Below are 113575 nucleotides of genomic sequence, written 5' to 3'. Positions count from 1 at the left end.
GGAGACGGAGGATTTCCTCGTCCGGCTCGAGGAGCGTTCGGCGGCGGAGCGCCAATGGGAGCGCGGCGAACGCGAGAAGCTCGCGGAGCCCTTCCTCACCGCGCTGGTGAAGCGAGCGCCCGAGCTCGGCGACACGGGTCACGAGGGCTGCACGCCGTACCCCAGGCTCGCACACTGGTATCGATCCTTCGCAAAGAGTGGCCTTGCCCTCAATTTCGTCACGTCGCGCAGCGAATCCCGCGTCGCACTGCTGTTGCATGGCGAGAAGGCGCGCGAACGGCTGGCTTGGCTTCAAGGTCGGCGTGAGGAGATCGAACGCCGCTTCGGTAGCCCTCTGCTCTGGGGCGGCCGGGCGGGGGCGCTACAGTGCCGCGTGTGGTTCGCCATCCCGGGCGGTTACCGATCGCCGGAGGCAGAGTGGCCGGAGATCCACGCGCGCATGATCGACGCCATGCGACGGCTCGAAGCGGCACTCCGCCCGGAGATCGACCACCTGCCCTAGCGCCGGTCTGGCCCTGCGGGTTCGACGATCCGGGCGCGGGCTGGCGGAGCGATCCTCGGCAGCAAGGGACAGGGGCCGGCCCGACAGACCCTGACGCCGTGGCGGAGCAGGCAGCGCGCTCGCGCCGCCTCTCACTTTGCGCGGACAACGTCGCTTGCTGGTCGGCAGCGGGCTCTGGCACCGTTTATCTTCGAGCCTGGCTTGTTCGAAGACATTTGATTGCCCTCATGGGAACGTTTGCGCGTCCTGCTCGCGGTGGGGGAGGCGGCTTCGTTGCGCGCCGCCGCCGATCGCCTCGGCATCTCCTCGCCCGCCGTCAGCCAGGCGATCCGGCGCCTGGAGGAGGAGTGCGGGCGGAGCCTGATCCGCCGCACCTCGCGCCGGCTCGGGTTCACGCCCGATGGCCTCGCCCTCCCGGAGAGAGCCCGGGCCATCGCCGCCATCCTGGACGAGACGGCGGCGCTGTTCGGCGGCGGCCAGCAGGGAGGGTCGGTCAGGCTCGGGCTGAACGAAGGTTTGGCGACGGCGGTGCTGGCGGAGGCGCTGGGCGCGGTGCGCGACCGTGGGGCGGTCGGCTCAAGGTGGTCAGTGCGCACACCGCCGTGCTGGACCGGATGATCGAGAGCGGAGGGCTGGATGCGGCGGTGGTGGTGCGCGGCGTCGGCGACCCCGCCCCGATCGGCACCGAAACCCGGTGGCGCGAGCCGATGGTGTGGGTGGCGCGCGACCTCCAGGTGGTCGCCACCCGGCCGGTGCCGGTCGTGCTGCGCGGGGGGCGATCGGTCAGCGCCACCGTCGCCTGTTCCGCCTTGCGCCGCTGGGCGGGGTCCTGGCGCGTGGCGGCGACCTGCGAAGGGTGGGTCGCCCTGCTCGCCGCCGTGCGGGCCGGCTACGGCGCCACCCCGCTGCCCGTCACCGTGCTGGCGGAGGACTTGGTCGTGGTGCCGCCGACCATCCTGCCGCCGCCGGGCGAGATGGAGGTGCAGGGCGTGCTGGTACGCCGGGCGTTGTCGCCCTGGTTGGCCGCGGTGCGGGCCGCGGCCGAAGTGGTGCGGGCGAGCCGCGCCCGCGTTCGCGACACGTCGCCCGTCGACGCTTAACGCTGCTGCGGTCCTCTGCATGCATTTTGAGCGGCCGCCAACTTCGCGGGCCAAGCGAACGTTTCATTTCGCTGCAACTGCTGATTGTTTAAGCACACGTTAACCAAGCGTAAACTGGCTAGCCAACCCTTGTCGCGACATTTTGGATGCGGACGACAACGGGCGGTCATCGGCACCGGGCCGGCGGCGCCCGTCTCGCTCACAGGGGATCAAATGCGATGACGACATTCGATCTCGACGGCACGGCCGGAGACGACGATCTCTCGGCGAACCTTCCGCCAGCAGGTGCCTTCAACGCGCGCGGCCGTACCGGCAACGACAGGTGGTCGGCAACGATTTCCGCAACCTGCTGTTCGGCGACTGGAACCTGAACCTGAAGGCCGGCGACAGCCGCGACGTGGCGGAGTGTTTCCGCAGCGGGATCATCACCGAAATTCCGACAGAGCTCGACCTGGCGCAACGCCCAGGGCAACGGCGCCACACTGACCTGGGACGGGTCCGCCGTGCAGGGCAATACCGGCCTGTTCCTGGTCAGCGAACAGTGGCAGGTCTTCGGCCAGCCGAACGGTATCAACGGCAACGGCGTGCACCGCTACGAGGCGCTGACGGGTCTTGGCGTGCGCAACCTCGCCGACCCCCAGACCGGCAACGGCACCGCCAACAACCAGGCCATCACCAAGGGCGAGGCGCTCGGCTTCAAGCTTGCCGAGCCGATGTTCGGCATCACCATCGGACTGCAGCACTTCCACGTGCACACGCCGGGCGGCGATGCGACCAAGAAATTCGCCGAGACGGCCGTGGTGACACTGTTCAACGGTGACAGCGAAGTCCTGCGGGTGAAGGTCGCCGCGACCGGAGAGACGTGGCACTGGGACGGCAGCGATTGGAAGGCCGGCCTGCCCAGCGGCTGGGGCGGGGGCCTGCGGAATGGCAACGACGTCTACGCCACGCAGAACATCAACCGCACGCTCACCTTCAACCGCGGCGAGAGCGAGCTCGTGCTGACCAACCGCACGGGGAACGCTCTCTTCAACTTCGACCGCGTCGAGGTGTCGGCGGACGACGCGCTCAAGATCGGCGACGACGTGCCGTCTTGGGCGACCTCCGGCCTGTTCGTGCGCTCGATCGACGTTCGCCCCACGGGCGGCAACGACCTCATCCTGGACCGCGGCGGCCGCGACACCATCATGCCCGGGCCGGATACCGGGGTGCTCAATTTCGTTCTCAACACCGAGGAGCCGAGCCTGTCGTACTACACGGTCACGGACGGCGACCGGATCGCGCTTGCTGCGGACAACGACCGCGACACCATCGTCTACCACGGCGGACATGGTGTTGACGTGATCACCGGGTTCAAGAGGGGCGGCGCCAGCGTCGGCGGCGACCTGCTGCGCCTGCACCGGCACGCCGGCAACTGGCGCGACGAGGTCGAGACCATCGACTTCAAGGATGGGAGCGCCGCCCCGGTCTCCAGCGCGCTGATCCGCGCCTTCCAGACGAACGGGACGCCGAGCAGGGCCGACGACATCGAGGACGGTGCGATCGTCCTGGTCGGCGTCAGCGGTCTTGTTCAGGGCACGGACGACGTCTTCGTCCGAATCCCGGCGCTGGGGTCAGCCAGGTTTCAGCATCGCGACTGCAGGCGGGGCCGGGGGCACTCCCCCGGCCCCTTCGCTTCGGGGCGCACGGCGCGGGCGGCGCCTGCCCCGCCTGTCATGCGAAGGCGAAATCCGTCCAGTCCACCGTCGCCACCGGCACGCCGGCGAGCAGGATGGTGTCGCCCGCGGTGCCGTAGCGCACCAGCACGCCATCCTCGACCGCCGACCAGGAGACGGTGGCGCGAGCCACCCCTTCGAACCGGATCCGGTCGTCGGCCACCGCGTTGAAGTCCATGATCACGTCCTGCCCGTCGCCCTCGCGGAAGACGAACACGTCGCGACCCCCACCGCCCCACAGCACGTCGTTGCCGGTGCCGCCGCGGATGGTGTCCGCGGCCGTCGTGCCGCGCACGCGGTCGTTGCCGGCACCGGCGTCGATCACCGCGTTGGTCACCCCATTCCAGCCGACGACCTCGATCACGTCGTCGCCGGCACCGGTCTCGATGACGAAGCGGTTGGTCGAGGCGTTGCGGTTGGCGTCGCTGAAGAAGGCATGCACGGTGACGACGTCGTTACCGTCGCCGGTGGTGATGCGGCCGCGCTTCGCGTCCTGCACCTCGACGGTGCTGTCGCGCGCACCGCCGAGCGTGACCTCGACCGTGCGCAGGTTGGCGAGCCGCACCTCACCGCCGTCCTCGTCCACCACGCGCACGGCGCGCAGCGAGTCCCAGGCCGAGAGGGTGACGAACGAGATGCCACCCTCCGTCCACTGCACCTCGGCGGCCGTGCTGGCCGGGATGCCGCGGATTCCGAACGCGGCTCCGGCATAGGTGCCGGAGCCGTCGCTGAGCTCGACCCAGCTCGTCTCGCCCGGCGCGACGGCGGTGGACTGGCTGACGAAGACCCGGGCCTGCGCGTTCGGCTCCGGCGGCGGAGCCGGGGGGGCGGGCGGAGGCGGCAGAAGGTCGGTCACCCACACGGTGGTGTCGGCGAAGATGAGCCGCTCGATGCCGTGCAGGCGGTCATTGCCCTCGCGTCCGGTGCCGTCGAACAGCAGCAGCCAGTCGGCCTCCCAGGAAAACGTGAAGGACGCCCACAGCCCGTCGTAAAGCGCGGTGTCCAGGCCTGCGCCGCCGATCAGCGTGTCGTTGCCGGGCCCGCCTTTCAGCGTGTCGTCGCCCGCCCCGCCGTCCAGCACGTCGTCGCCGCGGCCGCCCCAGAGAACGTTGGCGAGGGCGTTGCCGATCAGGGTATCGTCACCGTCGCCGCCGATCGCGTTCTCGAACGCGCCCGGGGTGGCGATGGTGAAGGCGCGACCGGCAATGGTGCCGCCGCGATCGAGATCGATGCTGACGGCCGAGGTGACGGCGGCGGCGTTCAATGTGTCGGTCCCGCCGTCGCGGTCGGCCAGCACGGTGCGGGCGGGGTCGGTGCCGGCGAGCCAGCCGAAGGCATCGGTGAACACGTAGCGGTCGTCGCCCGTATCGGCATCGCCGTGCACGGTGAGCCGCCAGGAGACGAAGGTGCCGACGGTGCCGGCCCGCAGGTCGGCCACCTTCAGCGTCCACACCCCGCCCGCGTTCTCACCCCAGAACGCGTTCGAGGTCAGGCTGAAGCGGAGTTCCGTGCCGAACGCGCCGGCACCAGGGCGGTTGATCAGCACGCTCTCCGTCCCCGCCGGCGAGGTCAGGCTGATGAACAGGTCGGAGAGCGCGGTGTGGCGGATGTCGACGAACACCTCGACCTGGTCGATCTTCAGCCCGCCATCGAGGGCCAGTGTGGCGGTGACGCCGGCCGGCGTGTTGTCCGGGATGGCGACACCCACCACCGCCTCCGCCTGCCGCGCCTGCTTGTTGGCCGAGGTCGCCGCCGCACCACCGCCCGCGAACCAGGTCTCGGCCAAGCGCACGGCGGCATGGGCATCGACGAGGCCGAACCCGTAGTCGTTGGAGAACCTGAGGCCCCCGCCGTTCCAGCCGTCCGCCCGGTTGGTGAACCAGGACGCGTTGGCGGTGTCGGTCGGCCGGGCCGAGTGGGCGAGGATCTCCTGCACGTCGCGCCAGCCCAGGTCCTTGTTGGCCTCCAGCATCAGCGCCACCACGCCGGAGACGATCGGGGCGGCGAAGGAGGTGCCGCTCACGGCCGCCCAGTCGCCGGACCCGTAGCCGGCTGAGCCCGGCAGGTCGGTGGTGGTGATGCCCTGGCCCGGGGCGGCGACGAGCAGGGCGGCGCCGGGGGTGGAGAAGGAGGTGTGGCGGCCGGAAGCGTCGGTCGCCGCCACGGCGATGGTGTGGATGGCGTTCTGGAAATTGTGGTGGTTGACGTTGTCGCCCGAGCCCCGGGCGTTGCCGGCGGCGAAGACGTAGACGGTGCCGAGGCCGTCCCGCCCCGTCGCCGCACCTTGGGCGAGGGCGTTGGCGGCGGCGGCGAAGGTGGGGGAGGCGAAGTTGTCGGCGAAAAAGCCGCCATAGCCCCAGGAGCAGTTGACGACGTCGAACCGCGCCCCGTCGGCCAGCGCATTGGCGTACTGGGCGGCGTTGCCGGCGGTGCCGTAGCCGATGCGAAGCCCGGCCAGCGTCGCGCCGTGCGCGACCCCGACCGCGCCCTGGCCGTCGAGGGCGGCGGCGATTACTCCGGCGACCGCCGTCCCGTGCCGTTCCCCGGCCGAGTTCAGCGAGTCGAAATCGTTATCGCGCCAGTCGCGATCGAGCGTGGTGTCGTAGCGCAGGGCGAGGTCGGGGTGGCGGTAGTCGAACCCGTCGTCGATCACCGCCACGCGCACGCCGCGGCCGGTGAACTCGGTCCACAGGCTGCGCAGGTTGATCCCCGCCGTGGCGTGGTTGAGGTGCCACTGGTTGGCGAACTGCGGATCGGCCGGAACGGGCCCGGTAAAGGTCAGGGGCAGGGCACCGGCGGTCAAAGCGTCGGCGGCATGGCACAGGAGTGTCATGGATCCTCGCTCCGTCTCCTGAAAGGCGGGGCGAGGATCGCGGGCTCAGGTTAACGGCCGGTTTTCCTACGCCGGTCTGCGCGCGGGTCGCGGCGTCGTGAAGGGCGGTCGCCCGGCTCAGGTCGGCGTCGGGGATATCGCCCAAGCGGCGAAGCGGGGCTGACCCTCCCCGCCCGCGCCCTTGTGCCTTCGGCACGGGCTGAATACATGGCGGAATGGTCGGGCCGCGCATGGGGCGCGGCCCATGGTTTGGGGCTCCGCTCCGGTGCCCGGCAGGGGCCGGCCGGAGCCGCCGCAAGGGAGCAGCTCCGCAATGAGCAAAGTCATCGGCATCGACCTCGGCACCACCAACTCCTGCGTGGCGGTGATGGAGGGCAAGGACGTCCGCGTCATCGAGAACGCGGAAGGCATGCGCACCACTCCCTCCATGGTCGCCTTCACCGACAGCGGCGAACGCCTCGTCGGCCAGGCGGCGAAGCGCCAGGCGGTGACCAACCCGACCAACACCTTCTTCGCGGTCAAGCGCCTGATCGGCCGCCGCTACGACGACCCGGTGGTCCAGAAGGACATCGGGATGGTGCCCTACAAGATCATCCGCGCCGACAACGGCGACGCCTGGGTGGAGGCGCGCGGCGAGCGCTACTCGCCCTCGCAGATCTCGGCCTTCGTGCTGATGAAGATGAAGGAGACGGCCGAGGCCTACCTGGGGACGAAGGTGACCCAGGCCGTGATCACCGTGCCGGCTTACTTCAACGACGCCCAGCGCCAGGCGACGAAGGACGCGGGCCGCATCGCGGGCCTCGAGGTGCTGCGCATCATCAACGAACCCACCGCCGCCGCGCTCGCCTATGGCCTCGACAAGAAGAAGTCCGGCACCATCGCCGTCTACGACCTCGGCGGCGGCACCTTCGACATCTCCATCCTCGAGATCGGGGACGGCGTGTTCGAGGTGAAGGCCACCAACGGCGACACCTTCCTCGGCGGCGAGGACTTCGACAAGCGGATCATCGACTGGCTGGCCGACGAGTTCAAACGCGACCAGGGCATCGACCTGCGCAACGACAAGCTTGCGCTGCAGCGGCTGAAGGAGGCCGCCGAGAAGGCGAAGATCGAGCTCTCCTCGGCGATGGAGACGGAGATCAACCTCCCCTTCATCACTGCGGACGCCACGGGGCCCAAGCACCTCGTGATGAAGCTGACGCGGGCGAAGCTCGAGGCCCTCGTCGACGACCTGATCGAGAAGACGCTCGAGCCCTGCCGTCAGGCGCTGAAGGATGCCGGCATCACGGCGGGCGAGGTCGATGAGGTGATCCTCGTCGGCGGCATGACGCGGATGCCGAAGATCATCGAGACCGTGAAGCGCTTCTTCGGCAAGGACCCCGCGCGCAACGTCAACCCCGACGAAGTGGTCGCGGTCGGTGCCGCCATCCAGGGTGCGGTGCTGAAGGGCGAGGTGAAGGACGTCCTGCTGCTCGACGTGACACCCCTCTCCTTGGGCATCGAGACGCTGGGTGGCGTGTTCACCCGCCTGATCGAGCGCAACACCACCATCCCGACGCGCAAGAGCCAGATCTTCTCCACCGCCGACGACAACCAGACGGCGGTGACGATCAAGGTCTACCAGGGCGAGCGCGAGATGGCGGCCGACAACAAGCTGCTCGGCCAGTTCGACCTAGTGGGCATCCCGCCCGCCCCGCGCGGCGTGCCGCAGATCGAGGTCACCTTCGACATCGACGCCAACGGCATCGTCTCCGTCTCGGCGAAGGACAAGGCCACGGGCAAGGAGCAGCAGATCCGCATCCAGCCCTCGGGCGGGCTCACCGAGGCCGAGATCCAGCGCATGATCAAGGAGGCGGAAGCGAACGCCGAGGCCGACCGCCGCAAGCGCGAACTGGTGGAGGCGCGCAACCAGGCCGATGCGCTGATCTACCAGACCGAGAAGACGCTGAAGGAGAACGCCGAGAAGCTCGGCGCCGCTCCCGAGAAGGAGGCGGTCGAGCGGGCGATCGCCGATCTGCGCGCGGTGAAGGACGGCGACGATCTCGGCTTGATCAAGTCGCGCACCGACGCGCTCGCCCAGGCCTCGATGAAGCTCGGCGAACTGATGTACCGCCAGGCGCAGAGCGCGCCCGGTGGCGACGCCGGTACGGGTGGGGCGGGCGGTGCCTCGGCGTCGGGCGAGAAGGTGGTCGACGCCGACTTCGAGGACGTGGACGAAAAGAAGAAGAAGTCGGCGTGACGCGCGGACGCGGTGCGGGTTGCGGGGCGGCGACGGCGCGTCGCCAGCCCCGCTCTCGCGCGTGCGCGACTAGGATCGCGGCCTGACCATGGCGAAACGCGACTACTACGCCGTGCTGGGAGTGGCGCGGGACGCGAGCGCGGAGGAGATCAAGAAAGCCTACCGCAAGCTCGCGATGCAGTACCACCCGGATCGCAACCCGGGTGACAAGTCGGCCGAGGCCAAGTTCAAGGAAGTGAACGAGGCCTACGACGTGCTGAAGGACCCCGAGAAGCGGGCGGCCTACGACCGCTACGGCCACGCCGCCTTCGACCCCACCGCCGGGGCGGGTCCGCGCGGCGGCTTCGCGGGCGGTTTCACCGGTGCCGGCTCGTTCGCCGACATCTTCGACGAGATGTTCAGCGAGTTCATGGGCGGGACGCGGCGCGGCGGGGCGGCGGCCGGGCGCGGGGCGGATCTGCGCGCCCAGGTCGAGATCACGCTCGAGGAGGCGTTCAGCGGCAAGAAGGCCTCGCTGCGCGTACCCACCTCCGTGGTGTGCGAGGCCTGCAAGGGCACGGGCTCGGAAGGCGGGCAGGCGCCCGTCGTCTGCCCCACCTGCGGGGGGGCGGGCAAGATCCGCGCCCAGCAGGGGTTCTTCCTGATCGAACGCACCTGCCCGACCTGCGGTGGTGCCGGCAAGACGGTACGCGACCCCTGCCGCGTCTGCCACGGTGCGGGCCGGGTGCAGCGCGACCGCACGCTTTCCATCGACATCCCGGCCGGGGTGGAGGACGGCACGCGACTGCGCGTCGCGGGGGCGGGCGAGGCCGGCTTCCGCGGCGGGCCGGCGGGCGACCTCTATGTCGACGTCTCCATCAAGCCGCACCCTCTTTTTCAGCGTGAAGGCGCGAACATCTACTGCCGGGTGCCGCTGCGCATGACCACGGCGGCCTTGGGCGGCACGATCGAGGTGCCGACCATCGATGGCGGGCGGGCCAAGGTGACCATCCCCGCCGGCACGCAAACGGGCGATCAGTTCCGGTTGCGCGGCAAGGGCATGAGCATGGTGCGCACGGCGGCGCGCGGCGACATGTTCATCCAGGTGGCGGTGGAGACCCCCGTCAACCTCACCAAGCGCCAGCAGGAGCTCCTGCGCGAGTTCGAGCGCGAGGCGGAGAAGGCCGAGAAGGCCTCGAGCCCCGAGTCCGAGGGATTCTTCGCCAAGGTCGCGAGTTTCTTCGAGGGGCGGAGCTGAAGGGGCACCGCCCGAGCGGGTTGAGCCGGAGTACGGCGGCGGAGGGAGCGATGGCAGAGGCGTTCGACCTCGGGGCGTTCGTCCAAGGCATCGTGGTCGCCGCGCTGCGCATCGCCGGGGTGGCGGCCGCCCTTGCGTTGCTGGTCGCGGCCCTGGCTTCGCTCACCCCGCTGCTCGCGCTCGCCTGGGCCTCTGCTCTGCCTTTCGCGCTCTTCGGCCTCGCCGTCTGATGCGACCCGGCCCGGCGTGGCGCGTGCTTGACCCGCGGCCGCGGTTTTGTCATGGAGCGGGGCCTCGCGCGGCCCTGGGCCCTGCGAGCGAACGGGTTTTGCGCGGCTCACCACCGCGCGATGCGTTTCCGAAGGACGAGACCGATGTACGCCGTCATCCGCGCCTCGGGCAAACAGCTGCGTGTCCGCCCGGGCGCCGTGGTCAAGATGGACCGCCTCGATGCCGAACCGGGCCAGACCGTCACCTTCACCGACGTGCTGATGGTCGGCACCGACCAGGGTGTGACCATCGGCGCGCCGACCGTGCCGGGTGCCGCGGTCTCCGCCACCGTGCTCGAGAACCGCAAGGACGAGAAGATCCTCGTCTTCAAGAAGCGGCGGCGGAAGAACAGCCGGCGTCTGCGCGGCCACCGCCAGCACGTCACCATCCTGCGCATCGGCGACATCACCGCCTGAAGCCCCCGGAGGACCTGAACCATGGCACACAAGAAGGCAGGCGGCTCCTCGCGCAACGGGCGCGATTCGATCGGCCGCCGGCTCGGCGTGAAGCGTTTCGGCGGCGAGATCGTTCGCGCGGGCAACATCCTCGTCCGTCAGCGCGGCACCAAGATGAAGCCCGGCCGCAACGTCGGCGTGGGCCGCGACCACACGCTGTTCGCGCTGATCGACGGCCGCGTGGTGTTCGAGCGCAAGGCGGAGGACCGCGTGCACGTCTCCGTCGTCCCCGTCCCGCCGCCCGTCCAGGCCGCGGAGTGACGCGCGCGGGCCTGTCGCGACACCCTCCGTGATCGAGCGAAGGGGGCCTGCGCGGCCCCCTTTCCTTTCGCAGCCGCGATGAAGTTCCTCGACCAGGCGAAGATCTGGGTGAAGGCCGGAGACGGCGGCAACGGCTGTGTCGCCTTCCGCCGCGAGAAGTTCATCGAGTTCGGCGGCCCCTGGGGCGGGGACGGCGGCAAGGGCGGCGACGTCATCGTCGAGGCCGTGTCCAACCTCAACACCCTGATCGACTACCGCTACGCCCAGCACTTCCGCGCCGGACGCGGCGAGGACGGCAAGGGCAAGGAGATGACGGGACGCAACGGCAACGACCTCGTGCTGAAGGTTCCCGTCGGCACCCAGATTCTGGCCGATGACCGCGAGACGCTGATCGCCGACCTCGATCGTCCCGGCGCCCGTGTCGTGCTCGCCCGCGGCGGGCGCGGCGGCTTCGGCAACGCGCACTACAAGTCCTCCACCAACCGTGCCCCGCGCCGCGCCGATCCGGGCGAGCCGGGCGAGGAGCGTTGGGTGTGGTTGAGGCTGAAACTCATTGCCGATGCCGGCCTCGTCGGCCTGCCCAATGCGGGCAAATCGACCTTCCTCGCCGCCGTCAGCGCCGCGAGGCCGAAGATCGCCGACTACCCGTTCACCACGCTGCACCCAAACCTCGGCGTGGTGCGCATCGATGACACGGACTTCGTGCTCGCCGACATCCCGGGCCTGATCGAAGGCGCGCACGAGGGCGCGGGTCTTGGCGATCGCTTCCTCGGTCACATCGAACGCTGCCGCGTGCTCCTTCATCTCGTCGACGGCACGCTGGCCAGCCCCAGCACGGCCTATCGCACGGTGCGCGAGGAACTCGCCGCCTACGGTGCGGGGCTTGCCGAGAAGCCCGAGCTCGTTGCGCTGAACAAGGCGGATGCGGTGGAGCCCCGCGCCCTCGCCGCCCGCCGTGCGGCTCTGGCCAAGGCGGCGGGCAAGCCGGTGTTCGTCTGCTCGGCCGCCACCGGCGAGGGGGTACGCGAGATCGTGCGCGCGCTCGCCGCCGTCATCGCCGAAGCACGCCGGGAGGCGGCATGACACCCCTTGCGGCGAAGCGCCTGGTGGTGAAGGTCGGTTCCGCCCTCCTGGTCGATGAGGCGACGGCCGCGCCGCGCGCCGCTTGGCTTGCCGCTCTCGCCGAGGACATCGCCGCGCTTCGCCGGACAGGGGTCGAGGTGGTGGTCGTCTCATCGGGCGCAATCGCGCTCGGCCGCATGCGGCTGCCGGGCCTGCCGCCGAAGGCGCGCATGCGGCTCGAGGAGAAGCAGGCGGCGGCGGCGGCGGGGCAGATCGCGCTCGCCCGCGCCTGGGAGGAGGCGCTCGCTCCGCATCGTCTGCCGGCGGCCCAGGTGCTGCTCACCCTGGACGATTCCGAGGAACGCCGCCGCTACCTCAATGCCCGCGCCACGCTCGAGACGCTGCTTTCCTACGGCGCCGTGCCGGTGATCAACGAGAACGACACGGTGGCGACCGCCGAGATCCGCTTCGGCGACAACGACCGTCTCGCCGCGCGCGTCGCCGAGATGATCGCGGCGGATTTGCTCGTGCTGCTGTCCGACATCGACGGGCTCTATTCGGCGGATCCGCGCAAGGATGCCTCCGCGCGCCACATCCCGGAGGTCGCCGCCATCACCCCCGAGATCGAGGCGATGGCGGGCGACGCCGTCCCGGGCATCAGCACGGGCGGGATGGTGACCAAGCTCGCCGCAGCGCGGATCGCGACGGGGGCAGGCTGTCGGATGGTGATCGCGAACGGCCGCGGCCTGCACGCGCTCGCCGAGGTGATGGCGGGGCGCGCCCGCCGCACCCTGTTCCACGCCACCGCCGCCCCGCGCAGCGCGTGGAAGACCTGGATCGCGGGCAGCCTCGCCCCCCAGGGCATGATCGTGGTCGATGAGGGGGCGGTGCGCGCCTTGCGCGCCGGGCGGTCGCTGCTGCCCGCCGGCGTGCGCGCGGTGGAAGGCGCCTTCGCGCGCGGCGACTGCGTCATCGTGGCGGGGCCGGATCGTTCCCCGATCGCACGGGGCCTCGCCAACTACGCCGCCGAGGACGCGCGCCGCATCATGGGGCGGCACTCGCGCGAGATCGCCGCCATCCTCGGCTTCGAGGGCCGCGAGGAGCTGATCCACCGCGACGATCTCGCCCTGCTGTGATGCTCAGACCGTGACGGCGAGCACGAGCGCGAGCGTCAGCGGCAGCGTGGCGACCGAGGCGAGCGTCTGCAAGGTGGTGATGGCGCTCATCAGCGCGGCGTCGCCGCCCAACTGGCGGGACAGGATGTAGGCCGAGGTGGCCGTCGGCAGCGCGGCGAACAGCACGGCGATGAGCGCCGGCGCCCCGGCCACGCCGAGCGCGAGGCAGGCGGCGGCTGTCAGCGCGGGCAGGACGAGAAACTTCATCGCACAGGCGAGGAGAATGCCGCGCGGCTCGGCCCCGAGCACGCGCGGGGTGAAGGCGGCACCCACGCACAAGAGGCCCAAGGGCAGGGCGGCCTGACCCACGATGCGCAACGCTCCCGCAACCACGCCCGGCACCGGCGCCGCCGTCGCCTGCCAGACGGCACCCGCCGCCGTGCCGAGGATGAGGGGGTTGGTGGCGAGCGCCTTCAGCGTGCCGGCCAGACTCGGGCGCGCGGTGCCGAAGGCGGCGAAGGCGAGCACGGAGAGCACGTTCACCGTCGGCACGATCAGCCCGTTCGCCACCGCCGCGAGCCCCACGCCCGGTGCGCCGAGCAGGGCGGTGGCGAAGGCAAGGCCGAGATAGTTGTTGAACCGGATCGAGCCCTGGAAGACGGAGGTGAAGGCCGCCCCGCTGATCGCGAGCCGCGGCCGGATGACGGCGAGCAGGGCGGAGACGGCGAGGATCGGCCCGACGATGGAGACGGCGAGACGGGCGAGCGGCACCGCGCCGAGATCGGCCGTGCCGAGGCCGTGGGCGAGGAAGGCGGGCAGCAGCACGACGTAGCAGAGCCGCTCCGCCCCCGCCCAGAAGGCTTCGGCGAGTACGCCTGCGTGCCGAAGCGCCCAGCCGAGCGCGATGACAAGCACGACCGGAACCAGGGCACTCAGCACCAGGGCGAGCGAGGCGGGCATCAGCGGCGAAGCCTCAGGCGACTGGGCGGCGGCACGTCTTGCGCGCGCGGCACGCTGCCCGGGCCTGCTGCCTAAAGCGCGGGCGGTTCCGCAAGATAGGTCGGATCCCAGCCGCAGAGGCGGGCCAGACGCTCCGGGTCGTGCAGCCGCAGCGTGCGCGAGCGCAACGTGAGCAGCCGATCCCGGCGCAACGCGGCCAAGGCGCGGTTCACGTGCTCGGCGGAAAGCCCCAAGGCATCCCCGAGCTGGGTCTGGCGCAGCGGCATCGCCACGTCCTCGTCCTTCGGCGGCACCCCGGCATTCTGGCGGGCGGCGAGCTCGAGCATCAGCGCCCCCAGCCGTTGCACGGCATCGCGCCGGCCGAGCGAGGCGAGCCGTTCGGAGAGCAGTGCATTCGCCCGTGCCACGAGTTGCGCGAACGACACGGCCAGCGCCGGATGATCATCCAGCATGGCACGCAGCCGCGCGCGCGACAGCACGCACACGCTCGCATCCGTCACCGCCTCGACCGGATCGGAGGCCGCCCCGCGCGTGCCGATCAGGTCGCCGGGCAGGAAGATCTCGCCGATCTGCCGCCGCCCGTCCGGCAGCACGCGGTAGGCGAAGGCCCAGCCGGCGAACAGGGTGAGCACGATGTCCGCCCCCTCGCCGCGCCGCAGCACGGCCTCGCCCGCGCGCAACAGGCGGACGGTCGCGCGGGTGGTGGCGATCGCGTCGAGCTCCGCTTCGCTGACCGGGCGGAACAGGGCGAGCGGCCGGACGGGGCAGAGCCGGCAGGGCCCTGGCCGCGGCGGGGGCGCGCGTCGCGTGGCCACACCCGTGCCCGCTCAGCGCGGCAGCGCGATCATCGCGCCTCCCGCCTCCAGCGTGCGGGTGGCGAGGTCGTAGCGCATCAGGTCCTCCCCCAGCACGAGCGGGCCCGACCACGCAGCGCGCACCTCCGCCACCAGCGCCTCGGCATCGAAGCGCGTGGGGACGAAGTGGCTGAGGATGAGCACGCCGACATCGGCCTCCGCCGCCACCGCGCCCACCTCGCTCGCTGCCGTGTGGTAGGAGGCGACGGCGGCGATGGTTTCCTCGCTGCGATGCTCTTCGGGCCTGAGTTCGCGGCGGATGAGCACCTCGTGCAGCAGGCAATCGGCGCCGCGGGCGGCCTCGATCAGCGGCGGCCAGACGGTGGTGTCGCCGGACAGCACGAGCCGCTGGCCGTTCTCCTCGACCACGAAGCCGTAAGCCTCCGGCCAGGGGTCGTGGTTGACCCTGATCGCCGTCACCGTCACGCCGCCACCGCGCAAGGTCTGCTGATCGGTGAACTCCTTCACCTCGACCTCGAGCCCGGCGGTGGAGGCGCGACGTTCATGCGCGATGCGGCGCTCGAGCTCCTCCTTCCAAAGAGCGGCGGAACGTTCGACGAAGGCGATGGTTCCCGGCGGGCCGAACAGCTTCCACGGCCGATCCCGCCCCTGGTGCCAGGAGGAGACGAGGAGCTGGTGGAAGTCGATCACGTGGTCGCTGTGCAGGTGGGTGAGAAAGAGGGCGTCGATCTCCGCCCCCTTCACCCCCGCCTGCACGAGACGCTGCGTGACACCGGAGCCGCAGTCGAACAGGAGCTTGCGCCCGGCGGCGAGCACGAGCTGAGCCGGGCCCATGCGGCGGGGGTCGACCTGCGGGCAGCCAGTGCCGAGAAGGACGAGCTTCATCGCGCTGATCCGGACGTGGCCGCGTCAGCTCACTCGACAAGACCCGCTTCGCGGTCGCGCCGATCCTGTTCGCGCACCAGCCAATAGACGGCGCCGAGGGCGAGGATGGCGGTGGCGAGGGCGAGCACGATGCCGGGTTCGGTCTTGGAGAGGTCGAGGATGATCAGTTTGCGCACGATCGCCAGCATGGCGATCAGGATCACCGCGCGTACCTGCACCACGCCGAAGCGCCGTTCCGCCACCACCAGGATCGAGCGCTTGAACTCGAGGGCGATGATGACGGTGAAGATGGCGCCGAAGATGGTCTGGAACACCACCGGATCGGTGGGATCGAACACGTCGGCGAGGACGAGGGAGAGGGCGACGCGCAGGATCAGGTTCCACAGCGCGGAGACGATGATGACCGCGATCACCCCCGTCAGCACGAGCACGACGGCCTGCTCGAACTTCTCGTACAGCGAGAGCGCGCGCCAGGTGTCGCGGAAGCTCTTCGCGGCCCGCCCCTCGTTCTTCGTCGGGACCGTGTCCGGCATTCAGCGCGAAAGACTCTGGTAGGCGGCGAAGCCCGCCATCAGCACGATGGTCGAGGCGGGCGAATCGATCGGCACGATCTGCACCGGCTTGGCGAAGCCCTGCAGGATCGGCCCGATCACCGTGGCGGAGGAGAGGCGGGGCAGCGCCTTGGTGAGGATGTGGGCGGCGTGCAGCCCCGGCATGATCAGCACGTTGGCGGGACCGCCGAGACGGCAGAACGGATACAAAGCTTGCAAGGTCGGGTCGAGCGCGACATCCGCGCTCATTTCGCCGTCATAGGCGAAGTCCGGCTTGCGCGCATCGAGCAGCGCCACCGCCTCGCGGATCGATTCCGGGATCGACCCCTTGGGGTCGCCGAAGGTGGAGAAGGAGAGGAAGGCGACGCGCGGTTCGTGGCCCATGCGACGGGCCGCCGCCGCGGTCGCCTTGGCGATGGCGGCGAGCTGGGCCGCGTCGGGGCGCTCGTGCATTGCGGTGTCGGCGACGAACACCGTGCCCTGACTGGTGAGCAGGATGGAGATCCCGAGCAGGAGATGGCCGGGTTCGGGGTCGAGCACGAGCCGCACGCCCTCGAGGCTCACGGAGTAGGAGCGCGACAGCCCCGTCACCATCGCATCCGCATCGCCGAGTGCCACCATGCAGGCGGCGAACACGTTGCGGTCCTGGTTCACCAGGCGCTGGCAGTCGCGGAACAGGAAGCCGCGGCGCTGCAGGCGGGCGTAGAGGAACTCGGCGTAGCGTCGGTTCGATCCCGAGAGGCGGGCGTTGTGGATCTCCATCCCGTCCGAGCCGTCGACGCCGAGCGCGGCGAGGGTGTCGAGCACGCGGTCCTCGCGCCCGATGAGGATGGGCGTGCCGTAGCCCGCGTTGCGGAACGCCAGCGCCGCGCGGATGGTGCGTTCCTCCTCGCCTTCCGCGAACACCACGCGGCGGGGATTGGCGCGCACCGCCTCGAGGATGGCGTCGAGCGCCGCCCCGGTCGGGTCGAGCTTGGCGGCAAGATCGCGCGCGTAGCGGCGCAGATCGGCGATCGGGCGGCGGGCCACGCCGGTGTCCATCGCTGCCTTCGCCACAGCTGGTGGTACGCGCGAGATCAGCCGCGGGTCGAAGGGCAGCGGCAGGATGTAGTCGGGCCCGTATTTCAGGCGTGTGCCACCGGCGGCGGAGGCGGCGTCGAGCTCGTCGGGCACGTCCTCGCGCGCCAGCGCAGCAAGCGCCTTGGCGGCAGCGATCTTCATCGCCTCGTTGATGGTGGAGGCGCGCACGTCGAGGGCGCCGCGGAAGATGTAGGGAAAGCCGAGCACGTTGTTGACTTGGTTCGGGTAGTCGGACCGCCCGGTGGCGACGATCGCGTCGGGGCGGACGGCGCGCGCCTCCTCCGGCGTGATCTCGGGGTCGGGGTTGGCCATGGCGAAGATGATGGGCTTGGCGGCCATGGAGGCGACCATCTCGCGCGTCACCGCTCCGGCCTGCGAGAGGCCGAAGAAGGCATCCGCCCCTTCCAGCGCCTCGGCCAGCGTGCGCGCCTTCGTTTCCACCGCGTGGGCGGATTTCCACTGGTTCATGCCCTCGGTGCGACCCTTGTAGATCACCCCCTTGGTGTCGCAGAGGATGACGCGCTCGGGCCGCATGCCCATCGCCTTGAGCAGTTCGGCGCACGCCACACCGGCGGCACCGGCGCCGTTGATGACGAGGGTCATTTCCGCGAGATCGCGCCCCGTGAGGTGCGCGGCATTGATCAGCCCCGCCGCGGCGACGATCGCGGTGCCGTGCTGGTCGTCGTGGAAGACGGGGATGTCCATCAGCTCCCGCAGCCGGCTTTCGATGACGAAGCACTCGGGGGCCTTGATGTCCTCGAGATTGATGCCGCCGAAGGAGGGGCCGAGGTAGCGCACGGCATTGACGAAGGCGTCGACGTCCTCGGTGTCGATGCAGAGGTCGATCGCATCGACATCGGCGAAGCGCTTGAACAGCACCGCCTTGCCTTCCATGACGGGCTTGGCGGCGAGCGCGCCGAGATTGCCCAGCCCCAGCACGGCGGTGCCGTTGGAGATCACCGCCACCATGTTGCCTTTCGCCGTGTAGTCGTAGGCGAGGGAGGGGCTGCGGGCGATGTGCTTGCAGGGCTCGGCCACCCCGGGCGAGTAGGCGAGGGAAAGATCGCGCGCGGTGGTCAGCGGTTTGGTGAGGCGGATCTCGAGCTTGCCGGGCCGCCCCATGGCGTGGAGCTGCAGTGCCTCCTCCGCCGTGATTCGCGTGGCCCGCCCGCCGCCGTCGATGCTGCCGTCCATCCTCTCCTCCCCGTGGCCGAACCGCGATTATGGGCGGGCGGGGGCGGGGCGCGCCAGACGGGCAATCGCCTGGGCGTGGGGTTCGGCGGCGCGGGTGGCGTCCGCCTGCAGCGCGCGGTAGGCGGCGAGCACCGCCTCGCCCTCGGCGGTGAGCTTGGCTCCGCCGGCGCCGGGGCCGCCACGCGTCGCGGTGACCAGTGGGACTCGGAAGGCGCTGTTCAGGTCCTCGACCAGGAGCCAGGCGCGCTTGTAGCTCATCCCCATCCGCCGTGCCGCGGCGGCGATCGAGCCGGTCTCGGCGATCCCCTGCAACAGGTTGGCCTTGCCGGGACCGATGGCGAGGCCCTCGCCGAGTTCGAGGCGCACGAAGAGGCGCATGGGGGCGGGCAGGGCTGTGCTCATGGGTCGCATTCCATCACGGCGGCGGGGGTTGCCAAATCTTGCCGGCCGGAAATATGTTCGCTGGTCATCAACATCGGGAGGTCCAAGCCATGGTCCGCATGTTGCGACGCGCCGCCCTGGTGCTTGCCGTCCTCGCCTTTCCGAACGCCGGATTCGCGCAGGGCGACCCACCGGTGATCGCCGGTGCGTCAGACCTGAAATTCGCGCTTGAGGAGATCGCGCAGAAGTTCGAGGCCGGCGGCCATGGCCGGGTCCGCCTCTACATGGGCTCGTCGGGCAACATCGCGCGCCAGATCGAGCAAGGCGCGCCCTACCAGATGTTCCTCTCGGCCGACGAGGGCTTCGTCTTCCGCCTCGCCGACCGGGGGCTGACGCGCGATCGCGGCGATCTCTACGCCATCGGCCGCATCGTCATCTTCATCCCGCCCTGGTCGGACCTGCAGCCGGACGGCACGCTCGAGAACCTGCGCCAGGCCATCGCCAATCGCCGTCTCACACGCTTCGCCATCGCCAATCCCGAACACGCGCCCTACGGTGTCGCCGCCATGCAGGCGCTGCAGCGGCAGGGCCTGTGGGACGCGATCCGTCCCGCCCTCGTGCTCGGCGAGAACGTCTCGCAAGCGGCGCAGTTCGCCACCACCGGCAACAGCCAGGGCGGCATCATCGCCTATTCGCTCGCGCTCGCGCCGCAGATGAAGGACCGTGGCCGGTTCGAGTTGATCCCCGCGGAGTGGCACGAGCCCCTTCGCCAGCGCATGGTGCTGGTGCGCAACCCGCACCCCGTCGCCGAGCGCTTCTACCGGTTCATGATGGAGAAGCCCGCGCGCGAGATCATGGTGCGCTACGGCTTCGTGCTGCCGGGCGAATGATGGGTCCGGGCGGAAGCCGTTAGGGGAGAGGCCTCGCCGCGGGTCGTCCGGCATGGACTGGGAAGCCCTCATCCTCTCCATCGAGCTCGGCATCGCCACCGTGTTCGGGCTCGCGCCGATCGCCATCTGGGCCGGCCGGGCGCTGGCCTATCGCGAGTTCCGCGGCAAGGGCTTCGTCGAGGCCCTGGTCGCGCTTCCCCTGCTGCTTCCGCCCACCGTCGTCGGTTTCTACCTGCTGGTCGCGTTCGGCCGGCACTCGCCCCTCGGCCAGGCCTTCGAGGCGCTCACCGGGCATCTCCTTGCCTTCTCCTTCGAAGGCCTGCTGGTCGCCTCCATCCTGATCAACATCCCCTTCTCGTTCCAGCCGGTGCAGCGCGCCTTCGAGGCGATCGAGCCTTCGATCCGCGAGGCCGGGGCCGTCTCGGGCCTCTCGCCCTGGCAGGTGTTCTTTCGCATCGAACTGCCGCTCGCTTGGCCCGGCATCGTCACCGCCCTCGTGCTCACCTTCGCGCATACCTTGGGCGAGTTCGGCGTGGTGCTGATGGTCGGCGGCTCGATTCCCGGCGAGACGAAGACGATCGCCATCGCGATCTACGACCGCGTGCAGGCCTTCGACGATCGTTCCGCCAACATCATGGCGTTGACCTTGCTCGCCATCTCCATCGTCGCCCTCGGCATCACCAACACCCTCTCGCGCCGGATCGGACGACGCCGTGGCTGACACGCTCTCCCTCGATCGCGCCCCGTCTCTCGCCGCGGCGGGCCGCGAGGTCGTCACCTTCGAGGCGCGCACGGAGAGCCCGATTCCGCTCGATCTCGCCTTCTCCTTGCGTGCCGGCGAAGTCACCGCGCTGTTCGGCGCCTCCGGGTCGGGCAAGACCACCGTGCTGCGCACCATCGCCGGGCTGTGGCGGCCGGCGAATGCGCGTGTCACGTGCGACGGCACGGTCTGGTACGACACCGCAACGGGCTTGTGCCTGCCGCCGCATCGCCGCCGCGTCGGGCTCGTCTTCCAGGACTACGCGCTCTTCCCGCACATGACGGCGCTGAAGAACGTGATGGCCGCACTCGACCATCTGCCGAAGGCGGAGCGCGAGGCGCGGGCGCGCGCCCTGCTCGCTCTCGTCCATCTCGAGGGGCTGGAGGAGCGCCGGCCGGCCGAGCTCTCGGGCGGGCAGAAGCAGCGCGTGGCGGTGGCCCGCGCCCTTGCCCGCGACCCCGAGGTTCTGCTGCTGGATGAACCCTTCTCGGCGCTCGATCGCGCCGTGCGCGTCTCCCTCTACGGCGAGATCGACGCCATCCGCACCCGGCTCGCCTGCCCGATCGTCCTCGTCACGCACGACTTCGAGGAGGTGGCGCGACTCGCCGATAGGGTGATCGTGCTGGAACGGGGGCGCATCATCGCCGAGGGAGACGTGGGCAGCATCTCGGCCCGCGCCGATATTCCGATCATCGCCGCCGCCGCAGAGGCCGGCACCGTGCTGATCGCTACCCTGGCCGAGGTGCTGCACGACCGGCGCCTCTCCGTGCTCGACACGCCGGCCGGGCGGATCCTCGCCCCGCTGCTCGACGCCGCCCCCGGGACGCGGCTTCGCGTGCGCATCCCCTCGCGCGACGTCATCCTCGCCGACCGCGTGCCGGAGGGCCTCTCCGTACACAATGCGCTGCACGGGAGGGTGGCGGAGATCGCGCCGCGACCGGGGGCGGTGGCGGATGTCGCGGTCGCGGTCGGATCCGTGTTGCTGCGGGCGCAGGTGATGGAGGATGCGGTCGCCAAGCTCGGCCTGGCGCCCGGCCGCCCCGTGGTCGCCCTGGTGAAGTCGGTCGCCGTCACCGTCCCCGGCGCATGAGGGGGGGCGTCGAAGCGGCCGCCTGGGGCGTCCCGGTCGGCTTCCTCGGCGGGCTGATCGGGCTCGGCGGCGGCGAGTTCCGCATCCCCGTCCTGCTGCGCCGCTTCGGCCTCGCCCCGGGCGTGGTTGTGCCGCTGAACAGCGTGATCAGCCTCATCACTCTCTGTGCCTCGCTGCTGTTCCGCGCCGGCAGCCTGAGCCTGAGCCCCCTCGTGCCGCACCTCGCCGACATCGCGGCTCTCACCGCGGGCGGCCTGGTCGCCGCCCTGGTCGGGGCGGGGCTGGTGGCGCGGCTCTCCGACCATCGTCTGCACCAGGCGATCCTGGTGCTCCTGGTCGGCCTCGGTCTCCTCCTCGTGGTGGAGGGGATCGTGGGAACGGACGTCCGCCTCGACTTCCTGCCGCAGGACGGGGTGGCGCGGATCCTCACCGGGGTCGGGCTCGGGGCCGTCATCGGCATGATCGCGACCCTGCTCGGTGTCGCAGGGGGCGAACTCCTCATCCCCACCCTCGTCTTCATCCACGGCCTCGACGTGAAGGTCGCCGGCAGCGCGAGCCTCGCGATCTCGATCGTCGTCGTCGCCTCGGCCCTGCTCCGCTACCGCCTGCTGGGCCGGCTGCCGAGGCGGGATCATGTGGTCGGCATCGGTGCGCCGATGGGGGGCGGCAGCATCGCCGGCGCGGCCGCCGGGGCTGCGTTGGCGGCGTTCGCGCCCTCATCGGCGCTGAAGGTGTTCTTGGGTTTGGTCCTGCTGGCCGCCGCCTGGGTCTCGGCCCGGCGCTGAGGGCGCTTACGTCTCGTTCATTCGGTTGTGCTAAGGAAGCCGCGTGCTCGTCCAAGGGGAAGACGCGGCGTGCCCATTACCGAATACCGGGAAATCCGCTTCGACATCGAGGCGCTGCGCTGCGCCCTCAATGCCCACCTCGCCGCCATCAGCCCGCCCACGCTGCCGCCGGCCGCTCAGGTTGGCGCGATCGCCATCGCGTCGCGCGAACCCGTTCAACTCCGTTTCGAGGTTCACCTGCCTGGGGGAAAATCGCGAATGGCGGTGGTGGAGGCGACCGAGCTCGCCGCCGTGCTGATCCGCGAGTGCCTCGCGCGCAAGATCAAACTGCCGCGCCAGGCGCTGAAGACACTCAGGGCTTTCGATGGCGGGGTGGCGCTGCTGCTCGCGCTGCCCGACACCATCACCGCCAAGCCGCTCGGCTTCGGGTGACGGCCCGGCCTTGGGCTGGCGCGACGCCGCGGCTAGCCTGCCGCCGCCGATGTCCGCCCCGCCTTCGCCCATGCTCGCGCAGTGGTTCGCCGCCAAGGCCGACCATCCGGACGCGCTCCTCTTCTTCCGCATGGGCGACTTCTACGAACTCTTCTTCGAGGACGCCGAGAAGGCGGCTGCCGCCCTCGACATTGCGCTGACCAGCCGCGGCGAGCACGCCGGGCACCCGATCCCGATGTGCGGTGTGCCGGTGGTCAACCACGAACCGTATTTGGCGCGGCTGATCCGCAAGGGGTTCCGGGTCGCCATCGTCGAGCAGACGATGACGCCCGTGGAGGCGAAGCGGGCCAAGGTGAAGGGGCCCCTGCCGCGGGCGGTGGTTCGCATCGTCACGCCGGGCACCGTGACCGAGGACGCGATTCTCGACGGCGCGCGCTCCAACTGGATCGTGGCGAGCAACGGGGCGGCGCTCGCCTGGCTCGACCTCTCCACAGGAACGTTCGGCGTGCGCATGGCGGCGGGGCCGACGCTGGCCGCCGCCCTCGCCGCGCGCGATCCGTCCGAGCTTCTCGTTCCCGACACCCTGCTGGCCGACCCCCTCTTCGCCGAGTGGCGCGACCGCATGCTCGCCCTGCCCGGGCCACGCTTCGGCACCGAATCGGGGCGGCGAGCGCTGGAAGCGGCCTACGGTGTGGCGACCCTCGACGCGCTGGGCGCCTTCAGCGAGGACGAACTCGCCGTCGCCGGCGCGCTGGTCGAGTACGTGCGCGCGACCCAAGGCGGGGCGCTGCCGCGGCTCGCCCCGCTCGCGCGCGAGGCGGACGGCACGACGATGGCGATCGACGCCGCGACACGACGGAGCCTCGGCCTCGACCCCTCGGCCCCCGACGGCCTGCTTGGCGCGATCGACCGCACGGTGACCGCTGCCGGGGCGCGGCTTCTCGCCTCCCGCCTCGCCACCCCCTCCACGCTCCGCCCCGTTATCGAGGCGCGGCTGGATGCGGCGGGCTTCTTCGTCGCCGACGCCGCCTGCCGGGCCAGGGTGCGCGCGGCGCTGAAGGGTGCGCCCGACATGGCGCGGGCACTGGCCCGGATCGGTCTCGGCCGCGGCTCGCCGGCCGACCTCGGCGCGATCCGCGACGGGCTCGCGACCGCCCGCGCCGTCGCCGCCGCCCTTGCCGAGGCCGCCCTGCCGCGCCCGCCCCTCGTCGCCGCGGCCGAAGCCGCCCTCGACCCCGCCCCGGCGCTTGCCGAACGGCTTGCTCGCGCCCTGGTGCCCCGGCCCCCCGTCAGGCCCGGCGAGGGGGGCGCGATCGCCGCCGGGTTCGATGCCGCCCTCGATCGGGCACGAGGCTTGCGCGACGACAGCCGCCGCGTCATCGCCGCCCGCGAAGGCGAACTCCGCGCCGCCACCGGCATCGGCGCGCTCAAGATCCGCCACACCGCCCAGCTCGGCTACTTCCTGGAAGTCCCCGAAGCGGCGGGCCTGCGTCTGCGCGCGAACCCCCCGCCTGCGCTCGCCGGGCTCACGCATCGGCAGACCATGGCCGGCACGATGCGCTTCACCACCGAGGAGCTCGCCGCGCTCGATCGCCGCATCGTCGAGGCCGCCGCCGAGGCCGAGGCACGCGAGGCGGAAATCCTCGGCGAACTCGCCGCAGCCGTGCGCGCGGAAGCCGACGGCATCGCTGCCTGCGCCGAGGCCCTTGCCGGGCTCGACCTCGCCGCCGCCACCGCCGAACTCGCCGAACGCGACGCCTGGGTCCGGCCGGAGATCACCGAGGACACGCGCTTCGTCGTGGAAGCCGGCCGCCACCCGGTGGTCGAGGCGGCGGTGCGCAAGGCGGGCGGCAGCTTCGTCGCCAACGGCGTCGACCTCTCCCCCGGCTCACGCGTGTGGCTGGTCACCGGGCCGAACATGGCCGGCAAGTCGACCTTTCTCCGCCAGGCCGCCATCCTCGCCGTGCTCGCCCAGGCCGGGCTTTATGTGCCGGCGGCCGCGGCCCGCCTCGGCATCGTCGATCGCGTCTTCTCCCGTGTCGGCGCGGCGGACGACCTCGCGCGCGGGCGATCGACCTTCATGGTCGAGATGGTGGAGACCGCCGCCATCCTGAACCAGGCGACGGCGCGCTCGCTCGTCATTCTCGACGAACTGGGTCGCGGCACCGCGACCTGGGACGGGCTGGCGCTCGCTTGGGCGGTGCTGGAGGCGATCCACGACCGGCTGCGCTGCCGCGCCCTGTTCGCCACCCATTTCCACGAACTGACCGCGCTCGCCCCGCGCCTGCCGGAACTGCGGCTCGCGCGGCTGAGGGTGAAGGAGTGGCGCGGCGAGGTGGTGTTCCTGCACGAGGTGGAAGAAGGTGCCGCCGATCGCTCCTACGGGTTGCATGTGGCGCGGCTGGCCGGCGTGCCGCGCGAGGTGGTGGCGCGGGCGCAGACGGTGCTGTCGGCCCTGGAGGAGCGGGCGCGCGCGCTTGCCCCGCTCGCCGAGGAACTGCCCCTGTTCGCCGCCCGACCTCCCGCGGCGTCAGCGCAGCCGGATGAGCTTCGCCGCATCCTCGCCGAGACCGATCCGGACGACCTCAGCCCGCGCGAGGCGCACGCGCTTCTCGTGCGGTTGAAGGCGCTCGCCGGGTGAGCCGGCGTCTCCCCCTCTTCTTCGCGGTCGCGAAATCAGTCTAGAGTGGACCATGGACCAAGGCGTGGGCGGTCTCGTTGCCACTGCCGACGCGGCCGACCCCGCGGCCCGCGTCGTCTGTGCCGACCTTCGCGCTGATCTCGAGTCGCTTCACGGCACGGACTCCGCGATCCCGCGCGACCGGGCGCTTGCCCTCTTTCGCCGCGCGCTCGGGCGCATTCAGGCCGACACCAAGGCCCGCTTCGAAGCGGGCCTGCGCGGCCTCGATGCCGCACGGCTGCTCGCTTCGCGGATGGATGAGCTCGTCCGCACCCTGCATGATTGGGTGAACGAGCGCGTCTTCCCGCCGGGCATCGTCTCCTCCGGCGAGGCGCTGGCGGTCGCCGCCACCGGCGGCTTCGGCCGCGGCGTGCTCGCCCCCTTCTCCGATCTCGACCTCCTGTTCATCACGCCGTGGAAGGAGACCCCCCGCAACGAGCAGGTGGTCGAGTTCATGCTCTACTTCCTGTGGGATCTCGGGCTGAAGGTCGGCCACGCCACACGCTCGGTGGATGAGTGCATCGTGCAGGCGCGCAACGATCAGACCGTGCGCACCTCCTTGCTCGATGCCCGCTTCCTCGCCGGCGACCGCGCCGTGTTCGACGCGTTCGCGGAACGGTTCCGCGCCGATTGCGCCCGCGCCGGGGCCGCCACCTTCTTCGCCGCCAAGCGCGCCGAGCGCGCCGAACGCCATCGCCGCTACGGCGATTCGGCCTTCCTGCTCGAGCCCAACGTGAAGGACGGCAAGGGGGGCCTGCGCGACCTGCAGACCCTGTTCTGGATGATGCGGCACACGGCCGGCATCACGCGCTTCGAGGACGCCGCCGATCCCTCCCTCCCCTGCGGTCCGCTGATGACGGAGGACGAGGTTCGCGTCTGGCGGCGCGCGGCCAACTTCCTGTGGGCGGTGCGCTTTCACCTCCACTACGCGACGGGTCGCGCCGAGGAACGCCTCACCTTCGACCTGCAGCCGGTGATCGGCGCGGCCATGGGCTACACCCGCCATGGCGCGCAGCAGGGGGTGGAGCGCTTCATGAAGCACTACTTCCTCACCGTGCGCGAGGTCGGCCGCCTCACCCTGACCATCGAACCGGTGGTGGCGCGCGTGGCACTCGGCCCGCCGGCGGTGCGGCATGAGACGCCGCCCGCCCTCGCGGCCCAGGGCTTCGCCCTGGAGGAGGGCAAGATCACGCTGGCCGAGGATCGCAGTTTCGCGACCGAGCCCCTGCTGTTGTTCCGCATCCTCGCCGCTGCCCGCGACTCGGGCCGTGAGATCCACCCGCTCGCGCTGCGCGGCATGGTGCAGCACGCGCGCCGCGCCGCCGCCTTGCGTCACGATCCCCAGGCCAATGCCCTCTTCCTCGATCTCCTCTGCTCGCCGAAGGCGGACGGCGCGACCTGGCTCGCCACCATGAACCTGACGGGACTGCTCGGCGCCTTCATCCCGGACTGGCGCCGCATCGTCGGGCAGATGCAGTTCGACAGCTATCACATCTACACGGTGGACGAGCACACGGTGGAGGCGGTGCGCGTGCTGAACCAGCTCGAGCGTGGCGAGCTCGCCGCCATCGCCCCGGTCGCCACCGCGCTCATCGGCCAGCTGCAGTCTCGCCGCGCCCTCTATGTCGCCATGCTGCTGCACGACATCGCCAAGGGCCGCGGCGGCGATCATTCCGAACTCGGCGCTCAGGTCGCGCAGGAACTCGGGCCGAGGCTCGGGCTGACCGCGGAGGAGACGGAGACCGCCTCCTGGCTCGTGTTGCACCACCTCGTGCTCAGTCAGACCGCCTTCCGCCGCGACATCGACGACCCGAAGACGATCCTCGATCTCGCCGAGCTCGTGCAAAGCCCCGAACGCCTGCGGCTTCTGCTCGCGCTGACGGTGGCCGACATCCGCGCCGTCTCGCCCAAGGTGTGGAACAACTGGAAGGCCACGCTGTTGCGCGAAATCTACTGGCGGGTGGCGGAGGTGCTGGCCGGCGGGCTCAACGTGCCGGAACGCGACCTGCGCGTGGCCCGGGCCCGCGAGGCCGCCGATGCCGCACTCGCCGCCGAAGGCTGGTCGGAGGAGGACCGCCGCCGCTTCCTCTCCCTCGGCTACCCGGCCTATTGGCTCGGCTTCGACCCGGCAACGCATGTGCGGCACGCTCGCATCATCCGCGAGGCGGAAGCGTCCGGGTCGCGCCTCACCGTCACCACCTCCGTGCTGCCCGATCGCGGGGTGACCGAGGTCACCGTCTACACCACCGACCACCCGGGCCTGTTCAGCAAGATCGCGGGCGCGCTCGCGCTCGCCGGCGCCTCCATCGTCGATGCGCGCATCCACACCATGACCGACGGCATGGCGCTCGATACGTTTTGGATCCAGGACGTTTCGGGAGGGCCCTTCGATGCGCCGCATCGGCTGGCGCGGATGAGCGTGCTGATCGAACAGGCGCTGTCGGGGCGGATCCGGCTCGCCGAGGAGATCCGCAAGGCGCGCCCGCCCTCGCCGCGCACGCGCGCCATCCACGTGCCGCCGCGCGTGGTCATCGACAACCACGCCTCCGCCACCCACACCGTGGTCGAGGTGAACGGGCGCGACCGGCCGGGGCTGTTGCACGACATCACCGCTGCGATGAGCGAACAGGGGCTGCAGATCGCCTCCGCCCACGTCACCACCTTCGGCGTGCGCGCGGTCGACGTGTTCTACGTGAAGGACGTGTTCGGGCTGAAGATCGAGAACGAACGCAAGCTCGCGCAACTGAAAGAGGCCCTGCTCGCCGCACTCGAGCCGCCCGCGCAACAGGGGGCGGAGGCGGTCGAGCGCAGCGCCGCCTGAGCGCATCGGACGCCCGCTCTTCCCATGCTGCGCGCCGTCGTCACCGTCGGCGGCTGGACCGCCGCCTCGCGTCTCCTCGGCTTCGTGCGCGACATCCTGGTTGCCGCCGCTCTCGGTGCGGGGCCGGCGGCGGATGCCTTCTTCGTCGCCCTTAAACTCCCGAACTTCTTCCGCCGCCTGTTCGGCGAGGGTGCCTTCGCTGCCGCCTTCGTGCCGCTGTTCGCGGGCACCCTCGCCGCCGAGGGGTACCAAGCCGCACGCCGCGTGGCCGAGGGCGCGCTGGCGGCGTTGCTGCTTGCCCTCAGCCTGCTCACCCTCGTCGCCATCCTGTTCATGCCGCAGGCGATGATGCTGCTCGCCCCGGGATTCCTCGACGATCCGGTGCGCTTTCCGCTCGCGGTCGAACTGACCCGCATCACCTTCCCCTACCTGCTGCTCGTTTGCCTGGTCGCGGCGATGTCGGGCGTGCTGAACGGGCTTGATCGCTTCGCGGCCGCAGCCGCAGCACCGATCCTGTTCAACGTCGCACTGATCGGCGGCGTGCTCATCGCGCAAGGCACCGGCGGCTCGGTCGCGCACGGCTTGGCGTGGGGCGTGGCGGCGGCGGGCGTGCTGCAACTCCTGGCGCTTGCGGTGGCGCTCGATCGCGCCGGCATGCCGCTCGGCTTGCCCGCTCCCCGTCTCACCCCGGAGGTGCGCCTTCTGCTGCGCCGCATGGGGCCGGGCGCGATCGGTGCCGGCGTCACCCAGATCAATCTGATGGTCGATGTCATCATCGCCTCCTTCCTGCCGGCGGGGGCGATCGCCTTCCTCTATTACGCCGACCGGGTGAACCAGTTGCCGCTCGGCGTGATCGGCACCGCCGTGGGCACGGCGGTGCTGCCGAAGTTGACGCGCGAGGTGCGGGCGGGTGAAGCGGCGGCGGCGCTCGCCACGCTGAACCGTGCGATCGAACTCGCGCTCCTGCTCACCGTGCCGGCCGCGGTCGGCCTCGGCGTGGCGGCCTCCCCGATCATCGCCGTGCTGTTCGGCCGCGGGGCCTTCGGCGAGGCCGACATCGCCGCCACCGCCGCGGCCCTCGCCGCCTATGCCACCGGGCTTCCCGCCTACGTGTTGGTCAAGGTGCTCGCACCGGGCTTCTTCGCCCGCGGCGACACGCGCAGCCCCGTCGAGATCGCCGCCCTCTGCGTGGTGCTGAACGTCGCGCTCAATCTCGGGCTGATCGGGCCGTTCGGGCATGTCGGCATCGCGCTCGCCACCGTCATCTCTGCGTGGGTGAACGCCGCCCTGCTCGGCTGGCGGCTCTCCCGCCGCGGTCAATTCGTGCCCGATCGGCGTCTCGTGCGTTTCGTCTCCCGCCTCGTTCTCGCTTCCGTCGCGATGGGAGCGGTCGTCTGGGCAGGCGAGACGATGCTGTTCGCCGACCTTCTTGCGGCGCGCGGGCTGCGTTGGGTCGGGCTTGCCGGGCTGATCGCGCTCGGTGTGGCCGTGTTCGCCCTGGCCGCCGTCGTGCTCCGTGTGGCCGACCCGCGCGAGGTCCTGGCGCAGGTCCGCCGCCGCAGGGCTTGACCGAGCGCGCGCCCCGGCCGATCAGGCTCCCGAACCCTCCCCTCCACCAGGACGGACCAAGCCACGTGACCAGCCACGTCAAGCCGCTCGCGCGCATCTTCTCCGGCGTGCAGCCGACCGGAAATCTCCACCTCGGCAACTATCTCGGCGCCATCCGCAACTGGGTTCGCCTGCAGCACGACCACGAGTGCCTGTTCTGCGTGGTCGATCTGCACGCGATCACGGTGTGGCAGGAGCCGGCCGAGCTGCGGCGCGCCACCCTCGAGGTCGCCGCCGCGCTGATCGCCTGTGGCATCGACGCCGAGAAGCACGTCGTCTTCCACCAGTCCGCCGTGCCGGCGCATGCCCAGCTCGCCTGGATCTTCAACTGTGTCGCCCGCGTCGGTTGGCTGAACCGCATGACGCAGTTCAAGGAGAAGGCGGGCAAGGACCGCGAGAACGCCTCCGTCGGGCTCTACGCCTACCCGAACCTGATGGCGGCCGACATCCTGCTCTACAAGGCGACGCGCGTCCCCGTGGGCGAGGACCAGAAGCAGCACCTCGAGCTCGCCAACGACATCGCGCAGAAGTTCAACCACGACTACGGCCGCCAGGTCTTCCCGCAGATCGAACCCCTCATCCTCGGCCCGGCCGCGCGCGTGATGAGCCTGCGGGATGGGACGAAGAAGATGAGCAAGTCGGATGCATCCGATCAGTCCCGCATCAACCTGACCGACGATCCGGATGCGATCGCGCTGAAGATCCGCCGTGCCAAGACCGACCCCGAGCCCTTGCCGCACGACGAGGCGGGGCTTGAGGGCAGGCCCGAGGCGCGCAACCTGGTCGGCATCTACGCTGCCCTTGCCGACCTGCACCACGGGGCGGTGCTCGCCGAGCACGGCGGCAAGCCCTTCTCCGCCTTCAAGGCGGCGCTGACCGACCTGCTGGTCGCCACCCTGAGCCCCATCGCCGCCGAGATGCGCCGGCTGCTCGCCGACCCGGGCGCGATCGAGGCCGTGTTGCGGCGTGGCGCGGAGCGGGCGGCGGCACTCGCCGCCCCCACCATCGCCGAGGTCGAGGAGACGGTCGGCTTCGTCCGCCTCTGACACCGCGCGTGAGGCGGGGGCGCCCGATTGCGCCGCGGCGTGCCGCCCCGTGCGGTGCGCGCATCGCAAGGCTGCGATCCGCGTCAACTTCTCCTTGGTGTTGCCCTGATTAGGGTGTTGCTGGGCGCGGTGGCCACGCGGGGCCGCAGCCGGGCACGGGTCGGGGTCGATGCAGATCTATCTGCCCATCGCCGAGATGTCGGTCGACGGTCTCTCGATCGTCGGCATCGGCCTCGCCGTCGGTCTGCTCTCGGGGCTGTTCGGCATCGGCGGCGGTTTCTTGATGACGCCGCTCCTGATCTTCATCGGGCTGCCCTCGGCGGTCGCCGTCGCCACCTCGGCGAACCAGACCATGGGGGCCTCGATCTCCGGCCTGATTGCGCATTGGCGCCGTGGCAACGTGGACGGCAAGATGGGTATGGTGCTGACCCTGGCCGGACTGGCCGGGTCGGCTCTCGGCGTCCAGGTGTTCGCCCTCGTCCGCCGGGTGGGGCAGCTCGATCTCGTCGTTGCCGTCTTCTACGTCATCGTGCTCGGCATCGTCGGCGCGCTGATGGCGGCGGAGAGCGTGCGGGCCTGGCTGAGGCGTCGGCGCAAGATCCCCCGCCGGCTGCACGAGCACTTTTGGATGCACGGCCTGCCGGTGAAGATGCGCTTCCGCAAGAGCCGGCTCTACATCAGCGTCGTCCCGCCCGTGGTCATCGGCTTCGGCATCGGCTTCCTCTCCGCCATCATGGGCGTGGGTGGCGGGTTCATCCTGGTGCCGGCGATGATCTACCTGCTCGGCATGCCGACGGGGGTGGTCATCGGCACCTCGCTCTTTCAGGTCGTGTTCGTCACTGCCGCCGTCACGGTTCTGCAGTCGGTCAGCACGCAGTCGGTCGACATCATCCTGTCGCTGCTGCTGATGGTGGGCGCGGTGGCCGGGGCGCAGTTCGGCGCGGCGATGGGCTCGCGCCTGCGCGGCGAGGAGACGCGGGGGCTCTTGGGCCTGCTCGTGCTCGCGGTGGCGATGGGCCTCGGCTATACGCTGGTGCGCACGCCCGATGCCCCGTTCGTCCTGGAGCCGCTGCGATGAGGCGGCTTCTCCTGTCTCTCCTCTTGCTGCTGGTCGCCGCACCGGCGGCGCGCGCGCTGGTGGCGGAGGTGTCACAGCGCGAGATCGCGGTCAGCACCGGCTTCACCGGCGCCGAACTCATCGTCTACGGGGCGAAGGACACCATCCCGGCCGACGTGGTGATCACCGTGCGCGGCCCGCACACGCCGGTGGTGGTGCGCCAGCGCACGCGCATCGCCGGCATCTGGGTCAACGGCGCCTCGGCGGTGTTCGAGACGGCACCGGGCTTCTACGCCGTCGCCTCCACCCGTCCGCTCGCCGAACTCCTGCCGGAGGCGGAACGGCGTCGGCTTCGCCTCGGGCTCGACATGCTGCCGCTCCGCGCCAACGAACCACGGCCCGGCGACGGCTTTCGCCAGGCGCTGATCGCCCTCAAGGTCGAGCGCGGGCTCTATCGCGAAGAGAACAGCGGGGTCACGGTGACCGGCGAGCGTCTGTTCTCCGCCCGTATCTTCCTGCCGCCGACCGTGCCGCCGGGTCTCTATCAGGTCGACGTGTTCGGCATCCAGAACCGCCGGGTCGAGGCGGTGCGCGATCTCACCTTCGCCGTGCGCCGCGTCGGCACCTCGGCCGAGATCTGGCGTTTCGCCCACGTGCATCCTTGGCTGTACGGTGTGGGTGCGGTGATCGCGGCGGCGGTCGTCGGCTGGGCGGGCAGCGTGGTGTTCCGCCGCGGCTGAGAGGGCGTGTAGGCTGACGGTGGCATGACCGAGGAGAGCGAGCGCGAACGGGGGCAGGCGGCGGCGCGGCGGGAGCGGCTGTTTCTCGCCGTGGTCGACGACAGTCCGGAACGTTCGGTCGCCCTGCGCTACGCCGCGCTTGCGGCTGCGCGCGGCGGTGGCCGGGTCGCTCTCCTGCGCGTCGTCGAACCGCCGGGGCAGACCGAATGGGCCGGTGTCGCCGAGATGATGCGGGAAGAGCGGCGGGCGGAAGCGGAACAGCTCCTGCAGGGCCTGGCGGCGGAGGTGAACCGAATCACCGGCTCGGTACCCATCCTCTATGTGCGGGAGGGTGAGGCGCGCGAGGAGCTGTTGAAGCTTCTGGCCGAGGAGCCGGCGATCAGCGTGCTGGTGCTCGCCTCCTCCACCTCCTCCGAGGGACCGGGGCCGCTCATCACCGCGCTCACCGGCCGCTACAACCGTCTCCTGCGCACCCCGCTGGTCATCGTGCCGGGAAGCCTGAGCGACCAGGAGCTGGAGACCGTCACCTGAAGCGCGGTGCCGTCGTTCAGACTCGCACTTCCATCGTGATCGGGCCTTCGCTTTTGCCGCGCACGAACTGGTCGACGTAAGGGTTCCCGCTGTCGTAGATGCGGTCGGCGGGCCCCTGCCAGATGATCTTGCCCTTGTGGATCATCGCGATCTCGTCGCCGATCCGTTGCGCGGAGGCCATGTCGTGGGTGATCGAGAAGGCGGTCGCGCCGAGCCGTTCAACCTGCGCCACGATCAGCGCGTCGATGATCGCGCCCATGATGGGGTCGAGCCCCGTCGTGGGTTCGTCGAAGAAGATCAGGTCCGGTCGGGCGGCGATGGCGCGGGCGAGTGCGACGCGCTTCTGCATCCCCCCCGACAGTTCGGACGGGTAGAGATCGGCGACATCGGGGCCGAGGCCGACCTGGGCCAGGATCTCCACCGCACGCGGCTTCGCCTCGGGCCGGCGCATCATTTTCCGCGCGAGCAAGCCGAAGGCGACGTTCTCCCACACGGGCAGGCTGTCGAACAGCGCCCCCTGCTGGAACAGCATGCCGATCCGCGCGTTCACCGCTTCGCGTTCGGAACGGCGCATGGCGAGAACGTTCCGCCCGTCGATCTCGATCGTGCCCGCATCGGGCTCGATCAGGCCGAGGATGCACTTGATCAGTACCGACTTGCCCGACCCAGACCCGCCGATAACGACGAAGCCCTTGCCGGCCGGCACGTCGAGATCGAGGCGATCGAGCACCACCTTCGTCCCGAACGCCTTGCTCAGGCCGCGAATGCGGATCTTCGGCGGGGCTTCGCTCATCGCGCGAAGAAGAGTTCGGTGATGACGTAGTTGAAGGTGAGGATGAGAATGGAGGCGGAGACGACGGCGTTCGTCGTCGCCGCCCCCACGCCCTGGGCGCCGCCGCGCGAATGGTAGCCCTGGTAGCAGCCCATCAGCGCGATGATGAAGCCGAACACCGCCGCCTTGACGAGCCCCGAGACGACGTCCTGCACCTCGAGGAACTCCCAGGTGCGCTGCATGTAGGTGGCCGGGTTGAACTCGAGCTTCGCCACGCCGACGATGAAACCGCCGAGCACGCCGAGGATGTCGGCGATGATCACGAGGAGGGGCAGCACGATCGTCGCCGCGACGAGGCGCGGTACGACGAGGTATTTGATCGGGTTCGTCGACAAGGTCGTCAGCGCGTCGATCTGGTCGGTCACGCGCATGGTGCCGAGTTCGGCCGCGATCGCCGCCCCGATGCGCCCTGCCACCATCAGCCCCGCCAGCACCGGGCCCAGTTCGCGCGTGATCGAGAGCACGACGACGGTGGCGACCGCGCCTTCGGCCGAGAAGCGCGCGAAGCCGGTGTAGGACTGCAGCGCCAGCACCATCCCCGAGAAGATCGCGGTCAGCGCGACCACGGGCAGGGAGAAATAGCCGATCTCCATCATCTGCCGCGCCAGCAAGCGCGGATAGAACGGCGGGCGGACGACGTGGCTGAGGGCGACGGCGGCGAAGACGGCGACCGAGCCCGCTGCGGACAGGAGGCCGAAGACGCCGCGGCCGATTGCGGCCAGGAGATCGAGCAAAGCGCTCACGCCGCGCCGAGATACACGCGGTGGTGCCGGGCGGCACCGAGCGCGGTCAGGATCTCGTAGCCGTTGGTGCCGGCGGCCGCCGCGACCTCGTCGGGCGGAATCTCGGGCCCGATCAGCCGCACGGCGGCGCCAGGAACGGCCTCGGAAACGTCGGTGACGTCCACGGTGATGAGGTCCATCGAAACCCGGCCCACGATCGGCACGCGCCGACCGGCGAGCCAGCCGACGCCGCGGTTGGAGAGGCTGCGGTGATAGCCGTCGGCATAGCCAGCGGCAATGGTGGCGATCCGGCTCACGCGCTCGGCCCGCCATGTCGCATTGTAGCCGATCGTCTCGCCCGCCTCGATCTCGCGCAGTTGCAGGATGCGGGCCTCGACGGTGACCACGGGCCGCATCGGGTTCGGCCGACCGGGCGTGGGGTTGAGGCCGTAGAGCGCGGCACCGGGGCGGGCGAGGTCGGAGGCCGCCAGGGGGCCGAGAAAGATCCCCGAGGAATTGGCGATCGAGGTCGGCGCGGGCGGAAGCCGCGCGCGCCGCGCATGGAACAGCCTGACCTGTTCCGCGTTGCGCGGATCGTCGGCACATTCCGCCGAAACGAAGTGGGTCATCACGAAGCGGAGGTCGACCGCCGCAAGCGCTGACGGATCCTGCGCCAGCCGCTCGATCTCCCGCCGGCCGAGGCCCAGCCGGTTCATGCCCGTGTCGAGATGAAGGATCGCGGGCAGCCGCTCGCCGCGCGCGCGGGCAGCGGCACTCCAGCGCTCGATCGCGCCGGGATCGTTCAGCACCGGAACGAGCCCGGCGTCTGCCGCCTCCTCCTCCTCGCCCGGACAGAGGCCGTTGAGGACCGCGAGCATCACATCCGGCGGCACCGCGGGCCGGAGCGCGAGCGCCTCCTGAAGGCGCGCGACGAAGAGATGGCGCACGCCCTCGCGCAAGAGCCGACGCACCACCGGCACGGCGCCGAGCCCGTACGCATTCGCCTTGACCACGGCCGCAGCCCGCCCCGGTGCGGCGAGCCCGTTCAGCCGACGCCAGTTCTCCGCCACCGCGTCGAGATCGACGATCAAGCGCGAGGCGGCCGTCGCCTCAGATGGCGTCAAGGCCACTGTGCTGACGATCGAGATCGGCGAAGCGGGTGAATTCGGCCTCGAAGAAGAGCTCGATCTTGCCGGTCGGGCCGTGGCGCTGCTTGGCGAGGATGAGCTCGGCGACGTTGTGCACGCGCTCCATGTCGGAAAGCCACTTGGCGTGCGCCTCCTCGAACTTCGCCTGGTTGTCGAAGCTCATCAGTTTCGGCTCGCGGGCGGCGAGATAGTACTCGTCACGATAAAGGAACATCACCACGTCCGCATCCTGCTCGATGGTGCCCGATTCACGAAGGTCGGCGAGCTGCGGCCGCTTGTCCTCGCGGTTTTCCACCGCACGCGAGAGCTGCGACAGCGCGAGCACCGGCACGTGCAGTTCCTTCGCGATCGCTTTGAGGCCTTGCGTGATCTGGCTGATCTCCAGCACGCGGTTCTCGGGTCGCGAGCCCGGAGCGGGGCGGAGCAATTGCAGGTAGTCGACGACGACGAGGGCAAGGCCCTGCGTGCGCTTGAGCCGCCGGCAGCGCGTGCGTAGCGCGGAGATGGACAGTGCGGGCGTATCGTCGATCTGGATCGGCAGGGCGGCGATGCGGCGCGAGGCGGCGACGAAGCGGTCGAAATCCTCCGCCCGCACGTCGCCGCGGCGGATGCGGTCGGAACTCACGCGCGCCTGTTCGGCAAGCAGGCGGGTGGCGAGCTGTTCCGCGCTCATCTCGAGCGAGAAGATGGCGACCGCCGGCGCGCGCTTCTCGCCCGCGCGCGCCGCCTCCTCGGCCACCAGGCGGGCGGCGTTGAACGCCAGGCAGGTGGCGAAGGCCGTCTTGCCCATGCCCGGCCGGCCGGCGAGGATGATCAGGTCGGAGGCGTGCAGCCCGCCCATCTTCTGATCAAGGTCGCGAAAGCCGGTGGCGAGGCCCGAAACACCGCCCTGCGAGCGAAAGGCGCGCTCTGCCGCGTCGATGGCGCGGGAAAGGGCGAGATCGAAGGGGACGAAGCTGCGATCGGCCACCCCTTCGGTCGCGATCTCGAACAGCGCCTGTTCGGCGGCCTCGATCTGTGCTGCGCCGTCGAGGCCCTCCGCATCGCCGAAGGCGCGGTTGACGATCTCCTCGCCGATGTCGATCAGCTGGCGACGCAGATAGGCATCGTGGATCGCTCGCCCATAGTCGCCGGCGTTGATCACGCCGACGGTGGCGGCGACGAGTTGCGCGAGATAGGCCGTCCCGCCGACCTCCTCGAGCAGCCCCTCGTGCTCGAGATCGGTCTTCAAAGTCACCGCGTCGGCGAGCTGGCCGCGCTCGATCCGCCGCACGATCGCCTCGAAGATGCGGGCGTGCACCGGGTCGGCGAAGTGCTGCGGGGCGAGGAAATCCGCCACCCGCTCGTAGGCCTTGTTGTTGACCAGAAGCGCGCCCAGCAGCGCCTGCTCGGCTTCGAGGTTCTGCGGCGGCGTGCGCAGCTTCAGGGTCGCGAGCGGATCATCGGCGAGGCCGCGCGGGCGTGGCGGCGCGATCGATTGCGGCATGCGGAATCGGTCCCCTGCAACGATCGCGCGAGATTAGCGCGACTTCCCGCCCGCGCGAGGGGAGAGAGCGCTCACGCGTCTGTGGATACCGGGGACACGTCGCGACGAACCTCCGCCGCCTCGTCGGCATGCGTGATGTAGTCGCGCGTCAGCGGCACCGCGTCCTGCCGGTGCGCGAGCTGCGCCTGCCAGACGAAATGCGACTGGTGGCGGAAGGCGAGTTCGCAGGCGGCGAGATAGAACTCCCACATGCGGCAGAAGCGCTCGTCGTAGAGGGCGGCGATGGCGTCGCGGTTGCGCAGGAAGCGCTCCCGCCAGTGCCTGAGCGTGTAGGCGTAGTGCAGGCGCAGGATTTCGAGATCGGTCAACAGCAACCCCGACCGCTCGATCGGCGGCAGCACCTCGGACAAGGCCGGCGAATACCCGCCCGGGAAGATGTACTTGCGCAGCCAGGCGTTGGTGATCCCCGGTCCTTCGGGCCGGCCGATGGCGTGGATCAGCGCCACGCCATCGGGGGCGAGCGAGCGCGCGACCATGCGGAAGAACGCGTCGTAGTGCGGCACGCCGACATGTTCGAACATGCCGACCGAGACGATGCGGTCGTAGGTCTCGGTCACGTCGCGGTAGTCCTGCAGGCGGAAGCGCACGCGATCGGCCAATCCCGCCGCTGCGGCCCGCGCCGTCGCCTCGCGGTGCTGTTCCTCGGACAGCGTGATGCCGGTGACGTCGGCGCCGTACTCGGTGGCGAGGGTCAGTGCGAGCCCGCCCCAGCCCGAGCCGATGTCGAGCACGCGCAGCCCAGGCCGGTTCAGCACGAGCTTGGCGGCGATGTGCCGCTTCTTCGCCGCCTGCGCCTCTTCGAGCGTCTCGTCGCCGGTGCGGAAATAGGCGCAGGAGTACTGACGGTCGCGATCGAGGAAGAGGGCGTAGAGACGACCCGAGAGGTCGTAATGATGCGCGACGTTGCGCTTCGCCCGCCACACCGGGTTGTGTTGCTGCAGACGGCGTAACCAAAGCCCCAGCCGGTCGAGCCACGAGAGCATGGGCGAACGCGCGCCGCGGGCGAGATTGAGCATGAGAAGATCGAGGAGGTCGTAGATGGAGCCGCCTTCGACCTCGAAGGCGCGGTCCATCCAGGCCTCGCCGAAGCGCAGCGAAGGGTGAAGCGCGATGCGGCGCATCGCCGCGGCGTCGAGGACACGGACACGGACGGAGGGGCCCGGATCGCGACCCGCGAAGTCGCTGCGTCTGCCGTCGGGCCAGAGGAGTTCGAGCCGGCCCGCGGAGACGACGTCGCGCAGCACGCGTTCGATCATCATGCCCACCTCCCCCGGCGCGTGACCATCGGGGGGCGGAGGGGCTGCCAGAGGGCGTCGCCGCCGCCTCTCCTCGCCGCGCCGATGCGAAGTCTAGAGGCGGCTCGCCGGGCGAGGGAAGGGGTGGCCGCCGACCCGGCTCAGATGTCCGGCTGTTCGCCCGTGCCGGGGATGGGCGAGGTCCCCTCGAACATCCGGCTGAGATCGGCGCGCTCCTCCTCGGCCGCCGCGGTGACGCGCTCGCCGCGCGCCTGCTTCTCGGCCTCCTCCAGGCTGCGCGCCACATTGACCGTGATCGCGATCACCACCTCGGGGTGCAGGACGACGCGTACCTGATAGAGACCGAGCGCCTTGATCGGGTGGTCCAGCACCACCTGCTGGCGGGTGATGGTCAGCCCCGCTTCGGTTGCGGCCTGGGCGACGTCGCGCGCGGTGACCGAGCCGTAGAGCTGGCCGCTTTCACCCGCCTGGCGCAGGAGCACGACGGCAAGACCGGCCACACGTTCGGCCACGCGCTCCGCCTCCTCGCGGCGCTTGAGGTTCTGCGCCTCGAGCTGGGCGCGCTCGGCCTCGAAGCGGGCGAGGTTCTCCTTCGTCGCCCGCACGGCCTTCTTCTGCGGCAGGAGATAGTTGCGCGCGTAGCCGGGCTTGACCTTCACCACGTCGCCCATCTGGCCGAGCTTCTCGACGCGCTGCAGCAGAATGACGTCCATTTCAGTCCTCCGTGGGCCTAAGCCCGGTTCCAGGCGGCGGCCTGCGGCCGCGCAGATTGAGGAAGTGCTCGGCGATGCCCAAAGCGGCGAGGGCGAGGGCAGCCGGAGCGAAGAACAGCACGAGCCCGACATAGACGCCGCCCAGCAGCACCGGGCGCGCCGGCCGGCCGCGGCTGATGACGTGCAGCACGGCGAGGCCCTGCAGCACGAGTGGTACCGCGAACATCATCGCCAGGCCGCGCACGGCGAACCCCGCCTCGCCCGGCACGAACAGCGAGGCGACCGCGGCGGCCAGCGCCAGCGGCCAATACCAGCCCGGCAACGCCGCCATCGACCACTGCGCGGGAAGCGCCGCCATCAGGCCGCGCGAGGCGACGAGACGCTGCGCGAGCGCGGCGTTCGTCGTCATCACCAGCGCGAACCACAGCGCGAAGGCGAGCGGCTTGAGGCGGACGAGCAGGGCGGCGAATTCGGCGACGTCGAGCTGGGGCGGCGGTCCCATCCGCTCGAGCGCCTGCACCACCGCCTGGCGCAGCACGCCCGAAAGCCCGCCCGGCTGGCCGGCGAGCGCGAACTCCGCCGCGAGCAGGAGCCCTGCGGGCCACAGCGCGAGCAGGGCGAACGGCCAAGCCAGCGCAAGCGGTGCGCCGGCCGAGCGCGGCAGGGCCGCCGACAGCATCAGGCTCACCGGCAGCGCGAACAGCAAGAGGAAGACGAGCGAGCCGGGAAGCCCACCGGACACCAGGGTCACCAGCACCCCGACCGCCGCCGCCTGCGCCGCCGCCGCCACCCCGAAGGCGAAGCCCGCGGCGAACAGGGGGACGGCCGAGAACCAGAACGCCACCGAACCGAGCGGCAGGCCGCGCAAGGCGGCCAGCACGGCGAGCGCGGAGACGAGCCCCGCGGCGAGAACCGCCGTCGTGCGCAGGTTCGGCACGCGCCACCCCGCCCGGCATTGCGCTCCGTCCGGGCCTCCCCCTCAGGTGTTGATGACGTAGGGCAGGAGAGCGAGGAAGCGCGCGCGCTTGATCGCGGTGGCGAGCTCGCGCTGCTTCTTCGCCGACACCGCGGTGATGCGCGACGGCACGATCTTGCCGCGCTCGCTGATGTAACGCGACAGGAGCTTGACGTCCTTGTAGTCGATCGCCGGCGCGTTCGGCCCGGAGAACGGGCAGGACTTGCGGCGGCGGTAGAACGGCCGGCGGGCGCCGACGGCGACCCGGCGGGAGGCGGGCAGGATCGTTTCGGTCTCGCTCATCGCTCACTCCATCGCTTCGGCGCGGGCGGCCCGTGGCGCGCGGGGCGCGCGCTCCGCCGCACGCGCGGGACGGTCGAGCCGCTCGGCGCGATCCTCGCGCGACGGCTTGGCGATCGCCGCCGAAGGCCCCTCGTCCAGCGCCTCGACCCGCACGGTGAGGAAGCGCAGCACGTCCTCGTTCAGCCGGAGCTGCCGTTCCATCTCGGCGACCGCCGGCCACGGCGCGTCGATGTTGAGCAGCATGTAGTGGCCCTTGCGGTTCTTTTTGATCTTGTAGGCCAGCGTGCGCAGGCCCCAGTACTCCCGCTTGCCGACCTTGCCGCCGCCTTGCGCGATGACTTCGGCCATCTGTTCGGCCAGCGCCTCGACCTGCTGCGGCGTGATGTCGCTGCGTGCGATGAACACGCACTCGTAGAACGGCATCCTTCTTCCCTCCGGCTTGTCTCAGTCCCGCCGCCGCGGGCCGATCCCGGGCGCACAATGGGACATAGCCGGCCGCGTGCCGCGCGGCCGGCAGGGAACACGGCGGGGCATATACGCATCGCGCCCCGGCTTGCAAGCGCGGCCTCGTCCTACCTGGGCCGCGGTTCCTTGACAGTCCGATGGCGCCCGCCTAGCAGCGCGGGCCCGACCGCCCCCCTGCTCAGGAGCCTTCCCGCCGATGCCCGTGCGCGCCTTCGTCTTTCCCGGTCAAGGGAGCCAGGCCGTCGGCATGGGCAAGGAGCTCGCCGCGGCCTTTCCGGTGGCGCGCGAAACCTTCGAGGAGGTGGACGAGGCGCTGAAGCAGAACCTGTCGCGCCTGATCTTCGAGGGGCCGGCGGAGGAGCTCACTCTCACCGCCAACGCGCAGCCGGCGCTGATGGCGGTGAGCCTCGCCGTGGTGCGGGTGCTCGCCCGCGAGGGCGGGCTTCGCGTGGCGGAGGGGTGCGCTCTGGTCGCCGGGCACTCGCTCGGCGAATACTCCGCGCTGGCCGCCGCCGACTCCTTCACCGTCACCGAGGCGGCGCGGCTTCTCAGGCTGCGCGGCGAGGCGATGCAGAAGGCCGTGCCGCCAGGGGAGGGGGCGATGGCCGCCCTGCTCGGCATCGAGGCCGACGAGGCGCGGGCGGTGTGCGCCGAGGCCGCTTCCGGCGAGGTGGTCGAGGTCGCCAACGACAACGGCGGCGGCCAGGTGGTGATCAGCGGCGCGGCGGCCGCGGTCGAGCGCGCCATCGCGGCGGCCAAGGCGCGCGGCGTGAAGCGGGCGATCCCGCTTGCCGTCTCCGCCCCCTTCCACTGCGCGCTGATGGCGCCGGCGGCGGAGGCGATGGCGAAGGCCCTCGCCGCCACACCACCGCGGCCCCCCGTCGTTCCGCTGGTGCCCAACGTGACCGCGACGCCGACGGACGATCCCGAAGAGATCCGCGACCTGCTGATCCGTCAGGTGACGGGAACCGTGCGCTGGCGGGAGAGTGTGGCGGCGATGAAGGAGGCAGGGGTGGATACGGTGGTCGAGCTCGGCGCGGGCAAGGTGCTCGCCGGGCTCGTCAAGCGCATCGACCCCGAGCTCACTGCCCTCTCCGTCGGCACCCCGGGCGAGATCGAGGCGTTCCTGAAGACGGTTTGAGGGGGGAGAGGGCATGTTCCGGCTGGACGGCAGGACGGCGCTGATCACCGGCGCCTCGGGCGGCATCGGCGGCGCCATCGCGCGCGCCTTCCACGCGCAAGGCGCGGTGGTCGGCCTCTCCGGCACGCGGCGCGAGGCGCTCGCGGCGCTGGCGGAAGAGCTCGGCGATCGTGCCCATGTGCTGCCCGCCGACCTCGCCGATCCGGCGGCGGCCGAAGCCCTCATCGCCGCCGCCGAGGGCGCGATGGGACGGCTCGACATCCTGGTCAACAACGCCGGGCTGACGCGCGACACCCTGGCGCTGCGGATGAAGGACGAGGACTGGGAGACGGTGCTCGCGGTCGATCTCTCCGCCCCGTTCCGTCTCTGCCGAGCGGCGCTGAAGGGCATGGTGAAGCGGCGGGCGGGCCGGATCATCTCCATCGGTTCCATCGTCGGTGCCACCGGCAATCCGGGCCAGGCGAACTACGCCGCGGCCAAGGCGGGGCTCGTCGGCATGAGCAAGGCGCTGGCGCAGGAGGTCGCCGCGCGGGGGATCACGGTGAACGTGATCGCGCCGGGCTTCATCGCCACCGCGATGACGGACGCGCTGAGCGAGGACCAGCGGGCGGCGCTCGCCGCGCGCATCCCGCTCGGTCGGCTCGGCCGGCCGGAGGACGTGGCGGCGGCGGCCGTCTATCTCGCCTCCGACGAGGCCGGCTGGATCACCGGCGCGGTGCTGCACGTCAACGGCGGGATGGCCATGCTGTGAGCGCAACGGAAGCGTCATCCCGCTGCTGGCCAAGCCCGGCGAAGGGTGCTATGCGCCCGCGGTTTCCGGGAGCACGGCCGGCGTCGGAGGGCTCTCGGGTCGGCCGCGGCCGCCCCGAGGGAGTCGAGCCAGCACATCCCAGGACGGACCACCCCGAGGAGCGAGCGACAGCGCAATGACCGATACGGCCGAAATCACGAAGCAGGTGAAGGAGATCGTCGTCGAGCATCTCGGCGTCGAGGAGTCGAAGGTGACGGAGAACGCCTCGTTCATCGACGATCTCGGCGCCGACAGCCTCGATACCGTCGAACTCGTCATGGCCTTCGAGGAGAAGTTCGGCATCGAGATCCCCGACGATGCGGCCGAGAAGATCACCACGGTGAAGGACGCGATCGACTACATCGTCAAGCAGAAGGCCGCCTGAGGCGGGCGGGCTTCCGCAACCGGAGTCGGGACGGAGGGCGGATGCGTCGCGTCGTCGTCACAGGGCTTGGCGCGGTCACCCCGCTCGGCATCGGCGCCGAGCAGGTCTGGAAGCGGCTGATCGCGGGCGAATCCGGCATCCGCGCCATCCAGAATTTCGATGTGACGGATCTGCCGGCGAAGATCGCTGGCCAGGTTCCGCAAGGCTCGAAGGCGGACGGCAAGCTCGACCTCAACGAGTGGATCCCGCCCAAGGACCAGCGGAAGATGGACCGCTTCATCCAGCTCGCCCTCGTCGCCGCCACCGAGGCGGTGGAGGATTCGGGCTGGATGCCCGAGGACGAGGAAGGCCGCTGCGCGACGGGGGTGATGATCGGCTCCGGCATCGGCGGCCTGCAGACCATCTTCGAGGGCTCGCAGCAGGTGCTGGAGGGCAAGATCAAGCGCCTCTCCCCCTTCTTCATCCCCTCCGCCCTGATCAACCTCGCCTCCGGCCACGTCTCGATCAAATACGGCTTCAAGGGGCCGAACCACGCCGTGGTCACCGCCTGCGCGACCGGCGTGCATGCGATCGGCGATGCGGCGCGGCTGATCCAGTTCGGCGATGCCGACGTCATGGTCGCCGGCGGTTCCGAGGCCGCCGTCTGCCCGCTCGGCATCGCGGGGTTCTGCGCCTCGCGCGCGCTCTCCACCAGCTTCAACGACGAACCGACGCGCGCCTCGCGGCCCTGGGACAAGGACCGCGACGGGTTCGTGATGGGCGAGGGGGCGGCGGTGGTCGTGCTCGAGGAGTACGAGCACGCGAAGCGCCGGGGCGCGAAGATCTACGCCGAGTTTGCGGGCTACGGTTTGTCGGGCGACGCCTACCACATCACCGCCCCGGCCGAGGGGCACGAGGGCGCGTTCCGCGCCATGAAGGCTGCCCTGCGCAACGGCCGCCTCAACCCCGAGGATGTCGACTACATCAACGCCCACGGCACCTCGACCCCCTTGGGCGACGATCTCGAACTGCAGGCGGTCGAGCGCCTGTTCGGCGATGCCGCGCGCAAGCTGGCGATGAGCTCGACGAAGTCGGCGATCGGCCATCTCCTGGGAGCGGCCGGCGCCATCGAGGCCGTGTTCTCCATCCTCGCCGTACGCGACAACGTCGCCCCGCCCACGCTCAATCTCGACGAGCCCTCGCAGCCGAGCGTGATCGACCGTGTGGCGCACGAGGCGCAGAGCCGCCGCATCGACGTCGCCCTCTCCAACAGTTTCGGCTTCGGCGGCACCAACGCCTCGATCCTGTTCCGCAAGGCGGCCTGAGCGATGGACGCGGCCCCGGCCGGGCGGGGCAGACGAGGGCTGCGCTGGCTGGCGGGGCTCGCGGTCGTGGCGGGACTCCTCGCCGGAGCGGGGTACGCCGGATGGCGCGCCGCCCTCGACCTCTACCGCTCGGCAGGACCGCTGGCCGAGGAGCGCGCCGTCGTCATCCCCCGCGGGGCCGGTCCGGGCGCCATCGCCGAGCGCCTGCGCGAGGCGGGCGTGCTCGACGACCTCCGCGCCGCGGCCTTCGTCCCGGCCGCCAGGCTGACGGAGGCGGCGGGGCCGCTCAGGGCCGGGGAATACGCCTTTCCGCCCCGGGTCTCGCTCGCCGGTGTGCTCGACATCCTGCGCACCGCGCCCACGGTGCAGCGCCGCCTGACCGTTCCCGAAGGACTGACGGTGGCGCAGATCCTCGCCCTTCTCGAGCGCGCCGAGGGGCTCACCGGAACCGTGAGCGAGGTTCCGCCCGAAGGGTCCCTGTTGCCGGAGACCTGGGCCTACTCCTGGGGCGACACGCGCGACTCGCTGATCCGCCGCATGCGGGCGGCGATGGACAGGGCGCTCGCCGAAGCCTGGGCGCAGAGGGCGGAAAACCTGCCGCTGTCCTCCCCCCGCGAGGCGCTGATCCTCGCCTCCATCATCGAGCGCGAGACCGCGGTGGCGGAGGAGCGCGCCAAGGTGGCGGGGGTGTTCGTCAACCGCCTCCGGCGGGGGATGCCACTGCAGTCGGACCCGACGGTGATCTACGCCGTCTCGGGGGGGCTCGGCGTGCTGGATCGGCCGCTGACGCGCGCCGATCTAGACGCCGACCATCCCCACAACACCTACCGCAACCGCGGCTTGCCGCCGACCCCGATCGCCGCGCCGGGGCGGGCGAGCCTGCTCGCCGCCGTTCGCCCGGCGGAGACCGACGCCCTCTACTTCGTGGCTGACGGGACGGGCGGCCACGTCTTTTCCCGCACGCTCGAGGAGCACAACCGGGCGGTGGCGCGCTGGCGGGCGATCGAGCGGGCGCGGCGCGGTGCGGCGGAGGCGCGTGAGCCCTGACCGCCGACCAGGTCCTGGCCCTGGCTGTGTTGGCCGCGGTTCTCGCCGCCATGGCCTCGGGCCGCATTCGTCCCGACCTCGCCGCGCTCACCGGGCTTCTGGCCTCGGTCGCGCTCGGGCTGGTGCCGAACGCGGTGGCCTTCGAAGGTTTCGGCAGCCCGGCCGTCGTGACCGTCGCCGCCGCCTTGGTACTTTCCCGCGCGGTGGAGGAGACGGGGCTCGTGCAGAGCCTCGCCGACCGTTTCCTGCCGGAAGGCAGCGGGCCGGCGCGGGTGGTGCTCGTCCTCGGCACGATCGGGGCAGTGGCCTCCGCCTTCATGAACAACGTGGCGGCGCTGGGCCTGCTCATCCCCGCCGCGGTGCGGGTGGCACGGCGCGAAGGCTTCGCCGCCGGAGCGGTGCTGATGCCCCTCTCCTTCGCCACCATGCTCGGGGGAGTGACGACGCTGATCGGCACGCCGCCCAACGTCATCGTCGCCCAGGCGCGGGCGGAGGCCACCGGCGAGGCCTTCGGCTTCTTCGCCTTCGCCGTCGCGGGCGCGCCCGTGGCCCTGGCGGGACTCGCATACCTCGCCCTCGTCGGCTGGCGGCTCGTGCCGACGCGGCAGGGCACGGACGAGGGGGAGCGCGACATCGCCCCCTATCTGGTCGAAGTCACGGTGGTCGCTGGCGGCAAGGCGGACGGGATGCGCGTGGCGCAGCTCGACGAGGCGCTCGCGGAGGCCGACGGCCAGGTGTTGGCCCTCGTCGACCCGGGCGGGCGGGTCATCGTGCCGCATGGCGGCCTCGTCCTGGCGGCGGGCGACCGGCTCCTGCTCGAGGCCGAGGCAGAGGCGCTGGGCCCGGGCCTCGCGACGCTCGGCCTCACGCTCGCCGAGAGGGCTGGGGACGGACCGGGGCTCGGCGTGGTGGAAGCGGTGGTGCCGCGCGACAGCCGTCTGGTCGGGCGCACGGTCGGTGGGCTTCGCCTGCGCGATTCCTTCGGCGTCAACCTGGTCGGCCTGTCCAGGCAGGGCGCGGCGAAGCGGCAGGCCCTGGCGCGGACCCCGATCGCTGCCGGCGACGTCCTGCTCCTGCAGGGTCGTGAGGAGGCGCTGGCCGCGCTTGCCGCGCAGTTCGGGTTGCTTCCGCTCGCCCCGCGCAGCCTCCCCCTGGCGGCGGAGCGCCGGCTTCGGGCGCTCGCGCCGCTCGTCCTCGCGGTCACTGTGACGGCCGCGGGGCTGGTCGCTGCGCCGGTCGCGCTCGCCGCCGCCGCGGCCGTCACGGTCGCGACCGGGGTGATCTCCGCCCGCCGCGCTTACGCTGCCATTGACTGGCAGGTGCTCGTCGTGCTCGGCGCGATGATGCCGGTGGCCGGCACCCTGGACGCGACGGGGGCGGCGGATCGCCTCCTCGGCCTCCTGTTCGCGGCGACCGGCCTGCCCACCGTGCCGGTGCTGATCGCGCTCCTCGTGCTGATCGCGATGACCGTGTCGGATGCGATGAACAACGCGGCCACCGCGGCGGTGATGGCGCCGCTCGCCATCGGTCTCGCGCGTGCGGCCGGCGTGAACCCGGACCCGTTCCTGCTCGCGGTCGCTCTCGGCTCCTCCTGCGCCTTCCTCACCCCGATCGGGCACCAGAACAACCTGCTCGTCATGGGGCCGGGGGGCTACCGGTTCGGGGATTACTGGCGGGTGGGGCTGCCGCTCGAGTGCCTAACCCTCGCGGTAGCCGTGCCGATCCTGGCCTCGTTCGCCACCTGACGGGCTTGGCCCGGCGCCTCCGACCGTGAGCATCCCCGCGGCCGCCGCCGCCGCGCCTTGCCGCTCTGGCGACTTTGCCGCTTTCGCGCGTTGCCCCGGCGTGCGTCGCGGCGCCCCCACCTCCGCTCGATCAGCGACGATAGCACAGCCGGTGTTGCGGCGGCAGCGCTTCGCCCGCCCTTGCGCCGGCGCGCGCTCTCGGCGAAGCCTGCCCCGACGACACGCCCCAACCGGAGTTCCCGATGCCACGCCCCGTCGGCCGTCCGTTCTTCGCCAACCCAGGGCCGACCAACATCCCCGACCCGATCCTGCGCGCGATCGACCGCCCGTCGCAGGACTTCATGGAGCCCGCCTTCGTCCGCCTCGTGCTCGACTGCCGGGCCCGGCTCCTCCCCCTCCTCGGCAGCACCACGGCCGAGGTGTTCTTCATGACCGCCTCCGGCCACGGCGCCTGGGAAGCCTCGTTGGTCAACCTGTTCAGCCCGGGCGACCGGCTCCTGATGCTTGAGTCCGGCTATTTCTCCGACTCCTGGACCGAGATGGCCCGCCGCTTTGGTCTCCAGGTCGAGACCGTCCCGGCCGATCGCCGCCGCGGTGTGGATCCCGATGCCGTCGCCGCCGCACTCCGCGCCGACACCGCGCACCGCATCAAGGCCGTCTGTGCGGTGCACAACGAGACCTCCACCGGGGTGGCCATCCCGCTCGGCGAGATCCGCGCCGCGATCGACTCCGCCCACCATCCGGCCCTGTTCCTCGCCGACACCATCTCCTCCCTGGTCTCTCTCCCCTTCCGCATGGACGACTGGCGGGTCGATCTCGTCGTCGGCGGGTCGCAGAAGGGGCTGATGCTGCCCACGGGCCTCGCGTTCTGCGCCGCAAGCCCCAAGGCGCTGGCTGCCCATCGCGAGGCCCGCCTGCCGCGCTTCTACATGGACTGGTCGATCATGCTGACGCGCCCGCACCGGTCCTTCGTCGGCACGATCCCGACCCAGATGTTCCACGGCCTCGCCGAATCCCTCGCCCTGATCGAGGCGGAGGGGCTCGAGGCCCTCTACGCCCGTCATGCCCGTCTCGGTGCGGCCGTGCGCGCCGCCGTCCGCGCCTGGGCGGCGAACGACGGCCCCACCCTCTACTGCGCCGACCCCGCGCGCCACTCGGACAGCGTGACCGCCGTGCTGATGCCCGAGGGGCATGATGCCGAGGCACTGCGCGCCCATGCCTTCACCCGCTACAACGTCTCCCTCGGCGGGGGGCTCGGCGCGCTCTCGGGGCGGGTGTTCCGTATCGGCCACATGGGCGATCTCAACGAGCCGATGATCCTCGGCACGCTTGCGGCGGTGGAGATGTCGTTGCGCGACCTCGGCGTGCCGCACGGCCGCGGCGGGGTGGCGGCGGCGATGGAGGCGCTCGCCTGAGCGGTACGAAGTCGACGATCCGCAATCAAATTGAAACGATCGGCGATTGAACCGGGCGCGGATCGGCTTTTTCTTCCCCCGCCTTATCCCGCTCGGCTAGCCTCGGGCCATCGATCTCCGTCCCGCGCTGGGAGCCCCGGTCATGTACGCCGCCATCCGCGACACCCGTCTCTATTTCGACGTCGAGGGGGCGGGCCTCGTTCCCGACGGCGCGGCGATGCACGAAAAACCCGTGCTGTTCCTCGTCCATGGCGGGCCGGGGTCGGATCATTCCGGCTACAAGCCGCTGTTCTCGGCCCTCGCGGACGCCGCCCAGCTCGTCTATTTCGACCATCGCGGCCAGGGCCGCTCCGCCCGCGACGGCGACCCCGCGCGCTGGACGCTCGATGAGAACGTCGCCGACATGGAGGCGCTGCGCCGTCATCTCGGCCTCGGCCCGATCGCCGTCGTCGGCACGAGCTACGGCGGGATGGTGGCGATGGCGCACGCCGCGCGCCACCCTGGCGCGGTCTCCCGTCTCGTTCTGGTCGCAACCGCCGCGCATGGGGGCTTCATCGCGCGCGCGCGAGAGATCCTCGCCGAACGCGGCACCGCGGAGCAGCAGGCCCTCGTCGCGCGCTGCTGGGATCAGGGCTTCCGCGACGACGAGGACGTGCGCCACTACCACCGCGTGATGGGGCCGCTCTACGCGACCCGCTTCGATGCGGCCGCCGCCGAACCGGCCCTGCAGCGCGTGGCCTATGCGCACGGGCCGCTGAACGCCGCCTTCGGCCCTGAGGGGTTCCTCCGGCGGTTCGATCTGCGCCCGGAACTGCCGCGCATCACCGCCCCCACGCTGGTGCTCGCCGGGGCGGAGGACTGGATCTGCCCGCCGGAATTCGCGCGCGAGATCGCCGCCCTCATCGCCGGCGCGCAGCTCGAGGTGTTCGAGGGAGCGGGGCACTCCCTGCGCACCGACGCGCCCGATCGGCTGCTTGCCGCCATCCGACGCTTCGTCCTCGGTTGACGCCGCCTGCCGCGCGGCTCCCGCTCACCGGCAGCGACACGGGGCGACGACGCGATGCGCATGCTGGCAGCGATCATGGTCGCGGCCGCGCTGGCGGCCGGGCCGGCGGCGGCGAAGAGTTTCGCTTGGGCCTTCAACGCCGACGTGCTGACGCTCGACCCGCACGCCTCCAACAACACCTTCACCAACGCCTTCCTCAACAACGTCTACGAGGGCCTTACCCGCCACAACGCGAAGCTCGAGATCGAGCCGGCTCTCGCCGAGCGTTGGGAAATCGTCTCGCCCACCGTCTGGCGCTTCCATCTCCGCCGCGACGTCGTCTTCCACGACGGCTCGCCGTTCGATGCCGACGACGGATTGTTCACCTGGGCGCGGCTGAACACGCCGGGCGCCCTCGTGCGCCGCACGATCGGGGCCGTGACCGAGGTGCGCAAGATCGACGCCTGCACGGTCGAGTTCGTCACCTCGCAGCCCTTCCCGGTGTTGCTCTTCGCCCTCACCCACTTCTTCGTCATGGACCGGGAATGGTCGGAACGGGTCGGTGCGACCACCGCCTCCGATCTCTCCGCCCAGCGCGAAAGCCCGGCCGCGCGCCAGGCCAACGGTATCGGGCCGTTCCGCCTGGTCGCGCGCGAACCCGACACGCGCACCGCGCTGGAGGCGAACCCGCGCTGGTGGGACCGTCCCCTGCACAACCTCACCACCGTCACCTTCCAGCCGATCCGCGCCGCCGCCACGCGCACCGCCGCCCTCCTCTCCGGCGCGATCGACGCCACGGTGGAAATCCCGCCGCAGGACATCCCGCGCATTGAGCAGAACCCGAACCTGCAGGTGGTGCAGGGGCCGGAGCTGCGCACGATCTATTTCGGCTTCGACCACTTCCGCGACGAGCTTCTCGACAGCGACGTCAAGGGGAAGAACCCGTTCAAGGATCGTCGCGTGCGCCAGGCCGTCTATCAGGCGATCGATGTCGAGGCGATCAGGCGCAGCGTGATGCGCGGCCAGTCCTGGCCCGCCGGCATGATGGCCTCGCCCCTCCTCAACGGGGCGCCGGCCGACCTCAACGCGCGCCTCTATCCCTTCGACCCCGAAGCGTCGCGCCGCCTGCTCGCCGAGGCGGGCTATCCCGAGGGCTTCTCCGTCGGCCTCTCCTGCCCGAACGACCGCTACGTCTATGACGAGCGCATCTGCCTTGCCGTCATCGGCATGCTCGGGCGAGTCGGCATCCGCGTGCAGCCGCAGATCGAGCCGCTCAACGTCTGGTCGCGCCGGGTGAATACGCACGACGTCTCGATGTTCATGCTCGGCCACGCCGGGCTGCCGCTGATCGACGCCTGGTACGTCCTCTCCGAGGTGATCAAGACCAAGACCGCCGCCACCACGGGTAGGCTGAATTCGGGTCGCTACTCCAACCCCCGCATCGACGAACTCACCCAAGCCGCGAGCCGCGAGACCGACGAGGCGAAGCGTCGGGCGCTGATGCGCGAGGCCTTCGCGCTCGAACGCGAGGACATCGCGCACGTGCCGCTGCATCAGCAGCCGATCGTCTGGGCCTCGCGGCGGGGGATCGAGCTCGCCCAGGCGCCGGACAACCGGCTGAGACTGCGGCTCGTGCGCATGCCCTGAGTGCGATGGGGACCGAGCGCGCCACGCTCCTCGTCACCGGCGGCACGGTGGTGACCATGGATGCCGACCGCCGGGTGATCCCGGACGGGGCGGTCGCCATCGCGGGTGAACGCATCCTCGCCGTCGGCCCCACGCGACCGCCGCACCCCTGGCGCTACCTCGACTGGCGCGAGGGCAGGGCGGAGGAGAAGCTCGTCCCCTTCGAACAGCAGTTCGACACGATGGCGGAGCTGATCACGCGCTGGCACGGCGGGGCGGAGGGCAGGATCCGCCTCGCCACCGTGATGCCCGTGCACCGCGGCGAGACCGACGACCCCGACACGATCGCCGAGATCGCGCGCCAGGCGCGGCTCGTGCGCGAACTCGGCCGCCGCCACGGCTGCCTCTTCCATCAGGACGGGCACTGTTCGGGTTCGATCGCCGAGGCCGAGGCGCGCTTCGATCTGTGCGGCCCCGACGCCTTCTTCAGCCACTGCACCGACCTTACGGACGCCGACATCGACACGCTGGTGCGCACCGGCACCTCGGTGGTGCACAACCCGACCGCGATCGCGCAGGTGCGCGGGCACTGCCCGGTGCCGCGGCTGATCGAGGCCGGGGTGACGGTGATGATCGGCTCCGACGGCACCGCGCCCGACCGCGGCACCGACATGTTCCGCCACATGGTGATGTGCGCGCGCATCCATCAGCGCGCGGCGCGCGACGAGCGGCTGATGCCGCCCGGCAAGCTCCTGGAGATGATCACCATCGACGCCGCGCGCGGCCTCGGCCTCGAGGCGGAACTCGGCAGCCTCGAGCCGGGCAAGAGGGCGGACGTGATCACGGTCGATCTTGCCACCCCGCATGCCTGGCCGCCGAACATGCCGATCCATCGCCTGGTGTGGTTCGCGCAAGGATCCGACGTGCGCGACGTGGTCGTGGACGGACGGGTGCTGATGCGCGGGCGGGTCGTTCCGCATCTCGATCAGGCGGCGATCCTGGCCGAGGCGGCGGCCGAGACGGAGGCGATGCTGGCGCGGTCCGGCCTCGCTCACCTCATCGCGGGCGACCCGGGCTGGGGGCGGGTGCGGCTCTGACGACGCTGAGGGCTCCGGCCGAACTTCGGCCCGGGCGAGGGTCAGAAGACGATCATCCGCAGGAAAAGCTCCAACGGGATCGCACCGAGCGAGGCCGGAACGACGAACAGGTAGCCCATCGCCGCAGGCCCCATCGCTTCATAGGACTTCGGCACCAGCAGGCTGAACAGTCCCCAGGCGCCGGCGGTCAGCAGGCAGCCGGAAAAGAAGGTGAGCAGGGCGGCCAGCCGGACGTCATATGCGTCGGCGATCAACAGGGAGCAGCCGATGGCGCCGAGGCTGAGGATCGGGAAAGTGCCGAGGATGACCGCGCTCGTGGGGTCCGGACCGTCGCGGAACAGCGGTCGCACACCGACAAGCGAGACTGCGGCAAGCCCGAGAGCCACGAGGTTGAGCAGGACAAAGTTTGCGAAATCGTCCATCGCGCGGCGGTCGGGGAGCGTCGTCCAGGTGCACCGTGGCAAGGGAGTTGGCTGCCGCGCAAGCGCGACGGGCGGGATCAGCGACCGTACGCCCCCGTTTCGACGGTCGCCGGCTACAGGGGTGACAACACGAGACGGATGATGAGCCCGAGGGGTACCGCGCCGATCGAGGCGACGATCACCCAAAGATACGCCATCGCCCCCGGCCCGACCGCCTCATAGGCCTTCGGCACGAGCAGCGTGAACAGAGCACCGGCACCGGCGATCAGCACCCACCCCGAAGCAAGGGAGAGCACCACGGCAAGCCAAGCGCGATGGGCGAAGGCGATCAACAGCGAACAGGCGAGGGCGGCGAGGGCGAGGACCGGCAGGGTGCCGAGCACGACCGGGCTTGAGGCGTCCCGCCCGTCTCCGTGCAACAGCCGCACGCCAGCGAGCCACACCGCGGCCAGAGCGAGCGCGACGAGGTTGAGCAGGGCGAAACGGGCGAGGTCGTCCATCGAGTGTTTGGCACGCAGGGGCATCTACGGCACGGTGACAGGGAAGGGGGTCGTCGTGCAATCGCGGCGCGAGGGGGGTGTGGTGGACGACCGCGATGGGTGACGTCTGGATCGGCTTCACCGTCGCCGCCGCGTTGTTCCAGGCTTGGCGGACCGCGCTGCAGCAGGCGCTGCGCGGCACGCTTTCTGCGGACGGGGCGGCCTTCGTGCGCTTCCTCTATGGCGCCCCCGTCGCCGCCCTCCTGCTCGCCGGCTGGAGTGCGGTGACCGGGCGCGCACCTGCCCCGCTGCAGGGGACGTTCCTCGCCTTCGCCGCCGCCGGCGGGGTGGCGCAGCTCCTCGCCACCTCGGCGCTGATGCGTGCCTTCGCCGCGCGCGGCTACGCGGTGGGTACGGCCTACGCCAAGACGGAAGCCGTGCAGGGCGCGCTCCTGGCGTGGCTGCTGCTCGGCGAGACCGTGTCGGCGGTCGCCGCGGGCGGCGTTGCGCTCAGCCTGTTCGGCGTTCTGGTGCTGTCCTCTCCCGGCGGGGCCGGCTCGCTCTCGTCGCTGCTGCGCCAGGCCGGACAGCCCGCCGCCCTCTGGGGGCTTGCCGCCGGCGGGGGCTTCGCGGTCGCCGCCGTGCTGTTCAAGGCGGCCACCCTGTCGCTCGGCGGCGTCGACCGGATTCTCGACGCCCTTGCGACGCTTGCCGTCGCCACGGTCCTGCAGAGCGGATTGATGGGGGCTTGGCTCGCGCGTGCCGAGCCCGCTCAGCTTCGCCTCGCGATCGCTGCCTGGCGGCGGGCTGTACCGGTGGGTTTGCTGTCGGCCTTCGGTTCCGCCTGCTGGTTCTCGGCCTTCGCACTCGGCCCCGTCGCCCTCGTGCGCGCGCTCGGCCAGGTGGAGATGCTGTTCACGCTGGCTTTCGGACGGCTTTACCTGCGCGAACGCATCACGGGCGCGGGGACCGTCGGCTTCGCCCTGGTCGTTGCCGGCGTGGTGCTGGTGGTGGTCGGTCGCTGAGGCGTCAGTCGAACATGGCGAGGATGGCGGCGGGATCGACCTCCGCCACCGTGGCTGGGCGCCATTTCGGGTCGCGCGTCTTGTCCACCACCTGCGCGCGCACGCCTTCGGCGAAATCGGGATGCACGATCACCTTGCGGGTGAGCCTCAGTTCCATCGCGAGACAGTCGGCGAGCGACATGGTCGCGCCACGGCGCAACAGTTCCGCCGTCACGCACAGGCTGGTCGGCGACATGCGCGCGAGTGTGTCGAGCTGCGCCTTCGCCCAAGCATCGCCGCGCGCCTCGAGCCGGGCGAGGATCTCCGGTACGGTGTCGGGCGCGAAACAGTCGTCGATCGCCGCGCGCGCCTGGGCAAGCAGCGACTCGGGTGGGCGGTGCGCGTGCGCCTCGAGGGCCGCGAGGCCGGAGCGGGCGAGCCCGGCTTTCAGCGATTCGAGGGCGGCGCGCGGCACGTGGTGCGTGGCGAGCCGGGCGTAGATCGCATCGCCCGGCGAGATGCGCGCCCCGGTGAGCGCGAGATAGAGCCCGAGCCGCCCCGGCAGGCGCGGCAGGAAATAGGAGGCACCGATGTCCGGGAAGAGCGCGATCGCCGTCTCCGGCATCGCCATCACCGCATGCTCCGTCACCACCCGATGCGAGCCGTGGATGGAGAGCCCCATGCCGCCACCCATCGAAATGCCGTCGATCAGCGCGACATAGGGCTTCGGATACTCGGCGATCATCCGATTCAGGCGATATTCCGAGGCGAAGAAGGCCTCCGCCGCATCGAGCTCGCCCGCGAGCACGAAGGCGCGGATCGCGCGCACGTCGCCACCGGCGCAGAACGCGCGCCCGCCCGCGCCCTCGATGGTGACGAGGCGCACGGCAGGATCCTCGCGCCAAGCCTCCAGCGCCTCGGTCAGCAGCCGGATCATGTCGAGGTCGAGCGCGTTCAACGCCTTCGGCCGGTTGAGCACGAGGCGCCCCACCCCGTTCGCGACCTCGGCCAGCACGGTCGGTTCGGCAAGTGCGGCGTCGCTCATCGCTCTCTCCCCTTCGGTGTCGCTGGTCGGCCTAGCAACGCCGGGCAGGGTCGGCAATGTCCGGGCGGGACGGACGGGGACCCACCACATGTGGTGGCCCTGCCACACCAAACCCCAAGATGCAGAGCGACCCTCTGGCGGATGACGCGGCTGCCCTGCTATCGTTCCCGGCTGTGACCCGAGCCGCCGAGGCAGTCCGATGACCGTGATGCCGATCCCTCCCGTCTCGAATGCCCAGCCTCTGCTGCCATGGGGCGAGACGCCTGCGCGCACCTACGCGCCGGGCATGGGCCAAGCGGTGGCGGATCGCACCATCAACCGCTGCATCGTGCGCCGCTTCGCCGCCCCGCGCCGCGTTCCCTTCGACCTGCCGCGCGACGATTCGACCGCCCTCGAGCAGCAGCTCGCCGCCTGGGCGCGACGCGAGGGCTGGGCCTACGAGGGCGTCTTCCACGTCGATCACGGCGACGAGACGCGCGTCTATGGCTGGATCGAGGCGGTGGGGCGGATCGAGACCGAGTCCTGGGCGGACGTCGCCGAACGCGTCGCCCTCGGCAATGCCCTGCTCGAACCGAGGCCGGAGTGGCGCGAGGCCGAGCGCACCACGCTGCGCCACCACCTGCGCCAGGCGAGCGTGCTGCTGTCGGGGCGGCACCTGCAGCACGGCGATGCTTCGCAGCCGTCGCGCAACATGGAGGTCTTCACCAACTGCTCGACGGCGGCGACCTCCTTCCTGCTCTACCTGTTGCTGCTCAACGGCTCCGGGGTGGGCCGCGCCTACGACGACGCGATGATGGCCGTCGATTGGGCACGCGACATGCCGATCGTGGTGCCCGTGATCGACTGGAGCCATCCGGACGTGCAGTCGGGCCTGATCGGCGGCTTCCTCACCCGCCGCGATGCCGAACACCTCTACGCCGCGCACGGGCGCATCCTCGTGCATGAGGTGGCGGATTCGCGCGAGGGCTGGGCGAAGGCGGTGGAGGTGATCGAACGCCTCGCCTTCGAAGGCCGGCGCGACGACGTCGTGCTGATCGACTTCTCGCGCGTCCGTCCCAAGGGCGCGCCGATCATGGGCATGCAGGGACGCCCCGCCTCGGGGCCCGGCCCCTTCATGCAGGCGCTGGCGCGTGTGGCCATGGTGCGCGGGTCGGGCATGGAGCCTTGGCGCGCCGCGCTGTTCGTCGACCACTACCTCGCCGAGTGCGTGCTGGTGGGGGGCGCGCGGCGGTCGGCTCGGATGAGCACCAAGACCTGGCGGGATCGTTCCGTGCTCGGCTTCATTTCGGTCAAGCGCGGCGGCTTCCTGTGGTCCTCGAACAACTCGATCACGGTGGATGCCGAGTTCTGGAACCACGTGCGCCGGCCCGAACCCGACCCCGCTTGGGATGCGGCGACGAAAGCGGACTGGGAACACGCGCACGCCGTGTTCGAGGCCGCCGTGCGCGCCGCCTACGAGGACCGGACCGGAGAACCGGGCTTCATCAACCAGGACAAGCTCGTCGCCAACGACGCAGGCCTCGAGGCCTACGAGGCCGGCAAGCTCTTCGTCGGCAGCGCGAAGTATCAGCCCGATGCCGAGTCCCACCCCCTGCTCGCCGACCTCGTGCGTCGCGCCCGCGCCTCGCGCTACACGCAGATCACCAACCCTTGCGGCGAGATCAGCCTGTTCATGCTCGGGGGCTATTGCGTCATCGGCGACGTGGTGCCCTACCACGCGGCCGACGACGACGACGCCGAGGCGGCCTTCCGCGCCTGCGCGCGCGCGCTGATTCGCGTCAACCGCATGGACTGCCTGTATCGGCCGGAAACCGAGCGCACCAACCGCATCGGGGTCGGCATCACCGGCCTGCATGAGTGGGCGCTGAAGCGCTTCGGCTTCGGCTTCCGCGACCTGATCGACGAGGAGAAGTCGAAGCCGTTCTGGATGCTGCTCGCGCGCTTCAAGCGCGCGGTGCGCGACGAGGCCCGGCGCTACGCCACCGCCCTCGGCATGACCGTGCCGCACACCGACACCACCATCAAGCCAGCCGGCACCACGAGCAAGCTGTTCGGCCTCACTGAAGGCGCGCACCTGCCGTCGATGCGCGAGTACCTGCGCTGGGTGCAGTTCCGCAACGACGACCCTCTGGTGCGCGAATACCGCGCCAAGGGTTATCCGGTGAAGAAGCTCGTCACCTATCGCGGCACGACCGTGGTCGGCTTTCCCACCAAGCCGGAGATCGTGCGTCTCGCCGACGAGCTCGGCCTCACCGACAAGATCGTCACCGCCGGCGAAGCCACACCCGAGGAGCAGTACCGTTACCTGCAGCTGCTCGAGAAATACTGGATCCGCGGCGTTGACGAACAGGGACGCCCGCTCGAGCCCGACACCGGCAACCAAGTCTCCTACACGCTGAAATACGACCCGAAGCAGGTGTCGTTCGAGGCGTTCCGGGCGGCGGTGCTCGCCCTGCAGCCCACCGTGCGCGCCTGCTCCGTGATGCCGCAGGCCGACACCACCGCCTACGAGTACCAGCCGGAAGAGCCGGTGACCAAGGCGCAGTACGAGATGATCGCCGCCGCGATCGCCGCCGCCTCGGCCCCCGAGGCGGTCGGCATCGAGCACGTCGCCTGCGACGGCGGCGCCTGCCCGATCGACTTCGGCACCAACGAAGCAAGCCAGAAGGCGGCCTGAGCCGGGCCGGCGCGGAGGAAGGGCGAGAGCGGGCACGCGGGTTGCGGCCCGGCACTCCTCCTGGCAGGGTCGGCGCCTGCCATGACCGACCCGCTCGTCCGTTTCGATCGCGTCGCGAAATCCTACGACCGCGCCACCCTCGTCATCCCCGATCTCAGCTTCGAGGTCGGGCGGGGCGAGTTCCTCACCCTCCTCGGGCCGTCCGGGTCGGGCAAGACCACCACGCTGATGATGCTCGCCGGGTTCGAGGCGCCGGATCGCGGGCGCATCCTGCTCGAGGGGCGCGACATCGTCGGCGTGCCGGCGCACAGGCGCAACATCGGGGTGGTGTTCCAGTCCTACGCTCTCTTTCCCCATCTCACCGTGGCGCAGAACGTGGCCTTCCCGCTCTCCGTCCGCGGCCGGCCGCGCGCCGAGATCGCCGAGCGCGTGGCGCGCGCGCTCGCCATGGTCAGGCTCGAGGGCCTCGGCGATCGCCGGCCGAGCCAGTTGTCGGGCGGGCAGCAGCAGCGCGTCGCGCTCGCCCGCGCGCTCGTGTTCGAGCCGAAACTCGTGCTGATGGACGAACCCTTGGGCGCTCTCGACAAGCAGCTCCGCGCCGAACTGCAGGCCGAGATCCGCCGCCTGCATCGCGAGCTCGGTGTGACCATCGTCTACGTCACGCACGACCAGGAGGAGGCGCTCGCCCTCTCCGACCGCATCGCCGTTTTCAACGAAGGCCGCATCCGCCAGATCGGGCCGCCGCAGGCGTTGTACGACCACCCGCGCGACCCCTTCGTCGCGGGCTTCATCGGCGAGAACAATCGGCTCGAGGGCGAGGTGGTCGGCCGCGACGAGGACGGCCAGCTCGCCGTGCGCCTCGGCGGTGGCGCGGTGGTGCGGGCGGAGCCGGTCGACGTGGCGCCCGCGACGCGGCGCGTGCTCCTCTCCGTCCGCCCGGAGCGGATCGCGCTCGCCCACGCCGAAGCCGAGGATCTCGGCGCGGACGCGCTGGCCGCGACCGTCGTCGAGACCGTGTTCCTGGGCGATCACGTGCGCGTCCGCGTCCGCCTCGCCGACGGCGGCCTCGTCACCGTCAAGCGCCCGGCCTACGCGCTCGACGCCCGGCTGAAGCCCGGCGCGCGCGTCGCCCTCGCCTGGTCGGCGGAGCACGCGATCGCCTTCGCGGCCGACGGGACGGAAGCCGCCCGCTCGCCACTCGCCGGTCACGTCTGAGCGGTGGACCGAGCCGCCGGCGGTTCCGATCGCGCGATTTCGGGGCTAGCCTCGGCCAGCCGGGACAGAGGCCGAACAACGGGAGCACCACCATGCGACGAACCCTTGCCCTCGCCGTCGCCGCCGCGATCGCCACCGCGGTCGCAGAGCCCGCGACGGCGCGCGACCTCACCATCGTCTCCTGGGGCGGCGCCTACCAGGACGCGCAGCGTCAGGTCTATTTCCAGCCCTTCACCCAGGCGACGGGGATCCGCATCGTCGAGGACACCTGGGACGGCGGCATCGGCGTGCTGCGCACCCGCGCCCAGGCCGGCAACCAGACCTGGGACCTCGTGCAGGTGGAGAGCGAGGAGTTGCTGCTCGGCTGCGATGAGGGCCTGTTCGAGAAGATCGACTGGGCGCGCATCGGCGGCAAGGACCACTATATTCCGCAGGCCGTGCACGAGTGCGGGGTCGGCGCGATCCTGTACAACGTCGTCCTTGCCTGGGACCGCAACCGGTTGCAGGCGACGCCGACCTGGGCCGACTTCTTCGACGTGCAGCGCATCCCCGGCAAGCGCGGCCTGCGCCGCGGCGTGAAGCTCACGCTCGAGATCGCGCTGCTCGCCGACGGCGTGCCGCGCGATCAGGTTTATGCCTTGCTGCGCACCGAAGCGGGGGTGGAGCGCGCCTTCCGCAAGCTCGACACCATCAAGCCGCACATCGTGTGGTGGCAGGCCGGTGCGCAGCCGCCGCAGATGCTGGGCGCGGGCGAGGTGGTGATGACCAGTGCCTACAACGGCCGCATCACCAACGCGAACCGCACGGAGGGCCGCAATTTCGGCATCCAGTGGCGCGACTCGCTGTTCACCATCGACTCCTGGGTGATCATGAAGGGCTCGCCCAATCGCGACGCCGCCTACCGTTTCCTCGATTTCGCCAAGGATCCGCGCCGGCAGGCCTCCTTGCTTCCGCTCATTCCCTACGGCGGGACGGCGCGCGGCGCGAACGAGGGACTGTCGGCGGACCTGCTCGCCGTGAGCCCCTCCAACCCCGACAACCTGAACGTGTCGCTGATGATCGACGACGCGTTCTGGATGGACCATCTCGATCGCCTGTCGCAACGGTTCAACGCTTGGCTCGCGCGTTGATCGTCTGACGGCGAGGGGCGGGCGGTGGTGGGGCGCGCGCGGGTGCGGCTCGAGGCCGCGCTCCTGCTCGCCCCCCTCCTGCTGTTCATCGCGCTGACCTTCGCCGCCCCGATCGCGGCGATGCTCTGGCGCGGGGTGAGTGACGCGGAGGTTCGTCAAGCCTTCCCGCGCACCCTGACCGCGCTCGCCGACTGGGACGGGCGGAACCTGCCGGGGGACGAGGCCTTCGCCGCCCTGGCCGAGGACCTGCTCGCCGCCCGCGCCGCCGGCACGCTGAACGCCGCCGCCGGGCGGCTGAACAGCGACACGCCCGGCCTGCGCACGGTCGTCTTCGCCACCGCGCGGCGGCTTGCGCGCGGGGTGGAAGGTTCTCCGCGCGCCGCGATCCTCACCGCCGACCCGGCCTGGGGCGAGGTCGAGACCTGGGGCGCCTTCCGCCGCGCGGGCGCCACACCGACCGACACGCATCTTCTCGCCGCGCTCGACCTCCGCCGCTCCGCAGACGGAACGATCATCGCCGTGCCGGAGGAGCAGCGGCTGTTCCGCGCGGTCGCGCTGCGCACGGTGTGGATCGGGCTGCTCGTCACCCTCCTCTGCCTCTTGCTCGGCTATCCGCTCGCCGCCGCCCTCGTCTTCGCGCCGCGCCGCCTGTTCGGGCTTTTGCTGTTCGCCGTCCTGCTGCCGTTCTGGACCTCGCTCATCGTGCGCACGGCGGCCTGGATGGTCCTGCTCGCCCGCGAAGGGGTCATCAACCAGGCCTTCCTCGCCGTGGGGCTCGTCGTCGAGCCGGTGCAGATGCTGTTCACCCGCACGGCGGTGCTCATCGCCATGGTGCACATCCTGCTGCCCTTCATGGTGCTGCCGCTCTACGCGGTGATGCGCCAGATCCCGCGCGCGCAGCTGCGGGCGGCGGCGAGCCTTGGTGCAGGGCCCGTCGCGCAGGTCGTGCGCGTGTGGCTGCCGCAGACCCTGCCAGGGGTGGGTGCCGGGGCGCTGATGGTGTTCATCCAGGCGATCGGCTTCTACGTCACCCCGGCCCTGATCGGCGGCGGGGCTGACCAGATGCTGCCCTATTTCATCGGCTTCTACGCCACGCAGACGGTGAACTGGGGGCTTGCCGCCGCCCTCTCCATCCTGCTGCTCGTCGGCACGCTCCTCATCCTGGCCCTGTTCGGCCGCTTCCTCGGCCTCGCGCAATTCCGCGCCGCATGAGTGCGATCGGTCGTCTGCTTTGGGTGGTGCTGGCGGCGGCGACGGCGCTGTTCCTCATCGCGCCGCTGCTCGTCGTCGTTCCGCTCTCGTTCTCCTCCGATTCCTTTCTCGAGTTCCCCCCGCCCGGCTTGTCGCTGCGCTGGTACGAGGCACTGTGGCAGAGCCCATTCTGGCGCCAAGCGGGGCTGAACACGCTGATCATCGGCGCGGCCGCGACCGCGATCGCCTCCGTCCTCGGCACTCTCGCCGCCATCGGGCTCTGGCTCGCCCCGCTGCCGGGCCGGCGCGCGATCTTCGCCCTGATCCTGTCGCCGATGATCGTGCCGGTGATCATCACCGCGGTCGCGCTCACCTTCGCCTTCGCGCCGCTGGGTCTGGCGGCGAGCCATTGGGGCTTGATCCTCGCGCACGCCGCCCTCGGCGCGCCCTTCGTCGTGGTCACCGTGCTCGCCACGCTGAGCGGCTTCGACCGCACGCTGTTGCGCGCCGCTGCCGCCTGCGGGGCCGGGCCGGTCACCGCCTTCCGGCGCGTGATGCTGCCCTTGATCCTGCCCGGCGTCGTTTCGGGGGCGGTGTTCGCCTTCGCCACCTCGCTCGACGAGACCGTGGTGGTGCTGTTCCTCGGCGGGCCGGAACAGCGCACCCTGCCGCGCCAGATGTTCGCCGGGCTGAAGGACACGATCGAGCTCACCATCCTCGCCGCGGCGACGGTGCTGATCGCGGCCTCGACGGTGCTGCTCGTCGCCGCACGGCTGCTCGCCGCTCGTTCGGCCCGATTGGCGGGTGGTGCGGCGCGATGAGCGGGGCGGCCTCGCCGGCGATCGCTCTGCCCGAACGACTGGATGCCGCGAGCGTGCCGACGTTGTGGTCTCAGCTCCTTGCCCGCGCCCGGCCGGGCGCCGAGGTGACGCTCGATCTTTCCGCCACCCGCACGATCGACACCGCCGGGGTGGCGCTGATCCTCGCCCTGGAGGAGCGCACGGGGCGCGAGGTTCGTCTCGAGGGGGCGGCGGAGGACATCCGTCGCCTGGTCGAACGCGGGCGCAGGGTTGCCGGGCAGCGGTCCCCAGCGGCGCCGAAGCCGCCCGAGAGCCTTCCCGTCGCGGTGGGGGTGGCCGCGGTGGCGCGCGTCGGGCGCTGGGGTGACGGGCTCGCCTTCCTCGGCCGCATCGCCGCCGCTGTTGCGTCCACGATCCTCCGACCGGGCACGCTTCGCCTGCGCGAGACCGTGCGCCAAGCAGAGGAGATCGGCAACCGCGCGCTGCCGCTCGTCGCCCTGATCGGCTTCCTGTTCGGGCTGATCCTGTCTTTCCAGTCCGCGCTGCCGATGCGTCAGTTCGGTGCCGAGATTTATGTGGCGAGCCTGGTTTCCGTTTCGCTGTTCCGCGAACTCGGCCCTCTTCTCGCCTCCGTCATTCTCGCCGCGCGCTCGGGCTCGGCCTTCGCCGCCGAGATCGGCACGATGAAGGTCAACGAGGAGATCGATGCGCTGACCGTGATGGGGCTCGATCCGTTCCGCTTCCTGGTCGTTCCGCGGCTGATCGCGGCGGTTGCGATGGTGCCGGTGCTGATCGTGGCGATGAACCTCACCGCGCTGGCCGGCATGGTGACGGTGATGACCTCGCTCGGCTTTCCCTTCGCCGTCCTCTCCACGCAGGTGGTGACCTGGAGCACGCCGGCGGATGTGTTCGGCGGGCTCGTCAAGGGGATGGTGTTCGGCGCCGTGGTGGCGGGCATTGGCTGTGCGCGCGGCATGGCGACGGGGGTGGGGCCGCGCGCGGTGGGCGAGAGTGCGACCGCGGCGGTGGTCGGTGGCATCATCGCCATCATCCTGCTCGATGGCGGCTTCGCGGTGTTCTTCTACATGATGGGATGGTGAACGAGCCGTCTTCCTCCGCCGCGCCCGATCTCGCCGCCGAAGTGCGCGGGGTGGCGATGCGGTTCGGCACCAACACGGTGTTCGAGAACGTGAGTTTCGACGTCCGCCGCGGCGAGGTGTTCGTTATCCTCGGCGGCTCGGGCTGCGGCAAATCCACGCTTCTCAAGCTGATGATCGGGCTCAGACGCCCTACCGCGGGGCGGATCCTGATCCTCGGCGAGGACATTCACGCGCTTTCGGGCGAGGCACGACGGCGCCTGTTGCGCCGCTTCGGCGTGATGTTCCAGCAAGGCGCGCTGTTCGGGTCGATGAGCGTGCTGGAGAACGTCATGTTGCCGCTCGCCACCTTCACCCGGCTGCCGCGGGAGGCGATCGAGCGCATCGCGCGGATCAAGCTCGCCCAGGTCGGCTTGGCCGATGCCGCGGAACGGATGCCGGCCCAACTTTCGGGCGGCATGATCAAGCGGGCGGCGATCGCGCGGGCGATGGCGCTCGACCCCCCGCTCGTCTTCCTCGACGAGCCCTCGGCGGGGCTCGACCCGATCACCTCTGCCGGGCTCGACTCCCTGATCGTGTCGCTCGCGCGGGATCTCGGCACCACCTTCGTCGTCGTCACCCATGAACTCGACTCGATCATGACCATTGCGGACCGCGTCATCATGCTCGACAAGCAGGCGAGAGGGATGATCGCGGAGGGCGATCCGCGGCGGCTGAAGGTGGAGAGCACGGATCCCGTCGTGCGCGCCTTCTTCAACCGCACGGATCTCGCGGCCTAGGCGGCGAGAGGACTGCGCATGGAGGACAGGGGGCTCTACTTTCGCGTCGGCCTCGCCATTCTCGGCGGGATTGCGGCCCTGCTCGCCCTCGTCGTCTGGATCGGCGCCGACACGTTCCGCCGGCGGGGCTTCACCTTCGAGACGTACTTCGCCGAGAGCGTGCAGGGGCTCGACACCGGGGCGCAGGTCCGCTTCCGCGGTGTCGCCATCGGCACGGTGCGCGAGATCGCGATCGCCGCCGCCGTCTACCCGGAGGCGATGCGCGGCGACATTCCGCGGTCCGAGGGGGCGCGGCTCGTCGTCGTTCGCTTCGAACTGTTCCGCGACCGGGTCGTCGAGACGAGCGTGGAGCAGTTCCGCGCCCTGGTCGAGGCGGGGCTTCGGCTGAGGATGGCGAGCCAGGGCATCACCGGCATCCTGTATCTGGAGATGGATTTCCTCGACCCAGCGCGTTTCCCGCCGCTGATTCCGCCTTGGCCGACGAAGTATCCAGTCATTCCCGCCGTCCCCTCCACCCTCGCGCAATTCCAGTCGGCGGCGGAACAGCTGATGGCGCGGCTGAACGAGGTGGATCTTCCCGGGCTGGTCGAGCGGATCAGCACGCTCGTGGAGGCGCTGACGGAGAGCGTGACGGTGGGCGAAGGCTATCGGCTGCTGGTCGAGGGCGGGGATCTGCTGGCGTCGTTGCGCCGGCAGAGCGACGGCATCGGGCCTCGCCTCGAGGCGGCGGCGTCGGAAGCGGAACGGACGGCGCGCGGCCTGCGCGAGATCGCTGAATCGCGGGAGTTGCGCGCCACGCTCGCCAACACCGCGGCGGCGAGCGCCGAGTTGCGCACGGCGCTGGCACGATTGCCGGCCACGTTGGCGGCGACGGAGCAGACCATTCGCCGGGTCGAGGCGCTGGTCGACGAAGCTGATCGCGACCTCGGTCCTGCTCTGCGCGATCTTCGCCTCGCCGCCGACAACCTGCGTGCCTTGACCGAACAGGCGCGGCGCTACCCGAGCCAGATCCTGTTCGGCGAGCCCCCGCCGGGATCGGCGGCCCCTTTGCCCGGAGGCACGCGATGAGGCGCCGTACGCTCCTCGCCGCCGCGCTCGCGCCCTCCGCCTGCGCGGGCCCGCTCTCCCGCCCCTATCCGGAGAAGCGGCTCTACGTTCTGGAAGCAAAACGGGCGGGAGCCTCGCCTGCATCGGCCCGCCCGCGCAGCTTGCTCCTGCGGGCGGTCACCGCCGCTCCCGGCGCGGAAGGGCGGGGTCTCGTCACGCGGCTGCCGGGCAACGTGCAGCAGACGGATTTCTGGAACGAGTTCTTCGCCCCGCCCGCCGACATGGTGCACGACGCGATCCGCCGCTGGCTTGCGGATTCGGGGTTGTTCACGGCGGTCCTCGATCCCGGCAGCCGCGGGCGGGCCGATCTTGCCCTCGAGGCGCGTCTCGTCGCGCTCTTCGGCGACGGGACGGATCCGCGCGCGCCGGCGGCGCGCCTGCACTTGCAGACCCTGCTGTTCGGCCTCGATCGCGACCCGCCGCGCATCCTCGCCCGCGGCGACTACGACCGGCGCGTGCCCGTCGCTTCGCTCGCACCGGAGGTGGTGGCACCCGCCCTGTCGCAGGCGCTCGCGCTCGTGCTGGCCGACCTCGAGGCGGATCTGCGCCGCAGCCTCGGCTGACGGTGTGGGCGCGCGACGGGGGCGACGCTCACGCCGCGTCGGGCTGCGCCTCCGGGGCTGCGCGCTGCACGGCGGGCAGCGCGAGCATCGCCGCTTCCGCACGCAGGAGAGCGGGGAACCCGGCAAGGTCGATGCCGAATCGGCGTGCGTTGTAGAGCTGGGGCACGAGCACGCAGTCGGCGATCGTCGGCGCCTCGCCGAAGCAGAAAGGACCATTGTCGCCCGCGATCATCGCCTCGCAGGCGGCAAGCCCGCGGCCGATCCAGTAGGCGTGCCAAGCCTGTTGCGCTGCCGCATCGAGCTTCAGCACGCGGTCGAGATACTCCCGCACCATCAGGTTGGACAACGGCGAGACTTCGCAGGCGATGGCGAGCGCGAAGCTCCGCGCTCGCGCGCGGGAGATCGGGTCGCGCGGCAGCAGGGGCGGTAGCGGGTGCTCCTCCTCCAGCCACTCCAGGATGGCGAGCGACTGGGTGAGCGGCACGCCGTCCACCTCGAGGGTGGGCACGAGCCCCTGCGGATTGCGCGCGAGATAGTCGTCCCGCCGATGCTCGCCGCCCTCGCGCACCAGGTTCACCGGAACGACGGCGTACGGAAGCCCCTTCAGGTTGAGCGCGATGCGCACGCGATACGAGGCCGAGGAGCGCCAGTAGGCGTGGAGGGTGAGGGTCACGGCGGGGTACCCTGGTCCTCGGTCGCACCCGTCGGCGCGCGCACGGCCCGCCGCGCCTGCTCGATCGCCTGTTCGAGCACCGCCCCGTCGCCGATGTGGTTGGCGAGCAGCAGCACCAGGGCGGCGTCGAGCCGACGCGACTCCTCCGGCGAGAGGTCGTGGTGGGCGCGGACCAGGGTGACGAACACGGCGTCCGGGTCGGCGAGTTTCGGGGCGGTGTCGAGCATGGTCAGGCGGCCTCCCGCGCGGCTTCGGCCGGCTCGCGGCCCCACAGGCGAGCGAGGGCGGCGGCGAGGTGGTCGGCGTTTGGTGTGCGGAACCGGGCGGCGACGTGCTGGTCGGGGCGAATGAGATAGGCGGTGCCGGCCGAGGCGGCGTACCGTTCCGCCGCGATCCCTTCCGCGGGGACGGTGACGGTGCGCACTCCCGGCACGGCGGGCGAAGCGTTCTCGCCGAAACGGAGCAGGACCGGTTCGTTACCGAGACGGTTGAGCAGGAACCCGTCTGCCAGCGGCGCATCGAGGCAGGGCGCGCCCGGGGCAGGGCCGCCCGCCCAGGCCTCCTCGTCCGGCGTCGACAGCGGGCTCGCCGCGTAAGCGTGCGGCAAAGAGAGCCGACCCGAATTCACCATGCGCCGCGCGAAGGCGTGCTCGCGGGCGAGCAGCAGCACGGCGTCGCGATAGGCCCGCGCGGCTTCCGTCTTCGGCGTGATGAAGTCGGTCGCCCGCGTCGAGTGCAGGATGTTCTCGTCCGCGGCGGGGATCCGTTCGGCGTCGTAGCTGTCGAGCAGGGTCTCGGGTGCCGTGCCCTTCAGCACGGCCGCGAGTTTCCAGGCGAGGTTGTCGGCGTCCTGGATGCCGCCGTTGCCGCCGCGCGCACCGAACGGGCTCACCTGATGCGCCGAGTCGCCGACGAAGAAGATCCGGCCATGGCGGAAGCGCTCCAGGCGTCGGCAGCGGAAGGTGTAGACGCTCACCCATTCGAGGTCGAAGGCGACATCCTTGCCGAGCATCGCACGGATCCGCGGCACCACGCGCTCCGGCCTCTTCTCCTCCTCCGGGTCCGCCTCCCAGCCGAGCTGGAAATCGATGCGCCACACCCCGTCCGGCTGCTTGTGCAGAAGAACCGACTGGCCCGGATGGAACGGCGGGTCGAACCAGAACCAGCGCTCGGTCGGGAACGGCACTTCCGTCTTCAGCACGACGTCCGCGATCAGGAAACGGTCGCGAAACACCTGGCCGACGAAGGGGAGGCCCAGGGCCTCGCGTACGGTGGACCGCGCGCCGTCGCAGGCGGCGAGCCACTCGGCCTCGAGCACGTAGGATCCGTCCGGCGTTTCGACACCGAGACGAACGCCGTCCGCGCGGGGATCGACCGAAACGACGCGCGACTTCCAGCGCAGATCGACGAGCCCCGTTTCCGTGCAGGCCTCGACCAGCCACTCCTCCAAGTAGTATTGCTGGAGGTTGACGAACGCCGGCATGCGGTGCCCGTCCTCGGGCAACAGGTCGAAGGTGTAGGCGAGCGCGGAGCCGAAGAAGACCTTGCCGACCTTCCAGGTGATGCCCTTGTCGAGCAGCTTCTGGCCGAGCCCGAGCCGGTCGTAGATCTCCAGGCTGCGCTTGGCGAAGCAGATGGCGCGGCTGCCGAAGCTCACCGTGTCGTCGTCGTCGAGCACGACGGAGGCGATGCCGTGGCGGGCGAGATCGAGGGCGAGGGTGAGGCCGACGAGACCGGCGCCGACGATGACGACGCGGGCAGATCCGCCCTTGCCGTCGAGTTCGAGCGGGCGGCGGAACGGGAAGCGCGGGTTGGTGTAGGTCGTCGGCATCGCGTCGCGTTTCCTCCGTTCCTGCCCCCTCCGCCTCGCGGTCTTCAGCCGTGCACCTCGGCGGTCTTCGGCGCAATTTCGCCTTCCAGCGCGCGCCACAGCGCGAGGTCGCGTTCGGCTGTCCAGACGCGCGGGCGTTCGATTCCGATCGCCTCGTCGTAGGCGCGCGAGACGTTGAACGGCATGCAGTGCTCGAAGATGACCCACTGGCCGAAATCGGGCCGCAGCGCGTGCATCGCCGCCTCATAGGTCTCCTTCAGCGACGCACCCCGCTCGGCGAAGGCGCGCACGAGCGCGAAGAGACGGGTGACGAAAGCCTCCGTCCCCTCGATGGCAAGGCGCGACTCAGAGCCCGTGGTGAGCGCCCGCCCGCGGCCAGGCACCAGCGCCTCGGGGCCGAGCGCGCGGATGGCGGCGAGGGTTGCAGGCCAGTCACGGAAATGCGCATCCCCGCAATACGGGGTGGCCCCGAACTCCACCGTGTCGCCGGCGAACAGCACGCGCTCCTTCGGCAACCACACGACGGTGTCGCCGGCGGTATGGGCGCGACCGATATGGATGATGCGCACCTCGCGGCCGCCGAGCCACAGCGTGATGTCGCGTGCGAACGTGATCGTCGGCCAGGTCAGCCCCGGGATGGTGTCGCGGCCGCGGAACAGGCGGGGAAAGCGACCGATCTCGGAGGCCATGTCCTCCGCCCCGCGCTCGGCGATCAGGGCCCGCGTCGCCTCCGAAGCGAGGATGGCATTCGCCCGATACGCCGAGGCACCCAGCACGCGCACCGCGTGGTAGTGGGTGAGAACGAGGTGACGGATGGGCTTGTCTGTTACGGCGCGGATGCGCGCGATCACGCCTTCCGCCATGGCTGGCGTCGCCTGGGCGTCGATCACCAGGACCGAATCGTCGCCGATGATCACACCCGAGTTCGGGTCGCCCTCCGCCGTGTAGGCATAGAGGCCGGGTCCGATCTCGTCGAAACTGACGCGCTTCTCCGCGAGGTCGGCGGTGGAGGCGAAGGCCTTGCTCATCGTCACGCTGCCTTGCACTGGGTGGCCACGGCCGCCACGCGCTGGTCGATCGCGCCGAAGACGGAGCGGCCCTCCTGATCCTTCATCTCGATCCGCACGCGATCGCCCGCGCGCAGGAAAGGCGTGCGCGGCGCGCCATGCAGGATGGTCTCGATGGTGCGCGCCTCGGCGATGCAGGCGAAACCCACGCCACCCTGATCGACCCAGGCGCGCGCGAGGTCCTCGTGCCGGTTGGAGACGGTTCCTCCGCCGAGAATGGTGCCGGCGCCGAGCGCGCGCGTGCGCGCCGCATGCGCGATCAGGCGGGGAAAGCCGAACTGCATGTCGCGGCCCGCATCGGGACGGCCGAAGAGCGTTCCGTTTACGGAACAGAGAAGTGCCCCGTGCAGACGATCGCCATCCCAAGCCGCACCGAGCTCATCGGGGCTGACCGCGACCGGCGAGAAGGCGGAAGCCGGCTTCGATTGGAAGAAGCCGAAACCCTTGGCGAGTTCGGCGGGGATCAGGTTGCGCAGCGAGACGTCGTTGACGAGCACGAACAGTCGGATCGCGGCGCGGGCCGTCGCCTCGTCCGCTCCCATCGGCACGTCGTCGAGCACCACCGCCACCTCGCCCTCGAAATCGAGCCCCCAGGCCTCGTCGCCGAGCGGGATGTCGTCGCAGGGGCCGAGGAAACCGTCCGACCCGCCCTGATACATCAGCGGGTCGTCGCGGAAGGACGGCGGCATCTCCGCACCGCGCGCGCGTCGGACGAGTTCGACGTGGGTGAGGTAGGCCGAACCATCCGCCCACTGGTAGGCGCGCGGCAGCGGCGAGGCGCAGGCGGCAGGGTCGAAGGGAAAGCCGCGCGAGGGGTTCGTCTCGAACGCGGTCCATTCCGCCGCGATGGCGGGGCCGAGGCGCGCCCAATCGTCGAGCACGGCCTGCAGGGTGGGTGCGGTGGCGGCGCGCTCGGCGCGGGCGAGGTCGCGGCTGACCAGGAGGAGGCGGCCGTCGCGACCGCCCTCACGCAGACTGGCGAGTTTCATCGCCTGCCTCCCTTCGACACGGACGGCAGCATGTTCCCCCTCTCTCCCACGCGTTCCTCCCGCATCGCCCGAGTGCGCCCTGCGTCACCGCCGCCGCAGCGGCGCCCGGCTTCACTCCGCCGCGCGCTTCACTTTCCAGCTGTCGGCGTAGTCGGGCCACTCGCAGCCGAACGCCGCCTCGCCGATCTCCAGAGCGTCGCGGGTGTCGAGCATCACCGCATACTCGTCGGTGGCCGGCTTGGGCTGGACGAAGGCGCGCTCCAGCGCCTTCGGATGCGGCCCGTGGGTGAAGCCGCAGGGGTGCAGCGTCATCATCCCCGCCCGGATATTGTCGCGCGAGAAGAAGTCGCCCGCGTGGTAGAACAGCACCTCGTCGTAGTCGTCGTTGTTGTGGAAGAACGGAACCTTCAGCGCACCAGGGTCGGTCTCGAACGGGCGAGGCGTGAAGGTGCAGATGACGAAACGGTTGGCGACGAAGGTGGTGTGCGCCGAGGGTGGCAGGTGGTAGCGGTGCGAGACGAGCGGGCGGATCTGATCCACGTTCAGCTTCACCGGCGCGAGATCGCCATGCCAGCCGACCGCATCGAGCGGGTTGAAGGGATAGGTGCAGACGGAGATCGCGTTGCGGCGCTTGATCACCACGCGCGTGGCGTTCTCGTGCTGTTGGGCGCGGAAGGCGTCGTCGATCGCCGGCGTCTCCAGCACCGCCGGGTCGAAGATCGCATGGTGGCCGAGCATGCCCTTGTCGGGCAGCATGTAGGTCGAGCCGGTGGCCTCGATCAGCAGGCAGGTGGTGGGCTCGGTGCACTCGAGGCGCCACATGGTGGAGCGGGGCAGCACGATGTAATCGCCCTCACGGAAGGTCATGTGGCCGTAGTCGCAGAACAGGTGACCGGCGCCGCGATGGACGAAGATGAGCTCATCGCCATCGGCGTTCCGTGCGAGATGGTCCATTGCCATCGGCGCGCGCCAGAAGCGCAGGCGAACGTGCTGGTTGAACAGCACGTCGGGCGCATCGAAGGGGGAAGCGTGCTCGGCGTTGATGCGGTTGAGGTCGAAGGCGCGTGGGCGGAGCGGGCCCTCCCAGGACGACCAGCCGGTCGGCGGATGGCGGTGGTACATGTGGGTGGCCGGGCCGAAGAAGCCTTCCTTGCCGAGTTCGCGCTCGTAGGTGCCGGGCGGCAGGTCGGCATGCGCCTGGCGCGAGGTCTGCCCCTCAAGGCGCGGAAAGCGGATGTAGTGCTTCATCGCGAGACCCTCCCCGTTGCGTTGCGGCGGGCTTGCCAACTGCTCTGGCACCGCGCTGATAGTTTCACATGAAACCAAAGTCAAGCGTGGCCGTCGGGCCCGTGCGGCAGCGCGATCGAGGCGAGGCGGGCCCCTTCCGCCTCGAGGCGTTCCTGCCCTACCTGCTGTCGGTGGCGGCGAACCGGGTGAGCGGCCTGGTTGCGCGGCGCTACGAGGACGCGTTCGGCATCACGATTCCGGAGTGGCGTTGTCTCGCGGTGATCGGGGAGGGGGAACCGACCAGTGCGAGCGGCATCGTCGAGCGCACGGCGATGGACAAGGTGAAGGTGAGCCGCGCGCTTGCTTCGCTGCAGGCGAAGGGGCTGGTGCGGCGCGCACCGCACCCGACGGACGGGCGGCTCGCGCTGATTTCCTTCACCCCACGCGGACGAACGGTCTATGAGCGGATCGTTCCGCTGGCGCTGGAGACGGAGCGCGAGGTGCTGGCTGGATTGTCGGCAGCGGAGGAACGGGCCTTGCGGGCGGGGCTACTGCGTCTGCTCGCCCGCCTCGAGGCGCTCGAACGGGCGCAGGAGGGCGACTAGAGGAGCCCCTTCTGCCGCAGCGAGGTCCAGCCCGCGCGACCGATGATGACGTGGTCGTGCACCACGATGCCGAGCAGGCCCGCGGCCTCCTTGATCTCCTGCGTCATTTCGATGTCGGCGCGGGACGGTGTGGTGTCGCCCGAAGGGTGGTTGTGCACCAGGATCAGTGCGGTGGCGTGCAGCTCGAGGGCGCGCCTCACCACCTCGCGCGGATAGACGGGGGTGTGGTTCACCGTGCCACGGCCCTGCACCTCGTCGGCGATCAGCCGGTTCTTCGGATCGAGGAACAGGATGCGGAACTGCTCGACGGGTTCGCGCGCGCAGGCGGCGGTGAGATAGTCGATCAGCTGAGCCCAGTTGGACAGGAGCGGCTTCTCCGCCGCCTGGGCGCGCGCGAGCCTGAGTGCGGCGGCCTGCACGAGCTTCAGCGCGGCGACACTGTGCGGGCCGAGCCCGCGCGTCTCGAGCAGCACCTTGGTGGGTGCCGCGAGCACCTCGGCGAAGCTGCCGAAGCGGTTGATCAGCGCCTTGGCGAGGGGTTTGGTGTCGCCCTTCGGCATGGCGAAGAACAGGAGCATCTCGAGGAGCTCGTAATCGGCGAGGGCGTCGGGGCCGCGGGTGAGGAGCTTGTCGCGCAGCCGCGCGCGGTGGCCGTGCGGCCCGGTGGAGGGGAACTGCACTTCAGCCGGCGCCCGCGGCCAGGCGGCTTCGGCCGCAGGGGCAGGAGAAGCGCTGCCGTCCGACGGCGGGGTGAGACCGGCCGGGGCTTCGGCGAAACCCCGCGAGCGCGGGACGGGCGGCTCGGGGAAGCGAAGCCCCTCCGCGTCCTTGCCGAACAGCCGTCGCAGCAGCCCCATGCCGCGCCCCCGCAGACGATTGCGTGGTTGTGGCGATGTGCCATCAAACGCGCAATAGTTGCAAGAGGTGAGCGACCTCCGGCGGCTGCCCGATCAGAGCAGGCCGAGCTGACGGAACGAGGCGACCCGGCCGTTGCCGACGATCACGTGGTCGTGCAGCGCGATGCCCAACAGGGCGGCTGCCTCGCGAACCTCGCGCGTGAGGTCGATGTCGGCGCGCGAGGGGGTCGGGTCGCCGGAGGGATGGTTGTGCACGAGGATCAGGGCGGTGGCCTGGAGTTCGAGCGCGCGGCGGACGATCTCGCGCGGATAGAGCGGCGTGTGGTTCACCGTGCCGCGGCCGTGCGCCTCGTCCGCCTTCAGCCGGTTCTTCGCATCGAGATAGAGAACGCGCACGTGCTCGACCGGCTCGCGCGCCAGCGCGGCGTGCAGGTAGGCGACGAGCTTGTCCCAGGCGTTCAGCACCGGCGCCTCGCGCACCTCGGCGGCGGCGAGCTTCAGGGCCGCGGCATGCGCCACCTTCAGCGTGACCACCACCGCATCGCCTACGCCGGGCACGGACCGCAGCGCTTCGGGCGGGGCGGCGAGCACGCCGGCGAAGGAGCCGAAGCGCGCGATCAACGCCTTGGCGAGCGGCTTGGTGTCGAGACGAGGGATGGCGAACAGCAGGAGTTCCAGGAGTTCGTAGTCGGCCACCGCCTCCGCCCCGCCCTTGAGAAAGCGGGCGCGCAGACGGGCGCGATGGCCGAGATGCCCCGCCGCCGCCTCGCCATCGGCCGCGACCGTCGCACCAGCCTCGGCGAACAACCCTTGCGCTTCGGCCAAGTCGCGCCGCTTCGTCACGCCTGCTTCCGCCCCACGCTCCTGGCGTGAACGATGCCGCGAGCGGGGCGACGTCTGCAACCCTTGCGTGCGCTACTTCAGAAAGCTCGTCACGGCACTTCGACCTCGAACAGCGGCGCGTAGTGCTGCGAGCCGAACACGTCGGATTCGCCCGGGCTGCCGGAGGGGCGCGCGCGGCGAAGGGTGAACTTGATCGCGTTCGCGGGCTCGAAGACGACGAAATCGGTGATGCGCTCGCGCGGGATGCGGTAGAGCGCGGCGACGGTCTCGGGGGAGAGCACACCCGACTCGCGCACCCGCTCGAAGGCCGTGCGATCCTTGAAGATCACGTCGAAGGTGATGTGATCGACCCCGGCATTCTTGCTGCGGATGGTGGAGGCGAGGTCGCGCAGCGTGGTGCGGTTGCGCAGCATCTCAGGCGGCCCTCCGCGCGCGTCCATCGACGAGATGGAATTCGGTCCGGAACAGCTCGCAGGCATCGCGCACCGGCATCACGTGGTTCAGCGTCCACTCGTAGCCGGGTTTGCCGATCAGGATCTCGTCCGCCATCAGCGCCGCCGCCCCGGCCGTGCCCTTCACCTCGGGCAGCCGGGCGTAGAACAGGTTGCGCGCGGCCAGAGCACAAATCTCTTCGGCCCTCGCTGCGTCCCGGCAGACCGTCTCGACCACGATGCCGAGCTCGTGCGGATGGGCCGGTGGGCTCGGTTCGAGCTCGCCCATCACGCCGTTGCGGCCGAACAGGTGGTAGTGCACCGACCAACCGGCCGCATCGGGTGCGCCGAAGCGTTCGGCGAGACGGGCTCTCGCCCAGGCGATCGCGGCATCGATGTTTTCGATCACGTACGGGTCTCGGATGCCGACCACGGCGAGCCGCCGTTCACCCACCTTGCCCGCGCCTTCCAGCTTCACCATCGGGGTGACGGCGGGAATGAAGCGAGCTCCGCTCGCCCGGGCCGTGCGTTCATCCACCGCCTCATAGCGGCAGTCGCGCATGTCGACCGTGCCGGAGACGACGTGTTCGTAGAACGGGTTCCGCCGCTCATACATCGCGTGGCCGGCGAGCGAGGCGGGCGTGCAGCGCTGCCCGGGATGGAGGGCGGTGATGCGGATGTCGTCCTCGGCGATGCGGCCGAGGATCGATTCCTTGCCCATGAAGGGTTCGCAGCAGAACGAGGCGCATTCCATCAGCTTGCCCGCGTAGTAGGCGGTGGCCGGCGAGAGCCCGGCATTGAGCAGGGGCGCGGCGAAGAGGGCGCAGTCGGAAGCCCGGCCGGCGATCACCACCTCCGCCCCCTCCCGCAAGGCGGCCGCGATCGGTTCGGCATCCATCACGGCGACGATCCGATCCGTCCGCGAAAGGAGCGCCGCGTCGGCATCCGCCCGCCCATCGAGACCCTTGATCGGCGTGCCGGCCGCCAGGCGCGCTTGCAGGAACTCGCGCGTCTGCTCCGACTTGATGGTGGCAAGGCGGAAAGGGGCGAGGCCGTGCTCGGCGGCGATGTCGCGGATCATCGCGGCGAACTGCTCGACCCCGCGATCGGTTCCGGTATCGGAGGCGGACCCGACGATCATCGGCACGCCGAGCCGCCGGGCGGCGAGCAGCATCGCCTCCAGGTCGTGCCGTTGCCAGGCGGGCGGCGAGGCCTGCGAGTCGGCACCCAAGGGATAGGGCCCGATGTCGCAGGAACCCGAGTCGGCGACGATGAAATCCGGCGCGTGCTCGCACCCGGCGAGGAAGGAGGCCTTCTCGAACGGCGTGAAGCCGAGATGCCCGGTGGGGCAGAGGATGGTGACGGCGGTCATCGGCGACTCTCCCACAGGGCGACCGGCACGGTCGGCGCCCGTGTGAGCGCGGTCCTGCACGTGTCGTGCCAGGGCTCAGTCGCCGGCCTGCGCGGTGGCGAGACCGAGCTTCAGCATCTGATGCCGCAGCGCATGGCGCGAGAGGCGCAACAGGCGCGCCGCCCGGCCGTGCTTGCCGCCCGCACGCTTCAGCGCCTCCGCGATCAGCGCGCGCTGGAAGTCCTCCGTCGCCTCATGGAAGCCGCGGCCGAGGGCGGCCACGAGGCCATCGGCGGCAAGAGCGCCGGGCGGGGCGCGGCCCTCGACCTCGCGCAGGATCCGATCCGGCAAGTGCTTCACCAGCACCACGTCCTCGCGCTCGAGGATGGCGATGCGCTCGATCAGGTTCTCGAGTTCGCGCACATTGCCGGGCCAGGAATAGAGGCGGAAGATTTCGGCCACGCGCGGCTCGAGCCCCCTGATCGTCCGTCCGACCCGAGCTCCGTGGTCGCGCAGGAACGCTTCGGCGAGGAGCAGCACGTCGTCGCCGCGTTCCCGCAAAGGCGGGATGTTCACCGCCACCACCTGCAGGCGCCAATAGAGGTCGTCGCGGAAACGCCCGGCCTTCACCTCGGACAGGAGGATGCGGTTGGTGGAGGCGATGAAGCGCACATCGACCCGGGTCGACTTGATCGCGCCGAGACGGCGGAACTCGTGCGTGTCGAGCAGGGTGAGGAGCTTGGCCTGCAGCTGCAGGTCCATCTCGCGGATCTCGTCGAGGAAGAGCGTGCCGCCCTGCGCGGCCTCGATCAGCCCCGGCTTGACGCCTTGCGCGCCGGTGAAGGCGCCGCGTTCGTGGCCGAAGAGCTCGCTCTCCATCAGCGTGGCGGGGATGGCGGCGCAGTTGACGTCGACGAAGGGTCGCGCCGCGCGCGGCGACAGGCGGTGGATGAGGCGTGCGACCAGGCCCTTGCCGGTGCCCGTCTCGCCGTAGAGCAGCACCTGGCGGACGGGGCTTTGCGCGATGCGCGCGACGAGGGCGCGCACCGCCTTGATGCTCTCGTGTTCCCCGATCAGCTCCGCATACGCCATGGGCGCCGGCCCCGCCGCCTCCGGCGTGAAGTCTACGCTCAGGCGTGCGTTTCGCGCCATTCCCCGTCGAGGAGGCGGAACTCCCGCCACGGCGCGGTGCCGGGAGGGCCGAAGGCGATGCGGGCGGCGAGCGCCCGCGTGTCCCAGATCGCGCCCGAGATGGTCGGGGCGGCATCGCCGGCGGGCCGGCAGAGGGCCTCGCCAGGGCCCCGATGGGCGAGGATGGTCTCGGGCGGCGCGCCGGCGGCGACCAGGGCGCGCAGCACGGCGAGCCGGGCCTGGGAGTGCGGCACGGGGGGCAGGCGATCGGCCGCCGCCGTGTAGTGGTTGGTGCGCGCGACCCACGCCGCCTGTTCGACATCCACGCGGCGATGGCGGAGTTCCACCGCGGCTGACGCCCCCGTGGCGTCGGCGAGAACGAGCGCCCCGCCACCGGCGTGCGGCAGGGCGGCGATCGCGCCGAGCGCCTCCGCCACGCGCGAACAGCTGGCGAGCAGCCGGTTCATCAGGACATAGCGCAGCATCCCGGGCCCATGGTCGGCGGTCGGGATCTGCGTATCGGCCAGCGCAAGCCCGTCGCTGTTCATCCCCGACGACCAGGCGCCGGGTGCGCCGAGCGAACCGAGGGCGAGCACGCTTCGCCCTCCCCAAGCCGGGTCGCGCAGGACGAACAGCCGCTGCAGCGGCGCAAGCTCAGCGCGCACGTCGCGGTTCTTGGCGACGACACCGTCGCAGGCGAAGGCGGAACAGCCATCCGCCACGGCGGTGGCGGCGGCGAGATCGGCGAGGATGTTGGCGTGCAGATGCGCGAACACCTCCGCGGGGTCGAGCCCGAAGCCCTCGGCGATGCCGGCGACCTCGGCCATCGCTTCCGGCGCGTGCCGCTCGGTCCAGGCGCGCTGGGCGGCGAGGAACTCCCGCGAGGCAGGGCTCGCGCACGGCACTTCGGCAAGCCGGCTGCGGATCGCGCGCCGCACGGCATCCGCCAGCTCCGGACAGGCACGCGCCTGCGCGAGACCGCGCGCGTAGGGATCGCCCTCGAGAACGATCACCTCGCTCACGCCACTCCTCCGGCGAGCAGGTGACAGGCGGCGCGGTGCGCGTTCGACCCCGATACGGCAACAAGGGAGGCCGTTTCGCGCGCGCACCGTGGCCCCGCCTCGGGGCAGCGCGGGTGGAAGGGGCAACCGGGCGGGGGCGCGAGCGGCGAAGGAAGTTCACCGCCGAGGTGGCGCGGGGCCGGTGCGCCCGGTCGATCGAGCCGCGGCACGGCGGCGAGCAGCGCCCGCGTGTACGGATGGGCGGGGCGGCGGATGACCGCGTCGCGCGGCCCCTCCTCGACGATGCGGCCCAGGTACATCACCGCGATGCGGTGCGCGAGATGCGCCACCACGGCGAGGTCGTGGCTGATGAAGAGAAGCGTGAGCCCCATCTCCGCCCGCAGCTCGCGCAACAGCGACAACACCTGCGCCTGCACCGAGACGTCGAGTGCGGAGACCGGCTCGTCGCAGACGACGAACTCGGGGCGAAGGATCAGCGCGCGCGCGATGCCGATGCGCTGCCTTTGCCCCCCCGAGAACTGGTGCGGGTAACGATCGAGATGGGCGCGCGCGAGCCCCACGCGATCGAGCATGAGCCGAATGCGCGCCTCGATCTCCGCCCCCTTCAGCCCGGCGTGCAGCGCAAGCGGCAGGGCGAGGATCTCGCGCACCGTGCGGCGCGGGTTGAGCGAGGAATAGGGGTCCTGGAAGATGATCTGCATGCGCGGCCTCAGCGGGCGCAGCGCGCGTTCGGGGGCGTGCGTGATGTCGACGCCGTCGAACCGGATGGTCCCCTCGCTCGGCTCGTGCAGGCGAAGCAGGAGCCGCCCGAGGGTCGACTTGCCGCAGCCCGACTCGCCGATCAGGCCGAGAGTCTCGCCCCGCCTCACCGCGAGATCGACCCCGGCGACCGCGCGCACGCAGGGCGCGGGACGGCGGGCGAGGCGCTGGCCGATGCTGCGGCGAAGGGCATAGGTCTTGGCGAGCCCGACCGCCTCGACGAGCGCGCTCACGCCACCTCCTCGGCGCGGATGCAGCGGGAGCGGCGGGTCGGTCCCAGCGGGCGAAGATCGACGGGCCGGGAGCAGAGTTCCACCGCGAACGGGCAACGGTTGCGGAAGCGGCAGCCGGCATCGACACGGGTGAGGTCCGGCACCTGGCCGGGGATGGCGTCGATCGGCCGGTCTGGGTCGTCGAGCGAGGGGAGCGAGGCGAGCAGGCCCCGCGTGTAGGGGTGGCGCGGGCGGGCGATCACCTCCGCCGTCGGGCCCTCCTCCACCACTTGGCCCGCATACATCACCATCACGCGGGCGCATCGTTCCGCCACCACGCCGAGATCGTGCGTGATCATCGCCACGGCAAGGCCGCTCTCGCGCCGCAGCCGGTCGATCAGGTCGAGCACCTGGGCGCGGATGGTGACGTCGAGCGCGGTGGTCGGTTCGTCTGCGACCAGGAGTTTCGGTTCGGCGGCGAGCGCGATCGCGATCATCGCGCGCTGGCGCATCCCGCCCGAGAACTGGTGCGGATAGTCGTCGAGACGGCGTTCCGGCGCGGGGATGCCGACCCGGCGCAGGAGCTCGACCGCACGGTCGCGCGCGGCGGCCCGCGTGCGAGCGAGGCCGTGGGCGAGGATGGTCTCGACGATCTGCGTGCCGATGGTGAGTGCCGGGTTGAGCGCCGAGAGGCTGTCCTGCATGGCCAACGCCATGGCCCGGCCGCGCAGCGCGCGACGGGCCGCGGCGGGAAGCCTGATCAGGTCGCGGCCCTCGAACAGGATTTCGCCCGCCTCGATGCGGCCGGGCGGACGGATGAGGCCGAGCACGGAGAGGAAGGTGACGCTCTTGCCCGACCCCGATTCGCCGACGATGCCGAGCGCCTCGCCGGCGGCGAGGCGGAGATCGACCCCATCGCAGGCGGCGAGCAGGCCACGGCGCGTGGGGAACACCGTGCGCAGGCCGCGCACGGCGAGCAACGGTTCCGCCCCCGTCATGACGGATGCAGCCTCGGGTCGAAGGCGTCGCGCAGGCCCTGGCTCGCGAGGTTGATGGCGAGCACGAGGGCGAGGATGGCGAGCCCCGGGATGGTGGAGACCCACCAGGCATCGACCAGGAAATCCCGCCCATCCGCCACCATCGCGCCCCAGGAGGGGGTGGGCGGCTGCACGCCGAGGCCGAGGAAGGAGAGCGAGGCCTCCATGATGATCACGTAGGCCATGCGGAAGGTGGCGACGACGAGCACGGGCGAGAGCACGTTGGGCAGGATCTCGCGCAGCATGATGTGGGCCGGCCCGCAGCCGAGGGCGCGCGCGGCCTCCACATAGTCCTGCTCGCGCGCGGCCAGCGTCTCACCGCGCACCACGCGGCAGGTGAACACCCATTCCTTGTAGACCAGGGCGAGCACGATGTTGTGCAGGCCGGGGCCCATCATCGCCATCAGCCCGATGGCGAAGACGAGGTAGGGAAAGCCGAGCAGCGTATCGACCAGGCGCGAGACGAGCGTATCGACCCAGCCGCGGAAATAGCCGGCGGCAAGCCCGGCGAGGGTGCCGATGACGGCGGCGAGCCCGATCACCATCAGGGCGACGAAGAGCGAGATCCGCGCCCCCCAGATGAGGCGCGAGAAGATGTCGCGACCGAGCCCGTCACAGCCGAGGAGGAAGGACCACTCGCCCCCCTCCGCCCATGCCGGGGGTTGCAGGCGCCGGAACAGGTCGGCCTCGGCCGGGTCGTGCGGGGCGACCCACGGCGCGGCGAGGGCGAGGAGGACGAAGGCGAGGATGACGCCGGCCGAGGCGAGGGCGGTGCGGTTGGCGGCGAAGCGCGCGAGGCCAAGGCGGAGCGGGGAGACGGGACGGAGTTCGCCCTCGAAGGGAGCGACGGAGGGCGCGCTCACAGCCGCACCTTCGGGTTCAGCGCCGTGTAGAGCAGATCGGCGGCGAAATTGAGCGTGACGTAGGTGACGGCGTAGAGCAGCACCGCCGCCTGCACGAGCGGGTAGTTGCGGGCGAAGATGCTCTCGACGACGAGACGCCCCAAGCCCGGCCAGCCGAACACCGTCTCGACGATCATGTTGCCGCCCAAGAGCTGGCCGGTTTCGATCGCAGTGACGGTGACGGCCGGAATGAGCGCATTCTTCAGCGCGTGCAGCAGAAGCACCCGCCGGCGGGGCAGGCCCTTCGCTTCGGCGAACAGCACGTAGTCGGCGGCGAGCACCTCCGCCATCGAGGAACGCACGACGCGCGCGAGCAGGGCGGCCGTGGGCAGGCCGAGGGTGACGGCGGGGAGGGTGAGATGCGCAAGCACGTTGCGCAACGCGGCGAGGTCGCCGGCGACCAGCGTGTCGATCAGCAGGAAGCCCGTGACGCGCGGCACGTCGAAGCCGAATCCGATCCGCCCGCTCACGGGGAGCAGGCGGAGTTCGACCGCGAACAGCAGGATCAGCAGGATGCCGAACCAGAACCCGGGCAGCGAGACGCCGAACAGCGAGGCGGCGGAGAGCGCGCGATCGAGCCAGGTGTCGCGCTTCACCGCCGCGATCACTCCGAGCGGGATGGCGACAACGATCGCGACCAGCAGCGCGAACAGGGTGAGTTCGATCGTCGCCGGCAGGCGCTCCACGATCACGTCCCAGACGGGGCGGCGATGGAAGAAGGAGATGCCGAAGTCGCCCTGCACGGCGTTGCCGAGGAAGACGAGGAAGCGTTCGACGAGCGGGCGGTCGAGCCCCAAGTCGCGCCGCAGCGCCGCGACCTGCTCCGGTGTCACGCGCTGGTCGGCGAGCATGATCTCCACCGGGTCGCCCGGGGTGAGGGTGATCATCAGGAAGACGATCAGGCTCACCCCGAACAGCACGGGGAGGAGCTGGAGGAGGCGTTCGACGAGGCGGGTCGCGGTCACGCCGGGCGCGTCTCCGCCGTTTGTCGGGGCCGGCGCAGTGCGTCGGCTGGGCCGATCATTCGATTTGCGTCACGGGTCGGACAGGCCGCGCTGGCCGCTCACTCACGCCACGATGCGCACGCGGTGAAGGTTGATCCGGCTGTCCGCCTGCGGCCGCCAGCCGGCGATGCGCCGCGACACGCCGTAGATGTCCTGCGGGAGCCAGAGGAAGATCCAGGGCGCCTGATCGGTGACGATGGCCTGGGCGCGCTTGTACATCTCGGCGCGCTTGGCTTGGTCGAGTTCGGTCTCGGCGGCGTCGAGCAGGCGGTCGACCTCCGGGTGGGAGAAGCCAGCGGTGTTGCCACGCCCGCCCGTGCGCAGCGTGGGCACCATGATGTCGGAGGGGTCGAGGGAGCCGTTGCCCCAGGAGGTGAGCAGCATGTCGCGCTCGCGACGCCGGGCGGGGTCCTGCCACATCGGGGTCAGCACGGCGCCTTCCCAGACCTGCGCGCGCACGCGCAGCCCCGTGCGCGACAGGAGGGCGGCGATCGCCTCCGCCACCTCCTTCAGGGCAGCGGTGGTGTCGAGCACCAGCTCCGTGCCTTCCGCCACCCCGGCTTCGGCAAGCAAGGCGCGCGCGCGGGCGAGGTCGTGGCGATACTCCGGGAGGTCGGGGTTGAAGGCGAAGGCGTCGGGGCTCATCACGCCGCGCAGCGGGGTGGCGGTGTTGTTGAGGATGCGCGCGATGATCGCCTGCTTGTCGAGGGCGTGATTGAGGGCGCGGCGGACGCGCACGTCGCTGAACGGCGCCTTGGCGTTGTTCAGCGCGACGAAGAAGGTGCGGGTGCCGTTGACCTTCGCCACCACCGCGTTGGGGCTCGCCTCGACCTGGCGCATGGCCGAGGGCGGCAGTTCGTTGATGATGTCGACCTCGCCGGCGAGCAGGGCGGCCACGCGGGCGGCGTTCTCGGGCAGGATGCGGAAGATCACCCGATCGACCTGGGCGGGGCCGGCGGGCGGGATGTCGGGCGAGCCGCCGTAGTACTCGGCGAAGCGTTCGAGGATGATCGCCTCGCCGCGACGCCATTCGACCAGGCGGAAGGGGCCGCAGCCGTCGGGCCGGGTCTGCATACCCTCCTGGCCGACGCGTTCGACGTGGCGGCGGTTCACCACCTCCTGGAACGGCAGCATGGCGGGCAGGATCGGCCAAGGCTCGCCGAGGATGAGGCGCACGGTGCGCTCATCCACCACCACCGCCTCCTGCATCGGGCCGAGCAGGCCCTTGCGCGGGCTCGTCTGCCCGCCCATCGCGCCGTCCTTCACCAGGCGGTTGAAGGTGAAGGCGACGTCCTCGGCGGTCAGCGGGTCGCCCGAATGGAAGCGGATGTTGGGGCGGAGGCGGAACTCGTAGGTCCTGGCGTCCACCGCACGCCAGGCCTCGGCGATCTCGGGCACGATGCGCATGTCGGGGTCGCGCGTCAGCAGACCATCGTGGATGTTGCGAATGATGGTCTGCGTCTCGCGGTTGCGGTGGTTGGCGGGATCGAGGGTGAGCGCGTCCTGGCTGAAGCCGACGCGCACGTCGCGCGTGCGCCCCTGCGCGCGGGCGACGGTGGGGGCGAGTGTCGCGGCGGCGGCCGTGGCGAGAAGCTGGCGGCGTCGAAGCATGGTCGTCTCCCGGTCTGTTCGTTCGCCTCGTCGCAGGCTCCAGCGACTGACGCGGCCGCTGGATGCAGCGAGAGCCTAGCACGGCGTGTGCCAGTCCTTGGGCGGGCTCAAGTCCCGCCGACGACCGCGGGGTGGCGTGAAGCGCGCGCGTCGGCGCACATTGCGCGCAAAAACGGACGGCGCCCCGCTGCGCAGGGCAGGCGGGGCGCCCGTGAGGGACCCGGACGATGTCCGGTGTCGCGTGCTCAGCGCGAGTAGAACTCGACGACCTGCGCGGGCTCCATCTGCACCGGATACGGCACGTCGGTCAGTTTCGGCGCGCGCAGGAAACGCCCGCGCATGGCACGGTGATCGACCTCGACGTACTCGGGCACATCACGCTCGGCCGACTGCGCGGCATCGAGGACGGAGGCGAACTGCTTCGCCTTATCCTTCAGTTCGATCTGGTCGCCGTCGCGCACCAAGAAGGACGGAATGGTGACGCGCTTGCCGTTGACCAGGACGTGGCCGTGATTGACCAGTTGGCGCGCGGCGAAGGGGGTGATGGCGAACTTCATCCGGTACACCACCGTGTCGAGCCGACGCTCGAGGAGTTCGATCAGGTTCTCCGAGGTGTCGCCCTTCCGACGCACCGCCTCCTCGTAATAGCGGCGGAACTGACGTTCGCCGATGTTGCCGTAGTACATCTTCAGCCGCTGCTTGGCCATCAGCTGCAGGCCGTAGTCGGTCGGCTTCTTGCGGCGCTGGCCGTGCTGGCCGGGCCCATAGTCGCGCTTGTTGACGGGGCTCTTCGGCCGGCCCCAGAGGTTGACGCCGAGGCGTCGATTGACCTTGTACTTGCTGGCAAGGCGCTTCGTCATGCGGTTCGTCCTTTGGTGTCGGGCCGCCCGCGAGGTCGGCCGCTCGATGTCCCGGTAGGCCACCGCGCGAGGCGGGGCGGAACTTCCGTTCGCGTTCCCGGGAAGGCCCGCGCGGATACGCGGTCGGGCGCCGCTTGTCAAACCCCAGGGCCACCCCTTATCGGCGGCGCATGGTGACGCGGAGCGACGTGCTGATCCTCGGCCTCTCGGCCGGCGTGGTGGGCAGCCTGGTCGGCGGCTTCACGCTCGGGATCGGCATGGGGCTGATCGCGCAGGGGGCGCATGTGGGGTGGCTGCTTGCCCTGCCCGGCGCTCCCTTGGGTGGCGTGCTCGGGCTTTTGCTTGCGCGGCGCCTCGCACGCCAGCTGCCGCGCGAGCCGAACTGAGGTCGCCGCCCGCTCTCGCGCGCGCCCTCACACCGCCTCGTCCGGCTCCACCTCCATACCGGGCTCGATGCGGCCGCGCACGCGCCGACCGCGCGCCAGTTCCGTCACCACGCCGTGCAGGGTGCGCAGCTCCTGCTCCGTCACCTCGGCGCGCTGGAAGAAGTGGCGGATGTTGCGCACCATCGTGGGCCGCTTCTCGCGGTTGCGCAGGAAGCCGCAGGCGTCGAGCTCGATCGTCAGGTGGCGGAGGAAGTTCTCGAGCTCGCCCTTGGTGGCCACCCGCGTCTCGTTGGTGACGAGGCGCGCCGGCGGCGTGGTATCGCCCGCCATCCACCACTCGTAGGCGAGCACCATCACCGCCTGGGCGAGGTTCATGGAATTGAAGGCCGGGTTGAGCGGTACCTGCACCAGCGTGTCGGCGTGGGCGAGATCGTCGGCGGTGAGGCCGTTGCGCTCCGGCCCGAACAGGACCCCCGCCCGAAGCCCCCGCGCGGCGACGTCGCGCAGCATGCCGGCGGCGGCGCGGGCGGTGACGGTGGTGATGATGACGTGGCGCGGGCGGGGGCAGGTGGCGAACACCCGGTGCAGATCGGCCACCGCGTCGGCAACCGTCGCGTGCGTGGTCGCCGCCTCGAGGATGGCATCCGCCCCGCAGGCGGTGCGGCGGGCGCGCTCGGCCAGCGGGTCCTCGCGCGGCGTCACGAGGCGAAGATGGAACAATCCGCCGTTCGCCATCGCCCGCGCCACTGCCCCGACGTTCTCGGCGAGCTGAGGGCGAACGAGCACGACGACGGGCGTGTTCTCGCCGACGGGCCCGCTGACCTTGCTGCGTACCTCCTCGTCCACGGGGCGGGGATTAGGCGGGCGGGTGGCTTGGGGGCAAGCCTCGCCCCGGCCTCATCCGCCCAGCCGCTGCAGCATGGCGCGCATCTGCGCGATCTCCGCCTCCTGGGTGCGGATGATCTCCTCGGCGAGCTTGCGCACCTCCGCATCCTTGCCGTGGCGCAGCACGATGCGGGCCATTTCCACCGCCCCCTCGTGGTGCGGGATCATGCCGCGCAGGAAGTCGATGTCGGCGTTGCCGCTGAAGCGGATGTCCATCGCGCGGTGCATGCGTTCGTTCGCGTCCCGGAACGCCCGCGTGCTGTCCGGCTCGGCGGCCGGTGCCGGGCCGTGGCCGTGATGGGGCCCGTGCTGGGCGAGGGCGACGGTGCCGCCGAGCACCGCGCCGAGGGCGAGGGTGAGGATCGTCCTGCCCATCATCGTCTCCCTTCCTTGCCCGGAAGCGTGCGGCTTCCGCGCGGGGGCAGCGGATACCGGGTCGACCGTGGCCCGGAAGGGGGGAGGATCCGCCGGCGCTCAGCCGCCGGCAGCGAGCACGGCCCCCGCGCGGCCGAGGGTGTACAGGCCCGCTGCCGCCATCACCGCCACCGAGGCCCAGGGCAGGGCGGCGGCAAGGCGGCTGAACCGAGAACCGCCGCGGGCGGGGGAAGCGAGGCGAAGCGAGAGGGCGGCGGCGAGCGCCACCCCGCTCAGCACCACGCCGAGGCCGAGCGAGAAGGCCGCGACCATGGCCACGCCGAGCGCAGCGGCCCCGGCCTGCAGGGCGAGCGCCAGCACCACGAGGGCGCCCGGACAGGGCGCGAGACCGCCGCCGAAACCGGTCGCGATCACCGTCCGCCAGCCGACGCGCTGCTCCGCCGATGGGGTGACATGGTGAGGCGCATGGTCGTGCTCGTGGTGGTGACGGTGATCGTGCCCGGCGCCGTGGTGATCGCCGTGATGGTGGTCGTGGCGATGTCCCTGCTCGCGCACCAGGCCCCGCGCCAACCAGGCGGCGACCGCGAGCACCACGATGCCGCCGGCGAGCGACAGCCAGGGCAGCCAACTCGGCGGCACGCGATCGAGCCCGACCGCGAAGGCGGCGAGCACCAGCCCCCAGACGACCAGCGAATGCGCCACCGCGGCGCAGACGCCGAGCACCACGCCTTGCGCCGGCGTGCCGCGCGTGGCGATGACGAAGCCCGCCATCATCGATTTCGCATGCCCGGGCTCCAGGGCGTGCAGGGCGCCGAGGGCGAAGGCGGCCGGCAGCCACAGCCAGGGTGCGGCCCCACCCGCCGCGAGGGCCTGGAGGATGCCGCCCTCCATCGCGCGCTCCCCTCGCCCCTGCCTCAGAGGAACTTGGTCAGCGCGCGGAACTCGGCCAGTGCCGCTTCCGCCTTGCCCTCCTCGATCGCGCGGTCGAGGCAGTGGTCGATGTGGTCCTGGATGAGTTCGCGCTTGGCGTTGCCGATCGCGCGTTCGATCGCATGCAGTTGCTGGGCGAGTTCGAGGCACGGGCGGCCCGCCTCGATCATGCCGACGACGGCGCGCAGGTGGCCTTCGGCGCGGCGCAGCCGCTTGACGACGTCGCCATGGCTGGCGTGGCGGATGCCGCCCGCCTGCGGGTCGTGTTTCATGCGACCATCCTATCCTCCAGGAGGGGATCGTCAAGCGTGCTTGGAGGGGAGGGGTCCCCGGTCCGCTCAGGCCGCGACCCCCTCGCGCAGCAACAGATACGTCACCGCATCGGCGAGCGCACCGAACGAGGCCTCGATGACGTTGCCCGACACGCCGACCGTGCTCCAGCGCGCCTGATCGGGCCCTTCCGATTCGATCATCACCCGCGTGGTGGCGGCGGTCGCCTGGTCGGGGGTGAGGATGCGCACCTTGTAGTCGACGAGCCTGAGCGCCCGTACCTCCGGGTAGTGCGGCTCGAGCGCCTTGCGCAGCGCGGCATCGAGCGCGTTCACGGGCCCGTTGCCTTCCGCCACCGTCAGCACGCGCTCCCCTTTGACGATGAGTTTGAGCGTGGCCTCGGAGAGGGGTTCTTCGCTCTCATGCCGCCGCTCCACGAGCGTGCGGAACGATTCGAGTCGGAAATACTCCGGCACCGTGCCGAGCACGCGCCGCGCGAGGAGTTCGAACGAGGCCTCAGCGCCGTCATAGGCGTAGCCCGCGAATTCGCGCGCCTTCACCTCGTCGAGAATGCGCTTCACCCGCGCATCCTCCGGGTCGATCTCGATCCCCGCCTCGCGCAGCCGGGCCAGGATGTTGGATCGCCCCGCCTGGTCGGAGACGACGATGACGCGGTGATTGCCGACCCGTTCGGGCGCGATGTGCTCGTAGGTGGCGGGATCGCGCGCCACCGCCGAGACATGCAGGCCGCCCTTGTGCGCGAAGGCCGATTCGCCGACGTACGGCGCACCGCGGGCGGGGGCGCGATTGAGCCGCTCGTCGATCAGCCGCGAGAGCTTGGTGAGGCCCCGGAGCTGCTCCTCGCTCACCCCCGTCGTGTAGCCCATCTTCAGCATCAGCGTCGGGATGATGGAGACGAGATTGGCGTTGCCGCAGCGCTCCCCGATGCCGTTGATCGTGCCCTGCACCATGCGGCAGCCCGCACGCACGGCGGCGAGGCTGTTCGCCACCCCGTTGCCGGTATCGTCGTGGCCGTGGAAGCCGAGACGCTCGCCGGGGATGAGGCGCGTCACCTCGCGCACGATCTCCTCCACCTCGTGCGGCAGGGTGCCGCCATTGGTGTCGCAGAGCACGATCCACTCCGCCCCCGCCTCGTGCGCGGCGCGGATCGCCGCCAGCGCATAGTCGCGATTGCGCTTGAAGCCGTCGAAGAAATGTTCGGCGTCGAACATCACCGTCGTCGCACGGCGCTTCGCTTCCGCCACACTCTCGGCGATCATCGCGAGGTTCTCTTCGAGCGTCACGCCGAGTGCGACCTCGGCGTGGTAGTCCCAGGTCTTGCCGACGAGGGTGATGATCGGCGTGCGGGCGGCGAAGACGGCGGCGAGGCCGGGGTCGTTGGCGGCGGAACGACCCGCCCGCCGCGTCATGCCGAAGGCGGCGAGGCGTGCGTGGCGCAGCGGCGGGGGCGAGGCGAAGAAGGCATCGTCGATCGGGTTGGCGCCCGGCCAGCCGCCCTCGATGGTGTCGATGCCGAAGGCATCGAGCGCGCGCGCGATCGCGATCTTGTCCGCCACCCCCCAATCCACGCCCTGCATCTGCTGCCCGTCGCGCAGCGTGCAGTCGTAGAGGTGGATCCTGGTCGTCATGACGCGCGTCTCCAGGTGGTGCCGGCCGGCGTGTCCTCGAGCACGATGCCCTTGGCGGCGAGTTCGGCGCGGATCGCGTCGGCGGTTGCGAAGTCGCGCGCGCGGCGGGCGGCGAGGCGACGGGCGATCGCCGCCTCGATCTCGGCACTGTCGATGCCGCCGCGGAACCAGGCCGCGGCCGTACGGGGAAGAAGGCCCATCAGGTCGGCGGCGGCGCGCAGCTCGGCCCCCGCCGCGCGCTCGCCGGCGAGTGCCCGGTCGGCAAGGCCGTGCATGGCGGCGAGAGCCGCCGGCGTGTTCAGATCGTCGAGCAAGGCGGCGAGCACGGCGTGCGGGAGGTCGGGCGCGGCTGCCGGTTCGCCCACGGCCTCGAGGGCACGGTAGAAGCGGTCGAGCTCTCGCCGCGCCTCGAGAAGCCCCGCCTCCGTGTAGTCGAGCGGCATGCGATAATGCGTCTTGAGCAGCAGCAGGCGGAACGCCTCCCCGGCCCAGTCGCCGTGCGCGAGGATTTCGGCGACGGTGACGAAGTTGCCGAGCGACTTCGACATCTTCTCGCCGTTGACGAGCAGCATGCCGTTGTGGACCCAGGTGCGGGCGAAGCCCGAGCCCGGAAAGGCGCAGAGCGACTGCGCGATCTCGTTCTCGTGGTGGGGGAAGATCAGGTCGATCCCGCCGCCGTGGATGTCGAAGTCGGTCCCCAAGTGGCGCCAGGACATCGCGCTGCACTCGATGTGCCAGCCGGGGCGGCCGCGGCCCCAGGGACTTGCCCACCCAGGCTGATCCGGCGTCGAGGGCTTCCACAGCACGAAGTCGTACGGGGACCGCTTGTAGGGCGCGACCTCGACCCGAGCGCCGGCCTCCATTTCCTCCGGAGAACGGTTCGACAAGGCACCGTAGCGCGGGAAGGACGGCACGTGGAACAGCACGTGGCCTTCCGCCTCGTAGGCGTGGCCGGAGGCGATGAGGCGCTCGATCAGCGCGATCATCTCGGCGATCGTTTCGGTCGCGCGCGGCTCCACGTCGGGCGGCAGGGCGCCGAGGGCGGCCATGTCCTCGTGGAACCAGCGCGTGGTGCGCCCGGTCACCTGCTCGATCGTCTCGCCGCGCTCGCGGGCGGCGGCCATGATCTTGTCGTCGACGTCGGTGATGTTGCGCACGTAGGTGACGCGCGGAAAGAGACGGCGCAGCAGCCGCACCAGCACGTCGAACACGACGACGGGGCGCGCATTGCCGATATGCGCGCGGTCGTAGACGGTGGGCCCGCAGACGTAAAGCCGAACGTGCCCGGGGTCGAGCGGGCGGAACGGCTCCTTGCGCCGTGTCGCCGTGTTGTGCAGCACGAGGTGCGGCATGGCGGGGGCGATATGCGACGCGCGGGGGGCTGCGTCAAACGCCGGCGGCGAGACGCAGCCGTGCGGCGGCGCGGGCGCGGCCGATGAGGGGGAGCAGGGCGGCCATGTCGGGCCCGTGCTCCTCGCCGGTGAGCGCAAGACGCAGCGGGCGCCAGAGTGCGCGGCCCTTCCGTCCCGTCGCCGCCGCAAGCGTCGCCGCCCAGGCCTTCGCGGTCGCCTCGTCCCAGGGTTCGGGTGGGAGGGTGTCGAGGGCGGCGCGCAGGAATGGGGCCTCCTCGAGCAGGGGGGGTGGCACGATGTGGCCGGCGACGACCTCCCACCACCCGCGCGCCTCGGACAACAGGTCGAGATTGCCGCGTACGGCGTGCCAGAAGGCCTCGGTCGCCCCCTCCGGCAGTCGATCCTGCACGGAAGCGAACGGCAATGCCTGCAGCACGCGACGGTTGAGGGCGAGGAGCTGGCGGATGTCGAAACGCGGGGGGCTCTTCCCGAAGCGGGCGAGGTCGAAGCCGGCGAGGAGCTCGCGCGGCAGGCCGGGGACGGCCTCGTCGGGCGTGCCGAGGCGGGCGAGGTAGCCGGCCAGCGCCTCCGGCGTCACCCCGTCGGCCCGCAGCGCGCGCAAGGAGAGCGAGCCGAGGCGCTTGGAGAGCGGCTCGCCCGCCTCGTCGACCAGAAGCGGCAGGTGGGCGAAGCGCAAGCCGGCGGTGTCGGCACCGAGAGCGGCGAGGATGTCGAGCTGCACGCCGGTGTTGGTGACGTGGTCCTCGCCGCGGATGATGTGGCTGACGCCGAAGTCGAGATCGTCGACCGCCGAGGCGAAGGTGTAGAGGGGGCTGCCGTCGGCGCGCACGAGAACGGGGTCGGAGATGGCGGGAAGTTTCACCGCGCGCCGTCCGAGGACGAGATCCTCCCAGGCGACCTCGCCGTCGGAGAGACGGAAGCGCCAATAGGGGGGCTTGCCGGAGGCGAGCGCGCGGGCGCGCTGCTCTTCGGTGAGCGCGAGGGCGGCGCGGTCGTACACGGGGGCGAGGCCGCGGGCGAGGCGCTGCTTGCGTTTCGCCGCCAGCTCCTCCTCGCTCTCCCAGCACGGATAGAGCCGCCCGGCGGCCTTCAGCGCCTCGGCCACCTCCGCGTAGCGCGAGAGCCGCTCGCTCTGGCGGAGGGGGCCCTCGTCCCAATCAAGCCCGAGCCAGCGCAGATCCTCCTCGATGGCGGCGGCGTATTCGGCGCGCGAGCGTGCCGTGTCGGTGTCGTCGAGTCGGAGCAGGAACGATCCGCCGCCCGCGCGGGCGAACAGCCAGTTGATGAGCGCGATGCGGGCGTTGCCGACGTGCAGGTGGCCGGTCGGCGAGGGGGCGAAACGGACGCGCACGCGCGGGCTGCGTCAGTCATCCGCCCCGGCGAAGCGGCGCGGATCCAGGCTTCGCCAGTCGCGCTCCTCGCTGCCGGGCGGGGCAGGGTTGGCGGCGAAGAAGGCGAGCTCGGCGGCGGAGGACCAGGCGAGGTCGCCGGCATCGACCACCTCGGCATCTTCGCCGAAGGCGTGCCAAGCGGCCGCGACGTCGCGCGGGCTCGCCCCCGGCAGGCGGCAGCGCTCCACGCTGTCGCGCACATAGGCGCGCGCGAAGGCGTTGGCGTGCATCAGGGTCGCGAAGCCGCGCACCTCCTCGACCTCGCCCTCGCTTCCCCCCGAGAGGTCGACGATGCGCACCACCCAGCCTCCGGCCGGGGCGAACAGGGACTCCATCATCGCACGAGCGCGGTGAAGCCGTTGGTGATCGGATAGCGCCGGTCGCGGCCGAAGGCGCGCGGGGTGATCTTCACCCCGGGCGGGGCCTGGCGGCGCTTGTATTCAGCGCGATCGAGCATGCGCCAGACCCGCAGCACCGTCGCGCGGTCGTGCCCCCGTGCCACCAGGGCGTCGACGGATTGTTCGCCCTCGACGAGCCCTTCCAGGATCGCATCGAGCTGATCGTAGGGCGGCAGCGTGTCCTGGTCGGTCTGGTTCGGCTTCAGTTCGGCCGAGGGCGGCTTGACGATGACGCGTTCGGGAATGACGGGGCCCTCGGGCCCCTTCGCCCCGCGCGGCAGGCTTCGGTTGCGGAAGCGGGCGAGGGCGAAGACGGTGGTCTTGTAGACGTCCTTCAGCACGGAGAAGCCGCCGCACATGTCGCCGTAGAGGGTCGCGTAGCCCACCGACATCTCGCTCTTGTTCCCCGTGGTCAGCAGCATGTCGCCGAACTTGTTGGAGAGCGCCATCAGGATGAGGCCGCGCGTGCGGGACTGGATGTTCTCCTCCGTGATGTCGGGCGGGCGGTTGCCGAACACGGGGGCGAGAATGCGGTGGAAGGTGTCCATCGCCTCCGCGATGGGGATCACGTCGTAACGCACGCCGAGGGCGCGGGCACAAGCCTCGGCGTCCTCCAGGCTCTCGCGCGAGGTGTAGGGGGAGGGGAGCATGACGGCACGCACCCGCTCCGCCCCCAGCGCATCGACCGCGACCGCGGCGGTGACCGCGCTGTCGATGCCGCCCGAGAGCCCGAGGACGACGCCGGGAAAGCCGTTCTTCGCCACGTAATCGGCGAGCCCCAGCATCATCGCCCGCCAGATGCTCTCCTCCCGCCCCTCCTCGGGCGCGACGTGCGACGTCGTGCAGACCAGGCGGTCCTCTTCGCGGCGCCACTCGGCGATTGCGAAATCCTCCTCCAGCGCGCGCAGCCGCACGCGCAGGGAACGATCCGGATCCAGCACGAAGGAGGCGCCGTCGAAGACGAGCTCGTCCTGCCCGCCGACCTGGTTGAGGAAGACGAAGCCGAGACCGTTCTCGACCACGCGGCCCACAGCCAACGACAGGCGACGGTCCTGCTTGCCGGCCTCGTAGGGCGAGGCATTGATGGAGACGAGAAGCTCCGCCCCGCTCTCGCAGAGGGTCTCGCACACGTCGGGCAGCCACCAGTCCTCGCAGATCATCAGTCCAAGGCGGAAGCCGCGGAAGGCGACGGGCCCGGGAGCGGGGCCCGGCACGAAATGGCGCTTGTCGTCGAACACGCCGTAGTTCGGCAGTTCGTGCTTGGCGCGCATGGCGAGGATGCGCCCACCCTCCAGCACCAGGGCGGCGTTGTACAGCCTCTCCCCCTCGCGCCAGGGGGCGCCGACGACGAGGCCGGGCCCCCCATCGGCGGTGACCGCGGCGAGGCGCTCGACCGCCTCGCGGCAGGCATCGAGGAAGGCGGGCTTCAGCACCAGGTCATCGGGCGGGTAGCCCGCGATGGAGAGTTCCGGCGTCAGAACGAGATCGGCGCCTTCGGCGGCGGCGCGCGCACGTGCGGCGAGGATCTTGTCGCCATTCGCCGTGATCGCACCGAGGTGAGGGTCGAGCTGAGCGAGCGCCAGCCTGAGCCGTTCCGCCATGGGCCGCGACGCTAGGGGCGGGGCAGGGCGACGTCAACGCGACCGCCGCGCACGCCCAGGATCATGCCGGCGGTGACGGCGAGCACGCCGAGCGCGCCACCCCAGCCCAGCGGCTCGCCGAGCAGGGGCCAAGCCGCCACCGCGGCGAGTGCCGGCACCACGGAGGTGAACAAGGAGAGGCGCACGGGGCCGAGCGCGATCAGGGCACGGTTGTAGATCAGCGAGGCGAAGGCCATCGCCAGCAGGCCCTGATAGACGCCCTGGAACAGGATCTCGCCCCAGGACGCGAGGTGGATGTTGGACGGGAGGGCGAACCACCACAGCGGGAGATAGAGGGGCGCGCAGCCGATGGCGATCGAAGTCGTGGCTTGAAGCGCGGTGATCTGCCAGCGTTGCACCAGGATGGTGAACACCGCCCAGGACGAGGTGGCCAGGAAGAACAGCACATCGCCGCGCCACGCCCCCGGCGAGTCGAAGAAGCCAAGGCCCGCCAGCAACACGATGCCGATGGCAATCAGCGCGAGCGAGCGTTTTCGTCGGCGCGAAATCGGCTCGCCGAGCCAGACGAAGGCGAGCAGCGTGGTGACGAACGGGAGCGCCCCCGGCAGCAGCACGGCACCGTGCGCGGCGGGGGCGATTTCGAAGGCGGCATAGGCGAGCAGCGCGAAGCCGTAGCCCGCCGTGGCGGTGAGGGCGGCGATGCGCGGCAACGGGACGCCGCGCAGCGCTCCCATCAGGGCGGCCGGCAGCAGGGCGACGAAGGACACGCCGAAGCGCAGCGCCGCCATGTCCCACGAGGTGAGTGCCCCCTTCGCCCCCGCCCGGCTCGCCAGGATGAAACCGGTCCAGATGACGAGCACGCCGGTGGCGAGCAGGAAGCCGAGGCGACGCTCCTGCGCCTCGTCAGCCGACGGCGCGAACAGCGCGCGGATCACGGAGTGCGCGCGCCATTCTTCCGGAACAGGAACTCTCGCCCGACCTTGACGCGGGCGACACCGTCATAGGCGATGATGTCGGCGGTGGCGTAGGTCTCGCTCCAGATCTCGGGCAGGAAGGAACCGGTGCCGACCAGATCGAGCGGGGCCTTGGCATCCGCCATCACCCGGCACTTCTCGACCGAGAACCCGGAGGAGCCGACGATGCGAACGCGCGGGAAGCCCGCCTCGTCGAGCGCCTCGCGCATGCGCCAGATGGCGGCCGCCGAGACGCCGGTGCCGACCAGCCATTTCAGTTCCGTCTCCGACCGGTACCGCCTGATCGCGTGCGGTGCGTGGCGTTCGAGCACCGCGTAGGAGGAGGGCGGATCAAGCCCCTCCATGTAGCGACCGCCATGGGTGTCGAGCCGCACGGCAAGACGCCCTTCGGCGGCGAGGTCGGGGAAGCGTCTGGCGACGGCGATCGCGTCCGTCACCTCCTTGCCGAAATAATCCACGAGCACGGTCAGATCATCCTCCGGAAATGTCTCCCTGAACATTTCGGCCGCCCGCACGGTGGAGCCGGCATAGCCGATCAGCGCGTGCGGCATCGTGCCACGGCCGCGATTGGCGCCGAACCAATGCGCGGTCGCATCATTCGCGTTGCCGATGAAGCCCTTCGCCCCTTGCGCTTGGGCCGCCCGCGACCCCACCGAGGCCGCATAGGCCATCATCTCCGCCATCTCGGTGCCGGCGCAGTGGCGCGCATCCATGGCGAGGAACGGCACATGCGGAAGCTCGAGGCACATCGCCCAGGCGTTCCAGGCCGCGACACAGGTGGGCCCGAGCTTCTGCAGCAGGATGGTCTCCAGTTCGGCGAGTTCGGCGAAGGAGCCGCTGATGTAGAGGATCGGATCCCCGGCGCCGACGACCGCGCCCTCCGGGTGCATCACCTCGATGCTGACCGCATCGCCGCGCACCGCACGCAGCCAGTCGATGGCGATGCGTGGAGCGGAGACGACGGGGCGGCGCATGAACACCGCATAGGTTACGGTGCAGTCGCCGAAGCGTTCGACGATGCGGCGCGTGCGGGTGAAGTAGGAGTCCGTGTGGCGGGGGATCTCCTCCGCCGCCGGTGTGGCGACGGCGCGCAGCATCGCCGCCGGCCTATTGCGCGGCGACACGTCGGGAACGATCCGCACCGCGGCGGCTGCGCAGCTCGTCCGCCACCAGGAAGGCGAGCTCGAGCGCCTGCTCCGCATTCAGCCGCGGGTCGCAGAAGGTGTGGTAGCGGGCGGCGAGCGAGGCTTCGGTGACGGGGCGCGAGCCGCCGAGGCATTCCGTCACGTCCTGCCCGGTCATCTCGATGTGCACGCCGCCAGGCCAGGTTCCTTCCGCCTCATGCACGTCGAAGAATCCCCTGACTTCGGTGAGGATCGCCTCGAAGCGGCGGGTCTTGTAGCCGTTCGACGCCTTCACGGTGTTGCCGTGCATCGGGTCGGTGAGCCAAACGACCTTGCGCCCCTCGCGCGCGACCGCGCGCACGAGGGGGGGCAGGCGCGCGCTGATCGCGTCCGCCCCCATGCGGGAAATCAGCGTGATGCGGCCGGGCTCGTTCTGCGGATTGAGGATGTCGAGCAGGCGCAGCACGTCATCCGGCTGCATCGAGGGCCCGCACTTGATGCCGATCGGGTTCTTCACCCCGCGCAGGAACTCGACATGCGCATGGTCGTGCTGACGCGTGCGCTCACCGATCCAGAGCAGATGGGCGGAAGTGCAGTACCAGTCGCCGGAGGTGGAATCGATGCGCGTCATCGCCTGCTCGAACGGCAGCAGCAGCGCCTCGTGCGAGACGTAGAAGTCGGTCTCGCGGATCTGCGGCGTGGTGTCGGAGGTGAGGCCGCAGGCCGCCATGAAGGCGAGGGTCTGGTCGAGCCGATCGGCGAGGTCGCGGTAGCGCTCGGCCGCGGGGCTCCGTTCGACGAAACCGAGGTTCCAGCGATGCACCTCGTGCAGGTCGGCATAGCCGCCTTGCGCGAAGGCGCGCAGCAGGTTGAGCGTTGAGGCGGCGTGGAAGTACCCGCGCTCCATCCGTGCGGGGTCGGGCCTGCGCGCTTGGGCGGTGAATTCCGCACCGTTGATGTTGTCGCCGCGATAGGCGGGGAGGGTCACGCCGTCGATCGTTTCGGTCTCCGCACTGCGCGGCTTGGCGAACTGGCCCGCCATGCGGCCGATCTTCACCACCGGCACCTGCCCGCCGTAGGTGAGCACCACCGCCATCTGCAGGAGCACGCGGAAACTGTCGCGGATGACGTTGGCGGTGAGGTCGGCGAAGGATTCGGCGCAATCTCCGCCCTGCAGGACGAAGGCCCTGCCCTCGGCGGCGGCGGCGAGTGCGGCCTTCAGCCGCCGGGCCTCGCCGGCGAAGACGAGCGGCGGGTAGCGCTTGATCCGCTCCAGCACGACGGCGAGTTCCGCCTCGTCGGGGTACTGCGGCATCTGCGCCACCGGCTTCGTTCGCCAGGACTCCGGGCTCCAGGGCGCTGACATGGCGTTGTCCTCAAAACGGTCACACGTTGCGGGGCGACATTAACCACAGCAGGAGGGCAAACGCCACCGCGTACGCCGCGCGGGCCTAATCGGCCGCCTCGGCCAGCGGGTCCGGCCGGCGGGTGCGCATGGTGACGAACTCCTCCGCCGCGGTCGGGTGCACGCCGATCGTGCGGTCGAAATCGGCCTTGGTCGCGCCCATCACGAGGGCGATGGCGATGCCCTGGATGATCTCGGGCGCATCCTCGCCCAGCATGTGGGCGCCAAGCACGCGCCCCGACGCGCGCTCGACCACAAGTTTCATCAGGGTGCGCCGCTGCCGGCCGGTGATGGTGTGGCGGAGAGGGCGGAAGCGGGCGAGGTAGACGTCGACCGGCCCCCGCTTGGCCGCCTCCTCCTCGGCGAGCCCAACCGTGCCGATGGGCGGGATGGTGAAGATCGCCGTGGGCACGTTCTCCAGGCTCACCCGGCGCGGGCGGCCGCCGAACAGCGTATCCGCCAGCGCATGGCCCTGCGCGGTGGCGACGGGGGTGAGGTTGAGCCGATCCGTCACGTCGCCGAGGGCGTAGATGGAGGGGACGGAGGTGCGCATCGCCTCGTCGACCACGATCGCGCCCTTGGCGGACACCTGCACGCCGGCGCGTTCGAGCCCGAGCCCGGCGACGTTGGGGCGACGGCCGATGGTGGCGAACACGGCATCCGCTTCGATCGCGCGCCCGTCCGAGGAGACGACCAGGAACCCATCGCGCGTCCGCTCGATCCGCTCCGCATCGGCATCGAAACGGAGATCGATCCCCTCCGCCCGCATCTCCTCGGCGAGCGCGTCGCGGAGGTCGCGATCGAAGCCGCGCAGGAACAAAGGCCCGCGATAGAGCTGGTGCACCTCCGCGCCGAGCCCGTTCAGCAGGGCGGCGAACTCGCAGGCGATGTAACCACCGCCCAGCACCACCACCCGCTTCGGCTTCTCGGGAAGCGCGAAGAGATCGTCGGAGAGAAGGCAATGCTCCGCCCCCGGAATGGTCGGGCGTACCGGCTCGCCCCCGGTGGCGATGACGATGAAGCGGGCGGTGACGCGCCTGCCACCGATCTCCACCGTATGGGCGTCGATCAGTGCAGCGTGGCCCTCGAACAGGGTGACGCCGGCGCCCTCGAGCAGGTGGCGGTAGAGCGTCGAGAGGCGCGCCACCTCGGCGTCGCGGCGCGCCTTCAGCTTCGCCCAATCGTGGCCGCGCACCTCGAGATCCCAGCCGAAGGCGCGCGCGTCCTCGAACGCGCCGCGATACTCGGCCGCCTGCACCATGATCTTCTTCGGCACGCAACCGACATTGACGCAGGTGCCGCCCCAGTGGCGCGATTCGGCGATGGCGACGCGCGCGCCGTGGCCCGCGCTGATGCGCGCGCAGCGCACGCCGGCCGAGCCGCCGCCGATGACGAACAGGTCGAAATCCACGCGCGTCCCGCGGTTCGTCGCTGAACCCCCGCCCCGGCCCCGTCAGGTGCCGATGCCGCCGAGGGCGACGTACTTCACTTCGAGATACTCCTCGAGGCCGTGATGCGCCCCTTCGCGGCCGAGCCCGCTCTCCTTGTAGCCGCCGAAGGGTGCCACTTCGGTCGAGATGATGCCCTCGTTGACGCCGATGATGCCGTACTCGAGCGCCTCGGCCACGCGCATGATGCGGCCGACGTCGCGGGCGTAGAAGTAGGCGGCGAGCCCGTAGGGCGTGTCGTTGGCGAGACGGATCGCCTCCTCCTCCGTCCTGAACCTGAACAGGGGGGCGACGGGCCCGAACGTCTCCTCGCGGAAGATGCGGGCGGAAGGCGGCACGTCGGCGAGCACGGTCGGTTCGAAGAACGTTCCGCCCAAGGCATGACGCTTGCCGCCCGTCAGCACGCGCGCGCCTTGCGCCACCGCATCGGCGATGTGCTCCTCCACCTTGCGCACGGCGTCCTCGTTGATCAGCGGGCCCTGCACCACGCCTGGCTCGACGCCGGGGCCCACCTTCATCGCCCGCGCGGCCTCGGCGAATTTCTGCGCGAAGGCCTCGTACACCCCCTCCTGCACCAGGATGCGGTTGGCGCAGACGCAGGTCTGGCCGGTGTTGCGATACTTCGAGGCGAGCGCGCCGGCCACCGCGGCGTCGAGATCGGCGTCGTCGAACACGATGAAGGGTGCATTGCCGCCAAGCTCCATGCTGACGCGCTTCACGGTCGCGGCGCACTGGGCGAGGATCACCTTGCCCACCTCCGTCGAGCCGGTGAAGGACACCTTGCGCACGAGCGGGTTGCCCGTGAGTTCGCCGCCGACCTCGCCGGAGGGGCCGGTGACGATGTTGAGCACGCCGGCGGGAATCCCAGCGCGTTCGGCGAGCACGCCGATGGCGAGCGCGGTGAAAGGCGTCTGCGAGGCGGGACGAACCACCCCGGTGCAGCCCACCGCCAGGCCTGGGGCGCATTTGCGGGTGATCATCGCGGCGGGGAAGTTCCATGGCGTGATGGCGGCGAACACGCCGACGGGCTCCTTCATCACCAGGATGCGCCGGCCCTTGGCGTTGGTCGGGATCATCTCGCCGTAGGCACGCTTGCCTTCCTCGGCGAACCACTCGACGAAGGCGGCGGCGTACAGCACCTCGCCCTTCGCCTCCGCCAGCGGCTTGCCCTGTTCGGAGGTCATGATCAGGGCGAGGTCGTCGGCATTGGCGAGCATCAGCTCGTAGAGACGGCGCAGCATCGCCGCGCGCTCCTTCGCGGTCAGCGCGCGCCAGGCCGGGAAGGCGCGGTGCGCGGCCTCGATGGCCGCACGGGTCTCCGCCGCGCCGAAGGCCGGAACGGTGCCGAGCACCTCGCCGGTGGCGGGGTTGCGCACGGGAAGCGTCTTGCCGGAGGCGGCCTCGACCCACTTGCCGTCGACGAGGCAGGCTTGGCGGAACAGCGAGGGGTCCTTCAGCGGCAGCGGTGCGGTCGGGTTCAGCATCGGCGTCCTCCCGTGGTCAGTGCGGGGCGGAGCCTAGACCCGGGCGGGCGCGGCCGGAAGGGGCCGCGCCGTCGCCGACGCGGCCCCGAGGCGAGGGAGGAATGGGGGGGCGCTCAGCCCGGGCTCAGGCCGCCTTCACCTCGGCGAGGAAGGCCTCGACCTGGCGGCGGAGTTCCTCGGCGTTGCGGCTCAGTTCCTCGGCGGCCTTCTGCACCTGGGCGGCATCCGCTCCGGCGTTCTGCGCCACCTGCTGCACCGAGCCGATGTTGGCCGACACCACGCCCGTGCCCTGGGCGGCCTGCTGCACGTTGCGCGCGATCTCGGCGGTGGCCGCCCCTTGCTCCTCCACCGCGGCGGCGATGGAGGCGGAAACGCTGCTGATCTTCTCGATGGTGCCGCCGATGGCGCGGATGGCCTCCACCACCTTGCCCACTTCCGCCTGCACGGCGTCGATCTGGGCGGCGATCTCGTCGGTCGCCTTGGCTGTCTGGCTCGCGAGGTTCTTCACTTCGGAGGCGACGACGGCGAAGCCCTTGCCCGCTTCGCCGGCACGCGCGGCCTCGATGGTGGCGTTCAGGGCAAGCAGGTTCGTCTGCCCCGCGATGTCGTTGATCAGCCGCACCACGTCGCCGATCTTCTGTGCGGCGGCGGCGAGGCTTTCCACGGTGGCGTTGGTGCGGGTGGCTTCGCTCACCGCCTCCTGCGCCATCCGCGTGCTTTCCGTCACTTGGCGGCTGATCTCTCGGATCGAGGCGGCGAGTTCCTCGGCGGCGGCGGCGACCGTCTGCACGTTGGCGGAGGCCTGCTCGGCGGCGGCGGCGACGGCGGTGGCCTGGCGCGAGGTCTCCTCCGCTCCGGCGGCGAGGCCGGAGGCGGTGGCCTCCAGTTCGGTCGAGGCGGAGGCGACGGCCTTCACCACGCCGCCCGTTTCGCGTTCAAAACGAGCGGTGGCCTCGGCCATCTTCGCCGCGCGGGCGGCCTTGGCTTCGGCTTCGGCGCGGTCGCGCGCCTCGCGTTCGCGCTCGGCGATCAGCTTGTCGCGGAAGGTCTGCATGGCGGCGGCGAGGTCGCCGATCTCGTCCTTCCGCCCGACGCCTGGGATGGGGGTGGTGGTGTCGCCTTCGGCGAGCGCGCGGAGCCGGGCGACGGACTCGGCCACAGGGCGGGCGATGCCGCGGGCGCCGATCAGCCACACCATCAGGGCGGCGAGGAGGAGGGAGGCGACGACGCCGGCGATGACGAGGAGTTCCTTGGCTGCAGCGTCAGCCTCCGCCTCGGCTCGCACGCGATCCGAAGCCGCTTGAGCCGCGCGTTCGAGCTCCAAGGTCAAGCGATCCACGGTGCGGATGGCATCGCGATTCGCCATGACCACCGCGGAAAGGTCGGGATCGCGGCGTTCAGCAGCAGCCAAGGACCGCTGCAGGCCGGCGATGTAGCTTTCGGCTGCCGGCACAAGCCGGTCGAGGATCTCGCGACGCGCCGGCCCCGCCACCTCCCGCACGCGGCGCACAGCGTCTCGGAACTGTGGGACTTCGCGCTCGACAAGGCGGCGAACCTCGCCGACGTCGCTCGCACGATCCAAGGCCAAACTCAGCTCCCGCCGCCGCAGTTCGGAGAACTGCGCCTTGACACGAGCGGCGTAAGTTGCCGCACCAGCCTCCGTATCCACGCGGACCAAGGCCTCCTGAAGCCCGCGCACGGCGAGCAGGGACGTTCCGCCAATAACAAGCACGGCGATGACAGGCGCGGCGGCAAAGACCCCGAGCTTGCCGGTGATGCGCAAGGACGACAGGAACGACACGCCGCGACCCTCCTCGACATTCTTTCCTTCGCCGCGGAAGGTGCAGGCGGACGATTACGAAAACGTGTATCGGCGCAAGGTCGCGCCACTGCAGCCGAGCGTCTCACCCCGCCCGCGCCGTGACCCCCGCCGCCACCGGCAGCAGGAAGGCCAAGGCCTCGTCGGCCGTCTCCTCCCACACCCGCATCGTGTGGCCGGTGGCGATCAGGCGCAGCGTCACCTGCCCCGGCTGGGCGCGCTCCAGCACCTCGGCAAGCCGCAGCGTCTCCTGCGCGATCCCGAGCGGGTCGGCGTCTCCGGCGGCGAGGAAGAACGGCACCCGAAGCGGCTGGGCGAGGTAGCCCGCCAACGCCGCGGGCCAAGCGACCGCCCGCCAGGCGGCCTCGTCGAACCGCCCATCCGCGCCGCGAAACGCCGCACTGCGCCGCGCACCCGAGGTCGCCGGCGGCAGGTCGGCGTAGCACGCCGGCGCCCACAGCGCGGCGCGCGAGAAGAGGTCGGGCCGGCGCAAGGCCAACCTGAGCGCGCCGAAGCCGCCCGCCGAGTAGCCCGCGACCGCCCGCCCTGCGCGCGTCTGCGCCACCGGGTACTTCAGCGCCACGTCGGTGAGCAGGTCGCGCACCACCCAGGACTCCGCCCGCGCCATCGGGCTGTCCACCCACCAGGTGTCGCGCGCGCCCGGCATCACCGCGATCGGGGCCGCCACCCGCCCGTCCGCCATGCCGCGCTCCACCGCGCTCCACAGCCGGATCTTGCCGGCCCAGAACTGCTCGTCCGCCCCCGCCCCGTGCAGCAGCACGAGCAAGGGATAGGGCCCGCCCGCGGGATCGAAACCCGGGGGCAGGAACACGTTGTAGGCGAGCCACGTGCCGTCCGCGGTGACGCAGCCATCCGGCAGCACGCGCCACTCGCGCGCGGAACCGGAAGCCGTCGCCGCGACCGCGCCTGCCACCCCCGCAAGCAGTGCGCGACGCCCGACCACCCCCTCACTCCACCGTCACGCTCTTGGCGAGATTGCGCGGCTGATCCACGTCCGTCCCCTTCAGCACCGCGACATGGTAGGCGAGCAGCTGCACGGGGATCGCGTACACGATGGGGGCGGCGAAGGGGTGCACGGCGGGCATCGGCACGGTGTGTGCGCAGAGGGGCGCGAGGCGTTCGCAGCCCGCGCGGTCGGAGACGAGGATCACCCGCCCGCCGCGCGCATGCACCTCCTGCACGTTGGAGGCGGTCTTCTCGAACAGGGGCCCGGGCGGGGCGAGCACGATTACCGGCACGTGCTCGTCGATCAGCGCGATGGGACCGTGCTTCATTTCGCCCGCGGGATACCCTTCCGCGTGGATGTAGCTGATCTCCTTCAGCTTCAGCGCGCCTTCCATGGCGAGGGTCCAGGCCGTGCCGCGGCCGAGATAGAGCACGTCGCGCGCCGCGGCGACATCGTCCGCGATGGCGGCGATGCGGCGTTCGAGCTCGAGCGCCTCCGCCGTCTGGCTCGGCACCTCGATCAGCGCCTGGGCGAGGGCGGAGGCCGCCTCGCGCGTGAGCGCCCCGCGCGCCTCGCCGGTCGCGATGACGAGGCAGGCGAGGGCGGCGAGCTGGGTGGTGAAGGCCTTGGTGGAGGCGACCCCGATCTCCGGCCCGGCGAGGGTGAGCAGGGCGGCGTCCGCCTCGCGCGCCATCGCGCTCTCGCGCACGTTGACGATGGCGAGCACGCGTGCGCCTTGCGCCTTCGCCCAGCGCAGCGCGGCCAGCGTGTCGACCGTCTCGCCCGACTGGCTGATGCCGAGCACGATCCCCGCGGGGTCGAGCACCGGCTCGCGATAGCGGAATTCGGAGGCGATGTCGGCGGTGGCGGGCAGCCGCGCGACCTGCTCGAACCAATCCCGCGCCACCTGGCCCGCGTAGAACGAGGTGCCGCAGGCGACGAGGGCCGCGCGCGAGACGGCGGCGAGATCGACGCCGAGATCGGGGAGCGTGATGCGGCGCGAGGCGGGGTCGAGGTAGCTCTTCAGCGTGTCGCCGATGACGGCCGGTTGTTCGTGGATCTCCTTCTCCATGAAGTGGCGGTAGTTGCCCTTGCCCACCATGGCGCCGGAGATCGCGGTGCGCCTGATCGCACGCTCCACGGGGCGGCCCGCGGAGTCGAAGATGGTCGCGCCCTCCCCGCGCACCACCGCCCAGTCGCCCTCCTCGAGGTAGCAGATGCGTTCCGTCAGCGGCGCCAGCGCCAGCGCATCGGAGCCCACGTACATCTCGCCGTCGCCGAAGCCGATGGCGAGCGGGGAGCCGCGGCGCGCGGCCATGATGATGTCGTTTCGGCCAGCGAACAGGACGGCCAACGCGAAGGCGCCCTGCAGCCGCGGCAGGGTGGCCGCCATCGCCTCCTCCGGCGAAGCCCCCCGGGCGAGCGCGTGGTCGAGGAGGCGCACCACCGTCTCGGTGTCGGTCTCGGACTCGAACGCGGCACCTTCGGCCTCGAGTTCGGCGCGCAGCTCGGCGTGGTTCTCGATGATGCCGTTGTGCACCACGGCCACACGGGGGGTCGCGATGGGGTGGGCGTTCGCCTCCGACGGGCGGCCGTGGGTGGCCCAGCGCGTGTGGCCGATGCCGGTGGTGCCGGCGAGCGGTTCGGCGGCGAGACGTTCCGCCAGCCGCACGAGCTTGCCCTCGGCGCGGCGGCGCGCGATGCCGCCGTTCACCAGCGTCGCGATGCCCGCGCTGTCGTAACCGCGGTACTCGAGCCGCTTCAGCGCCTCGAGCAGGAGGGGTGCCGCCTCGCCACGCCCGACCACGCCGACGATGCCGCACATCAACCTTGCTCCTTGCGCGACTTGAGGTAAGCGGCCGCTCGGCCCGGCTTCTCCACCTGGCGGGCGCGGCCGAAGGCCATCGCCTCCGCTGCCACGTCGTCGGTGATGGTGGAGCCGGCGGCGATGAACGCGCCGTCGCCGAGGGTCAGCGGTGCGACGAGGGTGGCGTTGGAGCCGACGAACACGCCCGCCCCGATGACGGTGCGGTGCTTCGCCACCCCGTCGTAGTTGCAGGTGATGGTACCGGCGCCGATGTTGGTCGCCGCGCCGATGGTCGCATCGCCGAGATAGGCGAGGTGGTTCGCCTTCGCCCTCGCGCCGAGGCTGGTGTTCTTGAGTTCGACGAAGTTGCCGACATGGGCGCCGGGGCCCACATCCGCCCCCGGCCGCAGCCGGGCGAAGGGGCCGATTGTCGCGCCCGCGCGCACCACGCAGCCCTCGAGGTGGGAGAAGGAGCGGATTTCCGCCCCCTCCTCGACGACGACGCCTGGGCCGAACACGACGTGCGGGTGAACGACGACGTCGGGAGCGAGCACCGTGTCCCAGGCGAGAAAAACCGTTTCGGGGGCGATCAGGGTCGCTCCCCCCTCCATGGCGCGGGCGCGCAGGCGCGCCTGCAGGATCGCTTCGGCGGCGGCGAGTTCGGCGCGCGAGTTCACCCCCACCACCTCGTCCTCCGCGGCTTCGGCCGCAACCACGCGCGCCCCTTCGGCACGGGCGATGGCGACGATGTCGGTGAGGTAGTATTCGCCCTTGGCGTTGGCGTTGCCGACCCGGCGCAACCAGCGCAACAGCTCGGCGGCGGGGGCGCAGAAGAGGCCAGCGTTGCAGAGGCCGATGGCGCGTTCCTCGGCCGTCGCATCGCGCCACTCGACGATGCGGGAGACGATGCCCTCCGCGTCGAGCACGACGCGGCCGTATTGCGCGGCATCACGGGGGCGGAAGGCGAGCAAAGCGAGCGCGGCCCGGCTCTCGCGGCGGCGGGCGGCCAGCATCCGCATGGTTTCGGGGCGGACGAACGGAACGTCGCCGTAGAGGATCATCGCCTCGCCTGCGGTCGCCTCAAGGGCGGGGGCGGCGGCGAGCACGGCGTGGGCGGTGCCGAGCCGCTCCTCCTGCACGAAGCACGATGCCGGGGCGACGGCGCGGCGCATCGCCTCGAAGGCCGGCTCCGGCCCGATCACCACCGCCGCCTCGGCGAAGCCGGCCGCGCGGGCGGCGTCCAACACGTGCGCGACCATCGGCCGCCCGGCGAGGGGGTGGAGGGGTTTCGGCAGGCGCGAGCCCATGCGCGTGCCGAGGCCTGCGGCCAGGATGACGGCGAGGGACGGGTGGTCGGGCACGGCGGCGGGTTGTGCCGCGCGCGAGCCTCGCTTGTCAAAACGTCATCGCATCGTCGCGAAATCGCTCCGCGCGTGGGGTGCTGCCGGGCCGAGCGGTCAGTTGCGGCTCTCGCGCAGGGGAAGCGGCACCTCGCCGCGGCCGACCTTGGTCAGGTGGATGTGGATGGTGCCCCAGTTCGTCTCGGCGTCGATCCGCACCGGGATCACCGGTAGGTCGGGGCCGGGGCGGGCGAGCCAGGCGGCCCCGGTGCGCGGTTCGCGCGCCTGAGCGGGGTCTGCCTCGCGCCAGAACCCGGCCACCTGGCGGCCCTCGAAGCGGCACTTCAGGGCCGGGCCGGCGTAGAGACCCCAGCGATGGGGGGCGAGCGTCTCCTCGCCTTCGGTGACGGCGGTGAAGTCGCTGCGCCGCCGGCCGTCGAACACCGCCGCCGCGCCGTCGCAGCGCCCGCTCGCCGAGACGCGGGCGATGAGAGCGACCAGGGCGGACATCGTGTCCACCGTGCCGCGTTGCAGTTCGGGTGGAACGGGCTCGCGTTCCTCGTCGTTGGCCGGGAGGAGGGCGAGCACTTCCGGGGTGGCGCCGTCCCAGCGCAGCGCGATGCGCCGCACGCGGTCGCGCCAGCGGCCTTCCATGGCGTAGCGGTCGGGGGCGAGGCCGAGGGCGGTGGCGGGCGCGACCCTCCCCTCCACTTCGGAGACCTGTTCGCCGCGCACGAAGGTGGCGAGCAGCCCCGCCGTGCGCAGCCGTGCCACCGCGCGATAGCGCTCGGGGGCGAGGTCGAGGGAGGCGTCGAGCTCCACCACCCGGAAGCCGGAGAAGTAGACGGTGTAGGAGGCGAGCACCGGTTCCGCCGCCTGGGCGGGCAGGGCGGGGGCGAGGGCGAGGGCGGCGAGGGCGAGGGCGCGGAGCATGCGCAGCCTCTCGCCCGCGCGCGTCGTGCGGGCAAGACGCGTTCGCGTCATCGCGCCGCCTGCCGGGTGGCGGCGGGAGCGGCGCGGGTGAGGGAGACGACGAGGGTGCCGAGCCAGTCGATGCCCATCTCGAGCCTGAGCGGCATCGCCGGCGCGCCGGCGTAGGGGGGCGCGATCCAGACCGAGCCGAACTGCGGTTTTTCGGCCTCCGCCCGGTCCCAGTCGCGCCAGAAGCCCGCGATCTGGCGCCCTTCGAGGCGGCAGCGCACCGCCTCCACGCCGGGCCGGTCGGGCACGGGCCCGGTGCCGGCGGGAGCGAGCGCGATCCGCTTCAGCCGCCGACCGTCGAACACGGTCAGGGTCATGGCGCAGCCCGCCTCCCCGCGGGCGGCGACCGCGCGGGAGACGGCAACGAGGGCGGTGAGGGTGTCGATGCCGCCCTGGGCGAGGCTGGGCGGCACGGGCTCGCGCTCCGGCACCTCGGGCGGCTCGAGCCGGATCCGCGGCGCGGGCTCGGTCAGTGCGATCTCCACGAGGCGGCGTTCGCCCTGCCAGTCGCCCTCGGCGCGGAACAGCACGGGACGGAGCCCTGCCGGGGTGAAGCGGCCCTCGGCGGTGGCGGTCTGATCGAACCGGGTGGCGAGGGTGGCGACGCCGGAGGAGCGGGCGCGGGCGCGGACGCGATAGGCGTCCTCGCGCAGGTCGGCGGCGACGTCGATCGTCATCACGCGAAACGCGCCGACCCGCGCCGTGTACTGCGCCTCGACCGCGGCGCCGAAGGCCGGCGCTGCGGCAACCAGCAGGGCGGCGGTGGCAAGCGCCAGACGCATACCCTGAAGTGTGGGAAGCGGCGGCCCGGGCGGCAAGACGGCGCCTCGGCTTGACGGTGGCCCGCCGGGCACCCTATCAGCACCAGTGGCGTGGGCGTGTAGCTCAGCGGGAGAGCACTGCCTTCACACGGCAGGGGTCGTAGGTTCAATCCCTACCGCGCCCACCATCACCATCATCCAGCAGGTGCGCGTTGCAGAGCGGGCGGCCCGTCGCGCGCGTGCGGCGGTCGTTCCGTCCGTCCGCAGGGGCCGAGGGCGCAAGTCCTGTCCGCCGCTTCGGCCCCATTCCTGACTCTTGCGCTGGATCAAGGCGTGGGAACGCCAGTCTGACCATGCTGGGTCGATCGCCGAGGCGGCCCATCGGGCCTTGCCATGGGAATAACCTTCGTATATGCGAAGGTAAGAAATTCTTATCCGGGCAGGAAGAAAGGCTGAGGGCCGGCCGATGTCGAGCGTCTCCATGCCGTCCCAGGGCATGCCGCAGGCCACGGTGCCATCCACCGCACACGCGGCGGGGCTCGCGCATCTGCCCCTGCCGCTGTTCGCGGTGCCGATGGGGGTGGGGGGGCTCGGCCTCGCCTGGCGTGAGGCGGGGCGGGTGCTCGGTGCACCGGGTGCGGTGGGCGAGGCGCTGCTCGGCCTCTCCGTCGTGCTCTGGGTCGTCATCCTCGCCCTGCATGCCGTCCGGCTCGTTCGCCACCCCGAGGCGGTGGCGGCCGATCTGAAGCACCCCGTGCGCTCGGCCTTCGCCGGGGCGGTGACGATCGGGCTGATGATCGCCTCCGCCGCGCTCCTCCCGCATGCGCTCGGCCTTGCCCGGGCGGTGTGGATCGTCGCTGTCCTCGGCCACCTCGCCATCGCCGCCTGGACGGTGCGCGACCTGCTCGTCTCGCCGCGCGAGCCGGCTGCGCTGACCCCGCCCCTGCTGATCCCGCTGGTCGGCAACATCCTCGCCCCGCTCTTCGGCATGAAGATGGGCTTCGAGACCGCCTCGCTCCTGATGTTCGGGCTCGGCACGGCGCTCTGGCTGTTCCTGCAGCCGCTCTTGTTCCTGCGCCTGATGACCGGGGCGCCGCTGCCGCCCAAGCTGCGGCCGACCATCGTCATCCTGCTCGCCCCGCCCGCCGTGGGGGCGCTCGCCTTGGCCCAGCTCACCGGTGGTTTCGGGCCGGTCTCGCTCGCCGTGTTCGGCTTCGCCGGCTTCGTTGCGCTGGTGATCGCGCTCCTCGCCCGCGACCTCGTGCGCGCCCCCTTCGCGCTCTCCGCCTGGGCCTGGACCTTCCCGGTCGCCGCCTTCACGGTGGCCGCACTCGCCGCCTCGCACGCCTATCCGGCCGTTTGGCATGCGCCCCTTCTGTGGGCCCTGCTCGCGCTCACGACCGTGATCGTCGGCCTCGTCTCGGTGCGCACGGCCAAGCTCGCCGCCTCCGGCGCCCTGCTCGCGCCCGAGGGATGACCAACCCGAGAGCCCAACAACGGGAGGGAGGAATGCCCATCGATCCCAAGCTCGCCACCCTCGGCCGGCGCGGCCTGATCGCCGCCGCCGCGGCTGCGGGGCTCGTTCCGGCCTTCCTGCCGCGGGCGCGCGCCGCCGCAGTGCGGACGAAAGCGAAGATCGTCATCATCGGGGCGGGTGCCGCCGGGCTTGCCGCCGCCAACCGCCTGGCCGATCGGCTCGAGGGGGCGGAGATCATCCTGCTCGACCGTCGCCGCGAGCACCTCTACCAGCCGGGCTACACCCTGGTCGCCGCCGGGCTGAAGCCGCCCTCCTACACGGTCAGCACCACGGCCGAGTGGCTGTCCGAGCCGGTGCGCTGGATCGAGGAGCGGGCGGCCGAGATCGACCCGGTGGCGAAGACGGTGGTGACCGACACGGGCCGTCGCCTCGCCTACGACTTCCTGATCGTCGCCCCGGGGCTGGAGCTTGATTACGGCGCGATCGAGGGCATGGATGTGCGCCGCATCGGCAGCAACGGCATGGGCTCGGTCTATGCAGGGCCGGAAGCGGCGGCGGCGACCTGGCGGGCGATGAGCGCTTTCGCCGACAAGGGGGGCGTGGGCCTGTTCCTTCGCCCCGCCACCGAAATGAAATGCGCCGGCGCGCCGCTGAAGTACACCTTCATCACCGACGACGTGCTGCGCCGCCGCGGCAACCGGGCGAAGGCCGAACTCAACTACTTCGCGCCGACCCGGGTGCTGTTCAGCGTGCCGATCGTGCACGAGAAGGTGCGCATGCTGTTCGGCGATCGCGACGTCAAGGTGAACTATCAGCACACCCTGACCAAGCTCGACCTCGATCGACGCATCGCCACCTTCCGCACGCCGGATGGGTTGAAGGAGGTGGGCTACGACTTCATCAACGTCGTCCCCCCGATGAAGGCGCCCGAGGTGGTGCGCAACTCGCCCCTGCCCTGGCAGACCGGGCCGTGGGCGGCCGAAGGCTGGGTCGATGTCGATCGCCACACCATGCGCCACAAGCGCTTCCCGGAGGTGTTCGCGGTCGGCGACGTCGCCGGCGTGCCGAAGGGCAAGACGGCGGCCTCGGTGAAGTGGCAGGTTCCGGTCGCGGTCGATCACCTGGTCGCCGACATCGCGGGCACCCGCTCGTCCGAGAGCTACAACGGCTACACGTCGTGTCCGCTGATCACCCGCATCGGTCGCGCCATGCTGGTGGAGTTCGACTACAACGACAATCTCACGCCGTCCTTCCCAGGCATCATCGCGCCCCTCGAGGAGCTCTGGATCTCCTGGGTGATGAAGGAAATCGCGCTGAAGCCGACCTACCTCGCGATGCTGCGCGGGCGTGCCTGACCGAAACGGGAGGAAACCATGAAGGAACTCGACCCCCTCGTCTTCTGGGCCGTCTTCCAGGAGATGCTCGGCTCTTGGCTCTGGGTGATCATCGCCGGCGCAACCATCGCCACCCTGGCCTTCGTCTGGGTCCTGGTGCGCGAGGGCGGGATCGCCTCGCGCCGCTTGGTCTGGTCGGAGCTCGCCGGTCTCGCCGGCGGGGTGGCCGCGCTTGTGATCATGATGGCGGTGACCAACAGCCGCTTCGTCGATCTCGGCGGGCCGATCGACTGGCTGCTCGCGGTCGGCATCTTCGTCGCGGGCTTCGTCGGCACGACCATCGGCGTTTACGCCCTGCTCGGCGTGCTCGGCATCGCCAAGGCGCCGGCGGAGGAGGATGATGCCGCCGCCGCCCCGGCGCGGACCGGCCGGGACGCCTACGCCGCCCGTTAAATCGTTCTTCCGGCGCCCGGCGGGGCCAGCCGCCGGGTTGCCGACATCCGTCTGTTTCTGTCACACTCGAGGCGCGTCTTGAGATGGGGGCGGCCGTGGGGTGTGACGGTGAACGCCTCGGGGTCGGGGCCCCTTGGCGTTGATCCTGCTGATCGAAGATGATTCCCTGGTGCGGGCTGCCATCCGGCGGGTGCTGGAAGGAGCCGGGCACGCCGTGATCGACGTCGCGCATGGCGGCGAGGCGCTCGCCCGCATCGATCGGACCGAGATCGACCTCATCGTCACCGACCTGCTGATGCCGGAGGTCGAAGGGATCGAGGTGCTGACCGCCGCCCGGCGGCGCCATCCTGGCCTTCCCGTCCTGGTGATCTCCGGCGGCTTCCCGCCCGAACGCGCCGCCGCGAGCGGGATCAGCGCCGACTACCTGCGCATGGCGCGCCAGCTCGGCGCCACCCGCACCCTGGCCAAGCCGTTCGAGCGGGCCGACCTCCTCGCCGCCGTCGAGGCCTGCCTCGCCGAGCGCGGTCGTGATCGTTCGGCGGGCTAGCGCGGACGCGAATCTGCGGTCATGGTCTCGACACGGACGTCATCTGCGGGAGGATCGGGGACATGACCCATCCGGTTGTGCAAGGGGTGCGCGCCTTCGCCGACGAATTGGTCGCGATCCGGCGCGACATCCATGCCCACCCGGAACTCGGCATGACGGAAGCGCGCACCTCCGCTCTCGTCGCCCGCTTCTTGCGCGACCTTGGGATCCGGGTGACGGAGGGGGTCGGACGGTTCGGCGTGGTCGGCACGATCGAGGGCCGCCGGCCGGGCAACCGGGCGATCGGCCTGCGCGCCGACATGGATGCGCTGCCCATCCACGAGGCGACCGGCAAGCCCTGGGCCTCCACCCGGCCAGGCATCATGCACGCCTGTGGCCACGATGGGCACACGGCAATGCTGCTCGGCGCGGCGCGCTGGCTGGCGCAGCACCGGGACTTCGCCGGCACCGTGCACGTGATCTTCCAGCCCGCCGAGGAAGGCCTGGGCGGGGCTCGGGCCATGCTCGCCGACGGGCTGTTCGACCGCTTTCCCTGCGACGCCGTCTATGGCCTGCACACGAGGCCCGACCTGCCGGCCGGCCGGTTCGCCACCCGTCCCGGCCCCGCGCTCGCCGCGGCCGATCGGTTCCGGGTCCGCTTCCTCGGCACCGGCGGCCATGGCGGCTCGACCCCCCATCGCGCCGTCGACCTCACCGTGGTGCAGGCGCACTTCGTGCTCGGCCTGCAGGAAATCGTCGGCCGCAACGTGCCACCCGTCGAGCCCGCCGTGCTCTCCATCGGCGCGATCGCGGGTGGGGTGCTCGAGGCGCCGAACGTGATGCCGGCGGAGATCGTCCTCTCCGGCACCGCGCGCAGCTTCTCGCCCGCCGTGCGCGACCTGCTGGAGCGCCGGGTGGGCGAGCTCGCGCACGGGCTCGCCGCGCTCTACGGGGCGCGGGCCGAGGTCGAGTACCGGCGCGGCACGCCAGCCACCGTGAACCACCCGGACCAGACCAGGCTCGCGCTCGCGGCCGCGGCGGATGTCGTCGGCGAGGACGCGGTGGACGGCGCGATCTCCCCGGTGACGGGGGCGGAGGACTTCGCGCTGATGCTCGAGGCCCGCCCCGGCAACTTCATGTTCATCGGCGGCGGTGCGGGGCCGGACGGCACCTCGCCCGGGCTGCACACGCCCGAGTTCGACTTCAACGACGAGACGATCCCGCTCGGCGTCGCCTACTGGGTGTCGGTGGTCGAACGCGAACTCGGTGTCGGTTCTCCATGAACCGGTCGCAAAAAAGGGCGTGCCGTGCGCGCGAGGGTTCGTTAGCATTGAAACAAATGTCGGGGCGGCCGATGCCGCCTTGTGTCGGGATCGGGAGACGAGAGCGATGACGGAAGACCAGCTTCGCGAGCTGATCGGGCGCGTGCGCCGCGGCACGCTGTCGCGCCGCGGCTTCATCCGCCGCATGGCGGCGGTCGGCTTCACCGCGCCGATGTGCACCCAGCTTCTCGCCCTCTACGGCATTTCGCCCGCCGCGGCGCAGAGTGTGCCGCCCTACCGCCCGACCAGGCGCGGTGGGGGGCAACTGAAGATCCTCTACTGGCAGGCGCCCACGCTGTTGAACCCGCACTTCGCGACGGGGACGAAGGACCAGGACGCCTCGCGCGTGTTCTACGAACCGCTCGCCGGCTGGGCGGCGGACGGCACGCTGCACCCCATCCTCGCCGCCGAGATCCCCTCGATCGACAACAAGGGGCTCGCCGAGGACGGCCGCTCCGTCACCTGGAAATTGAAGCGCGGCGTGAAGTGGCACGACGGCCAGGAGTTCACCGCCGACGACGTGGTGTTCAACTGGGAGTATGCGCGCAACCCGGCGGTCGCCGCCGTCACCTCCGGCTCCTACCGCGACATCAACGTGGTGAAG

At 71.1% G+C, this 113575-nt stretch carries 109 protein-coding genes and 1 tRNA gene (2 of these 110 cut by a window edge); 53 read left to right on the top strand and 57 right to left on the bottom strand.

The features are described 5' to 3' along the window. From DWB05_RS11705 to DWB05_RS14705, 4 genes are all read left to right on the top strand, one after another. A protein-coding gene (locus DWB05_RS11705) for a DUF4268 domain-containing protein (protein ID WP_114377372.1) crosses the window boundary here: on the top strand, positions 1-502 show its 3' portion. 374 nt of this gene lie to the left of the window's left edge; only the last 502 of its 876 coding nucleotides appear in the window; the start codon falls outside the window, past its left edge; the stop codon is at positions 500-502. A gap of 237 nt (positions 503-739) precedes the next feature. Then, positions 740-1120 (top strand): LysR family transcriptional regulator, encoded by a 381-nt coding sequence (locus DWB05_RS11700; RefSeq protein ID WP_157967177.1) that lies wholly within the window; start codon positions 740-742, stop codon positions 1118-1120. Beyond that, the gene (locus tag DWB05_RS11695) at positions 1117-1602 is read left to right on the top strand and encodes a type 2 periplasmic-binding domain-containing protein (RefSeq protein ID WP_157967176.1); all 486 of its coding nucleotides are present in this window, start codon (positions 1117-1119) and stop codon (positions 1600-1602) included. The genes DWB05_RS11700 and DWB05_RS11695 overlap by 4 nt, the downstream gene beginning before the upstream one ends. A 218-nt stretch (positions 1603-1820) precedes the next feature. After that, the gene (locus DWB05_RS14705) at positions 1821-1973 is read left to right on the top strand and encodes a hypothetical protein (protein ID WP_157967175.1); all 153 of its coding nucleotides are present in this window, start codon (positions 1821-1823) and stop codon (positions 1971-1973) included. 1342 nt (positions 1974-3315) lie between these two features. On the opposite strand, the gene DWB05_RS11685 is transcribed toward DWB05_RS14705, so the two are convergent. Continuing rightward, on the bottom strand, positions 3316-6150 hold the full coding sequence (locus DWB05_RS11685) for a S8 family serine peptidase (protein ID WP_114377368.1): 2835 nt from the start codon (positions 6148-6150) through the stop codon (positions 3316-3318). Positions 6151-6463: 313 nt separating this feature from the next. Here DWB05_RS11685 and dnaK point away from each other — a divergent pair, with 313 nt between their 5' ends. The 7 genes from dnaK (at position 6464) to proB (ending at position 12810) form a co-directional block, all read left to right on the top strand. Further along, positions 6464-8389 carry a molecular chaperone DnaK gene (gene dnaK, locus DWB05_RS11680; RefSeq protein WP_114377367.1) on the top strand — a complete coding sequence of 642 codons (1926 nt, stop codon included), beginning with the start codon at positions 6464-6466 and terminating at the stop codon, positions 8387-8389. 88 nt (positions 8390-8477) lie between these two features. Next, the gene (dnaJ, locus tag DWB05_RS11675) at positions 8478-9626 is read left to right on the top strand and encodes a molecular chaperone DnaJ (protein WP_114377366.1); all 1149 of its coding nucleotides are present in this window, start codon (positions 8478-8480) and stop codon (positions 9624-9626) included. A gap of 50 nt (positions 9627-9676) precedes the next feature. After that, the gene (locus DWB05_RS11670) at positions 9677-9856 is read left to right on the top strand and encodes a hypothetical protein (protein ID WP_114377365.1); all 180 of its coding nucleotides are present in this window, start codon (positions 9677-9679) and stop codon (positions 9854-9856) included. 144 nt (positions 9857-10000) lie between these two features. Beyond that, positions 10001-10312: a 50S ribosomal protein L21 gene (gene rplU, locus DWB05_RS11665; protein WP_114377364.1), complete on the top strand. Its 312-nt coding sequence runs from the start codon at positions 10001-10003 to the stop codon at positions 10310-10312. Positions 10313-10333: 21 nt separating this feature from the next. Beyond that, positions 10334-10612, top strand: coding sequence for a 50S ribosomal protein L27 (rpmA, locus tag DWB05_RS11660; RefSeq protein ID WP_114377363.1), 279 nt, complete (start codon positions 10334-10336; stop codon positions 10610-10612). 78 nt (positions 10613-10690) lie between these two features. Beyond that, positions 10691-11695 carry a GTPase ObgE gene (gene obgE / locus DWB05_RS11655; RefSeq protein WP_114377362.1) on the top strand — a complete coding sequence of 335 codons (1005 nt, stop codon included), beginning with the start codon at positions 10691-10693 and terminating at the stop codon, positions 11693-11695. Next, positions 11692-12810: a glutamate 5-kinase gene (proB, locus tag DWB05_RS11650; RefSeq protein ID WP_114377361.1), complete on the top strand. Its 1119-nt coding sequence runs from the start codon at positions 11692-11694 to the stop codon at positions 12808-12810. Before obgE ends, proB begins: the two co-directional genes overlap by 4 nt. Before the next feature lie 3 nt (positions 12811-12813). On the opposite strand, the gene DWB05_RS11645 is transcribed toward proB, so the two are convergent. The 6 genes from DWB05_RS11645 to DWB05_RS11620 form a co-directional block, all read right to left on the bottom strand. After that, positions 12814-13749, bottom strand: a complete 936-nt coding sequence (locus DWB05_RS11645) for an AEC family transporter (protein ID WP_114377360.1) — start codon at positions 13747-13749, stop codon at positions 12814-12816. A 71-nt stretch (positions 13750-13820) separates the two neighbouring features. Further along, positions 13821-14564, bottom strand: a complete 744-nt coding sequence (locus tag DWB05_RS11640) for a Crp/Fnr family transcriptional regulator (RefSeq protein WP_114377359.1) — start codon at positions 14562-14564, stop codon at positions 13821-13823. A 12-nt stretch (positions 14565-14576) separates the two neighbouring features. Next, the gene (locus DWB05_RS11635; RefSeq protein ID WP_114377358.1) at positions 14577-15449 is read right to left on the bottom strand and encodes an MBL fold metallo-hydrolase; all 873 of its coding nucleotides are present in this window, start codon (positions 15447-15449) and stop codon (positions 14577-14579) included. A gap of 29 nt (positions 15450-15478) precedes the next feature. Next, positions 15479-15982 (bottom strand): phosphate-starvation-inducible PsiE family protein, encoded by a 504-nt coding sequence (locus tag DWB05_RS11630; RefSeq protein WP_114377357.1) that lies wholly within the window; start codon positions 15980-15982, stop codon positions 15479-15481. Next, positions 15983-18274: an NADP-dependent malic enzyme gene (locus tag DWB05_RS11625; RefSeq protein ID WP_114377356.1), complete on the bottom strand. Its 2292-nt coding sequence runs from the start codon at positions 18272-18274 to the stop codon at positions 15983-15985. A gap of 27 nt (positions 18275-18301) precedes the next feature. Further along, the gene (locus DWB05_RS11620; RefSeq protein WP_114377355.1) at positions 18302-18676 is read right to left on the bottom strand and encodes a winged helix-turn-helix domain-containing protein; all 375 of its coding nucleotides are present in this window, start codon (positions 18674-18676) and stop codon (positions 18302-18304) included. Between the two features lie 89 nt (positions 18677-18765). On the opposite strand from DWB05_RS11620, the gene modA reads away from it, so the two are divergent. The 12 genes from modA to DWB05_RS11560 all read left to right on the top strand — a co-directional run bounded on the left by modA (position 18766) and on the right by DWB05_RS11560 (position 33095). Next, on the top strand, positions 18766-19545 hold the full coding sequence (modA, locus tag DWB05_RS11615) for a molybdate ABC transporter substrate-binding protein (protein WP_232818519.1): 780 nt from the start codon (positions 18766-18768) through the stop codon (positions 19543-19545). A 52-nt stretch (positions 19546-19597) separates the two neighbouring features. Then, a complete protein-coding gene (gene modB, locus DWB05_RS11610; protein WP_114377354.1) occupies positions 19598-20266 on the top strand; it encodes a molybdate ABC transporter permease subunit in 669 nt (222 codons plus the stop codon). Beyond that, a complete protein-coding gene (gene modC / locus DWB05_RS11605; RefSeq protein WP_114377353.1) occupies positions 20259-21395 on the top strand; it encodes a molybdenum ABC transporter ATP-binding protein in 1137 nt (378 codons plus the stop codon). Before modB ends, modC begins: the two co-directional genes overlap by 8 nt. Next, on the top strand, positions 21392-22180 hold the full coding sequence (locus DWB05_RS11600; protein WP_114377352.1) for a TSUP family transporter: 789 nt from the start codon (positions 21392-21394) through the stop codon (positions 22178-22180). Before modC ends, DWB05_RS11600 begins: the two co-directional genes overlap by 4 nt. Before the next feature lie 69 nt (positions 22181-22249). Beyond that, entirely contained in the window at positions 22250-22612 is a 363-nt protein-coding gene (locus DWB05_RS11595; RefSeq protein WP_114377351.1) for a hypothetical protein, read from the top strand. A 49-nt stretch (positions 22613-22661) separates the two neighbouring features. Next, complete coding sequence (gene mutS / locus DWB05_RS11590) at positions 22662-25253, top strand: DNA mismatch repair protein MutS (RefSeq protein WP_232818518.1); 2592 nt, start codon at positions 22662-22664, stop codon at positions 25251-25253. Positions 25254-25317: 64 nt separating this feature from the next. Next, complete coding sequence (locus DWB05_RS11585; protein ID WP_408608488.1) at positions 25318-28113, top strand: [protein-PII] uridylyltransferase; 2796 nt, start codon at positions 25318-25320, stop codon at positions 28111-28113. A gap of 24 nt (positions 28114-28137) precedes the next feature. Beyond that, a complete protein-coding gene (murJ, locus tag DWB05_RS11580) occupies positions 28138-29682 on the top strand; it encodes a murein biosynthesis integral membrane protein MurJ (protein WP_114377348.1) in 1545 nt (514 codons plus the stop codon). Between the two features lie 65 nt (positions 29683-29747). Then, positions 29748-30767, top strand: coding sequence for a tryptophan--tRNA ligase (gene trpS, locus DWB05_RS11575; protein WP_114377347.1), 1020 nt, complete (start codon positions 29748-29750; stop codon positions 30765-30767). A 169-nt stretch (positions 30768-30936) separates the two neighbouring features. Then, positions 30937-31845: a sulfite exporter TauE/SafE family protein gene (locus tag DWB05_RS11570; protein WP_114377346.1), complete on the top strand. Its 909-nt coding sequence runs from the start codon at positions 30937-30939 to the stop codon at positions 31843-31845. Continuing rightward, positions 31842-32564 carry a TIGR02186 family protein gene (locus DWB05_RS11565; RefSeq protein WP_114377345.1) on the top strand — a complete coding sequence of 241 codons (723 nt, stop codon included), beginning with the start codon at positions 31842-31844 and terminating at the stop codon, positions 32562-32564. Before DWB05_RS11570 ends, DWB05_RS11565 begins: the two co-directional genes overlap by 4 nt. A 24-nt stretch (positions 32565-32588) precedes the next feature. Beyond that, a complete protein-coding gene (locus DWB05_RS11560; protein WP_114377344.1) occupies positions 32589-33095 on the top strand; it encodes a universal stress protein in 507 nt (168 codons plus the stop codon). Between the two features lie 16 nt (positions 33096-33111). Here the strand turns inward: DWB05_RS11560 and DWB05_RS11555 are convergent, their stop codons facing one another. The 9 genes from DWB05_RS11555 to rpsF form a co-directional block, all read right to left on the bottom strand. Further along, a complete protein-coding gene (locus DWB05_RS11555; RefSeq protein WP_114377343.1) occupies positions 33112-33888 on the bottom strand; it encodes an ABC transporter ATP-binding protein in 777 nt (258 codons plus the stop codon). Next, complete coding sequence (locus DWB05_RS11550) at positions 33885-34670, bottom strand: MlaE family ABC transporter permease (protein WP_114377342.1); 786 nt, start codon at positions 34668-34670, stop codon at positions 33885-33887. The genes DWB05_RS11555 and DWB05_RS11550 overlap by 4 nt, the downstream gene beginning before the upstream one ends. Beyond that, complete coding sequence (gene alr / locus DWB05_RS11545; protein ID WP_456298232.1) at positions 34667-35779, bottom strand: alanine racemase; 1113 nt, start codon at positions 35777-35779, stop codon at positions 34667-34669. The genes DWB05_RS11550 and alr overlap by 4 nt, the downstream gene beginning before the upstream one ends. Then, the gene (locus tag DWB05_RS11540) at positions 35760-37283 is read right to left on the bottom strand and encodes a replicative DNA helicase (protein ID WP_114377340.1); all 1524 of its coding nucleotides are present in this window, start codon (positions 37281-37283) and stop codon (positions 35760-35762) included. The genes alr and DWB05_RS11540 overlap by 20 nt, the downstream gene beginning before the upstream one ends. A 71-nt stretch (positions 37284-37354) precedes the next feature. Beyond that, positions 37355-38602: an SAM-dependent methyltransferase gene (locus DWB05_RS11535; protein WP_198669151.1), complete on the bottom strand. Its 1248-nt coding sequence runs from the start codon at positions 38600-38602 to the stop codon at positions 37355-37357. Positions 38603-38739: 137 nt separating this feature from the next. Further along, a complete protein-coding gene (gene rplI, locus DWB05_RS11530) occupies positions 38740-39312 on the bottom strand; it encodes a 50S ribosomal protein L9 (RefSeq protein ID WP_114377338.1) in 573 nt (190 codons plus the stop codon). Between the two features lies 1 nt (position 39313). Next, on the bottom strand, positions 39314-40249 hold the full coding sequence (locus DWB05_RS11525) for a hypothetical protein (RefSeq protein WP_114377337.1): 936 nt from the start codon (positions 40247-40249) through the stop codon (positions 39314-39316). A gap of 42 nt (positions 40250-40291) precedes the next feature. Next, positions 40292-40570, bottom strand: coding sequence for a 30S ribosomal protein S18 (gene rpsR, locus DWB05_RS11520; protein ID WP_114377336.1), 279 nt, complete (start codon positions 40568-40570; stop codon positions 40292-40294). A 3-nt stretch (positions 40571-40573) separates the two neighbouring features. Beyond that, entirely contained in the window at positions 40574-40993 is a 420-nt protein-coding gene (gene rpsF / locus DWB05_RS11515) for a 30S ribosomal protein S6 (protein WP_114377335.1), read from the bottom strand. A 238-nt stretch (positions 40994-41231) separates the two neighbouring features. On the opposite strand from rpsF, the gene fabD reads away from it, so the two are divergent. The 10 genes from fabD to DWB05_RS11465 all read left to right on the top strand — a co-directional run bounded on the left by fabD (position 41232) and on the right by DWB05_RS11465 (position 52570). Next, a complete protein-coding gene (fabD, locus tag DWB05_RS11510; RefSeq protein ID WP_114377334.1) occupies positions 41232-42176 on the top strand; it encodes an ACP S-malonyltransferase in 945 nt (314 codons plus the stop codon). A 13-nt stretch (positions 42177-42189) separates the two neighbouring features. Next, complete coding sequence (gene fabG, locus DWB05_RS11505) at positions 42190-42927, top strand: 3-oxoacyl-[acyl-carrier-protein] reductase (protein ID WP_114377333.1); 738 nt, start codon at positions 42190-42192, stop codon at positions 42925-42927. A gap of 175 nt (positions 42928-43102) precedes the next feature. Continuing rightward, positions 43103-43351 carry an acyl carrier protein gene (locus DWB05_RS11500; protein WP_114377332.1) on the top strand — a complete coding sequence of 83 codons (249 nt, stop codon included), beginning with the start codon at positions 43103-43105 and terminating at the stop codon, positions 43349-43351. A gap of 41 nt (positions 43352-43392) precedes the next feature. After that, positions 43393-44655 (top strand): beta-ketoacyl-ACP synthase II, encoded by a 1263-nt coding sequence (gene fabF / locus DWB05_RS11495; RefSeq protein WP_114377331.1) that lies wholly within the window; start codon positions 43393-43395, stop codon positions 44653-44655. Between the two features lie 3 nt (positions 44656-44658). Then, complete coding sequence (mltG, locus tag DWB05_RS11490) at positions 44659-45702, top strand: endolytic transglycosylase MltG (protein ID WP_114377330.1); 1044 nt, start codon at positions 44659-44661, stop codon at positions 45700-45702. Positions 45703-45752: 50 nt separating this feature from the next. Next, a complete protein-coding gene (locus DWB05_RS11485; protein WP_114377329.1) occupies positions 45753-47447 on the top strand; it encodes an SLC13 family permease in 1695 nt (564 codons plus the stop codon). Positions 47448-47689: 242 nt separating this feature from the next. After that, a complete protein-coding gene (locus DWB05_RS11480; RefSeq protein ID WP_114377328.1) occupies positions 47690-48862 on the top strand; it encodes a pyridoxal-phosphate-dependent aminotransferase family protein in 1173 nt (390 codons plus the stop codon). A gap of 142 nt (positions 48863-49004) precedes the next feature. Then, the gene (locus DWB05_RS11475) at positions 49005-49868 is read left to right on the top strand and encodes an alpha/beta fold hydrolase (protein ID WP_114377327.1); all 864 of its coding nucleotides are present in this window, start codon (positions 49005-49007) and stop codon (positions 49866-49868) included. 60 nt (positions 49869-49928) lie between these two features. Further along, positions 49929-51494, top strand: coding sequence for an ABC transporter substrate-binding protein (locus DWB05_RS11470; protein WP_232818517.1), 1566 nt, complete (start codon positions 49929-49931; stop codon positions 51492-51494). 5 nt (positions 51495-51499) lie between these two features. Beyond that, positions 51500-52570 (top strand): amidohydrolase family protein, encoded by a 1071-nt coding sequence (locus DWB05_RS11465; protein WP_114377325.1) that lies wholly within the window; start codon positions 51500-51502, stop codon positions 52568-52570. A gap of 41 nt (positions 52571-52611) precedes the next feature. Here the strand turns inward: DWB05_RS11465 and DWB05_RS11460 are convergent, their stop codons facing one another. Then, entirely contained in the window at positions 52612-52992 is a 381-nt protein-coding gene (locus tag DWB05_RS11460; protein WP_114377324.1) for a hypothetical protein, read from the bottom strand. A gap of 113 nt (positions 52993-53105) precedes the next feature. Continuing rightward, positions 53106-53516 carry a hypothetical protein gene (locus tag DWB05_RS11455; protein WP_232818516.1) on the bottom strand — a complete coding sequence of 137 codons (411 nt, stop codon included), beginning with the start codon at positions 53514-53516 and terminating at the stop codon, positions 53106-53108. A 71-nt stretch (positions 53517-53587) separates the two neighbouring features. On the opposite strand from DWB05_RS11455, the gene DWB05_RS11450 reads away from it, so the two are divergent. Continuing rightward, positions 53588-54496, top strand: a complete 909-nt coding sequence (locus tag DWB05_RS11450; protein ID WP_114377322.1) for an EamA family transporter — start codon at positions 53588-53590, stop codon at positions 54494-54496. A gap of 4 nt (positions 54497-54500) precedes the next feature. Here the strand turns inward: DWB05_RS11450 and DWB05_RS11445 are convergent, their stop codons facing one another. Continuing rightward, positions 54501-55520, bottom strand: coding sequence for an enoyl-CoA hydratase/isomerase family protein (locus DWB05_RS11445; RefSeq protein WP_114377321.1), 1020 nt, complete (start codon positions 55518-55520; stop codon positions 54501-54503). A gap of 199 nt (positions 55521-55719) precedes the next feature. On the opposite strand from DWB05_RS11445, the gene DWB05_RS11440 reads away from it, so the two are divergent. The 9 genes from DWB05_RS11440 to DWB05_RS11400 all read left to right on the top strand — a co-directional run bounded on the left by DWB05_RS11440 (position 55720) and on the right by DWB05_RS11400 (position 66079). Continuing rightward, on the top strand, positions 55720-58197 hold the full coding sequence (locus tag DWB05_RS11440; protein ID WP_114377320.1) for a ribonucleoside-diphosphate reductase: 2478 nt from the start codon (positions 55720-55722) through the stop codon (positions 58195-58197). 81 nt (positions 58198-58278) lie between these two features. Next, positions 58279-59412 (top strand): ABC transporter ATP-binding protein, encoded by a 1134-nt coding sequence (locus tag DWB05_RS11435; RefSeq protein WP_114377319.1) that lies wholly within the window; start codon positions 58279-58281, stop codon positions 59410-59412. 92 nt (positions 59413-59504) lie between these two features. Beyond that, positions 59505-60542 (top strand): ABC transporter substrate-binding protein, encoded by a 1038-nt coding sequence (locus DWB05_RS11430; protein ID WP_114377318.1) that lies wholly within the window; start codon positions 59505-59507, stop codon positions 60540-60542. A gap of 24 nt (positions 60543-60566) precedes the next feature. Further along, positions 60567-61754, top strand: a complete 1188-nt coding sequence (locus DWB05_RS11425) for an ABC transporter permease (protein ID WP_232818515.1) — start codon at positions 60567-60569, stop codon at positions 61752-61754. Beyond that, a complete protein-coding gene (locus DWB05_RS11420) occupies positions 61751-62554 on the top strand; it encodes an ABC transporter permease (protein WP_114377317.1) in 804 nt (267 codons plus the stop codon). The genes DWB05_RS11425 and DWB05_RS11420 overlap by 4 nt, the downstream gene beginning before the upstream one ends. Then, the gene (locus DWB05_RS11415) at positions 62551-63633 is read left to right on the top strand and encodes an ABC transporter permease (protein WP_114377316.1); all 1083 of its coding nucleotides are present in this window, start codon (positions 62551-62553) and stop codon (positions 63631-63633) included. The genes DWB05_RS11420 and DWB05_RS11415 overlap by 4 nt, the downstream gene beginning before the upstream one ends. Continuing rightward, positions 63627-64409, top strand: a complete 783-nt coding sequence (locus tag DWB05_RS11410; protein ID WP_114377315.1) for an ABC transporter ATP-binding protein — start codon at positions 63627-63629, stop codon at positions 64407-64409. The genes DWB05_RS11415 and DWB05_RS11410 overlap by 7 nt, the downstream gene beginning before the upstream one ends. Positions 64410-64427: 18 nt before the next feature. Then, complete coding sequence (locus DWB05_RS11405) at positions 64428-65477, top strand: MlaD family protein (protein WP_114377314.1); 1050 nt, start codon at positions 64428-64430, stop codon at positions 65475-65477. After that, positions 65474-66079, top strand: coding sequence for an ABC-type transport auxiliary lipoprotein family protein (locus DWB05_RS11400; protein ID WP_114377313.1), 606 nt, complete (start codon positions 65474-65476; stop codon positions 66077-66079). The genes DWB05_RS11405 and DWB05_RS11400 overlap by 4 nt, the downstream gene beginning before the upstream one ends. Positions 66080-66107: 28 nt before the next feature. Here the strand turns inward: DWB05_RS11400 and maiA are convergent, their stop codons facing one another. The 6 genes from maiA to DWB05_RS11370 form a co-directional block, all read right to left on the bottom strand. Continuing rightward, positions 66108-66752: a maleylacetoacetate isomerase gene (gene maiA / locus DWB05_RS11395; RefSeq protein WP_114377312.1), complete on the bottom strand. Its 645-nt coding sequence runs from the start codon at positions 66750-66752 to the stop codon at positions 66108-66110. Further along, positions 66749-66979 carry a DUF2783 domain-containing protein gene (locus DWB05_RS11390; protein ID WP_198669150.1) on the bottom strand — a complete coding sequence of 77 codons (231 nt, stop codon included), beginning with the start codon at positions 66977-66979 and terminating at the stop codon, positions 66749-66751. The genes maiA and DWB05_RS11390 overlap by 4 nt, the downstream gene beginning before the upstream one ends. A 2-nt stretch (positions 66980-66981) precedes the next feature. After that, a complete protein-coding gene (locus DWB05_RS11385; RefSeq protein ID WP_114377311.1) occupies positions 66982-68583 on the bottom strand; it encodes an FAD-dependent oxidoreductase in 1602 nt (533 codons plus the stop codon). Between the two features lie 44 nt (positions 68584-68627). Further along, on the bottom strand, positions 68628-69611 hold the full coding sequence (locus DWB05_RS11380) for an MBL fold metallo-hydrolase (RefSeq protein WP_114377310.1): 984 nt from the start codon (positions 69609-69611) through the stop codon (positions 68628-68630). Positions 69612-69613: 2 nt separating this feature from the next. After that, positions 69614-70639, bottom strand: a complete 1026-nt coding sequence (locus DWB05_RS11375) for a fumarylacetoacetate hydrolase family protein (protein WP_114377309.1) — start codon at positions 70637-70639, stop codon at positions 69614-69616. 111 nt (positions 70640-70750) lie between these two features. After that, on the bottom strand, positions 70751-71887 hold the full coding sequence (locus DWB05_RS11370; RefSeq protein ID WP_114377308.1) for a homogentisate 1,2-dioxygenase: 1137 nt from the start codon (positions 71885-71887) through the stop codon (positions 70751-70753). 86 nt (positions 71888-71973) lie between these two features. On the opposite strand from DWB05_RS11370, the gene DWB05_RS11365 reads away from it, so the two are divergent. Beyond that, entirely contained in the window at positions 71974-72471 is a 498-nt protein-coding gene (locus DWB05_RS11365; protein ID WP_232818514.1) for a MarR family winged helix-turn-helix transcriptional regulator, read from the top strand. On the opposite strand, the gene radC (DWB05_RS11360) is transcribed toward DWB05_RS11365, so the two are convergent. The 12 genes from radC (DWB05_RS11360) to rpsD all read right to left on the bottom strand — a co-directional run bounded on the left by radC (DWB05_RS11360) (position 72468) and on the right by rpsD (position 84491). Continuing rightward, positions 72468-73328, bottom strand: a complete 861-nt coding sequence (gene radC, locus DWB05_RS11360; protein WP_114377306.1) for a RadC family protein — start codon at positions 73326-73328, stop codon at positions 72468-72470. The two genes, DWB05_RS11365 and radC (DWB05_RS11360), sit on opposite strands and share 4 nt — an antisense overlap. Positions 73329-73421: 93 nt before the next feature. Next, the gene (radC, locus tag DWB05_RS11355; RefSeq protein ID WP_408608487.1) at positions 73422-74171 is read right to left on the bottom strand and encodes a RadC family protein; all 750 of its coding nucleotides are present in this window, start codon (positions 74169-74171) and stop codon (positions 73422-73424) included. 89 nt (positions 74172-74260) lie between these two features. Next, positions 74261-74584 (bottom strand): DUF4387 domain-containing protein, encoded by a 324-nt coding sequence (locus tag DWB05_RS11350; protein WP_114377659.1) that lies wholly within the window; start codon positions 74582-74584, stop codon positions 74261-74263. 1 nt (position 74585) lies between these two features. Further along, positions 74586-75974: an acyclic terpene utilization AtuA family protein gene (locus DWB05_RS11345; protein ID WP_114377305.1), complete on the bottom strand. Its 1389-nt coding sequence runs from the start codon at positions 75972-75974 to the stop codon at positions 74586-74588. A gap of 75 nt (positions 75975-76049) precedes the next feature. Further along, positions 76050-77045 carry a sigma-54 interaction domain-containing protein gene (locus DWB05_RS11340; RefSeq protein WP_114377304.1) on the bottom strand — a complete coding sequence of 332 codons (996 nt, stop codon included), beginning with the start codon at positions 77043-77045 and terminating at the stop codon, positions 76050-76052. A 38-nt stretch (positions 77046-77083) separates the two neighbouring features. Continuing rightward, the gene (locus DWB05_RS11335; RefSeq protein WP_114377303.1) at positions 77084-78106 is read right to left on the bottom strand and encodes a C45 family autoproteolytic acyltransferase/hydrolase; all 1023 of its coding nucleotides are present in this window, start codon (positions 78104-78106) and stop codon (positions 77084-77086) included. Beyond that, entirely contained in the window at positions 78103-79098 is a 996-nt protein-coding gene (locus tag DWB05_RS11330) for an ABC transporter ATP-binding protein (protein ID WP_114377302.1), read from the bottom strand. Before DWB05_RS11330 ends, DWB05_RS11335 begins: the two co-directional genes overlap by 4 nt. Next, a complete protein-coding gene (locus DWB05_RS11325) occupies positions 79095-80075 on the bottom strand; it encodes an ABC transporter ATP-binding protein (RefSeq protein WP_114377301.1) in 981 nt (326 codons plus the stop codon). The genes DWB05_RS11330 and DWB05_RS11325 overlap by 4 nt, the downstream gene beginning before the upstream one ends. Continuing rightward, on the bottom strand, positions 80072-80977 hold the full coding sequence (locus DWB05_RS11320; protein WP_114377300.1) for an ABC transporter permease: 906 nt from the start codon (positions 80975-80977) through the stop codon (positions 80072-80074). Before DWB05_RS11320 ends, DWB05_RS11325 begins: the two co-directional genes overlap by 4 nt. Then, entirely contained in the window at positions 80974-81981 is a 1008-nt protein-coding gene (locus DWB05_RS11315) for an ABC transporter permease (protein WP_114377299.1), read from the bottom strand. Before DWB05_RS11315 ends, DWB05_RS11320 begins: the two co-directional genes overlap by 4 nt. Before the next feature lie 102 nt (positions 81982-82083). Next, complete coding sequence (locus DWB05_RS11310; RefSeq protein ID WP_114377298.1) at positions 82084-83631, bottom strand: ABC transporter substrate-binding protein; 1548 nt, start codon at positions 83629-83631, stop codon at positions 82084-82086. 245 nt (positions 83632-83876) lie between these two features. After that, on the bottom strand, positions 83877-84491 hold the full coding sequence (gene rpsD, locus DWB05_RS11305; protein ID WP_114377297.1) for a 30S ribosomal protein S4: 615 nt from the start codon (positions 84489-84491) through the stop codon (positions 83877-83879). A gap of 170 nt (positions 84492-84661) precedes the next feature. Between rpsD and DWB05_RS11300 the strand changes: the two genes are divergently transcribed. Beyond that, complete coding sequence (locus DWB05_RS11300; RefSeq protein ID WP_114377296.1) at positions 84662-84877, top strand: hypothetical protein; 216 nt, start codon at positions 84662-84664, stop codon at positions 84875-84877. Positions 84878-84904: 27 nt separating this feature from the next. Here the strand turns inward: DWB05_RS11300 and DWB05_RS11295 are convergent, their stop codons facing one another. The 15 genes from DWB05_RS11295 to DWB05_RS11225 all read right to left on the bottom strand — a co-directional run bounded on the left by DWB05_RS11295 (position 84905) and on the right by DWB05_RS11225 (position 101469). Continuing rightward, positions 84905-85723 (bottom strand): RNA methyltransferase, encoded by an 819-nt coding sequence (locus DWB05_RS11295; RefSeq protein WP_114377295.1) that lies wholly within the window; start codon positions 85721-85723, stop codon positions 84905-84907. A gap of 51 nt (positions 85724-85774) precedes the next feature. After that, positions 85775-86140, bottom strand: coding sequence for a CopM family metallochaperone (gene copM, locus DWB05_RS11290; RefSeq protein ID WP_232818513.1), 366 nt, complete (start codon positions 86138-86140; stop codon positions 85775-85777). A 96-nt stretch (positions 86141-86236) separates the two neighbouring features. Further along, on the bottom strand, positions 86237-87028 hold the full coding sequence (locus tag DWB05_RS11285) for a HoxN/HupN/NixA family nickel/cobalt transporter (RefSeq protein ID WP_114377294.1): 792 nt from the start codon (positions 87026-87028) through the stop codon (positions 86237-86239). A gap of 23 nt (positions 87029-87051) precedes the next feature. After that, entirely contained in the window at positions 87052-87339 is a 288-nt protein-coding gene (locus tag DWB05_RS11280; RefSeq protein ID WP_114377293.1) for a metal-sensing transcriptional repressor, read from the bottom strand. Positions 87340-87405: 66 nt separating this feature from the next. Then, on the bottom strand, positions 87406-88986 hold the full coding sequence (gene cimA / locus DWB05_RS11275) for a citramalate synthase (protein ID WP_114377292.1): 1581 nt from the start codon (positions 88984-88986) through the stop codon (positions 87406-87408). Beyond that, positions 88983-90338, bottom strand: a complete 1356-nt coding sequence (gene cysS / locus DWB05_RS11270) for a cysteine--tRNA ligase (RefSeq protein ID WP_114377291.1) — start codon at positions 90336-90338, stop codon at positions 88983-88985. Before cysS ends, cimA begins: the two co-directional genes overlap by 4 nt. Before the next feature lie 34 nt (positions 90339-90372). Next, a complete protein-coding gene (gltX, locus tag DWB05_RS11265; protein WP_114377290.1) occupies positions 90373-91710 on the bottom strand; it encodes a glutamate--tRNA ligase in 1338 nt (445 codons plus the stop codon). Between the two features lie 12 nt (positions 91711-91722). Further along, positions 91723-92088, bottom strand: coding sequence for a hypothetical protein (locus tag DWB05_RS11260; protein ID WP_114377289.1), 366 nt, complete (start codon positions 92086-92088; stop codon positions 91723-91725). Further along, a complete protein-coding gene (locus DWB05_RS11255) occupies positions 92085-93749 on the bottom strand; it encodes an NAD+ synthase (RefSeq protein WP_114377288.1) in 1665 nt (554 codons plus the stop codon). The genes DWB05_RS11260 and DWB05_RS11255 overlap by 4 nt, the downstream gene beginning before the upstream one ends. Positions 93750-93760: 11 nt before the next feature. Continuing rightward, positions 93761-94684 (bottom strand): DMT family transporter, encoded by a 924-nt coding sequence (locus DWB05_RS11250; RefSeq protein WP_232818512.1) that lies wholly within the window; start codon positions 94682-94684, stop codon positions 93761-93763. Beyond that, positions 94681-95820, bottom strand: coding sequence for a beta/alpha barrel domain-containing protein (locus DWB05_RS11245; RefSeq protein WP_114377656.1), 1140 nt, complete (start codon positions 95818-95820; stop codon positions 94681-94683). The genes DWB05_RS11250 and DWB05_RS11245 overlap by 4 nt, the downstream gene beginning before the upstream one ends. A 10-nt stretch (positions 95821-95830) precedes the next feature. Next, complete coding sequence (locus tag DWB05_RS11240) at positions 95831-97213, bottom strand: class II 3-deoxy-7-phosphoheptulonate synthase (RefSeq protein ID WP_114377287.1); 1383 nt, start codon at positions 97211-97213, stop codon at positions 95831-95833. Between the two features lie 85 nt (positions 97214-97298). Beyond that, on the bottom strand, positions 97299-98663 hold the full coding sequence (gene gorA / locus DWB05_RS11235; protein WP_114377286.1) for a glutathione-disulfide reductase: 1365 nt from the start codon (positions 98661-98663) through the stop codon (positions 97299-97301). 42 nt (positions 98664-98705) lie between these two features. Continuing rightward, positions 98706-100184, bottom strand: coding sequence for an NAD-dependent succinate-semialdehyde dehydrogenase (locus DWB05_RS11230; RefSeq protein ID WP_114377285.1), 1479 nt, complete (start codon positions 100182-100184; stop codon positions 98706-98708). A 124-nt stretch (positions 100185-100308) separates the two neighbouring features. Next, positions 100309-101469 carry a methyl-accepting chemotaxis protein gene (locus DWB05_RS11225; RefSeq protein WP_198669149.1) on the bottom strand — a complete coding sequence of 387 codons (1161 nt, stop codon included), beginning with the start codon at positions 101467-101469 and terminating at the stop codon, positions 100309-100311. A gap of 15 nt (positions 101470-101484) precedes the next feature. Here DWB05_RS11225 and DWB05_RS14895 point away from each other — a divergent pair, with 15 nt between their 5' ends. Further along, entirely contained in the window at positions 101485-102108 is a 624-nt protein-coding gene (locus DWB05_RS14895) for a hypothetical protein (protein ID WP_198669148.1), read from the top strand. On the opposite strand, the gene DWB05_RS11220 is transcribed toward DWB05_RS14895, so the two are convergent. From DWB05_RS11220 to DWB05_RS11200, 5 genes are all read right to left on the bottom strand, one after another. Continuing rightward, positions 102089-102967, bottom strand: coding sequence for an alpha/beta hydrolase (locus DWB05_RS11220; protein ID WP_114377283.1), 879 nt, complete (start codon positions 102965-102967; stop codon positions 102089-102091). The two genes, DWB05_RS14895 and DWB05_RS11220, sit on opposite strands and share 20 nt — an antisense overlap. Before the next feature lie 4 nt (positions 102968-102971). Beyond that, positions 102972-104795, bottom strand: coding sequence for a glutamine--fructose-6-phosphate transaminase (isomerizing) (gene glmS, locus DWB05_RS11215; RefSeq protein ID WP_114377282.1), 1824 nt, complete (start codon positions 104793-104795; stop codon positions 102972-102974). Continuing rightward, positions 104795-106138 (bottom strand): bifunctional UDP-N-acetylglucosamine diphosphorylase/glucosamine-1-phosphate N-acetyltransferase GlmU, encoded by a 1344-nt coding sequence (gene glmU / locus DWB05_RS11210; protein WP_269815578.1) that lies wholly within the window; start codon positions 106136-106138, stop codon positions 104795-104797. Before glmU ends, glmS begins: the two co-directional genes overlap by 1 nt. Positions 106139-106234: 96 nt before the next feature. Continuing rightward, positions 106235-107101 carry a DUF3108 domain-containing protein gene (locus DWB05_RS11205; RefSeq protein ID WP_114377281.1) on the bottom strand — a complete coding sequence of 289 codons (867 nt, stop codon included), beginning with the start codon at positions 107099-107101 and terminating at the stop codon, positions 106235-106237. After that, positions 107098-107880, bottom strand: a complete 783-nt coding sequence (locus tag DWB05_RS11200; protein WP_114377280.1) for a DUF3108 domain-containing protein — start codon at positions 107878-107880, stop codon at positions 107098-107100. The genes DWB05_RS11205 and DWB05_RS11200 overlap by 4 nt, the downstream gene beginning before the upstream one ends. 92 nt (positions 107881-107972) lie before the next feature. Between DWB05_RS11200 and DWB05_RS11195 the strand changes: the two genes are divergently transcribed. The 7 genes from DWB05_RS11195 to DWB05_RS11165 all read left to right on the top strand — a co-directional run. Then, positions 107973-108047, top strand: a tRNA-Val gene (locus DWB05_RS11195). Positions 108048-108325: 278 nt separating this feature from the next. After that, positions 108326-109336: an SLAC1 anion channel family protein gene (locus DWB05_RS11190; RefSeq protein WP_114377279.1), complete on the top strand. Its 1011-nt coding sequence runs from the start codon at positions 108326-108328 to the stop codon at positions 109334-109336. A gap of 32 nt (positions 109337-109368) precedes the next feature. Continuing rightward, positions 109369-110691, top strand: coding sequence for an NAD(P)/FAD-dependent oxidoreductase (locus tag DWB05_RS11185; protein WP_114377278.1), 1323 nt, complete (start codon positions 109369-109371; stop codon positions 110689-110691). 18 nt (positions 110692-110709) lie between these two features. Further along, positions 110710-111123 carry a DUF5368 domain-containing protein gene (locus tag DWB05_RS11180; protein ID WP_157967174.1) on the top strand — a complete coding sequence of 138 codons (414 nt, stop codon included), beginning with the start codon at positions 110710-110712 and terminating at the stop codon, positions 111121-111123. A gap of 133 nt (positions 111124-111256) precedes the next feature. Further along, complete coding sequence (locus tag DWB05_RS11175; RefSeq protein ID WP_114377277.1) at positions 111257-111670, top strand: response regulator; 414 nt, start codon at positions 111257-111259, stop codon at positions 111668-111670. A gap of 62 nt (positions 111671-111732) precedes the next feature. Beyond that, on the top strand, positions 111733-112932 hold the full coding sequence (locus DWB05_RS11170; protein ID WP_114377276.1) for a M20 aminoacylase family protein: 1200 nt from the start codon (positions 111733-111735) through the stop codon (positions 112930-112932). 106 nt (positions 112933-113038) lie between these two features. Continuing rightward, positions 113039-113575, top strand: partial view of a peptide ABC transporter substrate-binding protein gene (locus DWB05_RS11165; RefSeq protein ID WP_114377275.1) — the beginning only. It continues 1257 nt past the right edge of the window; 537 of the gene's 1794 nt are visible here — the first part of the coding sequence; its start codon is at positions 113039-113041; its stop codon lies beyond the right edge, outside the window.

The sequence above is a fragment of the Elioraea thermophila (ex Habib et al. 2022) genome, from assembly GCF_003336755.1.
GTDB lineage: Bacteria > Pseudomonadota > Alphaproteobacteria > Acetobacterales > Acetobacteraceae > Elioraea > Elioraea thermophila.
Note: the sequence above shows the minus strand (reverse complement) of the source record. Positions and strands in the feature narration are given on the sequence as shown.

Coding starts and splice junctions, on each gene's coding strand:
- DWB05_RS11695 (WP_157967176.1), top strand. CDS start 1,117: ATGATCGAGAGCGGAGGGCTGGATGCGGCGGTGGTGGTGCGCGGCGTC.
- DWB05_RS14705 (WP_157967175.1), top strand. CDS start 1,821: ATGACGACATTCGATCTCGACGGCACGGCCGGAGACGACGATCTCTCG.
- DWB05_RS11685 (WP_114377368.1), bottom strand. CDS start 6,150: ATGACACTCCTGTGCCATGCCGCCGACGCTTTGACCGCCGGTGCCCTG.
- dnaK (WP_114377367.1), top strand. CDS start 6,464: ATGAGCAAAGTCATCGGCATCGACCTCGGCACCACCAACTCCTGCGTG.
- dnaJ (WP_114377366.1), top strand. CDS start 8,478: ATGGCGAAACGCGACTACTACGCCGTGCTGGGAGTGGCGCGGGACGCG.
- DWB05_RS11670 (WP_114377365.1), top strand. CDS start 9,677: ATGGCAGAGGCGTTCGACCTCGGGGCGTTCGTCCAAGGCATCGTGGTC.
- rplU (WP_114377364.1), top strand. CDS start 10,001: ATGTACGCCGTCATCCGCGCCTCGGGCAAACAGCTGCGTGTCCGCCCG.
- rpmA (WP_114377363.1), top strand. CDS start 10,334: ATGGCACACAAGAAGGCAGGCGGCTCCTCGCGCAACGGGCGCGATTCG.
- obgE (WP_114377362.1), top strand. CDS start 10,691: ATGAAGTTCCTCGACCAGGCGAAGATCTGGGTGAAGGCCGGAGACGGC.
- proB (WP_114377361.1), top strand. CDS start 11,692: ATGACACCCCTTGCGGCGAAGCGCCTGGTGGTGAAGGTCGGTTCCGCC.
- DWB05_RS11645 (WP_114377360.1), bottom strand. CDS start 13,749: ATGCCCGCCTCGCTCGCCCTGGTGCTGAGTGCCCTGGTTCCGGTCGTG.
- DWB05_RS11635 (WP_114377358.1), bottom strand. CDS start 15,449: ATGAAGCTCGTCCTTCTCGGCACTGGCTGCCCGCAGGTCGACCCCCGC.
- DWB05_RS11630 (WP_114377357.1), bottom strand. CDS start 15,982: ATGCCGGACACGGTCCCGACGAAGAACGAGGGGCGGGCCGCGAAGAGC.
- DWB05_RS11625 (WP_114377356.1), bottom strand. CDS start 18,274: ATGGACGGCAGCATCGACGGCGGCGGGCGGGCCACGCGAATCACGGCG.
- DWB05_RS11620 (WP_114377355.1), bottom strand. CDS start 18,676: ATGAGCACAGCCCTGCCCGCCCCCATGCGCCTCTTCGTGCGCCTCGAA.
- modA (WP_232818519.1), top strand. CDS start 18,766: ATGGTCCGCATGTTGCGACGCGCCGCCCTGGTGCTTGCCGTCCTCGCC.
- modB (WP_114377354.1), top strand. CDS start 19,598: ATGGACTGGGAAGCCCTCATCCTCTCCATCGAGCTCGGCATCGCCACC.
- DWB05_RS11600 (WP_114377352.1), top strand. CDS start 21,392: ATGAGGGGGGGCGTCGAAGCGGCCGCCTGGGGCGTCCCGGTCGGCTTC.
- mutS (WP_232818518.1), top strand. CDS start 22,662: ATGTCCGCCCCGCCTTCGCCCATGCTCGCGCAGTGGTTCGCCGCCAAG.
- murJ (WP_114377348.1), top strand. CDS start 28,138: ATGCTGCGCGCCGTCGTCACCGTCGGCGGCTGGACCGCCGCCTCGCGT.
- DWB05_RS11570 (WP_114377346.1), top strand. CDS start 30,937: ATGCAGATCTATCTGCCCATCGCCGAGATGTCGGTCGACGGTCTCTCG.
- DWB05_RS11565 (WP_114377345.1), top strand. CDS start 31,842: ATGAGGCGGCTTCTCCTGTCTCTCCTCTTGCTGCTGGTCGCCGCACCG.
- DWB05_RS11560 (WP_114377344.1), top strand. CDS start 32,589: ATGACCGAGGAGAGCGAGCGCGAACGGGGGCAGGCGGCGGCGCGGCGG.
- DWB05_RS11555 (WP_114377343.1), bottom strand. CDS start 33,888: ATGAGCGAAGCCCCGCCGAAGATCCGCATTCGCGGCCTGAGCAAGGCG.
- DWB05_RS11540 (WP_114377340.1), bottom strand. CDS start 37,283: ATGCCGCAATCGATCGCGCCGCCACGCCCGCGCGGCCTCGCCGATGAT.
- DWB05_RS11535 (WP_198669151.1), bottom strand. CDS start 38,602: ATGATGATCGAACGCGTGCTGCGCGACGTCGTCTCCGCGGGCCGGCTC.
- rplI (WP_114377338.1), bottom strand. CDS start 39,312: ATGGACGTCATTCTGCTGCAGCGCGTCGAGAAGCTCGGCCAGATGGGC.
- rpsR (WP_114377336.1), bottom strand. CDS start 40,570: ATGAGCGAGACCGAAACGATCCTGCCCGCCTCCCGCCGGGTCGCCGTC.
- rpsF (WP_114377335.1), bottom strand. CDS start 40,993: ATGCCGTTCTACGAGTGCGTGTTCATCGCACGCAGCGACATCACGCCG.
- fabD (WP_114377334.1), top strand. CDS start 41,232: ATGCCCGTGCGCGCCTTCGTCTTTCCCGGTCAAGGGAGCCAGGCCGTC.
- fabG (WP_114377333.1), top strand. CDS start 42,190: ATGTTCCGGCTGGACGGCAGGACGGCGCTGATCACCGGCGCCTCGGGC.
- DWB05_RS11500 (WP_114377332.1), top strand. CDS start 43,103: ATGACCGATACGGCCGAAATCACGAAGCAGGTGAAGGAGATCGTCGTC.
- fabF (WP_114377331.1), top strand. CDS start 43,393: ATGCGTCGCGTCGTCGTCACAGGGCTTGGCGCGGTCACCCCGCTCGGC.
- mltG (WP_114377330.1), top strand. CDS start 44,659: ATGGACGCGGCCCCGGCCGGGCGGGGCAGACGAGGGCTGCGCTGGCTG.
- DWB05_RS11485 (WP_114377329.1), top strand. CDS start 45,753: ATGGCCTCGGGCCGCATTCGTCCCGACCTCGCCGCGCTCACCGGGCTT.
- DWB05_RS11480 (WP_114377328.1), top strand. CDS start 47,690: ATGCCACGCCCCGTCGGCCGTCCGTTCTTCGCCAACCCAGGGCCGACC.
- DWB05_RS11475 (WP_114377327.1), top strand. CDS start 49,005: ATGTACGCCGCCATCCGCGACACCCGTCTCTATTTCGACGTCGAGGGG.
- DWB05_RS11470 (WP_232818517.1), top strand. CDS start 49,929: ATGCTGGCAGCGATCATGGTCGCGGCCGCGCTGGCGGCCGGGCCGGCG.
- DWB05_RS11465 (WP_114377325.1), top strand. CDS start 51,500: ATGGGGACCGAGCGCGCCACGCTCCTCGTCACCGGCGGCACGGTGGTG.
- DWB05_RS11460 (WP_114377324.1), bottom strand. CDS start 52,992: ATGGACGATTTCGCAAACTTTGTCCTGCTCAACCTCGTGGCTCTCGGG.
- DWB05_RS11455 (WP_232818516.1), bottom strand. CDS start 53,516: ATGCCCCTGCGTGCCAAACACTCGATGGACGACCTCGCCCGTTTCGCC.
- DWB05_RS11450 (WP_114377322.1), top strand. CDS start 53,588: ATGGGTGACGTCTGGATCGGCTTCACCGTCGCCGCCGCGTTGTTCCAG.
- DWB05_RS11445 (WP_114377321.1), bottom strand. CDS start 55,520: ATGAGCGACGCCGCACTTGCCGAACCGACCGTGCTGGCCGAGGTCGCG.
- DWB05_RS11440 (WP_114377320.1), top strand. CDS start 55,720: ATGACCGTGATGCCGATCCCTCCCGTCTCGAATGCCCAGCCTCTGCTG.
- DWB05_RS11435 (WP_114377319.1), top strand. CDS start 58,279: ATGACCGACCCGCTCGTCCGTTTCGATCGCGTCGCGAAATCCTACGAC.
- DWB05_RS11430 (WP_114377318.1), top strand. CDS start 59,505: ATGCGACGAACCCTTGCCCTCGCCGTCGCCGCCGCGATCGCCACCGCG.
- DWB05_RS11420 (WP_114377317.1), top strand. CDS start 61,751: ATGAGTGCGATCGGTCGTCTGCTTTGGGTGGTGCTGGCGGCGGCGACG.
- DWB05_RS11415 (WP_114377316.1), top strand. CDS start 62,551: ATGAGCGGGGCGGCCTCGCCGGCGATCGCTCTGCCCGAACGACTGGAT.
- DWB05_RS11410 (WP_114377315.1), top strand. CDS start 63,627: ATGGTGAACGAGCCGTCTTCCTCCGCCGCGCCCGATCTCGCCGCCGAA.
- DWB05_RS11405 (WP_114377314.1), top strand. CDS start 64,428: ATGGAGGACAGGGGGCTCTACTTTCGCGTCGGCCTCGCCATTCTCGGC.
- DWB05_RS11400 (WP_114377313.1), top strand. CDS start 65,474: ATGAGGCGCCGTACGCTCCTCGCCGCCGCGCTCGCGCCCTCCGCCTGC.
- DWB05_RS11390 (WP_198669150.1), bottom strand. CDS start 66,979: ATGCTCGACACCGCCCCGAAACTCGCCGACCCGGACGCCGTGTTCGTC.
- DWB05_RS11385 (WP_114377311.1), bottom strand. CDS start 68,583: ATGCCGACGACCTACACCAACCCGCGCTTCCCGTTCCGCCGCCCGCTC.
- DWB05_RS11380 (WP_114377310.1), bottom strand. CDS start 69,611: ATGAGCAAGGCCTTCGCCTCCACCGCCGACCTCGCGGAGAAGCGCGTC.
- DWB05_RS11375 (WP_114377309.1), bottom strand. CDS start 70,639: ATGAAACTCGCCAGTCTGCGTGAGGGCGGTCGCGACGGCCGCCTCCTC.
- DWB05_RS11370 (WP_114377308.1), bottom strand. CDS start 71,887: ATGAAGCACTACATCCGCTTTCCGCGCCTTGAGGGGCAGACCTCGCGC.
- radC (WP_114377306.1), bottom strand. CDS start 73,328: ATGGGGCTGCTGCGACGGCTGTTCGGCAAGGACGCGGAGGGGCTTCGC.
- DWB05_RS11350 (WP_114377659.1), bottom strand. CDS start 74,584: ATGCTGCGCAACCGCACCACGCTGCGCGACCTCGCCTCCACCATCCGC.
- DWB05_RS11345 (WP_114377305.1), bottom strand. CDS start 75,974: ATGACCGCCGTCACCATCCTCTGCCCCACCGGGCATCTCGGCTTCACG.
- DWB05_RS11340 (WP_114377304.1), bottom strand. CDS start 77,045: ATGGCGTATGCGGAGCTGATCGGGGAACACGAGAGCATCAAGGCGGTG.
- DWB05_RS11325 (WP_114377301.1), bottom strand. CDS start 80,075: ATGACGGGGGCGGAACCGTTGCTCGCCGTGCGCGGCCTGCGCACGGTG.
- DWB05_RS11310 (WP_114377298.1), bottom strand. CDS start 83,631: ATGCTTCGACGCCGCCAGCTTCTCGCCACGGCCGCCGCCGCGACACTC.
- rpsD (WP_114377297.1), bottom strand. CDS start 84,491: ATGACGAAGCGCCTTGCCAGCAAGTACAAGGTCAATCGACGCCTCGGC.
- DWB05_RS11300 (WP_114377296.1), top strand. CDS start 84,662: ATGGTGACGCGGAGCGACGTGCTGATCCTCGGCCTCTCGGCCGGCGTG.
- copM (WP_232818513.1), bottom strand. CDS start 86,140: ATGATGGGCAGGACGATCCTCACCCTCGCCCTCGGCGCGGTGCTCGGC.
- DWB05_RS11285 (WP_114377294.1), bottom strand. CDS start 87,028: ATGGAGGGCGGCATCCTCCAGGCCCTCGCGGCGGGTGGGGCCGCACCC.
- DWB05_RS11280 (WP_114377293.1), bottom strand. CDS start 87,339: ATGAAACACGACCCGCAGGCGGGCGGCATCCGCCACGCCAGCCATGGC.
- cimA (WP_114377292.1), bottom strand. CDS start 88,986: ATGACGACCAGGATCCACCTCTACGACTGCACGCTGCGCGACGGGCAG.
- cysS (WP_114377291.1), bottom strand. CDS start 90,338: ATGCCGCACCTCGTGCTGCACAACACGGCGACACGGCGCAAGGAGCCG.
- DWB05_RS11260 (WP_114377289.1), bottom strand. CDS start 92,088: ATGATGGAGTCCCTGTTCGCCCCGGCCGGAGGCTGGGTGGTGCGCATC.
- DWB05_RS11255 (WP_114377288.1), bottom strand. CDS start 93,749: ATGGCGGAACGGCTCAGGCTGGCGCTCGCTCAGCTCGACCCTCACCTC.
- DWB05_RS11245 (WP_114377656.1), bottom strand. CDS start 95,820: ATGCTGCGCGCCGTCGCCACACCGGCGGCGGAGGAGATCCCCCGCCAC.
- DWB05_RS11240 (WP_114377287.1), bottom strand. CDS start 97,213: ATGTCAGCGCCCTGGAGCCCGGAGTCCTGGCGAACGAAGCCGGTGGCG.
- DWB05_RS11230 (WP_114377285.1), bottom strand. CDS start 100,184: ATGCTGAACCCGACCGCACCGCTGCCGCTGAAGGACCCCTCGCTGTTC.
- glmS (WP_114377282.1), bottom strand. CDS start 104,795: ATGTGCGGCATCGTCGGCGTGGTCGGGCGTGGCGAGGCGGCACCCCTC.
- DWB05_RS11205 (WP_114377281.1), bottom strand. CDS start 107,101: ATGACGCGAACGCGTCTTGCCCGCACGACGCGCGCGGGCGAGAGGCTG.
- DWB05_RS11200 (WP_114377280.1), bottom strand. CDS start 107,880: ATGCGTCTGGCGCTTGCCACCGCCGCCCTGCTGGTTGCCGCAGCGCCG.
- DWB05_RS11190 (WP_114377279.1), top strand. CDS start 108,326: ATGTCGAGCGTCTCCATGCCGTCCCAGGGCATGCCGCAGGCCACGGTG.
- DWB05_RS11185 (WP_114377278.1), top strand. CDS start 109,369: ATGCCCATCGATCCCAAGCTCGCCACCCTCGGCCGGCGCGGCCTGATC.
- DWB05_RS11180 (WP_157967174.1), top strand. CDS start 110,710: ATGAAGGAACTCGACCCCCTCGTCTTCTGGGCCGTCTTCCAGGAGATG.
- DWB05_RS11170 (WP_114377276.1), top strand. CDS start 111,733: ATGACCCATCCGGTTGTGCAAGGGGTGCGCGCCTTCGCCGACGAATTG.